Origin of the sequence: Streptomyces sp. B15 (genome assembly GCF_018070605.1) — a bacterium.
Taxonomy (GTDB): Bacteria; Actinomycetota; Actinomycetes; order Streptomycetales; family Streptomycetaceae; genus Streptomyces; species Streptomyces smyrnaeus.
Window position 1 is genome coordinate 168,444 of record NZ_JAGPXJ010000001.1, and the last position, 115,343, is coordinate 283,786.

Consider the following 115,343-nt stretch of genomic DNA (forward strand, 5'->3'; position numbering starts at 1 on the left):
CGCACCCCGTGCGGGGTGCGCCCTCTCGTCGGCGTTGGACCGAGCTTCGTCGGCGTGGACCGAACGCGTCGGCGTCAGGCCGAGCGCGGTGTCAGCCGGCCGCGACGTCGACGTCGACCGTGGCGGTCACATCGGCGTGCAGCCGCACGGCGACCTGGTGGGCGCCGAGCGACTTGATGGGCGAGCCCACCTCGATGCGGCGCTTGTCCACGTCGGGACCGCCGGAGGCCTTGATGGCCTCGGCGATGTCCGCCGGGGTGACCGAGCCGAACAACCGGCCCTGCTCCCCGGCCCGCACCTTGAGGCCGACGCGCAGGCCCTCGAGCTGCGACTTGACCTCGTTGGCCTGCTCGATCGTCGCGATCTCGCGGATCTTGCGGGCGCGGCGGATCTGCTCGACGTCCTTCTCGCCGCCCTTGGTCCAGCGGATCGCGAAACCGCGCGGAACCAGGTAGTTGCGGGCGTAGCCGTCCTTCACCTCGACGACATCGCCGGCGGCACCGAGGCCGGAGACCTCATTGGTCAGGATGATCTTCATGATGTGGTCACCCTTCCCTTAGCGCGCGGTCGAGGTGTAGGGCAGCAGCGCCATCTCACGGCTGTTCTTGACAGCCGTGGCGACGTCGCGCTGGTGCTGGGTGCAGTTGCCGGTGACCCGGCGGGCACGGATCTTGCCGCGGTCGGAGATGAACTTCCGCAGCAGGTTCGTGTCCTTGTAGTCGACGTAGGAGATCTTCTCCTTGCAGAACACGCAAACCTTCTTCTTCGGCTTGCGAGCAGGCGGCTTCGCCATGTCTCTACTCCTATGAGTTTTGCTCAGAAGGGTGGCTCGTCCGAGTAGCCGCCACCGTTGCCGCCGGGGCCACCGCCCCAGCCGCCACCGCCGCCCTGGCCGCCACCGGCCGGAGCGCCCGTGGCCCACGGGTCGCCCGCGGGGGCGCCGCCGCCCTGCTGGCCGCCAGGACCGCCAGGACCGCCAGGTCCACCAGGGGCACTGCCCCAGGCGCCGCCCTGGCCGCCGCCACCGCCGAAGCCGCCGCCCTGACCGCCGCGGCCCGTGGTCTTGGTGACCTTGGCCGTGGCGTTGCGGAGGCTGGCGCCGACCTCGTCGACGTCCAGCTCGTAGACCGTGCGCTTGATCCCCTCACGGTCCTCGTACGAGCGCTGCTTGAGGCGGCCCTGCACGATGACGCGGGTGCCCTTGGTGAGGGACTCGGCGACGTTCTCCGCCGCCTGCCGCCAGACCGAGCAGGTCAGGAACAGGCTCTCGCCGTCCTTCCACTCGTTGGTCTGCCGGTCGAAGGTGCGGGGGGTGGACGCGACGCGGAACTTCGCGACCGCCGCACCGGAGGGGGTGAAGCGCAGCTCGGGGTCGTCGACGAGATTGCCGACGACCGTGATGACGGTCTCGCCTGCCATGGGTGAACCTCTCGGCGTGCTGCTGGCTGCTGTGGTGCCTGGTGGTGCTCGGTGGAGCTGTGGTGCGTGGTGCCCGGTGTCGGGGGCTACTCGGGAGTCGGCCTCAGTGGGTCGACGGGCGGAGGACCTTGGTCCGCAGCACGGACTCGTTGAGGTTCATCTGCCGGTCGAGCTCCTTGACCACAGCGGGCTCGGCCTGCAGGTCGATGACCGAGTAGATGCCCTCGGGCTTCTTGTTGATCTCGTAGGAGAGACGACGACGGCCCCAGGTGTCGACCTTCTCGACCTTGCCGTCGCCCTCGCGGACGACGGAAAGGAAGCTCTCGATCAGGGGGGAGACAGCGCGCTCCTCCAGATCGGGGTCGAGGATGACCATCACCTCGTAGTGACGCATGTGGAACCCACCTCCTCTGGACTCAGCGGCCACGGTCGTTCCGTGGCAGGAGGGTCGTGATGCGTTTCCGCACCCATAGGGGCGCAGACGGGCCAGCCTACCTGGCTGCGGCCTTCCGGTTGAAATCCGGGGGCAACCCGGAGCAATCTGGACACCACAGATGTGAGCGGCGTTACAGTTCGCGTCGCGCTCCGTCAGGGGCCGTGTCACCCGTCAGGGCCGCGTCACACTGTCAGGAGCTGTGTCGGGAGGTGCCGTATATGGCACAGGCAGTGCGCTGGAACCATCCTCTCTCCTACCTGAACTCCGACGGCAAGCGGCATCCCGTGGAGAACTCCTTCGCGGCCGTCACCATGCTGCTGGGGCTGGTCGCCGTGATCTCCGCGTGGTGGCCGGGGCTGCATGTACTCGGCTCGTGGACGGGCCTGGCCGGGATCCTCACCGGAGCCTGGGGCCAGTACATCTCGGCGACCACGGGTGAACGCTTCGTCACGATCATCGGGCTCGGTGCCGCGGCGGTCGGCTTCTATCTGGGTGTGGCGCACGGCGGTCTCGTGCCGTAACGCGGCCACCACGACAGCCCGGGGGGCGGGGCGCGAAACCGCCTCACCGGGCCTGCCCCTGGGCCGAACGGGGCGTTGCGGGGCACAGTAGGCTTCCGGCGAGCATCAGTCAGTTCGCCGGAGGAGCGTCCCGCCATGAGCCTGACCCTGAGGACCGTCAGCCGAGAGCAGCATCTGGCGTATATCCAGAGCCTGCCGTCGGCAAGCCACTGTCAGGTGCCCGCCTGGGCGGACGTCAAGAACGAGTGGCGCGCGGAGAACCTGGGCTGGTTCGACGAGCGCACGGGTCAGATGGTGGGGGCCGGACTGGTGCTCTACCGGCAGCTGCCGAAGGTCAAGCGCTACCTCGCCTACCTGCCCGAGGGCCCGGTCATCAACTGGTACGCGCCCAACCTGGACGAGTGGCTGCGCCCGATGCTCGACCACCTCAAGAAGCAGGGTGCCTTCTCCGTGAAGATGGGCCCGCCCGTGGTGATCCGGCGCTGGGACGCGGCTGCCATCAAGAAGGGCATCCAGGACCAGGACGTCAAGCGGCTGCGGGACATCGAGGCCACCCATATCGAGCCGCGCGCCTTCGAGGTCGCCGACAAGCTGCGCAAGATGGGCTGGCAGCAGGGTGAGGACGGCGGCGCGGGCTTCGGCGACGTACAGCCGCGCTATGTCTTCCAGGTCCCGCTGGAGGGCCGCTCCCTGGAGGACGTGCACAAGAGCTTCAACCAGCTGTGGCGCCGCAACATCAAGAAGGCCGACAAGGCCGGCGTACAGGTGGTCCAGGGCAACATGGCCAACCCGTACGACCTGGACGAGTGGCAGCGGCTGTACGAGATCACGGCCGAGCGCGACAAGTTCCGGCCCCGCCCCAAGGCGTACTTCCAGCGGATGTGGAACGTCCTGAACGCCGAGGACCCGCAGCGGATGCGGCTGTACTTCGCCGAGCACGAGGGCGAGCGCATCTCGGCCGCCACCATGCTCGTCGTCGGCGGCCACGTCTGGTACTCCTACGGCGCCTCGGCCAACCACAAGCGCGAGGTGCGGCCCTCCAACGCGATGCAGTGGCGGATGCTCCAGGACGCCTACGCCCTGGGTGCGAGCGTGTACGACCTGCGCGGCATCAGCGACTCCCTGGACGAGAACGACCACCTGTTCGGCCTGATCCAGTTCAAGGTCGGCACCGGTGGGCAGGCGGCCGAGTACCTCGGTGAGTGGGACTTCCCGCTCAACAAGCTGCTGCACAAGGCGCTCGACATGTACATGTCGCGACGCTGACGCGCACCCCGCGCCAGACACGCGCTGAAACGCCTGACATCCCGAGACCCCACCAGAAAGGTTCCGTACCGGCCATGGCGCTCTCCCTCTATGTCGACACCGATCGCTGGCGGGCGCACCAGCAGACGGTGATTCAGCAGTTCCCGGGCATCGTTCCGGTCTGCAAGGGCAACGGCTACGGCTTCGGCCACGAGCGCCTGGCGGACGAGGCCACCAAGTTCGGGGCCGACATACTGGCCGTCGGTACGACCTACGAGGCGGCCCGCACCAAGGACCTGTTCGGCGGCGACCTGCTGGTGCTCACCCCGTTCCGCAAGGACGAGGAGCCGGTGCCGCTGCCCGACCGGGCCATCCGCTCGGTCTCCTCGGTGGAGGGCGTGGGCCTCATGCGCGGCGCCCGGGTCGTCATCGAGGTGATGAGCAGCATGAAGCGGCACGGAGTCACCGAGCAGGACCTGCCGCGGCTGCACGCCGCCATCGACGAGGTCCGCCTGGAGGGCTTCGCCATCCATCTGCCGCTGGACCGGGCCGACGGCTCGGACGCGGTCGAGGAGGTCATCGGCTGGATGGACCGGCTGCGGGCGGCGCGGCTGCCGCTAGAGACGATGTTCGTCAGCCATCTGAAGCCGGAGGAGTTCGCCGTCCTCCAGCAGCAGTTCCCGCAGACCCGCTTCCGCGCCCGGATCGGCACCCGGCTGTGGCTGGGCGACCACGCCGCCACCGAGTACCGCGGCGCCATCCTGGACGTCACCCGGATCGCCAAGGGTGAGCGGTTCGGCTACCGACAGGCCAAGGCGTCGGGCGACGGCTGGCTGGTCGTCGTCGCGGGCGGCACCTCGCACGGCGTGGGCCTGGAGTCCCCCAAGGCGCTGCACGGCATCACGCCCCGCGCCAAGGGCGTGGCCCGCGCGGGGCTGGCCACCGTCAACCGCAACCTCTCCCCGTTCGTCTGGGCCGGCAAGCAGCGCTGGTTCGCGGAGCCCCCGCACATGCAGGTCTCCATCCTCTTCGTCCCCTCGGACGCCCCCGAGCCGCACGTGGGCGAGGAGCTGACGGCGATCCTGCGCCACACGACCACGACGGTGGACCGCACGGTGGATCGCTGAGAGCCCCGAAGGGGGCGCGGGGAACGGCGCGACCAGCCACGACGCGCCCGCAGCCCGCGACACACCGCCAGGGGCAGCCCCTTCCGGACTCGCACCCGGCGCAGGGGGCTGCGCTTGCCAGCCCTGCGCCCTGGGGGCACCTCCCGGCCGGAGGCTGGGGGAGCAGGCCTCCCAAGCGCAGCAGCGCAAAGAGGGGGTACGGGGACGAACCCCGTACCCCCTCGGCGGCTGAACCGAAGCGGTCAGCGTTCCGCCTTGCCCTCGATGAAGTCCTGCACGTTCTGGCGCGCGACGTCGTCGAAGTACTGCACCGGCGGCGACTTCATGAAGTACGACGACGCGGACAGGATCGGGCCGCCGATACCGCGGTCCTTGGCGATCTTCGCGGCACGCAGCGCGTCGATGATGACACCCGCCGAGTTGGGCGAGTCCCACACCTCCAGCTTGTACTCGAGGTTCAGCGGAACGTCACCGAAGGCGCGCCCCTCCAGCCGGACGTAGGCCCACTTGCGGTCGTCGAGCCAGGCGACGAAGTCCGAGGGACCGATGTGCACATTGTCGGCGCCCAGGTCCCGGTCGGGGATCTGCGAGGTGACGGCCTGCGTCTTGGAGATCTTCTTGGACTCCAGCCGCTCCCGCTCCAGCATGTTCTTGAAGTCCATGTTGCCGCCGACGTTCAGCTGCATCGTGCGGTCCAGGATCACACCGCGGTCCTCGAACAGCTTGGCCATCACACGGTGGGTGATGGTGGCGCCGACCTGCGACTTGATGTCGTCACCGACGATCGGCACACCGGCGGCGGTGAACTTGTCCGCCCACTCCTTGGTGCCCGCGATGAAGACGGGCAGCGCGTTGACGAAGGCGACCCCGGCGTCGATGGCGCACTGCGCGTAGAACTCGACGGCCGACTGGGAGCCGACGGGCAGGTAGCACACCAGGACATCGGCCTGGGAGTCCTTGAGCGCCTGGACGACGTCGACGGGGGCGGCGTCGGACTCCTCGATGGTCTCCCGGTAGTACTTGCCCAGACCGTCGTAGGTGTGGCCGCGCTGCACGGAGATGCCGGTGGGCGGCACGTCGCAGATCTTGATGGTGTTGTTCTCGCTGGCGCCGATGGCATCGGCCAGGTCGAGGCCCACCTTCTTGCCGTCGACGTCGAAGGCGGCGACGAACTCGATGTCGCGCACGTGGTAGTCGCCGAACTGGACGTGCATCAGACCCGGCACCCTGGCGTCCGGGTCGGCGTCCTTGTAGTACTCGACGCCCTGGACCAGCGATGCGGCGCAGTTGCCCACGCCGGCGATGGCTACGCGAACCGAACCCATTCCGGTTGCTCCCTGTGTGTTCTCGCTGAGGCGCGCGACGGAACGCGGCCTCATGTGTCGGTGTTGTCGGACGGACCCGGCGCTGGACGGTCCGGACCGGTCTCCCGCGCCGGGCGACCCGAACGCTCGGTCCCGTTCCGCTCGCTCTCGATGAGTTCGCTGAGCCAGCGGACCTCGCGCTCCACGGATTCCATACCGTGGCGCTGCAGTTCGAGCGTGTAGTCGTCGAGGCGCTCGCGCGTACGGGCGAGAGAGGCGCGCATCTTCGCGAGCCGCTCCTCCAGCCGGCTGCGGCGTCCTTCCAGCACACGCATGCGGACATCGCGCGAGGTCTGGCCGAAGAACGCGAAGCGGACGCCGAAGTGCTCGTCCTCCCAGGTGTCGGGACCCGTCTGGGAGAGGAGGTCCTCGAAGTGCTCCTTGCCCTCGGCCGTCAGCCGGTAGACGATCTTCGCCCGGCGCCCGGCGAGCGGTGCCGCCTGTGCGCGTGCGGGCTGCTGCTCCTCCGGCTGCCCGCTCGGCTCCTCCACCAGCCAGCCGCGCTGTACCAGCGCTTTGAGGCAGGGGTAGAGCGAGCCGTAGCTGAAGGCACGGAAGACACCGAGCGAGGTGTTGAGCCGCTTGCGCAGCTCGTACCCGTGCATCGGTGACTCGCGCAGCAGACCGAGTACGGCGAACTCGAGAACGCCTGAGCGCCTGCTCATCGTCGCCCACCTCCGTCCACAACCGCTCGTCCCACACATGTCTCGGCACGTGGCTCTGCGCGTGTCGCTGCACGTGTCTCGCTCTGATGTATCGACTCGATACATCTCGACGATAGAACGCTGCTTCGGAAGCGACAAGAGGGGGGTCGGTGAAGGGACTCACATCACCGATTCACCGCAGTACCTTTGCGTCGATTGAGGCGAATACGGCCTAAGGAAGGTTTTGGAGCTGCGTAGTCTGTCCGCTGTGCAGACCACCGGGAACCATGCGATGCGAGTGAGCGTCCTCGTCCCCGGTGCAGTGCGCCCGGGCCTGGTCCTTCCATCCCGGCGCACTCGGGGGGACCAGATGCCAACTGCCACCTTCAGGCGCACGGGCCGCCTGCCCGAGGAGTAGCTGTTCCAATGAGCGGAAACCGTCGAAAGCCGCCGCAGGGGCGCGGCCGTCGTGCGGCGCAGCCGCCACCGTCGCCCGGTCGTCGCGCAGCATCGCGCGAGGGCGGGCAGGCACCGCCCTCCGCACCGGGCCCCGACGGGTACGGCCGCCGAGCCGCGCAAGGCCACCGGTCGGAGTCGGGCGCGCCCGGACACGGTGGCCGCGCCGAGGCCAGGAGAGCCGCAGCCGCACAGGGCGGCGGACGACGGCGGGCCGCCGCGGCGGCGGCCGGCGCACAGGGCGGCCGCCGTGGTGGCGGCGGCCGGGGCCGCGGGCGCGGGGCACCCGAGCGCAAGCGCTTCATCGACTACCCACGCGCGGGCAAGTACGGCGTACGGCGCTGGATCCCGTCCTGGAAGCTGGTCACGGGACTGTGCTTCGGCTTCTTCGCGCTGATGGTGGGCCTGGCGGGGATCGCCCTGGCTCTCGTGGACATCCCGAACCCGAAGCTGGCCGCCAAGCAGGAGAAGAACGTCTACTACTGGAAAGACGGCACCCAGATGGTGGTCGCCGGCGGTGGTGACCACAACCGGCAGATCGTCGGCATCAACGAGATCCCCGAGTCCATGCAGTGGGCCGTCATCGCCGCCGAGAACGAGTCCTTCTACCAGGACAGCGGCGTCGACCCGATGGGTATCGCCCGGGCGATAGGCCGGATGGCGATGGGCGGTGAGACCCAGTCCGGCTCCACCATCACCCAGCAGTATGTGAAGAACACCTACCTGGATCAGTCGCAGACCATCGCGCGTAAGGCCAAGGAGCTGCTGATCTCCGTCAAGGTCGGCGCGAAGATGGAGAAGAAGGACATCCTCGCCGGCTATCTCAACACCGGCTACTACGGGCGCGGCGCCTACGGCATCCAGGCCGCGGCGCAGGCCTACTACCGGGTGGACGCGAATCAGCTCAACGCCAGCCAGAGCGCCTTCCTGGCCGCCACGCTGAACGGGCCGAACCTCTACGACCCGGCGGGCGGCGTCGGCTCGGCCGCCACCCCGGAGAAGAACCGCAAGCGGGCCGAGGCCCGCTGGTCCTGGACGCTGGACCGCGAGGTGGCCATCGGCAAGATGAAGAAGTCCACCCGCGACGCGCTCAAGGACAAGGGCTTCCCGATGCCCAAGGACCCGAAGAAGTCGACCCAGCTCAAGGGGCAGATCGGCTATCTGGTGGACCTGGCGAACAACTACATCACCAACGACTCCACCGGCAGCGGCATCTCCGAGCGCCAGCTCAAGCAGGGCGGCTACCGCATCCACACCACCTTCGACAAGGAGAAGGTGACCAAGCTGCGGAAGACCGTCGAGCAGGTCCGGAAGGAGAACATCGACCCGGACAAGCGCGATGTCGACAAGTATGTGCAGTTCGGCGGGGCCTCCGTACGGCCCCATGACGGCGCGATCGAGGCCATCTACGGCGGCGCCGACGCGACCACGCACTTCAGGAACAACGCCGACTACACCGGTGTCCAGGTGGGCTCCACGTTCAAGCCGTTCGTGATGGCCGCGGCGATGCGGGACGGGGTGCGCGATCCGGACGGCCCGGAGGTGCAGGGCCCGGACATGCGCACCAAGGTCTCGCCGAAGAGCGTCTACAACGGCGACAACAAGGTCACACTGCGGAAGTACGACGGCAGCGTCTGGCACGACAAGGACGGCAAGGAGTGGCACCAGAGAAACGACGGCAATGAGAGCCGCGGGATGATCAACCTGCGGACGGCCATGCAGTTCTCGGTGAACACCCCCTTCATCCAGCTGGGCATGGACGTCGGCCTCGACAAGGTGAAGCAGGCGTCACTGGACGCGGGCGTCAACGAGGACAGCCTCGCCAAGACCACCCCCACCTTCTCCCTCGGCACCTCGGCGCCCAGCGCCATCCGGATGGCCAGCGCCTACGGCACCTTCGCCACCAGCGGTACGCACGCCGAGCCCTACTCGGTCACCAAGGTCGAGCGGAAGGGCGAGGTCGAGTACGAGCACAAGAAGGAGACCAAGCCTGCCTTCGACCGGCCGGTCGCCGACAACGTCACCAACATGCTGGAGACCGTGGTCCAGAAGGGCACCGGTACCACGGCGAAGGCCCTGGGCCGCCCGGCGGCGGGCAAGACGGGTACCACGGACGACAACAGGTCGGCCTGGTTCACCGGCTACACCCCGCAGCTGTCCACCTCGGTCGGCATGTGGCGGGTCGATGACAAGGCCAAGTCGCAGAAGTTCCTGAAGATGTACGGCGTGGGCGGCCAGAAGTCCATCCACGGCGCCTCCTTCCCGGCCGAGATCTGGACGAAGTACATGAAGGAGGCCCTGAAGGGCACCGACGTCAAGGACTTCCCGGTGCCGGAGCCGATCGGCGAGAAGGTCTACGGCGACGGCGCGAGCCCCGATCCGACACCGACCGAGACCTCGGCACCGCCGTCCCCGTCCGAGAAGCCCAGCGAGACGCCGTCCGACGAGCCCTCGGAATCTCCGTCGGACTCCCCGTCCTCGTCGAGCTCGTCCTGCCCTCCGTTCGATCCGAGGTGTGACGACGGCCAGGACAACGGCGGGAACAACAACGGTGGCAACGACAACGGCGGAACGGACGGCCCGGGCGGAGGACCGGGCGGTGACACGGGCGATACCGGCGACACCGGCGACAACGACTCCGGTGGGATCTTCGGTGGTCCGGGCAGCAGCCGAAGAGAGTGAGGGGACGGCACGGTCCCTGACCTGACGGAAGGGCCCGAGGGCCCTCGCCCGAACGGCCCGGCTCCAACGGCCTACGACAACGGCCCCGGCTCGGACTCCGAGCCGGGGCCGTTGTTGTAGGCGGTGTGCGGCAGGATGAAGTCCATGACGAGCGCCCCCACCGCACGGACTCCCGCTCCGCAACCCGGCCGGCCACCCGCCGCGCGTCCCGTCGTCCGCCCCACGGACCACGACGAGGTGGCGACAGCCGCGAGCGAAGTGGCCGGCGGCCCGGCGGGACGGCGCGCCGTGGACGGGACGGGCTGGTGGACCCCGGTCCGCGTCGTGGTGGCCGTCGCGCTGGGGATGTACGCGCTCGGCATGCTGCAGAAACTGCCGTGCCTGGACGGTGCCTGGTTCTCCGGGCAGACCTCGCAGTACGTCCACGCCTGCTACTCCGATATCCCCCACCTCTACAACGGCCGGGGCTTCGCCGACGGGCTCGTGCCCTATCTCGACCGCATCCCCGACCGGATCTCCGGCGGAATGGAGTACCTCGAATACCCGGTACTGACCGGGGTGTTCATGCAGATCGCGGCCAAGCTCACGGTCGGCGGGGACTCGCTGCAGCAGGACGAGCAGCTCTACTGGGTGATCAACGCGGGCATGCTGATGGTCTGCCTCGCCGTGCTGATCGTCTGCGTGGTCCGTACGCACCACAACCGCCCCTGGGACGGCATGCTCGTCGCACTGGCGCCGGGGCTGGCGCTGACCGCGACCATCAACTGGGACCTGCTGGCCGTCGCGATGACGGCGCTGGGGATGCTGCTGTGGGCCCGTTCGCGGCCGTTGGCGGCGGGCGTACTGATCGGCCTGGCGACGGCGGCGAAGCTCTACCCCGTGCTGCTGCTCGGTCCACTGCTGGTGCTGTGCTGGCGGGCGGGGCGCTGGGGGGCCTTCGGTCGGGCGGCCGGAGGAGCCGCCGCCTCATGGGCCGTGGTGAACGTACCGGTGATGCTGCTGTCCTGGGACGGCTGGGCGAAGTTCTACACCTTCAGCCAGGAGCGGCCGGTGGACTTCGGTTCACTGTGGCTGATCATCCAGCAGCGAACCGGACGTACGTTCGATGACGCCAATATCTATGCCACTCTCCTGATGGTCCTGGGCTGTGCGGGCGTCGCCGCGCTGGCGCTGTGCGCACCCCGCCGCCCCCGGTTCGCCCAGCTCGCCTTCCTGGTGGTCGCGCTGTTCGCACTGACCAACAAGGTCTACTCGCCGCAGTACGTGCTGTGGCTGATTCCGCTGGCGGCGCTGGCCCGCCCCCGATGGCGTGACTTCCTCATCTGGCAGAGCTGCGAGGCGCTCTACTTCCTCGGCATCTGGATGTATCTCGCCTACACCGGCTCCGACAAGCACCAGGGGCTCCCCGAGGACGGCTATCAACTGGTCATCGCCGCGCACCTGCTCGGCACGGCGTATCTGTGCGCCATGGTGGTGCGCGATGTACTGCGGCCCGAGCATGACCCGGTCCGCAGGGACGACGGCTCCGACGACCCCGGGGGCGGCGTACTGGACCGGGCTCCCGACGCATTCACCCTGAGCTCCCTCGCCCACCGGCCGGCACCTCAGCGCTCTTCCGTCGCCGCGCCGCGAACTGCCGTGCGCTGGGGCGCGACACTGCGGGAGTGAGACAGGGCGACGGGCGAGGCGAACATCGCCGTTTCACGTGAAACCGCCGGACTCCGTTTCGACTGTGTGAGGCTGTCCCCATGTCCGTCGCCCGCGACCTGCGCACCCTGCTCCGTTTTCCGGACTTCCGGAAGCTGCTGACGGTCCGGCTGCTCTCTCAGCACGCCGACGGCATCTATCAGGTCGCGCTGGCCGCCTACGTCGTCTTCTCCCCCGAGAAGGAGACCTCCCCCGCCGCCATCGCCTCCGCCTTGGCGGTGCTGCTGCTGCCCTACTCCCTCCTGGGACCGTTCGTCGGTGTCCTGCTGGACCGCTGGCGGCGGCGACAGGTTCTCTTCCTCGGCAACCTCCTGCGCACCGCGCTGGCTGCCGCCACCGCAGCGCTCGTCTTCGGGGCCGTCCCCGAGTGGCTGGTCTACCTCTCGGCGCTCACCGTCACCGCGATCAACCGCTTCGTCCTCGCCGGGCTCTCGGCCGCGCTGCCCCGGGTCGTGGACGGTGAGCGCCTTGTCATCGCCAACTCCCTCTCCCCGACCGCGGGAACGCTGGCTGCGACCCTCGGCGGCGGGGTGGCCTTCGTGGTGCGCTATCTCGCCCCCGGAACAGGACGCGAGGCGGATACCCTCGTGCTGCTGACGGGGGCCGCGGTCTATCTGCTGGCCGGCCTCGCCTCACTGCGGATGGGCAAGGATCTGCTCGGCCCCGATCCCACCGAGGTGCAGCCCCGCGTGCTGGTCGCCGTTGTCGGCACCGCTCGGGGGCTGCTGGCCGGGCTGCGCCATCTCCGTGCGCGCCCGACGGCGGCCTATGCGCTGACCGCCTCCGCACTGATGCGGTTCTGCTACGGCGCGCTGACGGTCACGGTGCTGATGCTGGCCCGGTACGCATGGAGCGGGAGCAACCGCACCGAAGGCGGGCTGCAACTGCTGGGGGTCGCACTGGGCCTCTCGGGCCTGGGCTTCTTCGTCGCCGCCGTCATCACGCCCTCGGCGGTGCGGCGGGTCGGCATCTTCGGCTGGATGGCACTGTGCGCGGCCGTCGCCGCGGTGCTGGAACCCGCACTGGGGCTGTCCTTCCAGCCCGTGCCGATACTGCTCGCCGCCTTCGTGCTGGCGCTCGTCACCCAGGCCGGAAAGATCGCCACGGACACCGCCGTACAGATCTCCGTCGACGACGCCTTCCGCGGACGGGTCTTCTCCCTCTACGACATGCTCTACAACGTCGCCTACGTCGGCGCTGCCGGAGTGGCCGCCGTCATTCTGCCGCCGGACGGGCGCTCCACGGTCATCGTGCTTGGGGTGGCGGTGCTGTATGCATCCATCGCCGCCGCGCTCTTCCGTGTTTCACGTGAAACGAAACGCGGCGGAATGGACCGGGTCAGCCCGTCTACCGGCCGTCCTCCTGCTGGGCCCACCACTTCTTGAGCTCCGCGACGGCCGCGTCCCGGCCCAGCGGTCCATGCTCCAGTCGCAGCTCCAGCAGATGCTTGTAGGCCCGCCCCACCACGGGGCCCGGCCGCACGCCGAGCTCCTGCATGATCTCGTTGCCGTCCAGGTCGGGCCGGAGCGCATCCAGCTCCTCCTGCTCCTGGAGCCGCTCGATACGCTCTTCCAGGCTGTCGTACGCGCGGGAGAGCGCCTGCGCCTTCCGCTTGTTACGAGTGGTGCAGTCCGAGCGGGTCAGCTTGTGCAGCCGGCTCAGCAGCGGACCGGCGTCCCGTACATAGCGGCGCACGGCCGAGTCGGTCCACTCGCCCGTGCCATAGCCGTGGAAGCGCAGATGCAGCTCCACCAGCCGCGAGACGTCCTTGATCATCTCGCCGGGGTACTTCAGCGCGGCCATCCGCTTCTTGGCCATCTTGGCGCCCACCACCTCGTGGTGGTGGAAGGAGACCCGGCCGTCCTTCTCGAACCGCCGCGTCCTCGGCTTGCCGATGTCGTGCAGCAGCGCCGCCAGTCGCAGCGTCAGATCGGGACCGTCCTCCTCCAGGTCGATCGCCTGGTCCAGCACGGTCAGCGAGTGCTCGTAGACGTCCTTGTGCCGGTGGTGCTCGTCGCGCTCCAGCCGCAAGGCGGGCAGCTCCGGGAGCACCCGGTCGGCGAGCCCGGTCTCCACCAGCAGCCGCAGCCCCTTGCGCGGGTTCGGGGAGACGAGCAGCTTGTTCAGCTCGTCCCGGACCCGCTCCGCAGAGACGATCTCGATCCGGCCCGCCATCTCCTTCATGGCGGCCACGACCTCCGGCACGATCTCGAAGTCGAGCTGAGCGGCGAAGCGCGCGGCACGCATCATTCGCAGCGGATCATCGGAGAAGGACGACTGCGGGGTGCCCGGCGTACGCAGCCGACGGGCGGCCAGGTCCTCCAGACCCCCGTGCGGGTCGACGAAGTGCTTCTCCGGCAGGGCGACGGCCATCGCGTTCACGGTGAAATCACGGCGGACGAGGTCTTCCTCGATGGTCTCGCCGTAGGAGACCTCGGGCTTGCGGGAGGTGCGGTCGTAGACCTCCGACCGATACGTCGTCACTTCGAGGACAAAGTCGGATTTCTTGATCCCCACGGTGCCGAAGGCGATGCCCACCTCCCATACCGCATCCGCCCAGGGACGCACGATCGTGAGCACATCCTCGGGCCGCGCGTCCGTGGTGAAGTCGAGATCGTTGCCGAGCCGGCCCAGCAGTGCGTCCCGTACCGAGCCACCGACCAGAGCGAGACGGAAACCCGCCTCCCGGAAACGGCGCGCTAGCTCGTCCGCCACCGGTGAGACCCGCAGCAGCTCGCTCACGGCGCGCCGCTGCACCTCACTGAGCTGCTCGGCCGCCGGTCGGTCGGCTACGGGCTCCGCGGGCACGGCGGTGGGCTGGTCCTGGCTGTCACTCTTGGCATTCGGCACAACAGCACAGGTTACGTTGCCGCCCCACCCCGAGGCGCCCCTGTTCCGGCTCCCGCCCACCAGGGCACGGCGCCGACGGTTACCAGGCCGATACGACGCCGGGTGATCATGTGGTGGACGGCGCGGCACTTCCACCCTTCAGGCATCGTTACCATCAGGCGAACGGGACGACGACCGACGACGGGATGGACGTGCGCGTGGCCGAGGCGGCTGAGAGCCAGGCTCCCCCTGGTCCAAGGGGAACGGCTGGCCCAAGGGGGACGAACCGCTGGAGGCGACGGGCCGCGGTGCTCCTCCTCGCCGCCCTTCCCGTGCTGGCAGGGGCGCTCCCCACGGCAGCTTCTGCGGCTCCTGCGGCTTCCGCCGCCTCCGTGGCACCCGCGGGCGCCGCCCCCCAGGCCGCAGCACCGGCGAAGGCACCGGCCAAGGAGTCGGCCCGCACCGGCACCGGCTCCCGCAGCGCACGGATCTCCCTCAACGAGGTCACCCCCTCCGTCCCGGAGCAGGGCGACACCCTCACCTTGAGCGGCACCGTCACCAACACCAGCAACACGACGCTGACCCGGCTGCGCCTGACCCCGCGCATCGGGCCCACCCTCACCTCCCGCAGCGGCATCGAGCAGGCCGCGCGCCGCAAGGGCTATCTCCCCGGCGCCGACGGCACCGAGGTCCCCGGCGACCACGGCACAAAGCTCAGCGGTCTCGCCTCCGGGGTCACCCGCTCCTTCACACTCAAGATCCCCGTCAGCGACCTCCGCCTGAGCACCGACGGCGTCCACCAGCTCGGCGTCTCCCTCATGGGGCAGACCCGCAGCCGCCCCTACGACCAGATCCTCGGCATGGGCCGTACCTTCCTGCCCTGGCAGGAGGAGGCGTCCGGCCACCGGACCCGGTTCACCCATCTGTGGCCGCTGATCTCCACTCCGCACGTCACAGCGCGCACCCAGTCCGACAAGCAGCAGACCCCGGTCTTCCGCGACGACACGCTCGCCAAGGAACTGGCACCCGGCGGTCGCCTCCAGCAGATGCTGGAGCTCGGCAAGGACCTGAACGTCACCTGGGTCATCGACCCCGATCTGCTCGCGAGCGTCGACATGATGGCGGGCCGCTACCGGGTGCGCAAGCCGGGCGGCGGTCCGGACGACACCGTCGCAGGAAAGGGCCAGGAGTACGCCAAACAGTGGCTGGCCGAGCTCCAGGAGGCCGTCGACGGCAAGGAGGTCGTCGCCCTCCCGTTCGCCGACCCCGATCTGGCCTCGCTCGCCCACCGCGGCACACAGGTCCGCGGGGCGCTCAGCTCGCTGGGCCAGGCCACCAGGCTGGCCAGGGAGACGGTCGAGGTGGTGCTCCACGTGAAACCGAGCACCGACTTCGCCTGGCCGTACAAGGGCGCCGTGGACTCCTCCATCGTGGACGTCGCCACCTCGGCGGGCGCGCACAACGTCATCGCCCGCAGCGACAGCGTGCGCGAGAACGGACTCTCCTACAGCCCCACCGCCGCCCGCCCCATCGGCAGCGGCAGCACCGCGCTGGTCGCCGACGCACCGCTGTCCACCGCTTTCGAGGGCGACCTCTCCCGCGCCGGAGCGTCCTCGCTGGCCGTCCAGCGGTTCACCGCCCAGTCCCTCGCCCTCGCCCGGCAGGTTCCCTCCCGCACCCGCAGCGTCGTCGTCGCCCCGCAGCGCATGCCCAGCGTCTCCCAGGCCCAGGCCATGGCGGCCGGCATCAAGGCACTCGGCCGCAGCGGCTGGGCCGAGACCAGCAGCCTGGCCGACGCCGCCAAGGCCAAGCCGGACCCCGACGCACGGCGCAAGATGCCCGCCCCCTCCGCCTACCCCTCCTCGCTGCGCAAGACGGAGCTGCCCACCGCCGCCTTCGAACAGGTACGGAAGACCAAGGACGGGCTGGACGACTTCACCCAGATCCTCAGCAAGGCCGACCGCGTCATGCCGCCCTTCACCACCGCCATAGACCGTGAGGTCTCCAACGCCTGGCGGGGCGAGCGCCGCGCCGCACGGGGCTACCGCGACAACGTGGAGGAGTACCTGCTGGAGTTGCGCGGCGCGGTCAAGCTCATCAAGAAGTCGGACATCACCCTCTCCGGGCGCGAGGCCACCATCCCGGTCACCGTCCAGAACAACCTCGCCCAGGGCGTGGACGGGCTCGTCCTGGAGCTGAGCTCCAGCCGGGTCGGCCTGGATGTGGGCGACCCCAAGCGGGTCAAGGTCGACGGGGAGCACACCCAGACCCTCAAGTTCGACACCACCGCCAAGAACAACGGCCGCGCCTATGTGTACGCCCAGCTCTACACCCAGGACGGCGACCGCTACGGCAAGGTGATGAAGTTCCAGGTCAACGTGACCTCCATCACCTCGACCGTGCTCCTGGTGATCGCAGGCGGCGTGCTGCTGATCGTCCTGGCCGGTATCCGGATGTACACCCAGCGCAAGCGCTCCGGCCCGGCCCCCGACCCGGACGCACCGCTGGAGCAGCCGGACGCCGACGGGGACACGGACGGCTCCGACGACGCCTCGGCGGATGCCTCCGAGAACGCCCCGGAGAACGACCCCGAGAACGCTTCCGAGAACGCCTCCGAGAAGGACAGGTCGAAAGGCGACGCGCCGGGGGCCACAGCCACCGAGGCCATCGCCACCGGGGAGGCAGCAGGAGGCCTGGACACCGCGCACGGTGACGGGGACGACACCGAACGGGAAAGCGACAACCCCCCGGCCGCGGGTGAGAAAGTGGACCGTTGACTCATCCGGGCGAGCAGGGGCAGGGGTAGGTAGCGAAGATGAACGCGCCGTATGGCGGCGACCGGGGCCGGACCCCCGGTGACGGCTCTGGCCAGCCGGAAGACGCGTACGTGCCGGACGCGTACGGGCCCGACCCGTACGACGAGCGCGATCCCTCGGCCCAGGACCCGCACGCCTGGCAGCCTTCCCCCGACCGGCAGCCCTACCAGGAGCAGCAGCCTTTCCCCGACCGGCACCCCCAGCAGGGCGGGCAGCCCCAGCAGGGCGGGCAGCCGTACCAGGGCCAGTCGTATCAGGGGAGCCAGCCGTACCCGGGAGGGCAGCCGTACCCGGGAGGGCAAGCGCCTCAGGGAGGCCAGGCCTATCAGGGAGGCCAGGCGCCTCAGGGAGGGCAAGCGCCTCAGGGAGGGCAAGCGCCACAGTCCCCGCAGGCGCCACAGCCGTCGCAGGCGCCGGCCGACGCCTTCGCGCACCTCTACCGCGACCAGGGCCACGCCCCACCGCAGCACCCCCACTCGCCGCCGCCCCCGCCCTCGCAGACCGGCCCGCCCCCAGGCCCGCCCCAAGGCCCGAACCAAGGCCAGATGCCCGGTCGCGGCCAGGTGCCCGGCCATGGCCAGCAGCCCCCGTTCCACCCCGAAGCCACCCAGCCGCCGCAGCCCTACCCGCCCGAACCCGGGGCACCCGGCGCCGCCGAAGAGCCTTCTGCGCAGACGGTCAACCTCGGCACCGTCGCCCCCAAGGCGGCCCCGCCGGCAGCAGGGGAAGCCGCCGCGCCCGCCAAGACCGGCGGCGGGGGAGGGCTCCTCAGGTCCAGCGCCATCATGGCCGCGGGCACGATGGTCTCCCGGCTCACCGGATTCGTCCGCTCCGCGATGATCGTCGCCGCGCTCGGCGCCTCGGCCCTCGGTGACAGCTACCAGCTCGCCATCACGCTGCCGACGATGCTCTACATCCTCACCGTCGGCGGCGGCCTCAACTCCGTCTTCGTCCCGCAGCTCGTCCGGTCCATGAAGGACGACGAGGACGGTGGGCAGGCGTATGCGAACCGGCTGCTGACGCTGGTCGCCGTGATCCTGGGCGGGCTGGCCGTGGCCGCCGTCTTCGCCGCGCCGCTGCTGGTACGGCTGATGTCGGTCAAGCTCGCCGAGAACCCGGCCGCCAACGAGGTCACCACCACCTTCGTGCGCTACTGCCTGCCCTCGATCTTCTTCATGGGCATCCACGTGGTGATGGGCCAGGTACTCAACGCGCGGGGCCGCTTCGGCGCCATGATGTGGACCCCGGTCCTCAACAACATCGTCATCATCACGACGATCAGCATGTTCCTGTGGGTGTACGGCACCGCCGACACCTCGGGCCTGACCGTCAACACCATCCCCCCCGAGGGTGTCCGGCTGCTGGGCATCGGCACCCTGCTGGGCCTGGTCGTCCAGGCGCTGGCGATGATCCCCTACCTGCGGGCCGCCGGGTTCCGTATCCGGCCCCGCTTCGACTGGCGCGGCCACGGCCTGGGCAAGGCGGCCAAGCTGGCCAAGTGGACCATACTGTTCGTGCTCGCCAACCAGGCCGGCGTACTGGTCGTCTCCCAGCTGTCCACCTGGGCAGGCACCACAGCCGCCCAGGACGGCCACTCCGGCACCGGTTACATCGCCTACTCCAACGCCCAGCTCATCTGGACCATGCCGCAGTCGATCATCACCGTCTCGGTGATGGCGGCGCTGCTGCCCCGCCTCTCCCGCTCCGCCGCAGACGGCGACACCGGCGCGGTGCGCGACGACATCTCCCAGGGTCTGCGCAACTCGGCCGTCGCCATCGTCCCGATCGCCTTCGGCTTCGTGGCGCTCGGCATCCCGATGTGCACCATGATCTACGGCTCGGCGGGCGAGGACGCGGCCCGTTCCATGGGATACATGCTGATGGCCTTCGGCCTCGGCCTGATCCCGTACTCGGTGCAGTACGTCGTGCTGCGCGCCTTCTACGCCTACGAGGACACCCGCACCCCGTTCTTCAACACGGTGATAGTGGCCGCCGTCAACGCCGCCGCCTCCGCGCTGTGCTTCCTGCTGCTGCCCGCCCGCTGGGCAGTCGTGGGGATGGCCGCCTCCTACGGGCTCGCCTACATCATCGGTGTCGGCATCGCCTGGCGTCGGCTCCGCAACCGGCTGGGCGGCGATCTGGACGGACGGCATGTGATCCGTACGTACACCAGGCTGGCGGGTGCCAGCATCCCGGCCACCATCGCCGCGGGCGCCGCGGCCTGGGGCGTCACCCATGTGCTGGGCGGCGGCACGCTCGGATCGATCGCCGCCCTCGTCGGCGGAGGGATCGTTTTGGGCGCGGTTTTCGTCCTAGCGGCGAAGCGCATGCGCATCGAGGAGATGACGGCGATGCTCGGCATGGTCCGCGCCAGACTCGGCCGATGAAAAACCCGGCCGGAAACCGGCGTATACAACCATCATTCGCCCCCGCGTGTCGTGCATAGCGGCGAGGTGTAGGCACAATGTTTTTGGCCGTTTCCAGGAAAACGGCCACAACGGATGGGGAGGCAGGAACGACGGTGGCGGAACGGAGCACAGCCGCTGTCGGCGTGGCCGAGACCAGCGGTGCGAACGGCGAACCGCTGACCGCCCAGCAGGACGGGGCCACGGGCGACGGTGCGACGGACGCGACGAACGGACACAGTCACGACGCCGGGGCTTCCCCGCACAAGGGGGCCTCTACCCACCCCTCCGACGCCGCACCTCTGACGGAATCCCCTGGTGCCACGTCCGGCGCGGAGTCCCCCGAAGGGACCAGCGCCGCCGAACCGGACCCCGCCGACCCGGAGGCGGACCCAGCAGACCGGGAAGCCGCCTCGGAGGCGGCCCCGGAACCGGGCCCCGAAGCCGCTGAGACCACCGCAGCCTCCCCTGCAGAACCCGCGGACCCCGAAGACCCCGAAAAGACGTCCACCGCCGAGACCTCCGCCGACGAAGCCGGTACCGAACCAGACGCCGTGGCCGGTGCCGAGGTTGACACTGCGGCCGAAGAAACCGCGGGCAAGGCGGCGGCGAAGGCGAAGAACGACCCGAACGGCGAGCCGAAGGACGCCCCGAAGAACAGCGCGAAGGAGCCCGCCGAGGGGCGGGTGCCGGAGCTGCACAGCGGTCACAAGCTCGCCCGGCGCTATCGCCTCGAAGAGTGCGTCACCCGCCTCGACGGCTTCAGCAGCTGGCGTGCCGTCGATGAGAAGCTCCGCCGCGCCGTCGGGGTCCATGTGCTCCCTGCCGGGCACGCCCGTGCCCGGCAGGTGCTCGCCGCGGCACGCTCCGCCGCTCTGCTCGGCGACCCCCGGTTCGTGCAGGTCCTCGACGCGGTCGAGGAGGACGATCTGGTCTACGTCGTCCACGAGTGGCTGCCCGACGCCGTCCCGCTCAACGAACTGCTCGCCGCGGGCCCGCTGGAGCCGCACGAGGCCTACCAGCTCGTCAGCCAGCTCGCCCAGGCGCTGGCCGCCGCGCACCGTGAGGGGCTCGCACATCTGCGGCTGACACCGTCCTGTGTACTCCGCACCGGCATGGGCCAGTACCGCATCCGCGGGCTCGCCGTGAACGCCGCCCTGCGCGGCGTCACCAGCGACCATCCGCAGCGGGACGACACCGAGGCGATCGGCGCGCTGCTGTACGCGTCACTCACCCAGCGCTGGCCGTACGAGGAGGGCGCACACGGGCTGCCCGGAGTCGGCTCGCTGGACATCGGTGCCCTGGTGGCCCCCGAGCAGCTGCGGGCGGGCGTCCACCGCGGGCTGTCCACGCTGGCCATGCGCGCCCTGGTCAACGACGGCGCCACCGCTTCCCGGCAGGAGCAGCCCTGCACCACCCCGGAGGAGCTGTCCAAGGCGGTCTCCGCGCTGCCCCGCATCCGTCCGCCGGAGCCGGCCTTCTCCGCCCCTCCGGCGTACCAGCACAACGGCTACCAGAAGGGCGGCTACGCGGGACCGGGCGGACCCGGTGGCGCGGCCCCCGGCACCACGGCCGCCAGGGCGGGAGCGGAGCCCCCGGCCCCGCCCGCGCTGCCGGGGCGTACCGGCAAGGTCCTCAAGTGGGGAGTCTCCGCGCTCCTGATCGCCGCGCTCGGGCTGGGCAGCTGGCAGGTCGCCGACGCGCTGCTCAAGGGCGAGCCGATCACCAAGAAGCCCGTCAAGCAGGCGAAGGGCGAGGACAAGCCGGCGCAGACCGGCAAGCCCGTCAAGGTCGAGGACGTACAGGACTTCGACCCGGAGAGCTCGGACGGCCGGGAGAAGCCCGAGCGGGCCGGAGACGCCGTGGACGGCAAGCCGAACACCTACTGGCTCACGGATAAGTACCTGGGCCACGCCACGTTCGGCAACCTCAAGTCGGGCGCCGGCCTCATCCTCGACCTGGGGAAGACCCGGCAGGTCAGCCAGCTCAAGGTCGACTTCATCGGCAAGACCTCCGCGAGCTTCCTCGCGGCACCGAAGAGCGTCACCAACATGCCCTCCTCACTGGGCAGCTTCAGCAAGGTCACCAACGGCTCCGGCGCCCACCTCACGCTGAAGGCGAAGAAGCCCATCAAGACCCGCTACGTACTGCTGTGGCTCACCAAGCTCCCACTCACCGACGAGGGCAACTACCGTGGTCGCGTCACGGAGGTCCAGGTCCTCAGTTGAGGCCGCGGGCGCCGCTTCCGACCTGGGCGCGGCAGGGTGAGGGGAGGGGCTGATGGCGAGCGAGGACGCGCCCGGCGCGATAGCCGCGCCGGACGACAAGGAACTACTCGCCCGCCATGTGGCGGGCGACCCGGATGCGTTCGGCGAACTCGTCCGTCGCCATCGGGACCGCCTGTGGGCCGTGGCGCTGCGGACGCTCGGAGACCGTGAGGAGGCCGCCGACGCCGTGCAGGACGCCCTCATCTCCGCCTACCGGGCCGCACGAACCTTCCGCGGCCAGTCCGCCGTCACCACCTGGCTGCACCGCATCACGGTCAACGCCTGTCTGGACCGTGCCCGCAAGGCCGCCTCCCGCCGCTCGACGCTCACCGACGACACCGAGCGCATGGAGCAGCTGCTGGAACCGCAGGAGTCCGCGGCCGCACCCGTCGAGCGCCAGGATGTACAGCGACAGGTGGTCTCCGCCCTCTCCGAGCTGCCGGTCGAGCAGCGGGCCGCGCTCGTACTGGTCGACATGCAGGGTTACCCCGTCGCCGAGGCCGCCGAAGTGCTGGAGGTGGCCGTGGGTACCGTCAAAAGCCGCTGCGCCCGTGGCCGCGCCCGGCTGCTCCCACTCGTCTCCCACCTACGCAGGGACGGCGACGCCGGCCCGAACGGCGACGGCGGTACGAACAGGGGCAGCGACCCGGGCAAGGGCAGCGCGGACGGTGGCAGCAGCACCGAACGGAACCCGTCCTCGGGAGCATCCGTCCCACCACCAAGAGGGGTACCGCCGAAGGCCGCGCGGAATGCCCAGCAGGACACCACTGGCTCCGGGGCCGTGAAAGGAGGGGGACAGGCATGACATCCGCATCCACCCCTTTCCCGCACGGCGAGCACCCGGAGATCCCCGAGATCTCCGCGCTCGGCGAGGGGATCCTGCCCGTCGAGCGCCAGGCGGACCTGCGCGCCCACCTTGCCGAGTGCGAACTGTGTGCCGACGTGTACGCCTCGCTGGAGGAGATCCGCGAGACGCTGGGCACCCTGCCCGGCCCCACCCCCATGCCGGAAGACGTGGCGAACCGCATCGAGGCTGCCCTCGCGGCGGAGGCGCTGCTGTCGGCGACGGCACCAGAGGAAGCCGAAACCACTCCGTCCGAAGAAGCCGCTTCGGACGACGAGGCCGCTCCTGGCGACGAGGCCGCTCCGGACAGCAGGACCGCTTCGCAGGAAGGTGCCGTTTCACGTGAAACAGCTGCCGATCCTTCCGGAGAACCTGCATCTGGGCCGACCGCGGACCCGGTTTCACGTGAAACAGCCACCCCCGTCCCCCTCACTGTGCGACGCCGGAAGCGGACGGTGCTGCTTGTCGCGGCGGCCTCCGTGGCGGCACTCACCCTCGGCGGAATCACCCTGCGGGAGCTCACCAAACCAGCCCCGGGCGAGGTGAGTTCGGAGACCGCGCAGTCGGCGACCGGCAAGCATGCTCCAAAGGATCTGCCGAGCTCCACGTCCTCCACGGATACGGATGCCGGCGGCAGCAGCGACGACCAGCAACTGCGCAAACGGGTCCAGCGGCTGCTCTCGGGCGAGGGATCACCGTCCCCCTCGCAGAAACCCCCTGGCAACTCCGCACCGCCCAGCGACTCCCCCTCGGTCGACACCAAGCAGAGCCCCAGCAGTGACGACAACACGCTCCGCGACGACACCCTCGGCGGCGGACAGTCCGTACCGTCCTGCGTACGCGACGGGATCCACCGCACGGAGACTCCGCTGGCCGTGGCTCCCGATGCCCTCTTCGAGAACCGCACCGGCTATCTGGTCGTCCTGCCGCACCAGGGTGGCAACCCGAAGCTGGTGGACGCCTATCTGGTTGACCCCTCCTGCATCAGCGCCGACCCGCCCGCACCCGGGAAAGTGCTGTTCAAGGGGACCTACCCGCGCGGGTGACACGGGGACGCGGGCACGGGAATGTCTGCCCCGTAGGATCCGTTGGACGGGGTGCAAGCCTCGGCAGAAGATCCCGGAAGCAGTCGGCAGACAAGGAAGACTCCCGTGAGCGACGTCCGTAACGTCATCATCATCGGCTCGGGCCCAGCCGGATACACGGCTGCGCTCTACACCGCCCGCGCGTCGCTGAAGCCGTTGGTGTTCGAGGGCTCCGTCACCGCAGGCGGGGCGCTGATGAACACCACTGAGGTCGAGAACTTCCCCGGGTTCCAGGAGGGCATCATGGGCCCGGAACTCATGGACAACATGCGCGCCCAGGCCGAGCGCTTCGGCGCCGAGCTCGTCCCGGACGACGTCACGGCTGTCGATCTGTCCGGCCCGGTGAAGAGCGTCACAGACTCCAACGGCACCGTGCACCGTGCCCGGACCGTGATCGTCTCCACCGGCTCCCAGCACCGCACGCTGGGTCTGCCGCTGGAGGAGGAGCTCTCCGGTCGCGGTGTCTCCTACTGCGCCACCTGTGACGGCTTCTTCTTCCGTGAGCAGCACATCGCCGTCGTGGGTGGGGGTGACACCGCCATGGAGGAGGCCACGTTCCTCTCCCGCTTCGCGGCCTCGGTCACTGTGATCCACCGCCGGGACACACTGCGCGCCTCCAAGGCGATGCAGGAGCGTGCCTTCGCCGACCCGAAGATCTCCTTCGCATGGGACAGCGAGGTCGCCGAGATCCACAGCAAGGACGGCAAGCTGTCCGGCCTCACGCTGCGCGACACGCAGAACGGCGAGACACGTGAGCTGGATGTGACCGGCCTGTTCGTCGCCATCGGCCACGACCCGCGTGTGGAGCTGTTCAAGGACCAGCTGACCCTGGACGAGGACGGCTACCTCAAGGTGGATGCCCCTTCCACCCGCACCAATGTGCCCGGGGTCTTCGCAGCCGGCGATGTGGTGGACCACACCTACCGCCAGGCCATCACCGCGGCGGGCACCGGCTGCTCCGCGGCGCTGGACGCCGAGCGCTACCTGGCCGCGCTCACCGACGTGGCCACCGAGGAGACCCCGGAGCCGGAGAAGACCGCCGCAGTGGTCTGACAGCCCCAGTCATCGAGGGGGCCGGCCCGTCCCCCGTCGGCTCCCACCCACCCGCAGTACACAGAGAATGAGGAGAAGCACCATGGCCGGTGCCACCGTGACCGCGACCGACGCCGACTTCGACGACGTCGTCCTGAAGAGCGACAAGCCCGTGCTGGTCGACTTCTGGGCAGCCTGGTGCGGTCCGTGCCGTCAGATCGCCCCGTCGCTGGAAGCCATCGCCTCCGAGCACTCCGACAAGCTGACGGTGGTCAAGCTCAACATCGATGAGAACCCCGGCGTCGCTGCCAAGTACGGCATCATGTCGATCCCGACCATGAACGTCTACCAGGGCGGCGAGGTCGTGAAGACCATCGTCGGCGCCAAGCCGAAGGCCGCCATCGAGAAGGACCTCGCGGACTTCATCGGCTGAAGGCCGCTTCACCACTCCCTGAGGGGCGCCGTTTCACGTGAAACGGCGCCCCTCAGTCGTTCTCGGCGTATCAGTCGGCAGTCGGTACCAGCCGGACACGAAGACCGCACCCGGTATCACAGCGGCCGAAGCGCCGGCTCCTTGCTGTGGACCTTGCCCAGCAACTGGTCCAGCGCCCGCTCCATGTCATGGCGCCACGAGACGGTGGAACGCAGCTCCAACCGCAGCCGGGGATGGCGGGGATGCGGGCGGACAGTTTTAAAGCCCACAGCGAGCAGATGGTCGGCAGGAAGCAGACAGGCGGGCTCCACCCACTGTGTGTCCCCGAAGGCCTCTATCGCCTTGAACCCCCGCTGCAGCAGATCCTTCGCCACCGTCTGCACCATCACCCTCCCGAGCCCCTGCCCCTGGAACTCCGGCAGCAGAGAGGCTGTCATCAACTGCACCGCATCCGGGGAGACCGGACTGGTGGGGAAGGCGAAGGAGCGCGGCACATATGCGGGGGGCGCGTAGAGCACATAGCCGACCGCTACGTCGTCGACGTAGACGACCCGGCCGCAGGAACCCCACTCCAGCAGCACCGCCGAGATCCAGGCTTCCTTCTCCAGGTCCGGCCGCCCCGACCTCTTCGCTTCCTCACCGCTGACCGGGTCCAACTCCCAGAAGACGCAGCCACGGCAGCGCTCCGGAAGGTCCGGGAGATTGTCCAGCGTGAGCGGAACGAGCTGTCGCCCCATGACAGACATCGTATCCATGGGGCGACAGCTCGTCGGTGAGTTTCTTCTGTTGTGGCTCTACGAAGCCGAGCCTTCGAGGACTGCCCGCTGCCAGCAGTTCAGCCCTTCGAGGGGGCTGCCCTCCAGGGGGACATGGTTCAGCTCTCGGCAGGGTCGACGTCCTCGCCGCCGTCTCCCTCGGCGAGTTTCTGCTCCAGGACCCGGCCCTCACCCGGGGCGAGCTGCCCCAGGATCCGCTCCAAGTCCTCCATGGAGGCGAACTCGACCACGATCTTGCCCTTCTTCTGGCCGAGATCGACCTTCACCCGCGTTTCGAAGCGGTCCGAGAGCCGCCCGGCCAGGTGGTCCAGTGCGGGGGAGACCCGAGCTCCGGCCCGGGGACCCTTGGGCTTGGTGCTGCCCTTCGGCTTGCCGCCCATCAGCGTGACGATCTCCTCCACCGCACGCACCGAAAGGCCCTCGGCCACGATGCGGTGGGCGAGCTTGTCCTGCTCCTCCCCGTCCTCGACCGACAGCAGCGCCCGCGCATGTCCGGCCGAGAGCACGCCGGCAGCCACCCGACGCTGCACCGCTGGAGAGAGCCGCAGCAGCCGCAGTGTGTTGGACACCTGCGGTCGGGAGCGCCCGATACGGTCGGCCAGCTCATCGTGGGTGCAGTTGAAGTCCTTCAGAAGCTGGTCGTAGGCAGCCGCCTCTTCCAGTGGGTTGAGCTGCGCTCGATGCAGGTTCTCCAGGAGCGCGTCGAGAAGGAGTTTCTCGTCCTCGGTGGCCCGGACGATCGCCGGGATCTGCTCCAGCCCCGCCTCACGACAGGCACGCCAGCGGCGCTCACCCATGATGAGCTCAAAGCTGCCCGGTGTGAGCTCCCGGACCACCACCGGCTGGAGAAGGCCAACTTCCTTGATGGAAGTGACCAGTTCGGCGAGCGCATCCTCGTCGAACACCTCACGGGGCTGCCGCGGGTTCGGGGTGATGGCATCGACCGGCACCTCCGCGAAGAACGCACCCCCGGCCTCCCCGGGAAGTTCGTCCTCCGCGGCCGCAGGAGCCGTTTCACGTGAAACAGCGTCTCCAGCCGCCTCGTCCTCGTTCTCCCGTTGGGAGAGCGCGGCAACCTTGGCTGCTGCCACCCCCCGCATCCCCTGCTCGGGAGCGATGACGGGAACGGCAGTGGGGGAGGTGGACCCCCCGGACATATTCGGCCTCTGCTGCTCGCTCTCCGCGACATCAGCAGAATCCGTCCCCGTTGGAGCCGCCGGGATCAGTGCTCCGAGCCCCCGCCCCAGACCCCTACGTCGCTCGCTCACTGAGTCCCCTCCGCCATGCTGCCGTGCTGTTGCGCCTGTGCTTGCTGTTCTGGTGATTGCAGTGCTTGCGGTACTTGCGCTTGATGCGCCTGCTGCGCCTGCACATGTTGCGTGTGTACGTTTTCTGCCTGGATCTGCTGAGCCTGGAGCTGCTGCTGCGCTTGCTGCGCCTGCTCAACATGCGGGTCCCGCATGGCGATTTCCCGCGCCGCCTCCAGATAGGAGAGCGAACCGCTGGAGCCGGGGTCATAAGTGAGGACCGTCTGCCCATAGCTGGGCGCCTCCGAAATGCGCACCGACCGCGGGATGTTGGTACGCAGGACCTCCTTGCCGAAGTGCCCTCGCACCTCCTCCGCCACCTGCGACGCCAGTCGGGTCCGGCCGTCGTACATGGTGAGGATGATGGTCGAGACGTGCAGCCGCGGGTTCAGATGCCCCCGCACCAGCTCGACATTGCGCAGCAGTTGGCCGAGCCCCTCCAGCGCGTAGTACTCGCACTGAATAGGGATCAGCACCTCGGCACCGGCCACGAGAGCATTGACCGTCAGCAGCCCCAGGGAGGGCGGGCAGTCGATGAGGATGTAGTCCAACGGCTGCTCGTACGCCTCGATGGCCCGCTGAAGGCGGCTCTCCCGCGCGACCAGCGACACGAGTTCGATCTCCGCACCGGCGAGATCGATGGTCGCTGGCGCGCAGAAGAGCCCCTCCACGTCCGGCACCGGCTGGACGACTTCCGAGAGCGGTTTGCTCTCCACCAGAACGTCGTAGATCGATGGAACCTCGGCGTGGTGGTCGACTCCCAGCGCAGTGGAGGCGTTGCCCTGCGGATCGAGGTCGACGACCAGAACCCGGCCCCCGTGCAGGGCCAGTGAGGCGGCGAGGTTCACCGTCGTGGTGGTCTTCCCGACGCCGCCCTTCTGGTTGGCGACGACCATGATCCGGGTCCGAGCGGGGCGGGGCAGGCCCTCCCCGGCTCGATTCATCGCCTCGACCGCCTGCTGGGCCGCTCGACCGATCGGTGTGTCATCCATGGGCGGTGGCGTCTCACGTGCCGCGTCACCGCGGGGAGCGACCCCACCCGCGCTGGTATCCCCTGGTTCTGTGCGGGGACCGGGGACCGGGTCGGCCATCGGTCCCGCGATGTTGGCGTCGGACCGCAACGGTTCACTCTCCTCAACATCAGGCTCGCTATGAACAGAGCCTCCCATGCTTTCGGTCCCGTGAACCAGCGAGCCCCGCTCAGTTGTGGACAACTCCACTTCAGAGCGGGGCTCAGGGGCGGTCTGGCCGCGCGCACTGGCGGCAGCGCGACCTCGGTTGATGATTCCGTGCAACAGAGAGCGGCGTTTCACGTGAAACACGATGCACACGCACCGGACGGTGTCCGCCGCGACACTCCGCTCCGCGGGGTCTTAAGCGTTTTTATGGAGTAACCGAATCAGCGTTTCAGCGCCGACCGGGCGACCCACCGACCCACCAGGCCGACGCCTCAGCGCTGCTCGGTCACTCCCAGCCTCTCAACGCCGACGTCGGCCACCCCGCGTCGAGCGACCGCTCGCACGGGCTGCCTTCTCCGCCTTGACGCGCCGGGCCGCGAAGCGCACCCCTCCGGGGCTCTCGCCGACCCGCGCCCGGACGACCGTCGAGGGCGGATCCACCAACTCACGGCCGATCTGCTCCACCGTGGTCTCCACGACACCCAGCTTGTGCAGCGCGTCCCGTGCGGCACGTACCTCATCCTCGGCGGTGTCGCCCTTGAGCGCCACCATCTCGCCGTACGGCCGCAGCAGCGGGACGCCCCAGCCGGCCAGCCGGTCCAGCGGCGCCACCGCGCGGGCCGTCACCACATGGACGGGCGTCAGCGTGCCGAGCATCTCCTCGGCACGACCGCGCAGCACTGTCACATGGTCGAGGCCGAGCAGCTCGACGACCTCCTGGAGGAACGTCGTCCGCCGCAGCAGCGGCTCCAGCAGCGTGATCTCCAGATCCGGCCGGACCAGCGCCAGCGGGATGCCCGGCAGACCGGCCCCCGAACCGACATCGCAGACCGTGACGCCCTCGGGCACCACCTCGGACAGCACCACGCAGTTCAGCAGGTGCCGCTCCCACAGCCGGGGCACCTCGCGCGGACCGAGCAGTCCACGCCGTACCCCGGCATCGGCCAACAGCTCCGCATACCGCTCGACAGCGGGCAGGCTGTCACCGAACGCCTTGTGCGCCGCCTCCGGTGCGGGCGGAAGTCCCGCCTGCTCCTCCGGGGGCTCCCCCGACCGCTGTGTCACGGGAGGACGACCACGCAGCGCTGCGGCTCCTCGCCCTCGGACTCGCTGCGTAGTCCGGCGGACTTCACCGCATCGTGTACGACCTTGCGCTCGAAGGGCGTCATCGGGCGCAGCTTCACCGGCTCGCCGCTGCTCTTCGCCTCCTGCGCCGCCTTGTCGCCGAGCTCCGCCAGCTCCTCCCGCTTGCGGGCCCGGAAACCGGCGATGTCGAGCATCAGCCTGCTGCGGTCACCGGTCTCCCGGTGCACCGCCAGCCGGGTCAGCTCCTGGAGGGCCTCCAGGACCTCCCCGTCCCTGCCGACCAGCTTCTGCAGATCGCGGGACGAGCCCTCACTGATCACCGACACCGCGGCGCGATCGGCCTCGACGTCCATGTCGATGTCGCCGTCCAGATCGGCGATATCGAGAAGTCCCTCGAGGTAGTCGGCCGCGATCTCACCCTCCTGTTCGAGGCGGGTCAGGGTGTCGGTGTCGGCTTCGGTGCCTTCTGGGACAGTGGTGTCCGTCACGGCGGGGACTCCTTCGGTGCTCACTTCTTGGAGGGGTGCTTGGGACGCTGCGGGCCCTTGCGCTGACCGGACTTCTTCTGGCCCGACTTCTGCTGCTGGCCCGACTTAGCCTGGCCTGCCGCCTTGGACCCGCCGCCCTGCTTCTGGCCGGCGCCCTTCTGCCCAGTGCTCTTCTGGCCGGACTGGCCGCCCTGCTTCTGGTTGCCCTTGGGGCCCGTCTTCTGCAGGGAGGTGGCTGCGGAGGCGGAGTCGTCCTTCGTGGCAACGGAGCCACCGCTCTGGCGCTTCGCCTTGGGCTGCCGCTTCGGCTGCTGCCGCCGGACCCGGGCGGCCTCGGCGGCCTCACGCGCCTCGACCTCCTTCGGGTCCTCCTTGAGCTTGCCCTTGGCGCGCAGCTTCTCCTGGCGCTCCTCGAAGGCACGCGAGCCGGGGGTCGGGTTGCGCTTGATGACGTACATCTGCTGGCCCATCGTCCACACGTTGGTGGTCAGCCAGTAGATGAGGACACCGACGGGGAAGTTGATACCGAAGACGGCGAACATGATGGGGAAGACGTACATCAGCATCTTCTGCTGCTGCATGAACGGCGTCTTCACCGTCAGGTCGACGTTCTTGGTCATCAGCTGGCGCTGCGTGTAGAACTGCGACGCCGACATCAGGACGATCATGATGACCGTGACGATGCGGACGGTGGTCAGCGAGGCGTCCCCCAGACTGGCCACGTCGCCGGCGCTGTCCATGAACTTCGCGGCGATCGGCGCGCCGAAGATGGTGGCGTTACGCGCGCTGTCGACCTGATCACCGGTGAGTACACCCACCGCCTTGTCGTTGGCGATGTGGTTGAGCACCTGGAAGAGGGCGATGAAGAAGGGCGACTGCGCCAGGATCGGCAGGCAGCTGGAGAGCGGGTTGGTGCCCGTCTCCTTGTAGAGCTTCATCATCTCTTCGCTCTGGCGCTGCTTGTCGCTCTTGTAGCGCTCCTGGATCGCCTTCATCTTCGGCTGGAGCGCCTGCATGTTCCGGGTCGACTTGATCTGCTTCACGAAGAGCGGGATCAGGCAGATCCGGATCAGCACCACCAGGCAGAAGATGGACAGACCCCAGGCCCAGCCGCTGTCCTCGTCAAAGACCAGGCTGAACAGCGAATGGAACTGGACAATGATCCAGGAGACAGCGGTATAGAGAGGACTCAGGATCGTGTCCACGTATCAGGCTCCTTGGGCGTTGGACTGGGTCCGGTGCTGCTGCCAGCGGGAGCGGATCCGCTGGTGCCATACCGGGTGCTTCCGGGCGGGGACATGGTCGACGCCACCGGGCGACCACGGATTGCAGCGCAGAATGCGCCAGGCCGTCAGCGCCGTCCCCTTCACGGCGCCATGGCGGTCGATGGCCGTATAGCCGTAGTGCGAGCACGACGGGTAGTACCGGCACACCGGACCGAGCATCGGACTGACGGTCCACTGGTACAGCTTGATCAACCACAGCAGCGGGTACTTCACTGAGCTCTCCCTCCCGGTTCGCGGCCGGGATCCCGGGGGCTGTCCCCCGAGGCAGCTGAGCGAGGGGACCCTTTGAGCAGCTTCCGCAGCGCGGCATCCAGCTCTCGGGCCAGATCCACATGGTCCGCGTCCGCCGCACCGGGTTGCGCCCGTACGACCACCAGGCTACCGGGGGGCAGCTGGGACAGGCGGTCCCGTAGCAGATGCCGCAACCGCCGCTTCACACGGTTACGGACCACCGCGTTGCCGACGGCCTTGCTCACGACGAAACCCGCACGCACCGGGGGAACCTCTCCCCCCGACGCATGCGGGTCCGTTCGACTGCGTAGATGTACGACGAGGAGCGGGCGACCGGCCCTGCGTCCTCGGCGTACCGCGGCCGCGAAGTCCTCGCGCCGCCTCAGCCGGTTCTCGGTAGGCAGCACGTCATGGACCTGTGGTCAGGCTGCTCAGGCCGACAGGCGGGCGCGACCCTTGCTGCGGCGGTTCGCGATGATCGCGCGGCCGGCGCGGGTCCGCATGCGCAGCCGGAAGCCGTGGGTCTTCGCGCGGCGGCGGGTGTTCGGCTGGAAGGTGCGCTTGCTCACTCGGGGGCTCCAGAGATGCTTCGTGCCCCACGGTCACCGTGGGACTGGTGTGGGGAGTCGACCGGCTGTCACCGTGCGCCCACGAGTAGCTCGCAACGCCCGAGTGTGCACCGCTTCATGATCGTCCGGGTACACCGGGTGATCTTGCCCATCGGAGGCAGGCGGCAGCAGCCGTCGACACTCGACCTGGTTACGGTACGCGGGCCCGCGCCATCCGGTCAAACCAGCACCGACGGGGCCCCCGGCCGCCGCCCGGCGGTTGCCCGACGACGAACCGCCCGCTGCCCGGCTACTGCACTCGTGCACAGCCTGTGGACAACGACTTGAACGGGGCAGGTCCGCGTGACTACCGTGGCCGAACTTCCTTTCCTTCCCGACCGTCCCGAGAACCATGCATGCGTGGGATCTGGTCGATCACCGGACGACCGTCACACAGCGAGTGACCCGTCACCCAGCGAGTGAGAGAGCGTGCCCCGTGGCTGACCTACCTGCCGATCTTGCCGCAGTGTGGCCACGGGTGCTGGACCAGCTCCTGCGCGAGGGGCAGGGTGTCGAGGCGAAGGACCAGCGCTGGCTGCGGGACTGCCAGCCCCTTGTCCTCGTCTCGGGCACGGCGCTGCTGGGGGTTCCGAACGAGTACGCGAAGGGTGTCCTGGAGGGCCGGCTCTCGCCGCTGATCACCGAGGCGCTCAGCCGGGAGTGCCAGCAGCCCATCCGGCTCGCGATCACGGTGACGGGCCCGGCCCCCGAGGCCCCGGCCCCCGCCATTCCCTCACCCACGCAGCCCCCCGAGCAGCAGCAGCCCTCACAGCCGCAGCAGCATCAGGGGCAGCAGTCCCCGCAGCAGCACCAGCCGCCTCAGCACCAGCAGACGCCCCAGCCGCAGGGCCAACCCCAGGGCCAGCCGCCCGGCCAGTCGCCCAGCCACCCGCACGTCCACCAGGAGCGGTACGAGCAGGAGCGGTACGGCGAGGACAGGTACGAGCAGGACCGGTTCGAGCAGTACGAGAACCGCGACATCCCCGGCGCCCGCTCGGCCTACCCGACGGACTACCCCCACAACACCCTCCCCGGCGGCGGCCCCGGAGCCCCCGGAGGTCCCGGCGGCCCGGGGTCCGCGCCGTCGTCCTGGCAGCAGCCGCGCGAGCCGTACCCCCCGCAGCAGCACCAGCCGCGCCAGCCCTACGAGCGCCAGCAGCAGCCGTACGAGCAGCAGAGCTACGACCAGCAGGGCGGCGGCTACGACCCTGGTCAGGGCTACGAACGCGGCGGCCAGGGCTATGAGCACGGGCAGAACTACGACGGCGGCCAGGGCTACCAGACCGGCCAGGGCAGCCAAGGCAGCCAGAGATACGACCAGCAGACGTTCGAGCCGTACGAACAGCAGCACCAGCACCAGCAGGCGCCGCAGCACCAGCAGCGCCCCCGTCCGCAGGTACCGCCCCAGGGCCGGCCGCCCGCCCCGCACTACGACAGCCCGGCGCAGCTTCCGGCGCCCAGCGGTGCGCCGGGCCCGCTGGCGGCGCAGCCCGCGCCGGCCACGGGCCCGGGGGAGCCGACGGCACGGCTGAACCCGAAGTACCTCTTCGACACCTTCGTGATCGGCGCCTCGAACCGCTTCGCGCACGCGGCGGCCGTCGCCGTGGCCGAGGCGCCCGCCAAGGCGTACAACCCGCTGTTCATCTACGGCGAGTCCGGGCTCGGCAAGACGCATCTGCTGCACGCGATCGGGCACTACGCGCGCAGCCTCTACCCGGGCACGCGGGTGCGCTACGTCAGCTCGGAGGAGTTCACCAACGAGTTCATCAACTCCATCCGCGACGGCAAGGCGGACGCGTTCCGCAAGCGCTACCGCGACATGGACATCCTGCTCGTCGACGACGTCCAGTTTCTGGCGGACAAGGAGTCGACGCAGGAGGAGTTCTTCCACACCTTCAACACCCTGCACAACGCCAACAAGCAGATCGTCCTCTCCAGCGACCGGCCGCCCAAGGCCCTGGAGACGCTGGAGGACCGGCTGCGCAACCGCTTCGAGTGGGGCCTGATCACCGACGTCCAGCCACCCGAGCTGGAGACGCGTATCGCGATCCTCCGCAAGAAAGCGGTGCAGGAGCAGCTGAACGCGCCGCCCGAGGTGCTGGAGTTCATCGCCTCCCGTATCTCGCGCAACATCCGGGAGCTGGAGGGCGCCCTGATCCGGGTGACCGCCTTCGCCAGCCTCAACCGGCAGCCGGTCGACCTCGGGCTGACCGAGATCGTGCTGAAGGACCTGATCCCGGGTGGGGAGGACGCCACTCCGGAGATCACCGCGCCCGCCATCATGGCCGCGACGGCCGACTACTTCGGGCTGACGGTGGACGACCTGTGCGGGTCCTCGCGCAGCCGCGTCCTGGTCACGGCACGCCAGATCGCCATGTATCTCTGCCGGGAGCTGACGGATCTCTCGCTCCCCAAGATCGGCGGCCAGTTCGGCGGCCGCGACCATACGACGGTGATGCACGCCGACCGGAAGATCCGCGCCCTCATGGCGGAGCGGCGCTCCATCTACAACCAGGTCACCGAGCTGACCAACCGCATCAAGAACGGCTGAGCGCACTCTGGGTGCTCCCCCTGGGCAGGGGGAGCCCTTTGCTGTGCGTTACAGGCTGCCGGTGTTCCCTCAGCCTCCGGCCGAGAGGTGCCCCCAGGCTTGTCGCGCCCACACGGCGGAGCCGCACATTGAACACAGCCCCGCGCCCCTGACGGGGCGCCGACTGTTCGAATCATGTGGCGCGGAGCGCCCCGGTCCACAGCAATCGGCGGTTTACCGCTTCCACACCCTGGGGACCTTCCCCGTTGTCCCAAGGGCGTCCACAACGGGCCCGGTCGGAGGGTGGTTTGCCGAGGTCACTCGGCTGTGTACTTGTGGGCACCCGGCGTCCACAGCATGTGGAGGGCGGATCGGGCGTCGGCACGGCCCGCGGCTTGTCCACCGGCCGCCCACAGGATGGGGGCTCTTTTCCCCAGTGATCGGCCACTTCTCCACAGAGCTGTCCACTGTTCGGCAACGCAACGCGCCCGCTCACCGGTCCGAGTGAAAGCCGTCACATCGAGGCCGAGGTTTGGGCTGTGGGAAAGGCGGGGAAAACTGTGGGCGCGGCTGTGGGGAAACCACCCCTGCCTGTGGGCGGGGTGTGCAGAACTTTTCGCCGTCCACAGAGAACCCCGCTTCCTCCACGGGTCCACCCACAGGCGCGGTGGACAAAAATCCCGGCCTGAGCTGCGGAAACGTGCTTTTCCACCGTTTCCACAAGCCCTACTACTACGACGACACCTAGAGAGCCCGGGAATCGCTTCGAAGTGGGGGCTGTGCACAACTCGGTGCCGCGGGCCCCGACCCGGATCGCGTCGACTTGACCCGCGCCCGCACCTGCTGTCAGTCCGGTGCGTCAGACTGGTGCCCGGCAAAGCACGAGCAGAGGCAGCAGCAGGAGGCGGCTGAACGTGAAGATCCGGGTTGAACGCGATGTGCTCGCGGAGGCGGTGGCCTGGACGGCCAAGAGCCTCCCCGCCCGCCCGCCGGTGCCCGTGCTCGCGGGCCTGCTGTTGAAGGCGGACGACGGCACCCTGAGCCTCTCCGGCTTCGACTACGAGGTCTCGGCGCGGGTCTCGGTCGAGGCGGAGGTCGAGGAGGACGGCACGGTGCTGGTCTCCGGCCGGCTGCTGGCCGACATCTGCCGTGCCCTCCCCAACCGCCCGGTGGAGATCTCCACAGACGGTGTACGGGCGACCGTCGTGTGCGGCTCCTCCCGCTTCACCCTGCACACCCTGCCGGTGGAGGAGTACCCGGCGCTGCCGGAGATGCCGTCGGCCACCGGCACCGTCCCCGGCGAGGTCTTCGCCGCCGCTGCCCAGCAGGTCGCCATCGCGGCCGGGCGGGACGACACGCTGCCGGTGCTGACGGGTGTGCGGATCGAGATCGAGGGCGACACCGTCACGCTGGCCTCCACCGACCGCTATCGCTTCGCGGTGCGCGAGTTCCTGTGGAAGCCGGAGACCCCGGACGCCTCTGCGGTGGCCCTGGTGCCCGCCAAGACGCTGCTGGAGACCGCGAAGTCGCTCAGCGGTGGCGACAGCGTGACGCTGGCGCTGTCCGGCTCCGGCTCCGGTGAGGGGCTGATCGGTTTCGAGGGCGCCGGGCGGCGGACGACGACGCGGCTGCTGGAGGGCGACCTGCCCAAGTACCGCACGCTGTTCCCGACGGAGTTCAACTCCGTGGCGGTGATCGAGACGGCGCCGTTCGTGGAGGCCGTCAAGCGCGTGGCGCTGGTGGCCGAGCGCAACACCCCGGTGCGGCTCAGCTTCGAGCAGGGGGTGCTCACCCTGGAGGCCGGTTCCAGCGACGATGCACAGGCTGTGGAGAGGGTCGACGCCGACCTGGAGGGCGACGACATCTCGATCGCCTTCAACCCCGGCTTCCTGCTGGAGGGGCTGAGCGCCATCGACTCGCCGGTGGCGCAGCTGTCGTTCACGACCTCGACCAAGCCGGCTCTGCTCAGCGGTCGGCCGGCCAAGGACGCCGAGGCCGACGAGGCCTACAAGTACCTGATCATGCCCGTCCGGCTCTCCGGCTGAGGTCGTATTCGGCTAGGCGTAGGGTCGAATGCGAACGAAACTGCGGCAACGTGAGAAGCACAGCTAAGGGGCAGTGATGGAGCTCGGTCTGGTCGGTCTCGGGAAGATGGGCGGCAACATGCGTGAGCGCATCCGCCGCGGGGGCCACACGGTCATCGGGTATGACCGGAACCCGGACGTCGCCGACGTGGGCAGCCTCAAGGAACTGGTCGAGTCGCTCAGTGCACCGCGCGTGGTGTGGGTGATGGTGCCGGCGGGTTCGGCCACCCAGTCGACCATCGACGAGCTCGGCGAGCTGCTCTCCCCCGGTGACCTGGTGGTCGACGGCGGCAACTCGCGCTGGACCGACGACGAGAAGCATGCCGACGAGCTGAAGGCCAAGGGCATCGGCTTCGTCGACTGCGGTGTCTCCGGTGGTGTGTGGGGCCTGGAGAACGGCTACGCGCTGATGTACGGCGGCTCCGCCGAGGACGTGGCGAAGGTGCAGCCGATCTTCGACGCCCTCAAGCCCGAGGGGAAGTTCGGTTCCGTCCACGCGGGCAAGGTCGGCGCCGGCCACTTCGCCAAGATGGTCCACAACGGCATCGAGTACGCGATGATGCAGTCCTTCGCCGAGGGCTGGGAGCTGCTGGAGGCCGCTGACTCGGTGACCGATGTACGCGAGGTCTTCCGCTCCTGGCAGGAGGGCACCGTCATCCGCTCCTGGCTGCTGGATCTGGCGGTCAAGGCGCTGGACAGCGACGAGCACCTGGACGCGCTGCGCGGCTACGCGGCGGACTCGGGCGAGGGCCGCTGGACGGTGGAGGCCGCGATCGACAAGGCGGTGCCGCTGCCGGCGATCACCGCGTCGCTGTTCGCACGGTTCTCCTCCCGGCAGGAGGACTCTCCGCAGATGAAGATGATCGCCGCGTTGCGCAACCAGTTCGGTGGGCACGCGGTGACGGCCGCGGAGAAGTCCGGGGAGCCGGGCGCCGACGCCCCGGGGGCCGACGTCACTCCGCCCACCGGAGGCTGACGGCCAGGCGATGCACGTCACGCATCTCTCGCTCGCTGATTTCCGCTCGTACGGCCGGGCCGAGGTGCCGCTCGGTCCGGGCGTGACGGCGTTTCTCGGGCCGAACGGCCAGGGCAAGACGAATCTGGTCGAGGCCGTCGGCTATCTCGCCACGCTGGGCAGCCACCGGGTGTCGGCGGACGCGCCGCTGGTGCGGCAGGGCGCCGAGCGCGCCGTCGTGCGTGCACAGGTGCGGCAGGGAGAGCGCGAGCAGCTGATCGAGCTGGAGCTGAATCCGGGCCGGGCCAACCGGGCGCGGATCAACCGCTCGTCGCAGGTGCGGCCGCGCGATGTGCTGGGCATCCTGCGGACGGTGCTGTTCGCGCCCGAGGACCTGACGCTGGTCAAGGGCGACCCGGGTGAGCGGCGCCGGTTCGTGGACGAGTTGGTGACGGCCCGCGCCCCGCGGATGGCGGGGGTGCGCTCGGACTACGAGCGGGTGCTCAAGCAGCGCAACAGCCTGCTGAAGTCGGCAGCCATGGCGCGGCGGCACGGCGGTCGGGGCGTGGACCTGTCGACGCTGGATGTGTGGGACCAGCATCTGGCGCGGGCGGGGGCGGAGTTGCTGGCGCAGCGGCTGGATCTGCTGGCGGTGCTGGGCCCGCTGGCGGACAAGGCGTACGAGCGGCTGGCGCCGGGCGGCGGGCCGGTCGCGTTCGAGTACCGGGGTCCGGCGTCCGGCGCGGCCCTGCCGCAGGCCGCGGGCGGGAGCTATCCGCAGGAGCTGTACGCGGGGCTGGTCGCGGCGCTGGGCGAGGCCCGTAAGCAGGAGATCGAGCGCGGCGTGACGCTGGTCGGCCCGCATCGCGACGACGTACTGCTGCGACTGGGGGAGCTGCCCGCGAAGGGATACGCCAGCCATGGCGAGTCGTGGTCGTACGCGCTGGCGCTGCGGCTGGCCGCGTACGAGCTGCTCAAGAGCGAGGGGCACGAGCCGGTGCTGATCCTGGACGACGTCTTCGCCGAGCTGGACACCAGACGGCGTACCCGGCTCGCGGAGCTGGTGGCACCCGCCGAGCAGGTGCTGGTGACCGCCGCGGTGCCGGACGATGTGCCGGACGTGCTGGAGGGGACGCGGTTCTCGGTGGCGGACGGGGAGGTGACCGGGCTGTGAGCGGTTCCGGGTCCGGGCAGGAGAACACCTCAGCTGAGCAGGAGCCGCAGAAGCCGCCCGCGACCAGCGGTGTGGATCTGGCGCGGGTCGCGCTGCGTGCCGCCAAGGAGCAGGCGCGGGCGCGGGGGGCCGAGGCGCAGCAGCGCCGGCAGGCCCGTCGGGGCGGTGGGCTGCGTTCGGGCGCCCGGCGTGACGGGCGGGACCCGCTGCCGCTGGGTGCCGCCGTCAACAGGCTGATCGCGGAGCGGGGCTGGGAGACCCCGGCGGCGGTCGGCGGGGTGATGGGACGCTGGCCGCAGCTGGTGGGGCCGGAGGTGGCGCAGCACTGCGAGCCGCAGCGCTACGACGAACAGGAGCGCACGCTGCTGGTGCGGTGCGACTCGACGGCGTGGGCGACGCAGCTGCGGCTGCTGGCGCCACGGCTGGTGGCGCGGCTGAACGAGGACCTCGGCCAGGGCACCGTACGGATGATCAAGGTGCGGGGTCCGGAGGCCCCGCGCAAGGGGTACGGACCGCTGCGGGCACCCGGTAGCAAGGGTCCCGGCGACACGTACGGGTGAGGCTGGGAGCCCTTCGGTCGCGGTGTGTGTGCGGGCCGGGACAGCCGGAGACGGATCGAAGCGCTCAGTGCCACTGTGAGGCTCTTGGCCCCCCGGTCCAGATATGGGGAGTCGACGGACGCCAGTTCAGGGCGCCACATGTGGACTCAGGCACCGGCAAACCCCCACTCGTGTCGCGGCCACCGGTACACTGGGGGACTACCGCACCGTTGCGGAACATGTCGAACGACGCAGCCGCTCCGCCTTGCCCTGGAGACGGCCTGTGCTGTGCCAGAAAGGGCGCTTCGTGGCCGATTCCGGCGATCTCAACGAGAACGACAAGACGACTCCGCCGCAGTCCGCGGAGGTGACCCCCGATCGGGTAGCTGAAGACGGTGCCGCCGTGCCCGGCCCCGCGGGCGGCGGCGCTTCCGCGTCCGCGCAGCAGGCGGGCGCCGGCACCGAGGTGCCGTCGTACGACGCGAGCGCGATCACGGTCCTGGAGGGACTGGACGCGGTTCGCAAACGGCCCGGCATGTACATCGGGTCGACCGGTGAGCGTGGTCTTCATCACCTTGTGTACGAGGTGGTCGACAACTCCGTCGACGAGGCGCTCGCCGGGCACGCGGACACCATCGAGGTGGTGCTGCTCGCCGACGGTGGCGTCCGGGTCACCGACAACGGGCGCGGTATCCCGGTGGGCATCATCCCGTCCGAGGGGAAGCCGGCCGTCGAGGTCGTGCTCACCGTGCTGCACGCGGGCGGCAAGTTCGGCGGCGGCGGGTACGCCGTCTCCGGCGGTCTGCACGGCGTCGGTGTCTCCGTCGTCAACGCGCTGTCCACCAAGGTCGCCGTCGAGGTCAAGACCGACGGCTACCGCTGGACGCAGGACTACAAGCTGGGTGCGCCGACGGCTCCGCTGTCGCGGAACGAGGCCACGGACGAGACCGGCACCGTGGTCACGTTCTGGGCGGACAGCGACATCTTCGAGACGACGGACTACTCCTTCGAGACGCTGTCGCGGCGCTTCCAGGAGATGGCGTTCCTCAACAAGGGGCTGACCATCTCGCTGACCGACGAGCGCGAGGGGCACGTCGACGAGGACGGCAACCCCAACACCGTCCGGTACCACTACGAGGGCGGTATCGCGGACTTCGTCCGCTATCTCAACTCCCGTAAGGGTGAACTGGTCCACGACAGCGTGATCTCCTTCGAGTCGGAGGACACCGAGCGGATGCTCTCGGTCGAGATCGCGATGCAGTGGAACAGCCAGTACAGCGAGGGTGTCTACTCCTTCGCCAACACCATCCACACCCATGAGGGCGGCACTCACGAGGAGGGCTTCCGGGCCGCGCTGACGGGGCTGATCAACCGGTACGCGCGCGACCGCAAGCTGCTGCGCGAGAAGGACGACAACCTCACGGGTGAGGACATCCGCGAGGGTCTGACGGCGATCATCTCCGTCAAGCTCGGCGAGCCGCAGTTCGAGGGTCAGACGAAGACGAAGCTGGGCAACACCGAGGCCAAGACGTTCGTCCAGAAGATCGTCCACGAGCAGCTGACCGACTGGCTCGACCGGAACCCGAACGAGGCCGCGGACATCATCCGCAAGGGCATCCAGGCGGCCACGGCGCGGGTCGCCGCGCGCAAGGCGCGGGATCTGACGCGGCGCAAGGGGCTGCTGGAGACGGCTTCGCTGCCGGGCAAGCTCTCGGACTGCCAGTCCAACGACCCGGTCAAGTGCGAGATCTTCATCGTGGAGGGCGACTCGGCGGGCGGCTCGGCCAAGTCCGGCCGTGACCCCGAGTACCAGGCCATCCTGCCGATCCGCGGCAAGATCCTGAACGTCGAGAAGGCACGGATCGACAAGGTCCTGCAGAACGCCGAGGTGCAGGCGCTGATCTCGGCGTTCGGCACGGGCGTGCACGAGGACTTCGACATCGAGAAGCTCCGCTATCACAAGATCATCTTGATGGCGGACGCCGATGTCGACGGCCAGCACATCAACACCCTGCTGCTCACCCTGCTCTTCCGTTTCATGCGGCCCCTGGTGGAGGCCGGGCACGTCTTCCTGTCCCAGCCGCCGCTGTACAAGATCAAGTGGAGCCGGGACGAGTTCCAGTACGCCTACTCCGACCCCGAGCGCGACAGCCTCATCCAGCTGGGCCGCGAGCAGGGCAAGCGCATCAGGGACGACTCGGTGCAGCGCTTCAAGGGCCTGGGCGAGATGAACGCGGACGAGCTGCGGGTCACCACCATGGACATCGAGCACCGTGTCCTGCGCCAGGTGACCCTGGACGACGCCGCGGCCGCCGACGACCTGTTCTCCATCCTCATGGGCGAGGACGTCGAGGCCCGCCGCTCGTTCATCCAGCGCAACGCGAAGGATGTCCGGTTCCTGGACATCTAGGCGGCTGCCCCATGAGCCGAACGCGCCGGCTGAGCCGGTTTGACAGCCGCCGGACCCTCTCCGCCGTGGCTTGTCGCCGTTGCGGCGGGAATGTTTTCGCCGTAACGCGCGACTGCCGCGCATACCCCAAGGACCTGATCTGAGCATGGCCGACGAGACCCCCACCACCCCAGAGCCGACGCCCGAGAACGCCCCCGCGCCCGACAGCGCGCTGGTGGACACCGAGGCGGGTGCCCGCGTCGAGCCCGTCAGCCTCGAGACGGAGATGCAGCGCTCCTACCTCGACTACGCGATGAGCGTGATCGTGAGCCGTGCGCTGCCCGACATCCGCGACGGCCTCAAGCCGGTGCACCGCCGGGTGCTGTACGCGATGTACGACGGTGGCTACCGCCCCGAGAAGGGCTACTACAAGTGCGCCCGCGTCGTCGGCGACGTCATGGGCACCTACCACCCGCACGGTGACACCTCCATCTACGACGCACTGGTGCGGCTGGCGCAGCCGTGGTCGATGCGGATGCCGCTGGTGGACTCCAACGGCAACTTCGGCTCGCCGGGCAACGACCCGGCGGCGGCCATGCGGTACACCGAGTGCAAGATGGCCCCGCTGGCCATGGAGATGCTCCGGGACATCGACGAGGAGACCGTCGACTTCCAGGACAACTACGACGGCCGCAACCAGGAGCCGACGGTCCTGCCGTCCCGCTTCCCCAACCTGCTGATCAACGGTTCGGCCGGTATCGCCGTTGGCATGGCGACCAACATCCCTCCGCACAACCTGCGGGAGGTCGCCGCCGGTGCGCAGTGGTACCTCGACCACCCCGAGGCCTCCAACGAGGAGCTGCTGGAAGCCCTCATCGAGCGGATCAAGGGCCCGGACTTCCCCAGCGGCGCGCTGGTCGTGGGCCGTAGGGGCATCGAGGAGGCCTACCGCACCGGGCGCGGTTCGATCACCATGCGGGCCGTGGTGGAGGTCGAGGAGATCCAGGGCCGTCAGTGCCTGGTCGTCACCGAGCTGCCCTACCAGGTCAACCCGGACAACCTCGCGCTGAAGATCGCCGACCTGGTCAAGGACGGCCGGATCGGCGGCATCGCCGACGTCCGCGACGAGACGTCCTCGCGTACGGGCCAGCGGCTCGTCATCGTCCTGAAGCGGGACGCGGTCGCCAAGGTCGTCCTCAACAACCTCTACAAGCACACCGATCTGCAGACCAACTTCGGTGCCAACATGCTGGCCCTGGTCGAAGGCGTGCCGCGCACCCTGTCGCTGGACGCCTTCATCCGGCACTGGGTCGCGCACCAGATCGATGTCATCGTGCGCCGCACCCGCTTCCGGCTGCGCAAGGCCGAGGAGCGCGCCCACGTCCTGCGCGGTCTGCTCAAGGCGCTGGACGCGATCGACGAGGTCATCGCGCTGATCCGGCGCAGCCAGACCGTCGAGGAGGCCCGCGGGGGCCTGATGGGGCTGCTGGAGATCGACGAGATCCAGGCCAACGCGATCCTGGAGATGCAGCTGCGCCGGCTGGCGGCGCTGGAGCGGCAGAAGATCACCGCCGAGCACGACGAGCTCCAGGCGAAGATCAACGAGTACAACGCGATCCTCGCCTCCCCGGAGCGGCAGCGCCAGATCATCGGCGAGGAGATGCGCGCGATCGTCGACAAGTTCGGCGACGACCGGCGTACCAAGCTGATCCCCTTCGAGGGCGACATGTCCATCGAGGACCTGATCGCCGAGGAGGACATCGTCGTCACGATCACCCGTGGCGGCTACGTCAAGCGCACCAAGACGGACGACTACCGGGCGCAGAAGCGCGGCGGCAAGGGTGTGCGCGGCACGAAGCTGAAGGAAGACGACATCGTCGACCACTTCTTCGTCTCCACCACCCACCACTGGCTGCTGTTCTTCACCAACAAGGGCCGCGTCTACCGGGCCAAGGCGTACGAGTTGCCGGACGCCGGGCGGGACGCGCGCGGCCAGCACGTGGCGAATCTGCTGGCCTTCCAGCCGGATGAGCAGATTGCCGAGATCCTCGCCATCCGGGACTACGAGGCGGCCCCCTATCTGGTGCTGGCCACCAAGTCCGGCCTGGTCAAGAAGACGCCGCTGAAGGACTACGACTCGCCCCGCTCCGGCGGCGTCATCGCCATCAACCTCCGCGAGATGGAGGACGGCCGCGACGACGAGCTGATCGGCGCCGAGTTGGTCTCTCCCGACGACGATCTGCTGCTGGTCAGCAAGAAGGCACAGTCGATCCGCTTCACCGCAACCGACGAGGCGCTGCGTCCGATGGGCCGGGCCACCTCCGGTGTCAAGGGGATGAGTTTCCGCGAAGACGACGAACTCCTCTCGATGAATGTCGTGCGGGCGGGTACGTTCGTGTTCACGGCGACCGACGGCGGGTACGCGAAGCGGACCAACGTGGACGAGTACCGGGTCCAGGGACGCGGCGGTCTCGGCATCAAGGCCGCCAAGATCGTGGAGGACCGGGGGTCACTGGTCGGCGCGCTGGTGGTCGAGGCGACCGACGAGATCCTCGCCATCACGCTCGGCGGCGGTGTGATCCGTACGCGGGTCAACGAGGTGCGGGAGACCGGCCGTGACACCATGGGCGTTCAACTGATCAACCTGGGCAAGAAGGACGCGGTTGTCGGCGTCGCACGTAACGCCGAAGCCGGTCGGGAGGCCGAGGAAGTGGAGGCCGCGGCGGGTATCCCCGAAGAGGGGGAGCAGCAGGACGCGCCCGACCCGGACGACGACTAGGACAACTAGGAGCAGGGCGTGAGTGGTGCTCAGCCGCAGCCGAAGGCTCAGCCGCAGGCGAAGCCCCCGTCCCCGGCCCAGCCGCAGCCCGAGCAGCAGCCGCACCGGCCGCCGCAGGCCTATCCGTCGCCGGATCCGGGGCAGGCGGGGCGGTCGGGTCGGCCGGAGCCGGGTCCGGAAGCCGTACGCAAGCCCCGCACCGGGGCGCGTACGGTTCCGCGGACGCGCAAGGCCCGGCTGCGGGTGGCGAAGGCCGATCCCTGGTCGGTGATGAAGGTCAGCTTCCTGCTGGCCGTCGCGCTGGGGGTGTGCACCGTCGTGGCGGTCGCCGTGCTGTGGATGGTGATGGACGCGATGGGCGTCTTCTCCACCCTGGGCGGCACCGTCAGCGAGGCCACCAGCGCCGAGGGCAACGGCGGCTTCGATCTGGAGACCTTCCTCTCGCTGCCCCGCGTCCTGCTCTTCACCTCGCTCATCGCGGTGATCAACGTGGTGCTGGCCACCGCGCTCGCCACCCTGGGTGCCTTCATCTACAACCTCTCGGCCGGCTTCGTCGGCGGGGTCGAGCTGACGCTGGCCGAGGACGAGTAGGCGCCCTGCCCCGGTCCGCGGGAGCCGCCCCCGGATCCCCGCGGAACCGATTTGGGACCACGGCTGAAGTGCGCTAACCTTTCTGTGCAGCGCGCGGCTATAGCTCAGACGGTTAGAGCGCTTCCCTGATAAGGAAGAGGCCCCAGGTTCAAGTCCTGGTAGCCGCACCAGCACAAAGGCCCCCGGCTTCGTGAAGCCGGGGGCCTTTGGCATCCATCAGTGACATCAGCCGATGGTTTTGTCTCCCCTGAGCAGGTCTCCGAGCAGCGCGACGGCGTCGCGCTCGTCGCCGTCCGGGACAGACGCACCGTGAGCGGTCGCACCCATGGCGCTCGACCAGACGCTCGAAGGTCCGCGAGAAGCCGCGCGGCTCGATCAGCCCCCGTTGCGCTCCGAGAAGATCACGTCCTCGGCGCTGGGGCCTCGATGAACTCCTCGCGGCTGCGGCGGTCGACGCGCAAACGGTCTCCGGCTGGCCCTTGAGGGAGACCTCCATGTTCGGCGTGCCCGTTCGCGGCTTTGGCCGCTGCCTTGTCGGCGGCCTCGCGGGCAACCTTGGCGGGACCGGTCATGGCGGAGAAGACAGCGCTCTTCCGGTGCCCACTTCGAGCCTCACTCTTGGGCATCCGGTACCGCCTCACCCTGTTGCCTGTCAGGTTCTGTCGACGGGCGAACCGCTGCAAGCTGAGGTCAGCGGGGCAGTTGGCACCGCTGCGCAAGACAAGAACAGCCTGAGGGGGAATGATGAGGAAGGCGAGGATGACTATGCGGGGCATGACACCGGGAACGAAGCGCGCCCTGATTGTCGGCGTCGCCACACTCGCGCTGGGGGGCGCGATGACGCAGGTGGGATACGCCGGGCCCGTCCACACCGCGGGGGTCGAGTGCACAGCGAGCAACGGCGACCGGATCGAGGTCTACCCGCCGGCGCACAACGGTGACGGCACCGCCACCGGGGTCGGAATACGGCACGGCAACGGGGCGCAAGAGGAGATGACGTACCTCATGCGTGATGTCCCGTGGGGTTTTGACGAGGAGGTGGCGCGGGCGCCCGGCCGTAACGACGGCCACAAGATGCTGCCCGCCTTCCGCACCACGCCGGGCAAGTACTACACGACGATCATCTACGACAACGACACCTACTGCGAGAGCCAGCACGTGGACCTGTGAACCAGGACAGCGGTTGCCTCCGTCTCGTTGTCCGCAGAGGTAAGGCCAGTGCCTTGACATCCGTGCCTGACATCACCTGCGGACATCAACAGCGATGTGCACCGGCTGTCAGCGAGCGACGAATCTGCGCCCTGACCTGTGCAGAAGCGTCTCAACGCGGCACCTTGCGGGACCTGTCCACACCTGTGGATCGACCTGCTGAGGAAGAGGCCCCAGGTTCAAGTCCTGGTAGCCGCACCAGCACAAAGGCCCCCGGCTTCGTAGAGCCGGGGGCCTTTGTCGTCGTGCTCCGGGAGGACCCGGGGCCGGCGGAGGGGTCGAGCCCGTTCAGCGGCCCAGCGCGGTGCGCAGGGTGATCCCGTAGCGGCTGCGCAGGCGCCGTACCTCCCAGACCGACAGGGCGGTCACCGTCAGCGGGCCGCCGAGAAGGAACGTGTACAGCACCTCGGGGGGGGCGCCGCCACATCGGGACCGTCGATCAACTGGAAGACGAACAGCGACCACACCAGCAGAGGGGACAGCAACGCGGGGAGCAGTTCGTGGACCTCCGCGGCGCGGAAGCAGGAATTGACGCACACATAGGCCGCGACGATGGTGTAGATGAGCGAGACGACCAGAAGCACCAGGGCGACAAACGCCCCGAGGAGGAGAACCAGCAGGCTCAGGACACGGCAGATGATGCCTGAGCCGACGATCGAGGAGAAGAAGGCGATCAGGCCCGGCCCGTCGACCAGGTCGCCCTTGACGATGGTGACGGACAGCCAGGTGACCGCCGGGCCCGTGGCGAGCGCCAGGACGGAGCTGATGGGTCCGCCCAGGCGCCGGGTGAGGTCGCGGCGCCGGTCGGGGGTGCTCGCGATGAGGAAGACCGCGATGCCGACGAAGCTGCCGACCAGCAGGATGCCGCAGGCGATGACGAGTTCGACGAGTTTGCCCAGGGCGAACTCCTCGCGGCCCTCGCTCAGGGGGTAGGCCATGACCAGCCACCCGGCGGCGACCATGCCCAGCAGCGTCCGCGAGCGCCGCATCCGGGCGATGGTGGTGTCATGGAGGCGTTCGCCGAGGTCCTGACGGGTGGTGCCCAAGCCGACGCGGAAGGCCCGGTTCAGCCTGCCGATGGGCCCTGGACGGTGCGGAACGGGTCCTGTGGGACGGTTGCCGAACCCACGGCCGGCCCTGCTCATCTGGTACTCCCCCGAGTGCTGCGCGTGCTCTGAGCGATGTACGGGCACCGCCGCGAATGCCGCACACCCTAGCGCTGCGGCGCCCGGGACCTCTCGGCGGGCCGCATGCTCAAGTCACGTACAGGCCGCAGGGGTTCGTCCGGCACGCCCCCGGGCCAGTCCGATCACCCAGCGGTTCCCGATCAGCGCGTACGGTGAGAGCGCCGGGGCCACCCCGTGGGCCGACCCCCGTACGGCCCGGTCCCGGCGCTCCACCCGGATCCCCCGTTCCCGCAGCGGTTCCCCTCAGTCTGGGGTCCGGCCACCGGCACGGCATCCACCGCCGGGCCCATCCGCCTCCGCCGTTCGACGGAGGCCGGGCTCCTTCTCGGCCCCTGTCGGCCTCGGCTCCTGTCGACGTTTGCGCCACTACGGGCCCTGGTACCGGTAGCGCGTCCTGACCGTCGGCGCCGACGAGCGCCTCCTCGGCGAGCGGAGTGCTGTGATGACCAGTCCCGATCCCGGGTCGCGGCCCGAGAACGAGCCTGAGCACGGGCAGGAGCCCGGGCGCGCCTCCGAGCACGAACCGGAGCGCGGGCCCGAGAGGGAGCCAGAGCCCGCGGCCGTGCGGGATCCCGAGCGGGAGAAGACGTCCGGCCGGCGGCCCGAGGGGCCACCGCACGCGCGCAGCGGCACCCTCGGTCAGACGCTCAAGCGCACCCTGACCGAGTTCAAGGAGGACAACCTCTCCGACACGGCCGCGGCGCTCACCTACTACTCGGTTCTGTCGATCTTCCCGGCGCTGATCGCGCTGCTCTCGCTGGTCAGCCTGGTGATGAGCCCGAAGAAGATCATCAGCACCTTGAACGACCTGGTCAGCTCGATCGGTCCGGCGTCCGCCGTCGACACGTTCAAGAAGCCGATCGAGTCCATGGCCTCCGGCTCCGGCACCCCCACCGTGCTGCTGATCGTCGGCGCTCTGGGTGCGCTGTGGACGGCCTCGGGGTACGTCGGCGCCTTCATCCGCGCCTCGAACGTGATCTACGAGGTGGAGGAGGGCCGCTCCGTCTTCAAGCTGCGGCCCGTGCAGCTGCTGGTGACGCTGGTCGCGGTGCTGCTCCAGGCGCTGGTGCTGGTCGGGCTGGTGATCAGCGGGCCGCTGGCGAAGAAGGCCGGGGACGCGCTGGGCGCCGGGGACGCGGCGGTGACCGCGTGGAACTGGGCCAAATGGCCGGTGATGGTGCTCGTCGTCGTCCTGATCATCGCGGTGCTGTATTACGCCTCGCCCAATGTGCGCATCCGTGGTTTCACCTCGGTGCTGCCCGGTGCCGTGCTGGCGCTGCTGGTGTGGCTGATCGCCTCGGTGGGGTTCGCGTTCTACGTGGCGAACTTCGGGTCGTACAACAAGACGTACGGCACGCTGGGCGGGGTCGTGGTCTTCCTGGTGTGGCTGTGGATCACCAATCTGGCCATCGTGCTGGGCGCCGAGTTCAACGCCGAGCGGGAGCGCGGCCGGCAGCTGGGCGAGGGTGTGCCCGGCGCGGAGCGGGAGATCCAGCTGGAGGAGCGTTCCAGTACGAAGCGGAAGAAGCGCTCGCGGACCGCGTGAGGCGGCGTCGGCGGTGGTCGCGCCCGTACCTCGACGTCCGGCCTGGAAAACCGCAGACGGCACGTCGGGGCGCCGCCGGGCCGACCCGGCTGTACGGGGAGGCTGTTGGGTATCATCGGCCGCCAGAGAGGTCCCAATGTCTATGAAGGACGAGGTAGCGCGGTGAAGAAGCTTTTCCTGGTCGCACTGGCCGCCATCGGCGGTCTCCTCGTGTACCGCCAGATCCAGGCGGACCGCGCCGAGCAGGATCTGTGGACGGAGGCGACCGACTCCGTGCCCGCAGGTTCGGGTGTGTAACCCCAGCGAACAGTGAACGAGAGGCCCCGGCCGCCCATGGCGACCGGGGCCTCCGTCATGGTCGGCGTCCCTGAGTGGGCGGCCCGCCAGCGGTGGAAGCCCTGAATCAGCCCCTGTCCTGCGGCATTTCAGGGTGGCGGGCGACGCGGGGGCAGTGCTGCGTACCGCGGGAGCGCTGTTGCCGTACCGTGACACATTCCCTCTTGTTGCTTGCTCTTGCAAAGCAATACCGTGCTGAAGCAAAGCTGCCGCAGGCGAGCTGGAGACCGAGCACAGGTCCGAGGGGGACGATGGACATGCCACCAGTGCGAAACCGCCTGGCCGTAGGGGTGACGGGCGGAGCGCTGCTCGCCCTGATCACCGGGCTCCTGGCGGGGGCCGCCACCCACCCCGCCGTAGCGGCCCCGGCCGACCCGGGCACCGACGCGCTCGCCCGGAACTCGCTGGAGATCGTGCTGGATTCCTCGGGCTCCATGGCGGAGCGGGACGACTCGGGGCGGACCCGGATGCAGTCCGCTCGCAAGGCGGTCGGCACGCTCGTCGACAGCCTGCCCGACGCCTACCCGACCGGGCTGCGCGTCTACGGTGCCGACAAGACCGACAGCTGCACCGACACCCGGCTCGCCGAACCCGTCGGGCCGCTGGAGCGGGAACGCATCAAGAAGGCCGTCGCGAAGGTGCGGCCCAGGGGCGAGACGCCCATCGGCCACTCCCTGCAGAAGGCCGCCGCCGACCTGCCCGAGGCGCCGGAGAACGGATTCGGCCGCCGCACCATCGTGCTGGTCTCCGACGGCGAGGACACCTGCGGGACGCCGAAGCCCTGCGAGGTCGCCGAGGAGCTGTCCAGGGACGGGCTCGATCTGCGGATCGACGCCATCGGCTTCCAGGTGCGGGGCAAGGCCCGCGAGCAGCTGGAGTGCATCGCCCGGGCCGGGCACGGCACGTACTACGACGCCCCGAAGGCCGACGACCTCGCCCGCGAACTCGAACGCGCCGGCCGGCAGTCGGCCGACGGCTACCGCTTCGAGGGCGAGCGGGTCGCCGGGAGCCGCTCCTCAGCCGACGCCCCCACGCTGCGCGCCCCCGGCCAGTACCTGGACACCATCGGGCCCGGCGAGACCCGCTGGTACGCCACCGAGCTGGACGGCGCATCGGCGGCGAAGGCCGTGGACTTCGCCGCCACGGGCGTCCCGCAGCCCGGGGCGCGGGTGGGCAGGCTGGACGGGCTGGAGCTGACGCGGCGCAGCGCCGACGGCAGCAGCTGCGGCAGCGACCGGTCCTGGTTCGAACAGGACGAGGGCGGCACCCCGGTCACCGCGGCCGTCAGCCGCATCCCCGGCAAGGACGGCAGCCGCGACTGCGACCGGCCGGGCCGGTTCACCTTCGAGCTGACCCGCGAGACCGCCGAGGGCTCCGACCGGGCGCGCTGGCCCGTGGAGCTGCGGCTCGGCACCGAGCGGCCCCTGCCCGCGGGGGCGACGCCGGCCCGCGCGGAGACCGGGTACCGGGGTGGCGGCAAGGACGCCACGCTGCCGACCGGGACGCCCAGGGACATCGAGGGCGGCACCGGTTTCAACGACGCCGAGAAGTTGAAGAAGGGCGTCTGGCGCGACACCTTGGTGCCCGCCCAGACCCGCTGGTACCGGGTCCCGGTCGGCTGGAACCAGCAGCTGCGCTACGACGTGGAGTTCGCCAACGAGCCCGAGCGCCGAAAGAACGGCGCCTCTTTCTCGTACGTGCGGACCCAGCTGTACGCGCCCGGGCGGCTGCCGGTAGGCGACGGGCCGGAGTTCACCGCGCGGCGGCCCTACCGGGGCGACCCGGTGAAGGTGTCGCAGGGTACGGTGCCCGTCTCCTGGCAGAACCGGTCGGAGCCGTCCAGTTTCGTGCAGCCCGTGCGGCGCGGCGGTGAGTACTACATCGCCGTCACGCTGGGTGCCGGAGCCGCCCGGATCGCCGACAACGCCGCCGTCCGTGTCGTGCTGCGCGTCGACGTCAAGGGCCGGGCGAAGCAGGGGCCCGAGCACGACGCCCCGTTCGCCGGTGCGCAGGCAGCGGCCGACGGCGCCGCCACCGCCGGTACCGGTGGCGGCGGTGGCGGGGACGGGGATCAGGCGGGGGACTTCGGCCCGCATCCGGCCGTGTCGGCGGGCGGCGGAGCCGCGGCCGTGCTGCTGCTGGCAGGAGGGGTCTGGTACGCGCTGCACCGCCGTGCCAGGGTCCGGAGCGTGAACGCGACGAGGGGTGGAACGTGGTGACTCGGCACAACTACCGGCTCAGGGGCCGTGCGGGTGCGCTGTCGGCCGTGCTGTGTGTGACTGCCGCGGCCCTGGGCGCGGCAGCGCCGGGCGCATGGGCGGCGGGCGAGCCGCGCCCCTACCGGACGGCCGAGGACGCCAAGAAGGTCACCGGCACCTCCAGCAGCGCGGACGCGCCCAAGGTGGCGCCCGGTCTGTTCACCGACCGCATCGAGCCGGGCGAGGAGAAGTACTACGCCCTCGACCTGGACGCCTCCTCCGATGTCCACGTCACCGCCACCGGGATCCCGGATCCCGGCACCAGGATCACTTTCCGGGACGGCCTGAAGGTCACGCTGCAGAACACCGACGGCGACCGCTGCGACGAGGGCACGACCAAGGGCTCCGGAGACACCGCCTTCCCGCTCTCCGCACACGCCGCCCGGCTGATGGGTGACCCCACCGGCGAGACCTGCCGTACCAAGGGCCCGTACCTCGTGCACGTCGTCCGCGAGGAGGGCGACAACTCCGATCCGAGCTCGTGGCCGCTGGAGCTGTCGGTCATGGAGGAGCCCGGGCTCAAGGGCGCCGTCCCCGCCCCGCGGCCGGGCGCCGAGGAGGAGACCGACGACAACAACACCCGCCCGGCGGTGCCCTCGTCGGCGGCGCGGACCCGAAAGGGCGGCACCGGCTTCAACGACGCACGCGCGCTCGGCGACGGCGTCTGGAAGGACCGCCTGCGGCCGGGCGAGACCCGCTACTACCGCGTGCCCGTCGACTGGGGCCAGCGGCTGTACGCGCGCGTGGAGGTGCCCAACTCGGCGCGGCAGGACGAGACCGGCAGCACGTTCCTGCCCCACGGCTTCCGGATGAACGTCTACAACCCGGCGCGCTCCCCCCTCTACAACGAGGACTTCCGCAGCTACGACGGGGACGGCGCCGAGTTCGACCGGTACAGCAACCCGGTCCGCTACGAGAACCGCTTCCTCGACCTCGACACCGTCTCCCGGACCCGCTTCGCCGGCTGGTACTACGTGGCCGTCACCGTCGGTCCGGACATGGTCAAGCCGTTCCCCGACGGCACTCCTGTCACCCTGCGGATCGCCGTCAAGGGGCACGCCAGGCCCGCCCCGTCCTACGACGGGGACGCCGCTGCGGCGGGGTTCGGGGTCGACGGCCAGGACCGGGAGATGGCCGAGAAGGGCCTGACCGAGGCCCAGGCCGACGACAACGCGACGCTGCGGACGTTCGGGTGGGTCGGCGTCGGCGCGGGCACCGCGCTGCTGCTCGTACTCGCCGCGTGGCTGCTGCTGGCCCGCCGCAGCGCGACGGCGCAGCTGCCTGCGCAGGCGCCGGTGCCGCCCGCGGCCCAGCCGTGGGACCGCCCCCGGTGGTGAGTCCGCCGCTCCGCTGTGCCCGCCCGGTCGCCTCTGGCGGTACGGTTCGGCACGGCGGGCGGGCTAACCGGCGACGGTGAGGGCCCAGACGCCCGCGACCAGGCAGGCCAGGGCGACCACCAGCACCGGTATGGCGACCTTCGGCGGAGGGCCGGGCCTGCGTACGGGAGCGGTCGGGGCGGCGGGCGGCCCGGCCAGGGGCTGGAGGGGCTGGTACGCCGGGTAGGGATGGGCCGGCCCCCCGCCGCCCCCGCCGCCCGCGACGGGCGGGTACGGGTCGGGCTGCCGGGGCGTGGGGGTCGGCGGCGTGCTCGGCTGCGCGGACGGCGGCAGTGACGACGCAATCGGTGACGGAGCGGCGGCCCCGGTGGTGGCCCCGGCGGTGGCCCCGGAAGCGGCGGGCGCGGGTGCGGGCGTGGGCGGTCGCAGCGGGAAGCTCCCGGTGTCGGACGGTTGCGGTGGCGCCTGCGTCGGGCCGGAGGCGGTGGTCGATGCGGGGGCGCCCCTGTCCGGCTGGGAGGCACCGTCCAGCGGACCGTCCGGGCCGAAGCCCTCCGGCAGCGGGCCGAGATGATCGAAGACCTCGACCGTCTCCTGCTCCACCGTCGCGTCCCCGTCCAGCAGTTCCACCGCGCTCAGCAGCGCCTTGCGCGCGCCTGTCGCGGTGCGGAAGCGCGCGGCGGGGTCGGGCTGCAGCAGCTGGCCCAGCACCTGCCACAGCGGTTCGGGCACCCCCTCGGGAGCGGCGGGCACACCGTTCTCGTACTGCTCGAACAGCTCCTGCGAGTCCGGTTTCCGGCCGGTGAGCAGATAGAGCCCCACCAGCCCGACCGCGTACAGGTCGGAGGGGAAGTCGGCCTCGGCGTTCAGCAGCTGCTCGGGCGCGAAGTAGCCGGGCGTACCGACGACGTAGTCGGTCTCGGTCAGGCGGGGCTCGCCCTTGCGCACGGAAATCCCGAAGTCCGACAGCCGCAGGTGCGGGCGGCCGGTGCCGGTGGGTTCCAGCAGGATGTTCGCCGGTTTGATGTCCCGGTGCACCACGTTCTCGGCGTGCACGGCAGCCAGGCCGGAGAGCAACTGGTCGAGCAAGGTGCACACGAACGTGGGAGGCAACGGCCCGTAGTCGCCCACGAGATGGGCCAGCGACCCGCCCCGGACCAGGGCCATGGTGAACAGGACCTTCTCGTCGTCGGCCGCCCAGCTCGCCGGGGCCAGCACATGCGGGTGGTCGATGCGCAGCGACTGCTCGCGCACGAAGCGCAGCAGGGTGTGGGCGTCGGACTGCTGGAGCACCTTGGCGGCCACGTACCGCTTGCGCCGGTGGTCCCAGGCGCGCCACACCATGCCGACGCCGCCGCGACCGATCGGATCGATCAGCTCGTACCTGCCGGCGAAGATCTCTCCCATGGTGCTGCGCCTGCCCCCTGCTTCCGCGGCTTCCGCTCCGTGCGTCCCGTGCTGATCAGCTCTGATGCGCCTCGTAGTGCTTGACGGCGTCCGCGGTGCGGCCCGCACCGTAGACCCGGAGGAACTCTGCCAGCTCCGGGTGGGAGGGGGCGAGCGCGTTCGACGCCTCGATGATGTCGGCGGCGTCCGAGACCGAGCGCAGCAGGGCCTGGATCTCGCGTACGACGCGCTTGACGGGGGTCTGGGAGGCGCCGGAGGAGGAGGTCTGCGCGGTGTTGTTGAGCACACTGCCGCCCGCGGTGCGGCGGATCTCGTCCATCCGGTTCGTCGCGTCAGCCGCGCTGACATCGCCGCGCGCCACCTCGGCTGCCAGCTCCTGGAGGGCCTGGACGCGCTGGACGACGGCCGGGTTCCCGATCTTTGCCCGCTGCCCGCTCATGAGCTGCGAAAGCATAGGAGCGGACAGTCCCAGCACCGTCGCGAGGCGTGCCTGGTTGAGTCCCAGATCCTCGATCAGCCGACGGAAGAGAGTGCCCAACGGCTCGCCGTACCACTGACTCTGGAGCTCGCGCGCCTTCGCTGTCGGGTCCTGTGCTGCTGCGTCCATGGCGTCTCCCCTGGGCTGCCCTGTTTCACTTCGCTCGCGCGAACTTGCCGTGCATCCTACGGACGGTGACAGGGCGGGGCGATACCCGGTCGGAATTCGCCCGCCGGAGCCGGTACCCTGGTGCCCGACGGGGCCATAGCTCAGTTGGTAGAGCGCTGTCTTTGCATGGCAGATGTCAGGGGTTCGACTCCCCTTGGCTCCACGTCATGAGGGGCCGTCCGGCCTGCAGGAATGCGGGCCGGACGGCCCCTTTGTGTTCGTAAGGGCAACACGGTGCCGACACCGGACTGTCGCACGGTGCACACCTGACATCGATCGCGAAACGGGAGAAAAGCGACGGCACGCGAGCTGCACCGTGCTGCTTCGGACCGGCGGGATGAAGTCGCGAAGGCGGAGAGAGCCGCTGTGAGCAGGGCTTTCGGGGAAGCATGCGCGGAGCGGGCAAGGCCGGTTCGCGGAACCCGTGGCACGGGCCGGGCCTTTCCTGGTCTCGGCTCAGTTCCGGCTCGGCTGGAGCCGGATCGGCGGCTTGGTCACGCTCATTTCGCCCAGCCTCGCTCCGGTCACGGTCAGGTGCGGTTCGGTGTGGTGGGGCGTCAGGGTCTGGTACGCGTCCTTCGCCGCCAACAGCGGCCGGGTGAGCGACCCGCCCCCGCGCCAGGCCACCCGGCCGTCCTTCCTCCCGGTGCCGGGCAGTTGGCCCCGCAGGACGAAGCTGCGGGTCCGGTAGGCCTGTTGGTCGGCCTTGCTTCGAAGGCCGCCCTTTGGCAGTTGGGTCACCTCACCCAGAGGGTGGTAGCCGGAGCGCCATGCGGCGGCTGCAGCCGACCCGTCCCAGGCCGCGGCGACCTGCCGTGCGCGGCGGTCCCGCTCCTGCGGGCCGCCGCCGCCATCCTGCTGCCGGCTGCCGCAGCCGGTGGCCATCAGCAGGGCGGTGGCCAGGGCAGCCGCAGCGACCAGTTCGAGGGGGCGCACTGACCTGACCCGCATGTGAACCTCCGGAAGGACGGGGTAGCAAGCCGGCTGGTTCTTGAGACGAGGCGCACCCGGGGCGGGTTCCACCGGTCGCGGGCAGATGAGACGGTCGACGCCGGTGGTTGACGTTGTCACTACACTTTCTCGGTGATCAGTCTTCGGAGGCGCGCGGGGCTTCGGAGGGGGGCGGAGCTGTGGCGCCGGCTGGACCCCACGGTCCGGGATCTTCCCCTCGCGCTGCTGCTCCTCGCCACGTCGTTCGTGCCGGCGCTGCACAGTCACGGGACCCAGCTCGGCGGTCTGCCGCACCGCTCCTTCGACGCACTGGCCGTGGTCGCGGTCGCCTGCGAGTCCCTTCCGCTCGCCGTGCGGCGGCGGTGGCCGCTCGTGTGCCTCGCCCTGGCGTCGCTCGGCTTCGTCGCCGATCAGCTCCGCGGTTACCACTCGCTCGCGGGCACCGGATTCTCCGTCGCGCTGCTGAGCGCGGGGGCCCATCTGGGGCGGCACCGCCGCGTCACCGTGCTCGTCCTCTCCACGGCGTATGTGGCGCTGGTGGTCGCGTTCGACCGGCTGGGTGGGACCGAGGGGCTGGACGGTTACGCGACGTTCTACCTGGCGACGGCCTTCGTGTGGGGGATCGGGGCGTGGCTGCGCTCCACCCGCGCCGCGGAGGCCGAACGCCGCCGTCGCGTAGCCGAGGAAACCCGTGCCGCCGAGCGCGCCCGCATCGCGGCGGAGCTTCACGACGTCGTGACCCACCATGTGACGGCGATGGTGGTGCAGACCGAGGCGGCACGCTTTCTGACTGCCGCACCCGACCGCCTCGACCAGTCACTGGCCGGCGTCACCGACACCGGCCGGCGGGCCCTGACAGATCTCCGCCATCTGCTCGACCTGCTCAACCCCGGCCACGGCCCCGGGGAGCCGCCCGGCGGCAGAATTCCCGGCCTCGTGGAGCAGACGCGGCGGGCCGGGCAGCCGGTGGACTTCACCGAGGAGGGCACACCGGCGGAGTCGACCGGCAGCGCCGAACTCGTGGCCTACCGGGTCGTTCAGGAGGCCCTGACGAACGCCCTCAAGTACGCGCACGGCGACCGCACATCGGTCCGGGTGCGCCACGGTGCGGGGGACATCGCTGTGGAGGTGCACACCGACGGTTCCGGCCCGCCGCGGAACGGGTCCACGGGGGCGGCCCCGGGCGGGAGCGGGCGGGGCCTTGCCGGGCTCCGCGAGCGGGTCTCCGCGCTGGACGGAGACTTCAGCGCCGGTCCGCGCACGGGCGGCGGCTTCGTCGTGCGGGCACGGATACCGGTGCCGGCGGGAGGCGGCGCGTCGTGACCGCACCGATCCGGGTTCTGGTCTGCGACGACCAAGTGCTGGTCCGTACCGGACTGGTGACGATCATCGACGCGCAGCCCGACCTCACGGTGGCGGGCGAGTGCGCGGACGGACAGTCCGCCGTCCACCTGGTCGACCGACTACGCCCGGACATCGTCGTGATGGATGTCCGTATGCCGGTGCTCGACGGTATCGAGGCCACCCGCCTGATCGCCGGCGCCGGGGTGCCCGACCCCGTCAAGGTGCTGGTGGTGACGACGTTCAACCTGGACAAGTACGTCTACGAGGCGCTGCGCGCGGGTGCGAGCGGGTTCCTGCTCAAGGATGCACCGCCGGCCCAGTTGCTGCACGGGATCCGCACCGTCGCCACGGGTGCGGCACTGCTGGATCCCGAGGTGACGCGCCGGCTCGTGGGCACGTACGCGTCCCGTATCCGGCCCGTCGGTGGCACTCCGGACGACATTCCGCTGACGCCCCGGGAGTTGGAGGTCCTCCGCCTCATCGCCGACGGACTCTCCAACAGCGAGATCGCCGCCTCCCTCGTGATCAGCCAGGAGACCGTCAAGACCTTCGTGTCGCGCATCCTCGGCAAACTCGAACTCCGCGACCGCGTCCAGGCGGTCGTCTACGCCTACCGCCGAGGACTGGTGACCTGAGCCGTGCCCGAAGACGCCTGACCCACGCCATCGGCCGGACCCGCGGCGGACCGACCGCGAAGGTCCACCTCCGGTTCAGCGCGTGGCGGCCTGCGCGGCGACGCGCTGAACGGCCTTGACGGCGACATCGGGCTGATCGACGTAGATGTAGTGCCCGCTCTTCTTGGCGACGCTCAGCCGGCTGTTGCCGGAGAGCTTGAGCCACTCGCGCTGGCCCTGGGTCCAGGACCGCTCCAGGGCCGGCCCGTACTCGGGGACGGCCGCGAGGTACGGCTTCCCGTGCTTGACCACCTGGACCGGGATGTCCCCGGCGGCGCGGACCTCCCCGTCAGGGATCCGGAGCTGCTCCGGGTTCTGGCCCTTGAAGATCGCGAGGGACTGCGCGCGCAGCTCGGCTGCTTCGCCGGTGGCGGAGGCGGGAATGGCGTTGGTGACATCGGCGGTGTTCGTCGGTGAGGTGGCGTCCAGCAGGGCCAGTCCCTTGACCTTGTCCTGGTGGTCGGGGGCGTAGCGGGCGGCGATGATGCCACCCAGGGAGTGGCCTGCCAGGACGACCGGGCGGTCACCGGCGACCTGGTGGAGCACGCCGGTGAGGATCTTCCCGGTGCTCTTGAAGGTCTGCGGACCCGACGGCTTGTCGCTGGCCCCCTGGCCGAGCCGGTCGTAGGAACAGACGCGGTCCTTCTTGCTCAAGGTCTTCTGGAGACCGGCCATCTTCTTGAGATCGTCGCCGCCTCCGGACAGCAGGACGATGACGGGCCTGTCGTCGGCCGACGTACCCGAACAGGACACGTTCACCGAGTGGCCGGCCACCGTGATCTTCTCGGTCCCGGTCAGCAGCTTTCCCTCGGCGTCGGCGGCTTTCCTCTCCGCGGAGGAGCTTTTGGTGGGCTTGGAGTCCGCATTCGACGAGTCGTCGCAACCGACGAGTGCGATACCGCCCACCGAGCAGCAGAGCGCGATCACAGCGGGAGCCTTGAGGGTGGTGAGGCGGGTCATGGTGTCTCCTGGCACAAGGAATTACAGGGAATCGACGAGAAGGCAGCTGCATCACGCGGTGGCGCACCGGCGCAGAGCAGCAGTGGACGCCGCACCGCACGAGACGCTGCCCACGGCGCCATGAGGCGTCGTCACCGGCGGTTTCGAGCGGCTGCGGCTGCACAGCACGCTATGGACTCGACGGCTCGAAAGCGTCACCACGCGGTGGACACTCACGCGTAGCTCTCATGGGGGACAGAGCCTGGTTCCCGGTGAACTGTGCGTGGATGGTGTTGCGGTTCCTGTGCTCCGACGGCCGGGCCATCAGCTCCAGTAGTGCGCACGGGCCGACCGGGGCCAGGAGCTGGTGCACCGTGCGGTCCCACGCCACCTCGTCGCTTTCATGAGGGCTCTTCCAGGGTCGGGTCCGGGTCCGGGTCGGTGACCCAGGCCAGTGCCTGGTCGCGGTCGGCGTGCAGCGCCTTGTGGAAGAGCGCCTCGTACCCGGCGTCGCCGAGCCGGGCCCGGGCAGCCGCCTGGCCCTCCTCGCGCAACGGGGCCACTTCGGGGGTGCCGCGCTGCGGGTGCCCCACCATCTGCCAGTGCTGGGCGCCGGCGCCGTACGCGAGGGCGGCACGTTCCGGCTCGCCCTGCAGGGCCCAGGCCGTGGCCAGCAGCTCCAGCCCCAGCGCGATGCCGATGCGGTCGCGGATGCGCCGCTTGGCGCGGAGCATGTCCCGTGCGTGCGCACCGGCCTCGCAGGCGCGGTTCTCCAACAGTGCGATCAACGCCAGTTGGTAGTCGGTGTAGGAGCGGGTCCACAGCTCCCCGAGCCGTACGCACTCCTGGCGCAGCGCTTCCGCGTCGCGGCGGGCCTCCTTGAGCCGGCCGGAGGTGGTGAGCGCGCAGACCCGCAGCAGTCGGCACAAGGTGCTGCCGAAGGTGGGCTCGTGGGAGGTGTCGGCGTCGCGCAGTGCCGCCTCCGCCGCCGCGAGGGCTGCCAGTGGACGGCCGAACAGCAGTGCGGCGAGACCTTCCAGGTGGGCGGCCTGGAACAGCCGCTCCTTGTCCTCCGCCGCGATGGCCGCCCGCCTGGTCAGCTCGGCGAACGTACGGCCCGCTTCCTGGTCCCCCTGCAGCAGCCGGGCCAGCCCCAGTGACCAGACGCCCTGCGCCCGCGCCGCGCTCGACCCGTCGGTGCGGGCCAGCGCCAGCTCCAGGTAGTGGTGGGTCTCGTACAGGTGGCCGCAGCACACCCAGAAGAACGCCACGTTCCCGGCCAGCTCCAGGGCTGCCGCCGGGTCGGAGTCCAGCAGGAACCGCAGCGCCTCTCGCACATCGTGGTAGAGCTGCTCCAGCCGCTCGTACCACCACTGCTGGCGCGCTCCGAGCCACTCGGCGCGGGCCAGCCGGGACAGCTCCAGGACCGCGGCGGCGTGCCGGGCGGCGACGTGCTCGGTCTCGCCCAGTTCTCGCAGCCACATCCGGCCGTACTCGCGGATGGTGTCCAGCAGCCGGAAGCGGTCGCCCTCGGCCATGACGACCGACTTGTGCACCAGTCCGGCCAGGCAGGTGCGCAGTTCCCTGGGGTTCAGCGGTCCGCCGGTGCAGACCTGTTCGGCGAGGTCGGCGTCGAAGCTCGCGGGGAAGACGGTCAGCCGGGCCCACAGCAGCCGTTCGGTGGGCCGGCACAGCTCGTGGCTCCAGCCCACCGCTGTCCGCAGGGCGCTGTGCCGTGCGGGCCGCCGGGGGCTGTCGCAGGGGCGGGGGTGTCCAGGGGCGTCGGGCAGATCGAGCCCGGAGCGGATGCGGTCGGCCGTCTCGGCGAGCGTGTGGTGGCGCAGCTGCGCAGCGGCCAGTTCCAGGGCGAGCGGCACCCCGTCCAGCCGGGCGCACAGTCGCGCCGCCAGCCGCCGGTCACGGGCCTCGCTCACGGGTCTGCCGACGCTTTCGGCGCGCTGCCGGAAGAGGGTCACGGCCTCGGTGGCGGGCGCGAGCGGCGGTACGGGCAGTACGGTCTCGCGGACCGCGCCCAGTGGCTCCCGGCTGGTGGTCAGCACCGTCAGGTTCGGGCAGGCGGTGAGCAATTCGCCGATCAGATGGCGGCAGCACGGCACCAGGTGTTCGCACGAGTCGAGTACGAGGAGCACCGAGCGGTCCGCCACCCAGCCGCACAGCGCGTCCAGCGGTATGCGGGGGGTGTGGTCGGAGAGGCCGAGGGCGTCGGCCACCGTGGCGGCGAGCAGATCGTCGCTGCGCAGCGGCCACAGGTCGGCCCAGTAGATGTTGGTGTACTCCTGGCGCGGGCTCGCTCCCTGGGTGTGCAGGGTGTGCAGGGCGAGCCGGGACTTCCCGACTCCGGCTCCGCCCACCAGGGTCACCAGCCGCTGTTTCCTGAGGGCTCCGGTCAGCTGAGCCAGCTCGGGCGCCCGGCCGACGAAGGAGGTTGTTTCCTCAGGGATGTTCTGCTGCTGCACAGGTCCAGTCTTCATGCCGGGCCGACCCGTAGTCCCCCACTTCGGGGTTTCTGCTGGATGAGGAGAACTCGTGAGAGTGAAGCGCCAACTCGCAAGCCGAATTAGGGTTTTACACTCGTTCGAGTGACGATGCAGGGGTGGCGCAGCGCCACCCCTAGAGGCCCTGCCTATGCTTACGGGCCGATTTCCCGGACTCCTACGGTCACAAGGTCATACGTGAGGGCACCGATGGCACCGCACCCGGACGAGAGCGGCCGCAGGCTGTCCTCCACCGAACGAGAGGAGCCCTGCGTCACCGCGGACGAGCCCATGACCGGGCACGAGCCCTCGGGCGGGGACGAGGCATGGGCGGCCGGGGACGAGGTGTGGGACGGGGACGAGGAAATGGGCCCCGCGGGCACGGTGCTGACCCGCACGGAGCACGGCCGCACCGTGGTCGAACTGCAGGGCGAGATCGACCTCGCTGTGGTGCTGGACACCACACCCCAGCTGTACGCCCTGACCACGGCCCCCGCCCCGCAGCTCGTCGCCGACCTGCGGCCCGTCACCTTCATCGACTGCAGCGGCCTGGCCCTCCTCGTGGACATCCGCTCCCGGGTGCTGGCCAGCGGCGGACGTTTCACGATGGTGTGCGCCGACCCGCGGGTGCTGCGGCTGCTGCGGATCACAGGGCTGGACGAGGTGCTGACTCCGGTGCCGTCACCGGACGGCCCGCGGCAGGCGGCGGCCGGCGCGGCCGACGGCGAGGCCACGGTCAGGGGGCGGGAGAGCTGAGTCTCCCGCCCCGCTGGCGTCACCGCTGCCGCCACCGCTCCGGGCGGCGGCTACTTCTTCTTGTCGCCGTCCTCGGACTCGGCGTCGTCCTGCTTGGCCTGGACCTCCGGGTCGAGCGCGGTGTCATCGCCGCTCCGGGCGGGGGAGCCGTTCACGCTGGAGAGCGACGCCCGGTCGCCGACCTCCGTCGCGGCCGGCGGCTCGACCAGCCAGTCCGGGTTCGCCTGCCGGTCCCACCAGCGCCAGGCGAGATAGGCGCCGCCCGCCACCAGGCCGACCAGGCCCGCACGCCAGACGAACCGGCCGGCGCGGGAGCGCCTGCGGCGGCGCCGCGAGAGCTTCTCGATCTCCTCGACCGTCACCTGACCGCGCAGCGCGGCCACGGCGGCCGCCCCGCGCTGCGCCGCTTCCTCCCGGGCCGGGCCGGTGGCGGCACGGGCCTCCGTCACGGCGCTCTCGATGCGCGGCCCCGCGTAGGTGGCCGCCTGGCGGGCGGCCTTGCGGGTGCGCTCGGCGGCGCGGCCCGCCGCCACCTCGACCTCGGGAGGGAGGGCGTCACGAGCCTGCGCGACCCGGGGGCCGACGTAGTGTTCGTATCCTTCGCGGGCGGAGTGGCGGGCCTGCTCGGCGGCCTTGGAGACCTTCGGCCCGAGCCGCGCACTCGCCTCATGGGCGTAGCGCGCCGCGGTGTCCTTGGCTTGCCCCGCGTGGGGCTTCACCACCTCCGCGGCGTGGCGCACGCTCTCCTTGGCCGTGCCGGTCGCAGCGCGCACGCTTTCCTTGGCGGTCACGGTTCCTCCTCCTCGGTGGCTCATGACTCAGGTCAGTCTCTCCGACAACGGAGGACAGGAAGTCGTTTTTCCACCTGTTTCGAAGATCATGCCTGCCTATGCTCTGCCCGGCATCCCCCGGTCGGGCATCCGGGTCAGCCACTGCCGTCCAGCGTCCGTGCGAGGATCGGGGGAGTCAATGCAGACAGATGGAAGGTAGATCGTGGCTGAGCAACTCCACGCCACCCTGAAGACCAACCACGGCGACATCCGCGTTCAGCTCTTCCCGAACCACGCGCCGAAGACGGTCAAGAACTTCGTCGAGCTCGCCGAGGGCTCCCGCGAATGGACGCACCCCGAGACGGGTGAGAAGACCACCGCCAAGCTCTACGACGGCACCGTCTTCCACCGGGTGATCAGTGGCTTCATGATCCAGGGCGGGGACCCGCTGGGCAACGGCACCGGTGGACCCGGATACGAGTTCGGCGACGAGATCCACCCCGAGCTGGCCTTCACCAAGCCGTACCTGCTGGCCATGGCCAACGCGGGGCCCGGCACCAACGGCTCGCAGTTCTTCATCACCGTCGGCGCGACGAACTGGCTGACGGGCAAGCACACCATCTTCGGCGAGGTCGCCGACAAGGCCGGCCAGGAGGTGGTCGACGCGATCAGCGGTACGCAGACCAACCCCCGCACCGACCGCCCGCTGCAGGACGTCGTGCTGAAGTCCGTCGTCATCGAGCGTCAGTAGGACTCATCGAGCGGCAGTAGGCCCTCATCGAGCGGCAGTGGGCCGATCGGCGGGGAACCGCACGCCCCACCCGTCCGTATTCAGGGCGGGTGGGGCGGGTGCGTACGGGACACTGGAGGGGTGAGCGTGGAGCAGGAGGGACAATCCGGGGGCGGGGCCGAAGGGCCGGCGCCGAGACATTGCTACCGGCATCCCGACCGGGAGACCGGCATCTCGTGCACGCGGTGCGAGCGACCCATCTGCCCGGAGTGCATGGTGACGGCCTCCGTCGGGTTCCAGTGCCCCGAGTGCGTCCGGTCGGGTTCGGGGACCGGACACCGTCCGGACGCGAATCGGCCCAGGACGGTAGCGGGCGGGCGTGTCACGGAGGATCCCCGGCTGGTCACCAAGGTGCTGCTGGGCCTCAACGTCGCCGTCTTCATCGCGGTGCTCTCGGTCGGCGACCGGCTGCTGGACCAGCTGCTGCTGTTCGGGCAGGCGGTGACCGAGCCGTACGGGCCGGTGGAAGGCGTCGCGGAGGGGCAGTGGTACCGGCTGCTGACCTCGATGTTCCTGCACCAGGAGTTCTGGCACATCGCGATGAACATGCTCGGCCTGTGGTTCCTGGGTCCGCCGCTGGAGGCGGCGCTGGGCCGGGTGCGCTTCCTGGGCCTGTATCTGCTCTCCGGGCTCGGCGGCGGTGCGCTCACCTTTCTGCTGGTGGCGCCGCAGCAGGCGTCGCTCGGCGCGTCCGGTGCGATCTTCGGCCTGTTCGGTGCGACGGCCGTGCTGATGCGGCGGCTGCGCTACGACATGCGGCCGATCCTCGTCCTGCTGGCGATCAACCTGGTCTTCACCTTCACCTGGAAGAACATCGCCTGGGAGGCGCACGTCGGCGGCCTGGTGATGGGCGTGCTGCTGGCCTACGCGATGGTGCACGCGCCCCGCGAGAGGAGGACGCTGGTGCAGTACGGCGCCTTCGGGCTGCTGCTGGCGGTCGTCCTGGTGCTGATCGTGGTGCGCACGATGCAGCTCGGCTGAGCTTTCGGCGCGCCCGAGCAGGCTCCGGCGCGCCTGAGGCGTGCCCCGGTGCGGGCCGCTGCGGCTCGGCCGAGGCCGTCCGGAGCCCGGTGGACAACCGGGCTCCGAGCTCCCTTTCCGGTGCTCGGAAAAGGGCCCGGACCCGGGTTGTCCACAGCGGGTACCGAATCTTGTGCATGGCGTGGCCCGTACGGGGCCACCTTCGCTCAGGTGTGCGTTTCCCTTGCGATTCCTCGGCCGACCAGGGCCGACCGCACCGGGCGTGCGGTCACACCGGCGTCAACACCCCGAAAGTTATCCACAGATCTTGTGAGTTTTCCAAGGCTGTGGATCAGCCTGTGGATAACTCTTATTTCCACTGGGTGGAGACGACGAAGCCGGCCGCGATGAAGCCGAACCCGACCAGGATGTTCCAGTCACCCAGCGACTCGATGGGAAGCGAGGTGTCGGTGACGTAGAACACCACGATCCAGGCGAGGCCGATGCCGAACAGCGCCAGCATCAGGGGGGCGACCCAACGGCGGCCGCCGCCCCCACGCAGGTCGATGGTCGTGGCCTTCTTCTCCGGCGGGGGCGTGAAGTCCGCTTTCTTCCGGGTACGTGACTTCGGCACGAGAGACTCTCCTGTCGATGCTCTGCTGACCGCCGTACGGCCCACGGGGACGGTGGTCCGTTAGCGTAGTGCTTTCCCAGGGCGGAGGGAGACAAGGGTACGGTGACCAGATCGTTGATCCGGCCTGCACGGCTGGCCGCCATAGGCGTCTTCGCCCTCGCAGGCCTCATCTTCTGGGTCAGTTTCAACACGGCGCAAGGGACGAACATCCGCAGCGACGGTTCCATGCTGCGGCTCTCCGACCTCATCCAGGAGCGCAGTAGACAGAACGCGGAGCTCGACAGCCAGGCCGCGGCCCTCCGCCGCCAGGTCGACAAGCTCGCCCGGCGCGACGACGGCAGCACCCGGGACCAGGACCGCAAGCTCGGTGAGCTGGAGAAGCTGGCGGGCCTCAAGAAGATCTCCGGCCAGGGGCTGAGCGTCACCCTCGACGACGCCCCCAGCAACGCCACCGCCAAGGTCCCCGGGCTGCCCGACCCCGAACCCAACGACCTGGTCATCCACCAGCAGGACCTGCAGGCCGTCGTCAACGCCCTCTGGCAGGGCGGGGCGAAGGGCATCAAGGTGATGGACCAGCGGCTGATCTCCACCAGCGCCGTGCGCTGCGTCGGCAACACCCTCATCCTGCAGGGCCGCGTCTACTCCCCGCCCTACAAGGTCAGCGCCGTCGGCGACCGGGAGCAGCTGCGCACCGCGCTCGACAGGGCCCCGGCCATCCGCAACTACCTCGAATACGTGGACGCCTACGGCCTCGGCTGGAAAGTCGAGGAGCACAAGGCACTGACTCTTCCCGGCTACTCCGGCACAGTGGATCTCCGGCAGGCCAAGCCCTTGGAGTGACCGTGACCGTGCGGGGAGTGGGACGGCGTGGCGTTACGAGCGGTCGTACGAATCCTCAGCGAGCTGTGCATCACCGTCGGCATCCTGATCGTGCTCTTCGTCGTCCACCTCCTGTACTGGACGGGAGTGCGGGCCGACAACGCCTCCGACGACGAGATCGCCCGGCTCCAGAAGGAGTGGTCGTCCGGTTCCGTACGAGGTGAGGGCGACCCCGCGGGGAAGGCGGGCGGTGCGGACCCGAGCCCGGGCAGCGGCCGGGACGACGGCGAAGGACAGCCCCGGGAGGGCGCGGGCAGCGGGGCGGACTCGCGCGGCCGCAGCTCGGCGGGGCCGGCCTACCGGGACGGGAAGTCCTTCGCCGTGATGTACATCCCCCGCTTGGGCCGCGACTGGTCCCGCCCCGTCCTGGAGAACACCCGCGCCGCGACCCTGCGCAAGGGCCTCGGCCACTACTCCCGCACCGCCGGCCCGGGACAGCGGGGCAACTTCGCCGTCGCCGGACACCGCCGAACCTACGGCGATCCCTTCAAGGACTTCCCGAAGCTGCGCCCCGGCGACCACGTCTTCGTCACGGACGGCGACACCTGGTACACCTACACCCTCACCCGGCGCCCCTATCGCACCCTTCCCGGTGACACAGGAGTGCTCGATCCCGTGCCCGCGCCGGTGAACAAGGCCGCCACCCCGTTCGACCGGCCCGGCCGCTATCTGACCCTCACCACCTGCGATCCGGAGTGGGGCAGCAGCCACCGGCTGATCGCCTGGGCGCGGCTGGACGCCACCCGGCCCGCGACCGCGGGGAAGCCGGACGCGCTCACCCGCTGACGCCGTACTCTGACGCCGTACTCTTTGGGTGGGCCGAACGGCACGCGTGCCCGATGTGGCGCGGGAGGAGAGAGGACGGCATCGCGGGATGTACGGCTGGATCTGGCGGCGTCTGCCGGGCAACGTGTACGTACGTGCACTGATTTCGCTGGTGCTGGTGGTCGGAGTTGTCTTTCTGCTGTTCCAGTACGTCTTTCCGTGGGCGGAACCGCTGCTGCCGTTCAACGATGTGACGGTGGACGGTGCGGCCGGCTCCGCCGGTGCGGCCGGTTCCGTCGCCGAGATTGCCGGGGGTGCGGTGTGAGCGCGCGCATCCTGGTCGTCGACAACTACGACAGCTTCGTCTTCAACCTCGTCCAGTACCTCTACCAGCTCGGCGCCACCTGCGAGGTGGTCCGCAACGACGAGGTCGAAACGCGCCACGCCGAGGACGGGTTCGACGGCGTGCTCCTCTCCCCCGGCCCCGGCGCCCCGGAGGAGGCCGGGGTCTGCATCGATATGGTGCGGCACTGCGCGGCCCAGCAGATCCCTGTCTTCGGCGTCTGCCTGGGCATGCAGTCGATGGCCGTCGCCTACGGCGGCGTCGTCGGCCGGGCCCCCGAACTGCTGCACGGCAAGACCTCGGTCGTCTCCCACGAGGGCGCGGGCGTGTTCGCCGGACTGCCCTCCCCCTTCACCGCCACCCGCTACCACTCGCTGGCCGTACGCGGCACGCTCCCGGCCGAACTGGAGGTCACCGCCTGGACGGCGCCCGGCGGCGAGGCCGTGGACGGCGCCGACCTGGTGATGGGGCTGCGCCACCGCGAGCTGCCCGTCGAGGGAGTCCAGTTCCATCCCGAGTCCGTCCTCACCGAGGGCGGCCACCGGATGCTGGCCAACTGGCTGGTGCGGTGCGGGGACGCCGGAGCCGTGGAGCGCTCCACGGGGCTGGGGGTGCCGCGCGGAGCCGGTCTGGGGACGGTCACCGGGTGACCACGGGCCACGGTGACGGCAGGGGAGCCGGCGGCTCCGGGAACGACCCGGAGTACGACCCGTACCGTGCGGCCGTAGACGCCCTCGCCGACCCGCTCAACGATCCGCTGCCGGGGCAGCAACCGCCCGGCCCGCAGCCGCCGGCGTCTGCGGCGCAGCACGGGCCGCAGACGGTGGCTGAGGCCCCGTACGCGGCGGAGGCGGACCGGGAGCCCGCCTGGTACGGGACGGCCCCGTACGAGCCGTACGCGCAGCCGACACCGCCCGTCCAGCCCGCGGAGCCCGCCCAGCCGCAGCCGCAGCCGCAGCAGCCGCAGCAGCGGCAGCAGGGGCAGACGGTGCCGCAGCAGCAGGCCGTGCCGCAGCAACTCGTGGGGGAGCCCCGGCACGAGCCGCACGTTCCGGCGAGCGGCCCCGTCCCGCACGGCCCCGCCACCGGCTCCGGCTCCGGCTCCGGCTCCGGCACCGGACCCGGCACCGGACCCGGCACCGGACCCGAGGAGGACCGCAGCACCGTGGGGCTGCGGCGGCCGCACCTGGAGGAACTGGCGCGCCGGAAGGGCATCGAGCCGCCCCGCACCCGATCGCGTACCGAACGCCCGCCGGGGCCCACGCGGTTGGAGGCCCGCAGGGCGGCGCGTGCGCTGCGGCCCGGCCCCGGCATCATCGCCAGCCGGGCCATCGGCGAGGTGTTCATCACCTGCGGCGTGCTGATGCTGCTGTTCGTCGCCTACCAGCTGTGGTGGACGAACGTCCTCGCCGACCAACAGGCGGGCGGTGCCACCGACAAGCTCCAGAAGCAGTGGGACGAGCACAAGCCCGGCGCCGGCCCGGACCCCGAGCGCAAGGCCGGCGCCTTCAAGCCCGGAGAGGGCTTCGCGATCATCCACATCCCCAGGATCGACGTCACCGCACCCATCGCCCAGGGCATCTCCAAGACGAAGGTGCTCGACAGGGGCATGGTCGGCCACTACGCCGAGAAGCCGTTGAAGACCGCCATGCCGTGGGACAAGAAGGGCAACTTCGCGCTCGCCGGGCACCGCAACACCCACGGCGAACCGTTCCGCTACATCAACAGACTGGAGGCCGGCGACGAGGTCGTCGTCGAGACGCAGTCGAAGTTCTACACGTACAAGGTGACGCGCCAACTCCCCTCCACCTCCCCGTCCGATACGGGGGTGATCGACCCGGTACCGCCGAAGTCGGGCTTCACCGAGCCCGGTCGCTACATCACACTGACCACCTGCACCCCCGAATTCACCTCGAAGTACCGTCTGATCGTCTGGGGCAAAATGGTGGACGAACGTCCGCGCAGCAAGGGCAAGCCGGACGCGCTCGTCGACTGACGGCCGACGGGCGGAGCCCGGCGTGACGACCAGCGAGACAGCGGCGGAGGCGGCTACAGGTGAGCGAGGGCAAGCGGGACGCTTCCGCGGGGGAGGCCGTCGACAAGACGGAGACCACCTCGGCCGAGGCGGAGGCGAACACCAACCGGACCACCGAGCCGCCCCACGACTCGGAGGCGAGGCACAGCGCCGACGCGGAGCAGGACCCGGACGCGGACCCCGGCTCGGAGGCGGAGCGCGGCTCAGACGCGGAGCAGGCCTCAGACGCGGGGGAAGCCTCAGATCCGGAGCCCTCCGCAGAGGGTGCCCCGGGCTCCGCGGCAGAGGGAGAGCCCGCGTCCCGGCGGGGGCCGATAGCCGTTGCCGTCGGCGTCTTCGGTGAACTCCTCATCACGGCGGGGCTGGTGCTCGCCCTGTTCGTCGTCTACTCGCTGTGGTGGACGAACGTCCTCGCCGACCGGCAGGCGAAGAAGGAGAGCGACAAGGTCCGCGAACACTGGGCCGCCGACCGCGGCCCGGGGAACCTGGACACCCGGGACGGCATCGGTTTCCTCCACGCGCCGTCCATGTCGTCCGACGACATACTGGTGAAGAAGGGTACGGACCCCAAGGAGCTGAACCAGGGCATCGCGGGCTACTACACCGAGCCGGTGAAGTCGGGCCTCCCGCAGGACCAGTCGGGCAACTTCGCGCTTGCCGCGCACCGCGACGGGCACGGTGCGAAGTTCCACAACATCGACAAGATCGACGAGGGCGATCCGGTCGTCTTCGAGACCAAGAACACCTGGTACGTCTACAAGGTGTTCAAGACCCTGCCGCAGACGTCGAAGTACAACGTCGACGTGCTGGACCCGATCCCGAAGGGTTCGGGCAAGAAGCAGCGTGGCCGCTACATCACGCTGACGACGTGCACTCCCGTCTACACCTCGAAGTACCGCTACATCGTCTGGGGCGAACTCGTCCGCACCGAAGACGTCGACGAGGACCGCACGCCTCCCGCCGAGCTGAAGTGAGAGCCGGCACGCCGGCCGCGCGGGGCTGAGGCCACCGGCGAACCTGCGGGGCCGTGGCCACCGGCGGAGTGGCCGAGTGGCCACGGCTGGCGCTTGCCGCGTCAGTGGCCCCAGTTGCCGCCGAAGATACCGCCGTCGTCGTCTCCGCCGCCGTTGCCGCCGTTGCCGTCGTTCCCACCGCCCGGGCGGGTCATGATGTCGACCTTGTCGCCCTTCTTGCCCTGGGTGTTGGGGGGCGGGCTGGTGGTGACGACCACCGCGTCGCCGCCCTGCGGGCCCCGGATGGTGCCGATGGTGAATCCGGCGTCCTGGAGGGCCTTCTTGGCGTCCTTGAGCTTCTGGTTGGTGACATCCGGCACGGTGGCGGGCGCGTCGTCGGGCGCCTTGGCGACGGTCAGGTTGATCGTGGTGCCCTCGGGCTGCTTGCCGGGGCCCGGGTTCTGCTTGATGACCGTGCCGGCGGCCTTGGTCTCGTCGTCCTGTTCGGTCTTGGAGACCTTGAAGCCGAGCGCTTCGAGCTGGGTCTTGGCCTGGTCGAAGGGGGTGTCGACGACGTTGGGCACGGTCGGCCGGGACTCGGTGGCGACGGTCAGCGTGACCGTGGAGCCCTTCTTGGCCTTCTCGCCGGCGCCGGGGTCCTGGCTGAGGACCGTACCGGCCTGCTGCTCCTCGGACTCCTGCTGCTTCTTGGAGACCTTGAAGCCCGCCTCGTTGAGCTTCTGCTTGGCGTCGGCGTAGACGTCACCGGTGACGTCGGGGATGCTGCGGGGAGCCTTGTCGCGGGGCCCCTTGGACATGATCAGGCTGACGGTGCTGTCGGGTTCGACGCTCTCGCCGACTCCGGGGTCCGTCTTGCAGACGGTGCCCTTCTTCTCGTCGCAGTAGACGCTGTCGCCCTTGGCGGCCTTCAGCCCGGAGTTGCCGAGCTGCTCCTCCGCCTCCGAGGCGGACAGCCCCGTGACGTTGGGCACGTCGACGTCGTTGTTCGGGGAGTCGAGCAGGGCCTTGCCGACGAAGATCGCACCGACGAGCACCAGGATCACCGCGAGCGCCAGCAGGATGGTGGACAGTGGGTTCTTGCCCTTGCGGCGGCTGCGTTGCTCGTCGTAGTAGCCGCCGTCGTCCGGGCGCATCGGCGGCAGCATGGAGGTCTGCGGCTCCTGCGCGCGCAGCGCCGTGGTGGGCTGGTCCTCGGGGTATCCGCCCGCGCCCATGGCGGTGGCGGCGACCGGTTGGCCGTCCAGGCACGCCTCGATGTCGGCGCGCATCTCGTCGGCGCTCTGGTACCGGTAGTCCGGGTCCTTGACGAGTGCCTTCATCACGATCGCGTCCATGGCGGGCGCGATCTCGGGGTCGAAGGCGCTGGGCGGCTGCGGCTCCTCCCGTACGTGCTGGTAGGCGACGGCGACCGGGGAGTCACCGACGAAGGGTGGCCGTACGGTCAGCAGCTCGTACAGCAGGCAGCCGGTGGAGTACAGGTCGGAGCGGGAGTCGACGGTCTCGCCCTTGGCCTGCTCGGGGGAGAGGTACTGGGCGGTGCCGATCACGGCGGCCGTCTGGGTCATCGTCATGCCGGAGTCGCCCATGGCGCGCGCGATACCGAAGTCCATGACCTTGACCTGGCCGTTGCGGGTCAGCATCACGTTGGCGGGCTTGATGTCGCGGTGGACGATGCCGTTGCGGTGGCTGTACTCCAGGGCCTGGAGGATGCCGACGCACATCTCCATCGCCCGCTCGGGCAGCAGCTTGCGCCCGGAGTGCAGCAGCTCACGCAGCGTGGAGCCGTCCACGTACTCCATGACGATGTACGGGATGGAGACCCCGTCCACGTAGTCCTCGCCCGTGTCGTACACCGCGACGATCGCCGGGTGGTTGAGCGAGGCGGCCGACTGGGCTTCGCGGCGGAAGCGGGCTTGGAACGACGGATCGCGGGCGAGGTCGACGCGGAGCGTCTTGACCGCGACCGTACGGCCCAGCCGGGTGTCCTGGGCGAGGTAGACCTCGGCCATGCCTCCGCGGCCGAGCACCGAGCCCAGCTCGTACCGGCCGCCTAGGCGACGCGGCTCTTCCATAGTCTCCAGCCCTCTCCGGTCTTCCGTGCCGCCGCGCGTGGAATCTGCGGCGCGCGACACGGCGGTGTGCTGCTCGGCATACGGTACCCGCCACAGAGTGCGTGCCTGGTGTGGCCGTGGTGACCGGGCTCACCTGATGCTGCTGGTGTGCGTCACTGCTTTCCGTCGAGGACGGCCTCCATCACGCTCTTGGCGATCGGGGCTGCCAGCTTGCCACCCGCGATGTCGTCGCGGAGTGTGTCGGAACTCTCCACCACGACAGCGACGGCGACGGGAGACCCGTCACTCGTCTTCGCGTACGAGATGAACCAGGCGTACGGGTTGTCCTTGTTGTTCTCGCCGTGCTGTGCCGTACCGGTCTTGCCACCCACCGTGACGCCGGGGATCTTGCCCGCGGTTCCGGTGCCCTTCTCCACGACCGTCTCCATGGCCGACTGGAGCTTCTGCGCGTTCTCCGCCGAGACCGGCCGGCTCAGCTCCTTGGGCTTGGTCTGCTCGACCACGTTCAGGTTCGGCGCCACGAGCTGGTCCACCATGTAGGGCTTCATCAGCTTGCCGTCGTTGGCCACGGCCGCGGCGACCATGGCCATCTGCAGCGGGGTGGCGCGGTTGGACGCCTGACCGATGCCCGCCATGGCGTTCTGGGGGCGGTTGTCCTCGGGGTAGATGCTCTTCGCGGGCCGCACCGGTGTGTCCAGGTCCGGGTCCAGCGTGCCGCCCTTGACGTCCTTCTCGAAGCCGAACTTCTCGGCCATCTTGATCATCTCGTCGTTGCCGAGCTCGTCGCTCATCTTGGCGAAGACGGTGTTGCAGGACCACTGCAGCGCGACTCGGACGGACGCGTTCTTGCAGGCCGGGTTGTTGCCCTCGTTGCCCAGGTCCCTGGTGGTCTGCGGGAGGCGGTACGGGTCCTCGGTGCTGGTCTTCTGGTCGAGGTCGTACTGACCGCTCTCCAGCCCCGCCGCCGCGGTGACGACCTTGAACGTCGAACCGGGCGGGTAGGTCTGCCGCAGCGCCCGGTTGAGCATCGGCTGGTCCTTGTCGTCGTCCAGCTTCTTGAACCGCTCACCGTCCTTGCCGCTGACCCCGGCGAACGTGGACGGGTCGTAGGAGGGCTTGTTGGCCAGCGCGAGGATGGCGCCGGTCTTCGGGTTGATCGCCGCGACCGCGCCCTTCTTGTCACCGAGTCCGTCGTAGGCGGCCTTCTGCGCCTTGGCGTTCAGCGTGGTGACGACGTTGCCGCCCTTCTGCTGCTTGCCGGTGATCATGTCGATGGTGCGGTTGAAGAACAGCCGGTCGTCGTCGCCGGTCAGGAACGGGTCGTAGAGCTTCTCCAGCTGGTTCGCGCCGATCCGCTGGGAGGCGTAGCCGGTGACCGGCGACCACAGCTCGCCGTTCTTGTAGGTGCGCTTGTACTTGAAGTCGGTGCCGTTGACGACGGTCGAGCCGGTGACCGCCTTGCCGTCGACGATGATGTTGCCGCGCGGCTGGGCGTAGCGGGCGATGTCGACGCGTCTGTTCTTCGGGTCGTTCTTGAGCTCGTCGGCCTGGACGAACTGCAGCCAGTTGCTCCGTACGAGCAGGGCCAGGACCAACAGACCGCAGAAGATCGCGATTCGGCGCAGGGGCTTGTTCACGGTCGGACCACCTGGGTCATTTCGGCATCGGGTGAGGGGGCGGGTGCGGGCGCCGGGCGGCGGGCGGTGTCGCTGATCCTGAGCAGAATGCCGATCAGCGCCCAGTTGGCGAGCACCGAGGAGCCGCCGGAGGCCAGGAACGGCATGGTCATACCGGTCAGCGGGATCAGGCCCATCACGCCGCCCGCGACGACGAAGACCTGGAGCCCGAAGGCGCCCGAGAGGCCGACGGCCAGCAGCTTGCCGAACGGGTCACGGGCGGCGAGTGAGATGCGTACCCCGCGCTCGACGATCAGCCCGTAGATGAGGAGGACCGCCATCATGCCGGTCAGGCCGAGTTCTTCGCCGACCGTGGCGAGGATGAAGTCGGAGTTGGCGGCGAACCCGATCAGGTCGGAGTTGCCCTGGCCCCAGCCGGTGCCGAGCACCCCGCCGGAGCCGAACGCCCACAGCGACTGGGCGATCTGGTCGCTTCCGGTGGACTGGATGACCTCTTCGGAGAAGGGGTGCAGCCACGCCTGGACGCGCTCTTGCACATGCGGCTCGAAGGTGGCCACGACAGCGGCACCGCCGGCCGACAGGAGCAGACCGAAGACGATCCAGCTCGTGCGCTCGGTGGCGACGTACAGCATGATCACGAAGAGGCCGAAGAAGAGCAGCGAGGTGCCCAGGTCGGTCTCGAAGACCAGGATCATCAGGCTCAGTGCCCAGATGACGAGGATCGGCCCCAGGTCCCGGCCGCGCGGCAGATACATCCCCATGAAGCGCCGTGAGGCCAGCGCCAGCGCGTCCCGTTTCACCATCAGATAGCCGGCGAAGAAGACCGCGAGGATGATCTTCACGAACTCGCCCGGCTGGAGGTTGATGAAGCCCAGGTCCACCCAGATCCTGGCGCCGTTGCGGGCCGGGAAGAACATGGGCAGGACCAGCAGCACCAGACCGACGGCCATGGAGATGTAGGTGTAGCGCTGCAGCACCCGGTGGTCCTTGAGGAACAGCAGGATCGCCACGAACAGCGCCAGCCCGATCGCCGAGTAGAGGAGCTGCTTGGGAGCGTCCGGCGAGAAGGCCCCGAAGGCGCTCTCGGCACGCTGCCGCAGCCGCTCGGACTGGTCCAGCCGCCAGATCAGCACCAGGCCCAGCCCGTTGAGCATGGTGGCCAGCGGCAGCAGCAGCGGATCGGCGTAGGGCGCGTACCGGCGCACCACCAGGTGGCCGACGCCCGCCAGCAGCACCAGACCGCAGCCGTAGCCGAGCATGCCGGAGGGCAGCTCGCCGTTGATGGCCAGCCCGACGTTGGCGTACGCGAAGACGGGGACGAGCACCGCGAAGACGAGCATGGCCAGCTCGGTGTTGCGGCGGCTCGGCAGTCCGCCCGAGGACACTGTGGTGTTACTGCCCGTGGTGGTGAGGTTGCTCATTGCCTTGTGCCGCCCCCTACGGCCCGGTGCACTGCTTGGCCAGCTCCTGCTGCTTCTCCGAGAGCTCGGGGCTCGGCGAGGGAGTGCTGGAGGCGGCGGCAGTCGTGTCGTTGGTGGAGCCGGAGGTGAAGGCGGCGTGGGTGGCGGTACCCAGCCCGGCGGCGGCCTCGCCGACGCCGGCGGTACCCGTGCCCGTACCGGCGGTGCCGGTGCCGGTGCCGCCGTTGGTGGCCGCGTCACCGGGCGTGTTCTGCTCGTCCTTGCGCTGCTTCTCGGAGTCCTTGCTCCCGCCGGTGCCCTTGTCGGCCTTGTCCCCGGGGTCCTTGGGCTGCTTCTTCTGCTTGGCGACGATCTCGCAGACCTTGGCCTGCTCGCCCAGCTCGTCGAGCTTGCTGCGGGCCTCGTCCCGGCTGCCCATCGCGATCGTCTCGCGCAGCTCCTTGCGCTGGAAGCCGGGCAGGTACTTGAGTTCGATCTCGGGGTGGTCCTCGTCGACCTTGTGCAGCTTGACGCCCGCCAACTCCTGGTTGATGCCCCGGTAGAGGGCGACGTGGTCCTCGTTGGCGCCGACGTAGAACTGCGTCTGCGTCCACCGGTAGCCCCCGTACAGCCCGCCGCCGGCCACGGCCAGCGCCAGCGCGATCCACAGCGAGCGCTTGACCCACCTGCCCTTGCCCTTGCCGGGCTTGGCGAAGTCCTCGTCCGTGTAGGGGCCGAACGTGCCCGCGGGCGGGGCCGCCGGGTCGGCGGTGGGGGGACCGAATCCCTCGGGGGCGCCGGATCGGCCCTGCGGCGGCACCGCGCCGCCGCGCCCCAGTTCGGCGGCGCGGGCCGCGGGGGTGCTGCGGGCGGCGCCGTCGCCGCCCAGCGGCTGCTGGCTCTCGGCGACCGCGCCGACGATGACGGGGGTGTCGTTGAGCTGGCCGTGCAGGGTGTCCTCGGGGCCGAGGGTGTCCACGTCCAGCACATCGGCGACGATGCAGGTGATGTTGTCGGGGCCGCCGCCGCGCAGCGCGAGCTGGATCAGCTCCTGCACGGTGTCCTGCGGGCCGTGATAGCCGGCCAGCGTCTCCTCGATCGTCTGGTGCGAGACGACCGCCGAGAGCCCGTCCGAGCACAGCAGATAGCGGTCCCCCGCGCGCACCTCGCGGATCGACAGGTCCGGCTCCACATGGTCACCGCTGCCCAGCGCCCGCATCAGCAGCGAGCGCTGCGGGTGCGTGGTGGCCTCTTCCTCGGTGATCCGGCCCTCGTCCACCAGCCGCTGCACCCAGGTGTGGTCCTGGGTGATCTGGGTGAGCTGGCCGTCCCGCAGCAGATAGGCGCGCGAGTCGCCGACGTGCACCAGGCCGAGCCGCTGGCCCGTCCACAGCAGCGCGGTCAGCGTCGTGCCCATGCCCTCCAGCTGCGGGTCCTCCTCGACCATGACGCGCAGCTGGTCGTTGGCGCGCTGCACCGTCGTACCGAGGGAGGTGAGGATGTCCGAGCCGGGGATGTCCTCGTCGAGCTGGACCATCGCGGAGATCACCTCGGAGGAGGCGACCTCGCCGGCGGCCTGGCCGCCCATGCCGTCGGCGACCGCGAGCAGCCGGGGACCGGCGTAGCCGGAGTCCTCGTTGTGCTCACGGATCATGCCGTCGTGTGATCCGGCGGCAAAGCGCAGTGACAGGCTCATGCGCACCTCGCCCGTCGGCTCCGGGTACATCCGCACGGTGCCCACCCTCCGGTCGTCATGTCGGTACTACTTCCGCAGCTCGATGACCGTCTTGCCGATACGGATCGGCGCTTCGAGCGGGATCGGCGTCGGTGTGGTGAGCCGGGTCCGATCGAGATAGGTGCCGTTGGTCGACCCGAGATCCTCGACGATCCACTTTCCGTCACGGTCCGGGTAGATCCTGGCATGCCGGCTGGACGCGTAGTCGTCGTCCAGCACGATCGTGGAGTCGTGCGCGCGGCCCAGGGTGATGGTCTGGCCCTGGAGGGCCACGGTGGTGCCGGTGAGCGACCCCTCGGTGACGACCAGCTTGGTGGGGGCGTTCCGCCCGCGCCCGCGCCTGCCGCCGCCCTGCGGGGGCTGCTGGGGCTGGGGTCGCTGCGCGGGGCGCTGCGCTTCGGCACGCCGCGCGGTGCGCTGCGTCACCCTGGTGCCGAACAGGTCACTTCGGATGACCTGGATGGACACGATGACGAACAGCCACAGTACGGCGAGAAACCCCAACCGCATGACCGTGAGGGTCAGCTCTGACATTGCCCCCGCTTCACCCTTCGGCTTGCCGGTAAATGATCGTGGTACTGCCCACGACGATGCGTGAGCCGTCGCGGAGCGTAGCGCGCGTGGTGTGCTGTCCGTCTACCACGATGCCGTTTGTGGAGCCCAGATCCTGGATCGAGGAGGGGTTTCCCGCGCGGATCTCGCAGTGCCGGCGCGAGACCCCCGGGTCGTCGATCCGCACGTCGGCCTCCGTGCTGCGGCCGAGGACCAGTGTCGGGCCGGAGATCTGGTGGCGGTTGCCGTTGATCTCCACCCAGCGTCGGGTCTCGGTGCCCGGCAGCGGACCGGCGGAACCCGCCGGGCCCGGCGCGTAGGAGGGCGGGGCCGTGGGGGCGGGCGGTGCGGCGGCGGGGCGCGGAGGGTATCCGGCGCCGCCGGGCCCGGGGCCGGCCGCGGCCGGGCTCCCGTGCGGGGGCTGCTGCTGGGAGGTGCTGGAGGCCAGGGTGCGGCTGCGCACCCGGTACAGACCGGTGTCGAGGTCGTCGGCCTTCTCCAGATGGACCTTGATCGGGCCCATGAACGTGTAGCGCTGCTGCTTGGCGTAGTCCCGCACCATGCTGGCGAGTTCATCGCCGAGCTGGCCCGAGTACGGGCTGAGCCGCTCGTAGTCGGGCGGGCTGAGTTCGACCACGAAGTCGTTGGGGACGACCGTCCGCTCGCGGTTCCAGATCGTCGCGTTGTTGTCGCACTCCCGCTGGAGGGCGCCCGCGATCTCCACGGGTTGCACCTCGGACTTGAACACCTTCGCGAAGGTGCCGTTCACGAGACCCTCGAGTCGCTGCTCGAACCGCTTCAGTACTCCCACGACGCACCTCCTTCCCAGATGCTCTCCGACCTAGTGCCTGCTTCGTGCCTGACCCGTTCCTGCTCTCCAGTGTCCTCGGGTTCCGGGCACGACGCTTCCGCGGTACTGCTTACTGATCGTATCCACGCGCGGGGAAAACGACTGGTTCCCCACCGGGGCCCGGTGCTCAAGTGTTGCCCCTCACAGTGGTCCGCGCGTGCCCCCGCCCACAGTCGCTCGTACCGCCCTACACCCTCGCATGGATAGTAGAGCGCCCGCGCTGGGTCCCGCACCGAGTGTCCCGCAGCGGGCGGCCGACCTGCGGAAGACGTCGGGCGGGAGGCACCGGACCGGCGGCCGGGCCCCCGGAGTCCGGCCCGAGTGGCCGCTCGGGGGGAGGGCCGGAATACGGATGTGAGTCCACCCCGGACAGCGTGCTAATCTTCTGGATGTCGGCAGGCGCCCGCACCGGGCGAAGCGACAACACCCAATGCGCGGGTGGCGGAATAGGCAGACGCGCTGGATTCAGGTTCCAGTGTCCGAAAGGACGTGGGGGTTCAACTCCCCCCTCGCGCACCAGAGGAAGGCCCCTACCGGGTTCCGGTGGGGGCCTTCGTCGTGCTGTACGCCGTCGGGCCGCAGCAGCGGCTGGTCGCCCCGACGGCGGGTGACTCCCGTCTCAGGCGGCCAGGTGGGCCGCCAGGGCCTTGCCGCGGGACTGGGCCGCTTCGTGGGCCTGGGTACGGGAGGCCTTGGCCATCTCGACGAGGTGTTCCATGCCGGGCGTCGTCTCGGCCAGCGTGAGCTCCGGCACGATGAACTCGACATCCAGCCCGAAGCCCTCCGCGCCCAGCACCTTCTCCAGGTAGGGCAGCACGAACTCGAAGCTCTCACGCGGAGTGCCCGGTCCGTAACCGCCACCGCGGCTGGCGACCACCGTGGCCGGCTTCCCGGCGGCCGACGGGGTCTCCGCGCCGGACGTGCGACCCATGACGATCACGTGGTCGAGCCATGCCTTGAGGGTCGAGGGGATCGTGTAGTTGTACATCGGGGCGCCGATCAGCACGGCGTCCGCCTGCTCCAGCTCGGTGGCCAACTGGTCGCGCAGCGCGAAGGCCGCGGCCTGCTCCGGCGTGTGGTTCTGGGGCGGTATGAAGCCGGCGACCGCGGCGACGCCCTGCAGATGCGGGATCGGGTCGGCGTTCAGGTCGCGGTAGATCACCTTCCCGTCCGGGTGCTGGGCCTCCCATGCCTCGCGGAAGGAGGCGGTGACGGAGCGGGAGACGGAAGCGCCGTCCGGGTGGACGGAGGTGTCGAGGTGCAGGAGGGTGGCCATGCGGGGCTCCTAGAGATTCGTTAGTTGTCGAACTTTCCGACGTAGCTATTTGTAGCACAGTCACTTACTTTTCTGCACCTCCTTGCGAGTGAGCAGTACTCTGGTGTCATGTCAGAGCTTGGAGAGAGGCGTGACCTGCCGCCTGAGCGCGCCACGGCCGCTGCGGCCTGCACCGAGCCGGAGAGCGCCATCACGCGCGTCTTCCACCTGCTCGGAAAGCGGTGGACGGGACTGATCCTGGCCGCCTTGATGAGCGGCCCGGGTCACTTCGCCGAGCTGCGCCGTGCCGTACCGGGCATCAGCGAGCGGATGCTCTCCGACCGGCTCACCGAACTGGCCTCCTTCGGCCTGGTCACCCGGTCCGTGGAAGAGGGCCCGCCGCTGCGGGTCAGCTACAGCCTCACCGACTCCGGGCACGCGCTGAAGCCCGCCATGGTCGAGCTCACCCGCTGGGCGGACAGCCACCTTCCGGAGTCCGCCGCCACCTGCCCGGAGGCGTTCCGGGATTGAGTCGGGGCACGGCGGTCGTAGGGTGGTGGCGATGAACGCCAACTCCCCCGCCCGGGCGAGCGAAGATCCGGGCGCGAGCGAAGACCCGAAGGCGAGCGAAGAGTCGCCGGCGAGTGAAAGGCCGCAGGCGAGCGAAGAGCCCGGCACCGAGCGCCTCGAAAAGGCCGTACGGGCCGCGGAGGCCGCACTGATCGAGTACGAGATCGCGGTCGAGACCTTCCGGGTCGAGGTGGAGAACTTCTCCCGGCTGCACCACCAGCGGCTCGGCCCCGTCTACGCCCGACTCGACGAGCTGGACGCGCAGATCGCGGAGGCGGTCGCGGCCCGCACCGGCGACCCCGAGGACATCCGCAAGGCCGACGCGGCGCGCGGCGCCGTGCTGCCGATGCCGAAGGTCGACGAGCTCTTCTTCGGCTGGATCGACTCCAACGGCATGCTTCCCGAGGCCCAGGCGATGCTCAACGAGCAGCCGGTCAGCCCGCCGAGCCGGGTACGGCCCAGCGAGGAGGCCCGCAAGGCCTACCGGGACCTCGTCCGCAAGGCACACCCCGACCTCGCCCAGGACGACGCGGAGCGCGAGCGGCGGGAGGCGTTCCTCGTGCGGGTGAACAAGGCGTACGCGGACGGTGACGCGCCCGCGCTCGCCGCGCTCGCCGAGGAGTGGGAAGCGGGACCGCTGCCCGGGCCCATGGCCGAACTGCTGCGCAGCGAGGAGCTGTACGCACGGCTGGAGTGGCTGGCGCAGCGCAAGGAGATGCTCGCGGAGATGGCCGCGGAGCTGGAGGAGAGCGCGATCGGAGCCATGCTGAAGATGGCCCCCGACGACCCCGACGCGCTGCTGGAAGAGATCGCCGAGCAACTGCTCGGACAGGTGGCCGAGCGCGAGCGCGAGCTCGCCCGGTTGAGAGAGGGAGAGCAAGGATGAACGCCCTTCCCGGGCAGGTGCCGCAGACGGACGTCGCCTCCGTACCGGCCGACGCGCTGCTGCTGGACGTACGCGAGGACGACGAGTGGGCCGCCGGGCGCGCCCCCGGCGCACTGCACATCCCGATGAGCGAGTTCGTCGCCCGACAGGGCGAGTTGACCGAGCGGCTGGGCGAAGGCGAGCGGGTGTACGTCGTCTGCCGGGTCGGCGGCCGGTCCGCCCAGGTCGCTGCCTACCTCCTCCAGCAGGGCGTGGACGCGGTGAACGTCGACGGCGGCATGCTCGCCTGGCAGAGCGCGGGACGGCCCCTGGAGGGCGACACGGACGAGGCATCCGTGCGCTAGGAGCCGCCCTTCTCCCCACAGCACTTCGAGCAGGGGTACCCCCAGAGGCACCTCCCGGCCGGAGGCTGGGGAGGCGGGCGCGCCCCGTCAGGGGCGCGAGGAACTGCGCGAGCAACCACAGTGCTCCCGCAGCCCGCAGCCCGCAGCCCGCAGCCCGCAGCCCGCAGCCCGCAGCCCGCAGCCCGCGGACAGGGGCGCCCCGTCAGCGGAATCAACCGGTGGCGAGGAGGTCCGCGAGGGCTTCCTCGTGGGCGGCGGCCGACCCATGGGAGAGCTCCCACTGCTTGGCCCAGGCGTGGAAGCGGTGCAGCGGATACTCGGTGTCCGCGCCCATGCCGCCGTGCAGATGCTGCGCGGTCTGCACCACCCTGCGTACCCCGTCGGCCGCCCACATCTTGGCGACCGCCACATCGGCCGGCTCCAGCCGCCAGGCCGCCTGCCAGAGAGTGGCCTCCATCGCGCGGAGGTCGATGTAGCGGTCGGCCGCCTGGACGGCGACCGCCTGGAACGTGGCGATCGGGAACCCGAACTGCTCGCGACGGCTGACGTACTCGCTGGTCATCTCCAGGACCCGGCTGCCGAGGCCCAGTGCCAGCGCACAGGTGCCGGTGGCCAGCAGCCGGTGCAGCCGGCCCGGTGCCTCCGGCGCTTCGACGACCTCGTGCGGCGGTACGCGCACCGCGTCCAGCCGCAGCTCGGCGTAGCGCTCACCGTTGGTGGACGTCTGCTCGGCCAGGGAGACGCCCGCGGTCCCAGCGGGGGACACGCAGGCCAGCAGCGGGCGGCCCTCGGCCGTACGCGCCGGGACGACGGCGAGGTCGGCCGTCGCCGCCCACGGCACCGCGGTCTGTACGCCCTCCAGGACCCAGCCGGTCCCGCCGGGCGCCGCGTGGGCCGTCACGGCGTGATCGGCCGGCTCGTGGCCCGTGCGGCCCTGTCCGGCGACGGTGACGGCCAACTCGCCCCTCGCGATGCGCCCGAGCAGCGCGGAGCGCAACTCCTCGCTGCCGTGGGCGGCGAGGGCGAAGGCTGCCGCGCTGGTCTCCAGCAGCGGTACGCGCGCCAGTACGCGGCCCGCCTCGCGCAGCACCAGACACAGCGCCACCGGGTCGAGCCCCAGCCCACCGTGCTCGGGCGGCACGGCGAGGCCGAGCAGGTCGGCCCGCGCCAGTCGCTGCCACAGCGGCCGGTCGAAGTCCTCGGCGACCGCTCCCCGGGTCAGCGCCGGACTCGGTACGGCGTCGGGCGACACCTGCGAGAAGACGGCTGCGGCGGCTTCCTGGGCCGCCTGCTGCTCTTCGCTGAAGCTGAAGTCCATGGCGCTCTCCCCCGGGTCGCCCCTTGAGTGGAAGGGGGTGGTGGGACGGAATGAGAACTGACGTTCCGTCAGATTAGGGCGGTGGGGAGGAGTTCGCCAGAGGCAGGTGCGATCGAGCATCGGGCTGCGGGGGCTGCGGGGGCTGCGGGGGCTGTGGGGGCTGCGGGAGCTCCCTCATGCGTCGAAGTCGACCTCCACCTTCTCGGTGAGCGGGTGCGACTGGCACGCCAACACGTACCCCGCCTCCAACTCCTCCGGCTCCAAGGCGAAGTTGCGGTCCATATGGACCTCCCCGCCCAGCAGCCGGGCCCGGCAGGTGCCGCACACCCCGCCCTTGCAGGCGTACGGGGCGTCGGTCCTGTTCCGCAGCACCGTCTCCAGCAGGGTCTCCCCCTCCCGCACGGGCCAACTCCCGCCACGCCCGCCCAAAGTGGCGCTCACCGTGGCGGAACCGGACACCGCTCGGGCACCCGACGGCTGCGGCTGCGCCGCGATGGCCGCGTCCGCGTGGAAGATCTCCTGATGGACCCGCTCCCGTGGCACGCCCAGCATCCGCAGCGCCTTGGCCGCGCCCTCCACCAGCCCCAGAGGGCCGCACAGATACCAGCCGTCCATCTCCCGCACCCCGGGCGCGGACAGGAGAGCGGGCAGCAGCGCGGTCAGCCGCTTCTCGTCCAGCCGGCCGGAGGGCAGCCCGCCGTGCTGCTCCTCGCGGGAGAGCGCCGTCACCAGGTGGAAGCGGTCGGGACAGCGGTCCTTGAGGTCGGCGACCTCCTCCAGGAACATCGTCGAGGCCGTGGTGCGGTCGCTGCGTATCAGGCAGAAGCGGGCCTCGGGCTCCCGGCCCAGCAGCGTGCCGGCCATGGACAGCACGGGCGTGATGCCGCTGCCGCCCACCACGGCGGCGAACCGGCCCGGGCGGGGCTCCAGCACGAAGCGGCCCATGGGCGGCAGCGCCTCGACGGTGCCGCCCTCGGTCAGCTCCTTGAGCGCGTACGTCGAGAACTCGCCGCCCTCCACCAGCCGGATCCCCACCCGCAGCGTCGCGGGGCGGGACCGGGCCGGGTCGCACAGCGAGTAGGTCCGGCGGACCTCTTGACCGCGTTCGTCCACCCGCCGCAGCGTGAGGTGCTGGCCGGGCGCGTAGCCGAAGGTCTCGCGCAGCTCGGGCGGGACGTCGAGGGTGAGCGCGGCCGAGTCGTCGGTCAGCCGCTCGACCGAGCGGATGCGCAGCGGGTGGAAGGCAGGCACCCTCAGACCTCCTTGAAGTGGTCGAACGGCTCCCGGCAGGTCGTGCAGCGCCGCAGGGCCTTGCAGGCGGTGGAGGAGAACCGGCTGAGCAACTCCGTCTCCGCACTCCCGCAGTGCGGGCAGCGCACCGGCTCCGGCCCCGGCGCGGGAGGCTGTTGCGGCGACGAGGCCGTATGGCGCGTAGGGGAGAGGCCGACCAGCACAGGACCGGCCGCAGCGGCTCCGGCACGCGGTGGCGCGACACCGTGTTCCGCGAGCTTGCGGCGGCCCTCCTCGCTGATGTCGTCGCTCGACCAGGGCGGGGAGAAGACCGTACGGACCTCGACCTGCTCGGCGCCCGCCTCCTGGCGCAGCACCCGCTCGATGTCGGCCGCCATCGCCTCGATCGCGGGGCAGCCGGTGTAGGTCGGGGTCAGCTCGACCAGCATGTGCCCGGGCTCCGGCTCCGCCACCCCGCGCAGCACCCCCAGCTCGGCGAGGGTGATCACCGGCAGCTCCGGATCGAGGACGGAACCGGCCAGCTCGGCGAGGGACGCCACCCGGGCGGCGCCCTCCGTCGCGGAGCCGTCCGACGTGGAGCTGTCCGGTGCGGAGCCGTCCCGTGCATGGCTGTCCCGTGCGGTGGTGGAGGCGGTCACCATGTCGCCCCCGGGTGGCTGCGGTGCAGATGCTGCATCTCGGCGAGCAGTCGGCCGAACGGTTCGGTGTGCAGCCCCTGGCGGCCCGCCCCGGCGGACCAGGCGCCCTCGCGTGGCCCTTCGGGGACGGTGAGCCCGGCGCGCTCGAAGATGTCGCGGACGCCTGCGCTCCACTCCTCGGCCAGCTCCTGCCAGTCCACCTCCAGGCCCTCGATCGGCTGGAACAGCTCGCCCGTGTACCGCCACAGCGCGTCGGCGGCACGCTGCGTACGGTCGTGGCTCTCCTCGGTGCCGTCACCCAACCGCAGGGTCCACTGCTCGGCGTGGTCGCGGTGGTAGGCCGTCTCACGGACCGCCTTGGCCGCGAGGGGCAGCACCGGGGACAGCCTGGCGTAGAGCGGCTGTTGGTAGGTGGAGAAGAACAGCTGCCGCACGATGGTGTGGGCGAAGTCCCCGTTGGGCTGCTCCACCAACTGGCAGTTGCGAAAGGCACGCTCCTCCCGCAGGAAGGCGATCTCGTCCTCGCTGCCCAGTACGTCCGCGAGCCCGGCGTAGAGCGCGCGGGCCTGGCCCAGCAGATCCAGCGCGATATTGGCCAGCGCCACCTCCTCCTCCAGGACCGGGGCGTGGCCCGCCCACTCGCCGAGGCGGTGGGAGAGGATCAGCGCGTCGTCACCGAGCGGGAGGGTGGCCGGGGTCGGCGGTGCTGTGGACGTCACAGGTTGCGCACCCCTTCCGGGACCTCGTAGAACGTCGGGTGGCGATAGGCCTTGTCGGCGGCGGGCTCGAAGAAGGGGTCCTTCTCGTCCGGCGAGGAGGCGGTGATCTCGGTGGAGGGGACGACCCACAAGGAGACGCCCTCGCTGCGGCGGGTGAACAGGTCCCGCGCGTTGCGGAGGGCCATCTGGGCGTCCGGGGCGTGCAGGCTTCCCGCGTGGGTGTGCGAGAGGCCGCGCCTGCTGCGGACGAAGACCTCCCACAAGGGCCAGTCGGTGCTCATGGCTCACTCCTCGCTGTCCCGGACGCGCCGTCCTGGGACGCGCGAGCCGACTGTTTGGCGGCGTGCGCCGCGGCCGCCTCGCGGACCCAGGCGCCGTTCTCGTGTGCCCTGCGGCGCTGTTCCAGCCGTTGCTCGTTGCAGGGGCCGTTGCCCTTGAGCACCTCTCGGAACTCCCGCCAGTCGATGGCGCCGAAGTCCCAGTGGCCCCGCTCCTCGTTCCAGCGCAGGTCGGGGTCGGGAAGGGTGAGGCCCAGCGCCTCCGCCTGAGGCACGCAGATGTCCACGAAGCGCTGGCGCAGCTCGTCGTTGGAGTGGCGTTTGATCTTCCACGCCATGGATTGGGCGCTGTGTGCCGACTCGTCGTCCGGGGGGCCGAACATCATCAGCGAGGGCCACCACCAGCGGTCCACCGCGTCCTGCGCCATCGCACGCTGTGCCTCGGTGCCCCGGGCCAGTGCCAGCAGCAGTTCGTAGCCCTGGCGCTGGTGGAAGGACTCCTCCTTGCAGATCCGGACCATGGCGCGGGCATAGGGGCCGTAGGAGCAGCGGCACAGCGGCACCTGGTTGGTGATGGCGGCGCCGTCCACCAGCCAGCCGATCGCCCCGACGTCCGCCCAGGTCAGGGTGGGGTAGTTGAAGATCGAGGAGTACTTCTGACGGCCCGCGTGCAGCTTGTCGAGCAGCTCCTCGCGGCTGGTGCCCAGCGTTTCGGCCGCGCCGTAGAGATACAGGCCGTGACCTGCCTCGTCCTGCACCTTGGCCATCAGGATCGCCTTGCGGCGCAGCGAGGGGGCGCGGGTTATCCAGTTGGCCTCCGGCTGCATGCCGATGATCTCGGAGTGTGCGTGCTGGGCGATCTGGCGGACGAGGGTGGAGCGGTAGGCGTCCGGCATCCAGTCCCGGGGCTCGATGCGTTCGTCCGCGGCGACGGCCGTGTCGAAGGCGGCCTGGAAGGCGCTCACGGCCTCCGGGCCGAGCCCGTCGGCGCCAGGCGCCCCGTTCGCTCCCGCAGCCGCCGCGTGCCCGTGCGGCGGCGATGTCACCGGTGTCATGAAGCCCCCTGATCCCTCGGCATCAACCGACCGACCGATCGTTCGGTTCAAGGATGAGTGCGGGTTCCGGGGCTGTCAAGAGCGAATACCACCGGCCGACGGGGCCAGGCGCCCGGGCCCCAGTACCCTCTGAGAGTCTCTGAGGCGGACCGGCCCGGTCATGGGCATGGAGAACATGGGGAGCAGGGGTAGGGCATGGAGCCAGCGGCGCACCAGGCGCCCGGGGGGGAAGGCATGCGCGGGATCGCCGCGCTCTCGCTGCCCGCGCGGATCTTCGTTGCGATATCCGTGGCCGTCGTCACGGTCGGAATCGCGTTCCACGTGGCGATGGTCTTTCTGCAGACGGCCCCGGAAAACACGATCAGCAAGCGGCACGGGGAGCTCGTCGACTCCTACGTCTACCCGGAGTTCGAGCGCAACTGGAAGCTGTTCGCCCCCAACCCTCTCCAGCAGAACGTCGCCGTGCACGCCCGGGCGACCGTCGCCAAGCCCGACGGCGACACCGAGACCACCGGCTGGGTCAACCTCACCGCGATGGACGGCGAGGCCATCCACGGCAATCCGGCCCCCAGCCACACCCAGCAGAACGAACTGCGCCGCGCCTGGGAGTTCTACGTCGACAACCACGACGAGAAGGGCAAGCCCTTCGGGTTGCGCGGTCGGCTCTCCGAGCAGTACGTCAAGCGCATCGTGATGCTGCGCTTCGGACCCGAACTCAACGGTGGCAGCGTCGAACGCATCCAGGTGCGCTCCGTCATCACCCCGGTCGCACCGCCCGAGTGGAGTGACGAGCGGGCCGATGTGAAGCCCCGGTACGCCGTGCAGCCCTGGTGGCAGGTCACCAGCGCCGACCTTCCGGGAGGCGGCAAGTGACGGACGAGGGACGGCACATGGGAGTCGAAGGCCCCCGGGTGCGGATCGAGCGGTGCGTCTCGCGTGGGCTGTCCCGGGTCACCGCACAGGCGCTCGGCCCGTACCAGACGGCGATCGTCCGGATCGGTTTCGGCGCCGCGTGGCTGTTGTTCCTGCTGCGCGAATGGCCGCACCGGCAGGAGCTCTACGGTCCGGACAGCCCCTGGTCCTGGGGGCTGGCCCGGCAGCTGATCGACACCAACGACGCCTTCACGGTGCTGATGTGGTCCAGCAGCGACAACTGGTTCCAGCTCGTCTACGTCGTCGCCGTGGCGGCTGCCGCGGCGGTGCTGGTCGGCTGGCACACCCGGGCCGCCACCGTGCTGTTCATGGTCGGGGTGCTCTCGCTGCAGAACCGCAGCGTCTTCATGGGCGACGGCGGGGACAACATCATCCATCTGATGGCGATGTACCTCGTCTTCACCCGCTGCGCGCAGGTGTGGTCCCTGGACGCGCGCCGGACCAAGCGCGCCGACGGGCACGGCAGTGGCGACGGGGCCGGCAGCGGCGACGGCAGCGGCAGCGGCCCGGTGCGCACCGTCGGCGGCACTGGGGGCGTGGTCCTGTGGGCGGTCTTCGGGGCCGTACTGCTGGGCAGCACCATCGCCGGTGGCTTCAGCCTCGGCTGGGCGCTCTTCTACTGGGCGATGTGGGCCGTGCACGGACTGTGGTGGGCCGTGAACCGGGCAGCCGTACGGGGCGGTGCGGCGGTGCGCGAGGTGCGCGACGTGTGCGACATCCTCGCCAACCTGGCGCACAACGGCGTGCTGCTGGTCATCATGATCGAGGTCTGCCTGGTCTACTCGACGGCGGGCTGGTTCAAGATCCAGGGCACGCGCTGGCAGGACGGCACAGCCGTCTACTACCCGATGAACCTGGACTACTTCACGCCCTGGCCCGAGCTGAGCCACCTGCTGGCGGGCAACGGCCTGATGATCTTCCTGGTCACCTACGGGACCGTCGCCACCCAGGTCGCCTTTCCCTTCACCCTGCTCAACCGGCGCGCGAAGAACGTGCTGCTGACCTTCATGATCCTGGAGCATCTGAGCATCGCCGTCCTGCTCGGGCTGCCGTTCTTCTCGCTGGCGATGATCGCGGCCGACGCGGTCTTCCTTCCGACGGTCTTCCTGGTGTGGCTCGGCCGCCGCACCACCGCGCTCGGCGGCCGGGCGCGGCGCCTGATGCCCGGCGGCGGCCCCAGGCCGCCCGAGCCCGCGCCCGAGCAGCCCGCCGAGGCCCCGAAGGTGCCCGCGCCCGGGCCCGCCTGGCGGTCGTAGGGTGGCCGGGTGACGGCTGAGACGGCGGAGGGCCAGTGGGCGCGGTACGCGGCGGAGGGCGTGCTGCTGGACGGCTTCCACGCGCTGAAACACGCGCTGCGGTTCGGCGCCCGGGTGCCGGTCGCGCTCGCCACCGACCGCCGCGCCGCGCTCGCGCTGGCCGCTGAGCTGGCGCCCGACCTGGTCGGCACGCTCGACGGACTGCTGCGTGAGGTGCCCGGGACGACGCTGGGTGCCCTGGTGCCGCGTCCGCACCCCACAGGAGTCGCGGCGCTCGCGCTACGGGACATCGGCGCTCCCCCGGCGGCGCCCGACCGGGAGGCGCCGCTCGTCGTCTTGGACAACCCGCGCAACCTCGGCAACGTGGGAGCCGTCGTCCGGCTGGCGGCCGGTGCGGGCGCGGCCGGCGTGCTCACCACCGGTGACGTGGACCCCTGGCACCCGGCGGCGGTACGGGCTGGAGCCGGACTGCACTTCGCCACACACGTCGAGCGGCGCCCGGTCCCCGAACTGCCGGACGGTCCCCTACTCGCCTTCGACGCGGAGGGCGACGATCTGCGCTCTGTGACGGTGCCCGCCGGGGCGATGCTGGCCTTCGGCTCGGAGCGGCGCGGGCTCTCCGACCAGCTGCGTGCCCGTGCCGACCGCCTGGTGGCCCTCCCGATGCGCCCCCAGGTCTCCAGCTACAACCTGGCCACCAGCGTGGCGATGGCGCTGTACCACTGGTTGGCCCGGCCGAGCTGACGGACGGCCGGGCCCTGCGGCAGCTGCCTACAGATAGGGGCCACCCGTGCGGTGGTGGGCCTCGTTGGGCTGGCCGGCCTCGTCCGGCACCACACCGGGCGGCAGCGCCCTGCGCATCTGCTCCAACTGGGCGCGAGCCGCCATCTGCTGGGCGAACAGCGCGGTCTGGATGCCGTGGAAGAGCCCCTCCAGCCAGCCGACCAACTGGGCCTGCGCGATGCGCAGCTCGGCGTCGGTGGGGGTGGACTCCTCCGTGAAGGGGAGGGAGAGCCGCTCCAGCTCCTCGATCAGTTCGGGTGCGAGCCCGTCCTCCAGCTCCTTGATCGAGCTGGTGTGGATCTCCTTCAGCCGCGCCCTGCTGGCCTCGTCGAGCGGCGCCGCCTTCACTTCCTCGAGCAGCTGCTTGATCATGCTGCCGATCCGCATGACCTTCGCCGGCTGTTCCACCATTTCCGTCACGGGGACCTCAGCCTGCTCATCGCCCTCGCCGTCGCCACCCTTGGCGCCGGTACCCCCGAGAGCCATCCCGTCCGGGCCCACGACCAGGACCTGCGGGCTCTCCTGCGACTTCTCGTTGCTCGGCTGTGTCATGCCCCCATTTTGCATCCAGCCGACAGCCGACGCCGAGCAGGGCGGACCTCAGTGGCGACGCAGCCGCAGGGCGAGGAAGGCGAGCCCCAGCCCCATGAGCGTCAGCCCCGTTCCGAGCGGCAGTACGGGCAGCACCTGTCCGGACGGCTGCGCTGCGACATGTTCGCCCTGCCCCTCGCCCTCCCCCTGTCCCGTCTCGTCGGACGCGTACAGGTCGTGCTTACCGATCGCCTGGCCGGACGGGCGCGGTGCCACGGGGTTCCCGAAGGAGGAGGGGGGCCGCAGGCCGGACTGCTCGCTCGGGTGGTGGATGCGCTCGCGACGCTCCTTCTCCCGCTGCTGCGTCTGGGCCGACCGGCGCTCGCGTTCCCGCTCCCGTTGCTGCTGCTGCCTGCGCTCCTGTGCTTCGCGGGCTTCGCGGGCTTCGCGGGCTTCGCGGGCCTCGCGGGCTTCCCGTGCTTGGCGGGCCTCGCGGGCCTCGCGGGCTTCCTGCCGTTCGCGCCGTTGCCGCTCCTCGGCGCGCTTCTGCTTCCCCTGCTGCTCCCGCTCCTCCTGACTCTGCCGCCGCTCCTGCTGTTCCCGCTGCTCCTGCCGCGCTTGCTGCTCCAGCCGCTGCTCTTCCCGGCGCTGCCGCTCCCGCTGCTCTTCCTCGCGCTCCAGGGCCTCCCGCTCGTCGCGCTGCTCCTGCTGGGCCTCCCTTTCGGCCTTCTCGCTGTCCTCTTCCTCCTGGCGCATGCCCCACTTCACCTGCGCCTTGTGCCAGGGGCCGGCGCCGGGTGCCCGGGAGCCGGGGCGGTCGGGGAAGGGCAGCGAACTGCTGGAGAGGTTCAAGGAGCGTCCGGGGGCGGACAACGGGGGCTGCGACCCCGCCTGGGGGAGCTCGGGCGGCTCGGGGAGCTCGGGCGGCTCGGGGAGATCAGGGAGCTGGGGGAGTTCGGGGGGCTCGGGGCTGCCCGGAAGCCCTGGGGACTCGGCGAGTCCGGAGCGCCCGGCGAGTTCTGAGAGCTGCGGGTGGTCGGGCGATCGGGGCGGCTCGGGTGCTCCGGGCAGGGGTGCCCAGGTGCGCTCGGGCACCGCTTCGGCCTCCCGGGTCTCCCGGGGGTCCTGAGGCTGCTGGCGTGCCGCATGGTCCCCCGCGGTGGCGACAGGCGCGGGGAAAGCCAGAAAAGCGCAGGCCAACAGGGTGAGGGTGCTGCTCCGTCGCTGAGTGTGCCGCACGACCGTGACCCTTCCGAGCTGGATGGTCCGCAGACCAGACCAGCGTCACACAAAGGGTTAAAGTCGGCATTTCGGACGGGAGGATCGAGTGACGGAGCGAGCGCCCCCGTCCCCGCCCCCGCGTCGCCGGAACGGAACAGGCGAACGAGGGGCGGGTGGAGCCGCGGCGCGGGCCTCAGCCCGCCGTGGTCAGCAGGATCTTGCCGATATGGGTGCTCTCGTCCAGCGTGCGGTGGGCGCGGGCCGCCTCGCGCATCGGCACGGTGCTGTCGATCACCGGGCGCACCCGGCCGTCCGAGAGCAGCGGCCATACGTGTTCGCGTACGGCCGCCACGATCGCCGCCTTCTCGGCCGGCGGCCGGGCCCGCAGCGAGGTGGCCGTCACCGCCCCGCGCTTGGCCAGCAGCGCGCCCAGGTTCAGCTCTCCCTTGGCGCCGCCCTGCATACCGATGACGGCCAGCCGGCCGTTCACCGCGAGAGCCTTGACGTTCCGCTCCAGATACTTGGCGCCCATGTTGTCGAGGATCACGTCGGCGCCCGCCCCGTCGGTCGCCGCGCGCAGCTCCTCGACGAAGTCCTGCTCGCGGTAGTTGATCAGTACATCGGCGCCCAGTTCGGCGCACCGCTGGAGCTTCTGCGGCGTGCCCGCCGTCACCGCGACCCGGGCGCCCACCGACTTGGCGAGCTGGATGGCCATGGTGCCGATACCGCTGGAGCCGCCGTGCACCAGCAGGGTCTCCCCGGGGCGCAGGTGCGCCACCATGAAGACGTTCGACCAGACCGTGCAGGTGACCTCCGGAAGCCCGGCCGCGTGCGTGATGTCCACGCCCTCGGGCACGGGCAGCAGCTGGCCGGACGGCACCACGACCTTCTCGGCGTAGCCGCCACCGCCCAGCAGCGCGCAGACCGCGTCCCCGACCGACCAGCCGGACACGCCGGGGCCGACGGCCGAGATCCGGCCCGCACACTCCAGGCCGGGGTAGGGGCTCGCGCCCGGCGGCGGGTCGTAGAAGCCCTGGCGTTGCAGGACGTCGGCGCGGTTGACGGCGCTCGCCGCGACATCGACGAGGACTTCGCCCTCCCCGGGCTCCGGGTCCGGGACCTCGGCCCAGACCAGCGCCTCGGGGCCGCCGGGTTCGGGAATGGTGATCGCATGCATACGGTCGACGCTACCCGCACCGTCCGCACCTCGGGTCGAGCCGGTCGAGCCGGCCCAGCCGGTCAAGCCGCGTAGGTGAAACGGAGCTTCTGGTCCGGGGTCGGTACGTACGCCTGGTGGCAGCCCGTGCAGAACCAGAACCAGGAGTCCTCCTTGCCGGGCCCCGTCTCGCGCGTGTCCTTCCACAGGAGCCGTTCGGGGCAGTTGGGGCAGGTGGGCGGCGGATCCATGGCGTCATCGTCACGTTTGGGCCCCGCCGCGGCCCCGCCAGGCGCACCACAGTCACCTGAAGGGGTGAGAAGCGCGCGGCTGTCCGCTACCGCAACTCGCCCCTCCCCTCGCCCGGTTCGGGCCGCCGATGCGAGGCGCGGTGGATGACCACCAGCCGGTCGGTGAGCTCCAGGGTGGCGGCCTCGGGATCGTCGAAGGCGAGTATGCGGTGACCACGTACGACGGAGACGACCAGGTCGGGGCAGTCGCGCGGGGAGTTCCCCGCCTCGGCCTTGGTGACGGGGCGTTCTTTGAGATCGAGTCCGGTGCCCTGCTGGATGAGGTCTTCTATCACCGAGCTGGCGTTCGGACTGAGCATCGCCAGGCCCAGCAGCCGGCCCGCGGCACTGGCGCTGGTGATCACCTGGTCGGCGCCCGACTGCCGCAGCAGCGGCGCGTTCTCCTCCTCCCGCACGGCAGCGACGATGTTGATGCGCGGGTTGAGCTGTCGTGCCGTCAGCGTCACCAGCACCGAGGTGTCGTCCCGCTGCGGCGCGATCACGATCTGCTTGGCCCGCTGCACCTCGGCGCGTATCAGCACCTCGCTGCGGGTCCCGTCGCCCTCGACCCCGGCGAACCCCTCCGCGGTGGCCGTCTTGACGGCCTGCGCGTGCGGGTCGATGACGACGATCTGGGCGCGGCCCAATCCGGTCGACAGCAGCGTCTGCACGGCCGAGCGGCCCTTGGTGCCGAATCCGACGACGACAGTGTGGTCGCGCAACGCGGACCTCCAGCGGTTCAGGCGCCACTGCTGACGGGTGCGGTCCGTCAGCGCTTCGAGCGTGGTGCCGATGAGGATGATCAGGAACAGCACGCGCAGCGGCGTGACGACGAGAGCGTTGACCAGCCGCGCGCCGTCGGAGGCCGGAGTGATGTCGCCGTAGCCGGTCGTGGAGAGCGTGACGGTGGTGTAGTAGATGCAGTCCAGGAACGACACGTCGTTGTCGGCGTTGTCCGCATAGCCGTCCCGGTCCAGATAGACCAGCAGCACCGTCACCCACAGGACGACGAGTGCGGCCAGCAGCCGACGGGCGACCTGCCGTTGCGGGCTGAGGTGGGCGTGCGGCAGCAGCACCGAACCCTGCAGCTCCCCCGCGCGGCCCGCCCAGGAGCGGCGCCTTCCGGGGCTGCCCGGCCGATGGCTGTCCGGGCGCCTGTTGTCCGGGCGCCGGTCGTCCCGGCGTCGGTCGTCCGGGCGTCGGTTGTTCGGGCGCTTCACCACGGCAGGTCCACCACCGGTACGTCCGTGCCCGGCGCACCGCCGCCGGGTGGCACAACGGCCAGCGCGTGGCAGGAGGCCACCCCGCGCAGCATGGCGGGACCCGCGTACCGCAGCGGCCGGATACGCGCCCGGATGCCGGATCCCCCGTACCGTACGGGCACCAGCCGGGTGTCGTGCGGATGGCCGGACACCTCGGCACCCAACGTGGCCTCCCGCGGCTCCGGTCCGGTGCGGCCCGCCAGTGCGCGCAGCAGCGGCGCGGCCAGCGTGACGAGCCCGGAGAGCGCCGCCAGCGGGTTGCCGGGCAGGCCGACCAGATACCTGCGCCGCGGCTGCTTTCCGGCGCTCTGCTGCGCTGCCACGGGCCCCAGTGCGGCCAGCAGCATCGGATGCCCCGGGCGGACGCGAACACCGTGCACCAGCAGTCGGGCATCCAGGTCGCGCAGTGTCGACTGGAGGTGGTCGACGGGCCCGCCCGCGGTACCGCCCGTGGTGACGACCACATCGGCCGTCGTGGTGGCCACCGCCTCGTGGAGTGCTTCCGCGTCGTCCCCCAGCAGCCGGGTGACGGTCACCTCGGCGCCCAGGGCCGTCAGCCATGGCTCGACCATCGGTCCGAGCGCGTCGCGGATGCGGCCGTCGTGCGGCAGGCCTCGGTGCAGCAGTTCGTCCCCCAGGACGAGCACTTCGGCGCGTGGGCGCGGCACGGCGGACAGTTCGTCGTAGCCGGCCGCCGCCGCCAGCCCGAGCACGGCGGGTGTGACGGTCAGCCCGGAGGAGAGCAGTTCGTCGCCCGTACGGCACTCCTGACCGCGCGGGCGGATGTCGGTGCCGGGCTGCGGGGGAGTGGCGGTGCGTACCCGGGCACCGGTCCGCTCGGCCGCCTCCGAGCGCAGTACGGCACTGGTGCCCGGCGGGATGCGGGCGCCGGTCGCGATGCGGATCGCCTCCCCGTCGGCCAGCTGCGGCGGCTCGCTTCGGTCACCCGCCAGGATGCCGGGGCGCTCGGTGCCGTCCGGCCGACGGGCCGGCTCCCACGGCCCCGGCCCGGACACCGCCCAGCCGTCCATCGCGGAGGTGTCGAACGGCGGCAGATCGGTCAGGGCACGCAGCGGCGCCGCCAGAGTGCGCCCCAGCGCGTGCCGGAGGGGAACGGTCTCGGTGGGCAGCGCGGTGGCGGCCGAGGACGCCAGGGCGACGGCCTCCGGCCAACTGGGCGGCGGCCTGTGCGCACCGCGGGTGCGGTTTTCCGGCTGCTGCTGCGACTCCCGCTGCGGCTCCTGCTGTGAGGCCCGCGGCGGGACCCGTGCGGAGTGCTGCCGCGGGTCGTACGGGGACCGGCCGCGGCCCTGGGCGGGGTGCTCGGGTGGAGTGGGACCGCCGCTGCCGCCGCCGCCCAGTGCGCTGCCGTCCGCCTGTCCGCCTTCGCCGCGGCGGCCGTGCCCTTCAGGGCCCGCCGCCCGGTCGGAGGGGTGGTCCTGCTGCGCCTGCGCTGTGCCGTCCATCGCGTCACCGGGGCCGCCCGGGTCTCCGGGGCCCTCAGGGGTGCCGACATTGTCGGGGCTGTCGCTCCACTGGATACGGCGGATGCGCTTCAGCCGCGGTGCGGGGGGCGGTTCGGGCCGGGTCCGGCCGCTGTTGGCGAGGGCGATGGCCTCATCGAGTTCGTCGGAGCCGCTCATCGGTCGTCGGTGTTCTCGGACGGGTCGGTGTTCTCGGAGCCGCGGGTGTTCTCGACGCCGTGGGTGTTCTCGACGCCGTGGGTGTTCCGGGGCGGGTCCGCCGTCCCGTTGCCGGGTGGGGCCTCCGTCTCGTCGGCCCAGCGCCGGGCGAGCCGGGTCGCCGCCTCGGCGGCCCGCGCGACGTCCTGCGGCGAACCGCCGGCCTGCGCCGCCGCGTAACCCACCAGGAAGGTGGTGAGCGGCGCCGCGGGGCGGGCGACACCGTGTGCGGCGTCCCGGGCGAGGTCGAGCAGCCCTGAGGTGTCGACGTCGAGCTCGACGCCGAGTTCGGCCTTGACCGCAGAGATCCATTCATCCAGCACGGTCTCATGCTCCCTGATGCGGGCCCTCGCTGTGGCGATGTCGTCCCAGGTGTCGCAGTCCAGTGCGGCGGCGGTGACTGAGGGCGCGGTCACCCGGTGCAGCATCAGCCCTTGCAGCACCATGCGCAACGGCAGACTCGAAACAGTGCCGTACTCGATGTGCAACAGGGCGAGTTCGCGGCGCAGCGGTTCGACACGGTAGGCGGCCAGCAGCGATTGATCGCGCCCGTCGTGCACGATCGTGCCTTCGTACCCGTCCGGCACGGCCACCAGGGTGCGCACCGTCGACGGCGACAGGAAGGGCAGATCCGCGGAGACGACGAGTACCGGGTCCCGTTCCACGGCCGGGCTGTCGGCCGCCGCACCGGCCTGCGCTGCGCCCTGGTGCGCGCTCGACGCCAGCGCGTCCAGCCCCGCCTGGACAGCCGCGAGCGGACCACCGCCGGGTGGCTCCTCGCGGGCCCACAGCACCGGGCGGTACGTCGGTCGGCGGGGGCCCACCACCACCGTGGCCGCCGCGTCGGCACACGCCGTCAGAACGCGGTCGAGCAGCGGTCTGCCGCCGACCGTGACGGCCGGTTTGTCCGCTCCTCCCAGCCGCCTCGCCCCGCCACCGGCGAGAACGAGCGCGGCGTACGGGCGGTCGGGCGGCCCGGCGGCGGGCGGCGGTGGTTCTGGATCCTGCGTCACACCTCAGAGCGTACGGAGCAGTCTGGCCGGTTGCTCCACGCAGTCCGCGACATGGCGCAGGAAACCGCCGGCGACGCCCCCGTCGCACACCCGGTGGTCGAAGGTGAGGGACAGCTGGACGACGCTGCGCACGGCGAGTTCGTCGTCGACCACCCACGGCTTGCGTGCGATGCGGCCGACGCCGAGCATCGCGGCCTCAGGGTGGTTGATGATCGGGGTCGAGCCGTCCACGCCGAAGACGCCGTAGTTGTTCAGGGTGAACGTGCCGCCCGTGAGCTCGGCCGGGGTGAGGGTGCCCGCACGGGCCGCCTCGGTGAGCCGGGCCAGCTCGGCGGTGAGCTGCTCGGCGCTCAACGTGTGCGCGTCGCGGACGACGGGGACGACGAGCCCTCTGTCGGTCTGCGCGGCGAACCCCAGATGCACCTCGGGCAGTACCACGATCTCGCGCGTCTCGGTGTCCACCGTCGAGTTCAGCTCCGGGAAGCGCGCCAGCGCCGCGGTGCACACCCTGCCCAGCAGGGCGAGCAGCGACACGGGCGTCGCGGGCCGCCCGTGGGCCGGAGCGGCGTTCATCTCCCGGCGCGCGGCCAGGAGTTCGGTGGCGTCCGCGTCGACCCAGCAGCTGGCGTCCGGGATCTCGGCGCGGCTGCGCGAGAGCCGTTCGGCCGCCGTACCGCGCATCCCGCGCAGCGGGATACGGCGCTCCTCGCGCCGGGCGGCGGGCCTTTGCGTGGTGCCGGCCCCCTCCCGCATACCGTGCGCGGTGCTCTCCTGTGTGCCGGGTGCGGTGCTCTCCTGTGCGGCCTGCAGGGCGCGCTCCACGTCGGCGCGCAGGATGAGCCCGTCCGGCCCGCTGCCCGCGATCCCGCGCAACTCCAGGCCGTGTTCGCGGGCCAGTCGGCGCACCAAGGGAGAGATCACGGGGACGGGGCCGTCGGCGCTGCCGTTCGCGCCCCGGACGGTCTGCCCGGTGGCCGCTCGGCCCGTCCCGGGGGCGGGGGCGCCCCGGTCGGCGCCGTACCGGGGCTCCTCCCCTGCCCCCGCCCCGGGTGGCCGGGGGGTGACCCGGGGGCGCCGCCCCGGTGCCTGCGCCGTTCCGTAGCCGACCAGCACATTGCCCGAGCCGCCCACGTGCTCCGGCTCCGGTGCGGGGCCCGTACCGCTCCGCTCGGCCCGCCCGGCGGCGTCCGCGGCCCGCCCGGCGGCATCCGGGCCCCGATCGGCGGGCGTCCCGTCGGCCGCGCTCACCGCGACGGTGACCAGCGGCGCCCCCACGGCGACCTCGGCGCCCTCCTCGGCGGCGTGCGAGGTCACCACACCCGCGTAGGGGCAGGGGACCTCCACGAGCGCCTTGGCCGTCTCCACCTCGACGACCGGCTCGTCGACCCGGACGGTGTCACCGACGGCGACCAGCCACCTGACGACCGTCGCCTCCGTCAGTCCCTCGCCCAGGTCCGGCAGGGCGAACTCGCGCACCTCGCCCATCACACGACACCCCCGCCCCGGCCCTCGGCCGAGCCCGGGCTCTCGGTGTAGCCGCTCTCCCACTGGAGCCGGGCGACGGCGTCCAGGATCCGGTCGACTCCCGGCAGATGGTGCTGCTCCAGCATCGGCGGCGGATAGGGGATGTCGAAACCGGCGACGCGCAGCACGGGCGCCTCCAGATGGTGGAAGCAGCGCTCGGTGATCCGGGCCGCGATCTCGCCGCCGGGGCCGGCGAAACCGGGCGACTCGTGCACCACGACGGCCCGCCCGGTGCGCCGTACGGAGGCGGCGACCGTCTCCTCGTCGAACGGCACCAGGGAGCGCAGGTCGATCACCTCCAGGTCCCAGCCCTCCGCACCGTCCTCCCGCGCCGCCTCGGCGGCCTCCAGACAGACCGGTACGGACGGACCGTAGGTGATCAGCGTCGCGGAGCTGCCGCGCCGGCGTACGACGGCCTTGCCGATGCCGGGCACCGCGTCCGGCTCCTGAGGGTTCCAGTCGGCCTTCGACCAGTAGAGCCGCTTCGGTTCCAGGAAGACGACCGGGTCGTCGGAGGCGATGGCGGCGCGCAGCAGCCCGTAGGCGTCGGCAACGGTGGCCGGGGTGACGACGTGCAGCCCGGGGGTGGCCATGTAGTAGGCCTCGGAGGAGTCGCTGTGGTGCTCCACGCCGCCGATACCGCCGCCGTAGGGGACGCGTACCGTCAGCGGCATCGGCATCCGGCCGCGCGTGCGGTTGCGCATCCGCGCGACGTGTGAGATCAGTTGCTCGAACCCGGGATAGGCGAACGCGTCGAACTGCATCTCCACGACCGGCCGCAGCCCGTACATCGCCATCCCGACCGCCGTGCCCAGGATCCCGGCCTCCGCCAGCGGTGTGTCGGTGCACCTGTCGGGACCGAACTGCGTGGCCAGCCCGTCCGTCACCCGGAAGACGCCCCCCAGGGTGCCGACGTCCTCGCCGAAGACGTGCACGTCCGGATCGTCGGCCATGGCGTCCCGCAGGGCGCGGCCCAGCGCCTGCCCCATGGTGGCGGGCTTGCGGTCCACCGCCTGCGCTGCGGGCTGCCGTGTGGCTGTGCTCATCGGGTCTCCTCCCCCGCTGCGAGCTCGGCACGCAGCCGGTCCGCCTGGTCGCGCAGCTGCGGTGTCGGCTCCGCGTAGACGTGCGCGAACAGCTGGGTCGGGTCCAGGGACGGGTCCTGGTGCATCCGCTCGCGCAGCTTCGCCGCCTGCTGCTCGGCCGCCTCCTCGGCTTCCCGTACGGTCGCCTCGTCCAGCAGCCCGCGGCCGCGCAGCTCGTGCTCCAACAGCGTCACCGGATCGTGCGCCCGCCACGCCTCGACCTCGTCATCGGTGCGGTAGCGGGTCGCGTCGTCGGCGTTCGTGTGCGCCTCCAGCCGGTAGGTGACCGCCTCCACCAGGGTGGGGCCGCCTCCCGCGCGGGCGCGGTCCAGCGCCTCGCACAGCACCTCGTGCACCGCCACCGCGTCGTTGCCGTCCACCAGCCGTCCCGGCATGCCGTAACCGACCGCCTTGTGCGCCAGGGAGGGCGCCGCGGTCTGCTTGGCCAGCGGTACGGAGATCGCGAAGCCGTTGTTCTGCACCAGGAAGACGGCCGGTGCCTGCCAGACGGCGGCGAAGTTGAGCGCCTCGTGGAAGTCGCCCTCGCTGGTGCCGCCGTCGCCGACCAGCGCGAGCGCCGCCACCTCGTCTCCCTTGAGCCGGGCCGCGTGGGCCAGCCCGACCGCGTGCGGCAGCTGGGTGGCCAGCGGGGTGCACAGCGGCGCGACCCGCGTACTGGGCGAGTCGTAGCCGTGGTGCCAGTCGCCGCGCAGCAGGGACAGCACCTCCACGGGGTCCAGACCGCGTGCCACGGCGGCCAGGGTGTCGCGGTAGCTGGGGAAGAGCCAGTCGTGCTCGCGCAGCGCGAGCGCCGCGGCGACCTGGCACGCCTCCTGGCCCCGCGACGAGGGATAGACCGCCAGACGGCCCTGTCGGGTCAGCGCGGTGGCCTGCTCGTTGAACCGCCGCCCGCGCACCACGGCTGCGTACAGCCGGCGCAGCAGCTCCGCGTCGGGACCCGAATCGTCCTGCCGGGCCGCCACCCGGGTCCCCAGGACGCGGTACGGCTCGGTGTCGGGCAGCAGCGGCCCGGCGTCCGTACGGGGGCGCCACGAGGGGGGAGGGGCGGGGGCGTAGGCACCTGGCTGCTCAAGGACCGTCATGACGAGCACCTCCTCGTGGGTGGGCTGCGGCGCGGGCAGGCGGGGTACGCCTGACACACCGGCCTCCTGGCGCACCGGCCTGCCGATGGCCGTACCACCGGCAGGCCGGGCCGGTGACCGAGTCGGCCACCCCTACCGATTGTTCGGTCGTCGGCACATTTTGGCTACGGGTGGCCTCCGCCTGTGGACAACTGGTCCGCAAAACCGTTCGATGTCCGCAGAGTGTCCATCCAGGGGAGGCGAGGAACCGTGCGGGGTGAACAGATGGCCAACGGGCCGGAGCCCGCCGGGGAGGCGGCCGGGCACCGGTTCCCCGCTCGCCCGCTGGACTCCATCGACCGCGACATCCTGCGGTTGCTCCGCGCGGACGGGCGGGCCTCCATCCGCTCCGTCGCCGAACGTGTGCACGTCTCCCGGGCCAATGCCTACGCGCGCATCAACCGGCTGATCGACGACGGGGTGATTCGCGGCTTCAGCGCCCGCATCGACCAGGAGCGCGCGGGCCACGGCGCCTCGGCGTACATCACCCTCAAGATCGTCCAGGACTCGTGGCGCAGCGTCCGCGAGAAGCTCCAGGAGCTGCCGGGCGCGGCCCATATGGCGCTGGTCAGCGGAGATTTCGATGTGCTGCTGCTGGTGCACACCTCCGACAACAGGGCGCTGCGGGATCTCGTCCTCACCCGTATCCAGTCGATGCCGGAGGTGCTGAGCACCCGGACGCTGCTGGTGTTCGAGGAGACGGACCTGGAGCCGGGGCCGCCGTAACCTCCCGGCACCGCGAGGACACGGAGTGTCCCGGCCACGAACAGCCGTGCAGCCGGTGAGACCCCTGCCGCCCGAAGGCGTCAGTGCGTGCGCAGGCCGGCGAAGGCGGTGCGGATGACGGCCTCCGCTACCTGTGCGCTGGTGGCGGAACCGGTCGAGGCGGCGGAGTTGCCGCCGGAGGCGCCGTTGAGCGGGGCACGGTCGGGTCGGTACCACTCGGCAATCGAGTTGATCATGCCGAACAGCAGTCGGGTCGCGAGCCGCGCGTCCACGTCGGAGCGCAGATCGCCGTCGGCCGCCGCCTGCTTGACCAGCTCGGCCACCCGCTGGTCGAACTCACGGCGCCGGGACATCGCCCAGATCTCGGTCTCGGTGTTGCCGCGCACCCGCAGCAGGAGCGTCACGTACGGCAGCTCGGACATCAGGACCTCGACGGTGCGACGTGTCACGTGCTCCAGCCGCTCCACCGCGCGCCCCTCGCGCGCCCGAGGCTCCTCCAGAACGGCGAACAGGCCGTCCAGCGCCCGGCTTATCCCCCGGCGCAGCAGCTCCTCCTTGCCCCGTACATGGTGGTAGATCGAGGACTTGGAGATCCCGGCGGCCTGCGACAGATGCTCCATCGAGGTGCCGTCGTAGCCCCGCTCGTTGAACACCCGCACGGCGACGGAGAGCAGCGAGTCGGGCGTGTAGGTGTCGCGCTTGACCGTGGGCATGCGGCCGATGCTAGCCGGGTCGCCGGCGGGGTCCGCCGGGCGGCGGTCGAAGTTGTCCACAGGCTTCCGGGCCCCCTTGCACCGACCGATCGTTCGGTAGCAGTATCTACCAGGTGAGCGGCCGCGGCAAAGGCGTCGCCACCCGCATTCCGTCCCAGCTCAGCGAGGAGTTGGTCCCGCGTGACCACCGGCATCGGAACGACCACTGCCCAGCTCATCGACAAGCACCGCCCCACCCTGGACCGCGCGCTGGAAGCGATCCGCAGCAGGGAGTTCTGGACCCCGCATCCCGAGCACCCGAAGGCGTACGGCGAGGGGGCTGCCGAGGAGGGCAAGGCGGCCTTCGACGCGCTGCGCGGCAGCCGGTTCGAGCTGCCCGGCCAGCCCGTCTCCGGCGAATGGGTGGCCACCGAGGTGTCGCCGTACGGATTCGAGCTGGGCATCTCCTACCCGCGCGCGGACGAGGGCTCCGTCGACGCGTTGCTGTCGGTGATGCGTGGGGGCCTGCCGGCCTGGCGTAAGGCGGGACCCGAGGGGCGCGCGGCGGTCTGCCTGGAGATCCTGGCACGGATCAGCGCCCGCACCCACGAGTTCGCCCAGGCCGTGATGCACACCAGCGGCCAGGCCTTCATGATGGCCTTCCAGGCGGGCGGCCCGCATGCGCAGGACCGCGGTATGGAAGCGGTGGCCTACGCGTACGCGGAGCAGGTGCGCACACCGGAGCGCACCGACTGGGAGAAGCCCCAGGGCAAGCGCGAACCCCTGCGGGTCACCAAGGAGTTCACCCCGGTCGGACGCGGTATCGCTCTACTGATCGGCTGCAACACCTTTCCCACCTGGAACGGCTTCCCCGGCTTCTTCGCCTCGCTCGCGACCGGCAACGCCGTGCTGGTCAAGCCGCACCCACGGGCGGTGCTCCCGCTCGCCCTGACGGTCCGGATCGCCCGCGAGGTGCTGGCGGAGGCCGGCTTCGACGCCGACCTGGTGGCGCTGGCGGCCGAGGCGGAGGGCGACGGCATCGCCAAGGACCTGGCCACCCGCCCGGAGATCCGCGTGATCGACTACACGGGGGGCTCCGCCTTCGGCGAGTGGCTGGAGGCCAACGCCCGCCAGGCGCGGGTGCACACCGAGAAGGCCGGGGTCAACACGGTCGTCATCGACTCCACCGACGACTACCAGGGCATGCTCTCCAACCTCGCCTTCTCCCTGTCCCTCTACAGCGGCCAGATGTGCACGACGCCGCAGAATCTGCTGCTCCCGGCAGGCGGCATCACCACCGAGTCCGGCCCCAAGTCCTTCGACGAGGTGGTGGCCGACCTCGCCGGCGCGGTCGACAAGCTGCTCGGCGACGACGCACGGGCCAACGCGCTGCTGGGCGCCCTGGTGAACGACCAGGTGCGGGAGCGGCTGGAGGCGGCACCCGCACTGGGCGAGGTGGCCCTCTCCTCCCGCGCGGTGGCCAACCCCGAGTTCCCCGACGCCACGGTCCGCACCCCCGCCCTGGTCAAGCTGGACGCCACCAAGCCGGAGGCCGAGGCGGCGTATCTGAACGAGTGCTTCGGTCCGGTCTCCTTCGCGGTGGCCGTCGGCTCCACGGAGGACGCACTGGAGCTGCTGCGCAACACCTTGCAGGCCCAGGGCGCCATGACGGTCTCCGCGTATACCACCTCAGCGGAGGTGGCGCGCCAGGTGGAGGAGGTGTGCTTCGACGAGCCCGCTCAGCTCTCGCTCAATCTGACGGGTGGTGTCTACGTCAATCAAACGGCCGGCTTCAGCGATTTCCACGGCTCGGGCGGCAATCCCGCGGCCAACTGCACGCTGTGCGACGGGGACTTCGTCTCGGGCCGGTTCCGGGTGGTGGAGGTGCGGCGGATGGCACAGGACTGAACAGCATGCTGCCCCCGGGCGGGGCCCGGGGGCGGACAGCTCTTCGTGGGACGGGGCTCGCCCCTCCGGCGGGACCGCGGCCGACAGGAACGGACCGACGGGCCGCTCTCCGTTCTCAGTCGGCGGGCTGGCCGGTGGAGACGGTCAGGTCGATCTTGTCCTTCTTGGGGTCGAAGTCGTCGAGGGAGTCGGGGCTCTGCTCCAGCACGGTGTTCTTGCCCCAGACGTTCTCGTCCTCCGTGGTCACCTCGCCGAGCTTCCACCCCGCGGCGCGCAGACAGGCCTTCACCGAGGTGAGGTCCTTGATCGTCAGATCGGGGACCATGACCTTGCTCTTGTCGCTGTAGGACTCGGTGGCGTCGGTGCACTTCGTGGAGTCGATGGTGCGGCTCTTGTCGGGGCCCTTGAAGCCCCCGGAGTCCGAGCCGCCGTCGTCCCCGCTGTCCCCTCCGTCGTCGCCGGCGTCCACGGTCGGGGTGGGCTTGGGCTTGGCTGTGGGCTTGGGATCGGGGTCGTCCCCGCTGCTGGTGAGCCCGATGATCACGAACACCAGGGCGACGATGACCGCGACGCCGGCCAGCCCGTAACCGACCATGGCGCCGGTCGAGGGCTTCTTGCCCGAGCCGCCGTTGCCGCCGCCCGGACCCGAGCCGGGGGCCCCGATCGTGTAGGGCGGCGGGGTGGAGGCCCCGCCGTCGTACGACGACTGCGGGTAGCCGTAACCGGGGGTGGGGGCGGGTGCCGGGGAGGCCTGGGTGGGCGGCGGTGGGGTGGAGGGCCCGAACCCCCCGCTGTTGTACGGCCCCGGCTGTCCCTGCGGCTGGTAGGGGGTCTGCACCCCGCCGTGCTGCGGCTGGGAGCCCGCTTCGACCGGCGGGAAGACGGCCTGCCCCACGCCCGCGCCGCTGTTGGCGGGCGGGCCGCCGCTGATGATGATGGGCGAGGCCCCGGAGGCGACCCCGGAGCCGCCGATGCGGTTGCACTCGTCGTGCATCGACTCGGCGGACGGGAAGCGCTCGTTGGGGTTCTTCTTCAGGGTGCGGGCGACCAGCGCGTCCACGGCCGGGGGGATGGACTGGTTGATGGAGGAGGGCGTGGGCGGCTCCTCCTGGACGTGCGCGTAGGCGATGGCCAGCGGCGAGTCGGCGTCGAACGGCAGCCGCCCGGTGAGCAGCTCGAAGAGCATGATGCCGACCGAGTAGAGGTCGGAGCGGGCGTCCACCCCGCGGCCGAGGGCCTGTTCCGGGGAGAGGTACTGCGGGGTGCCGACGACCATGCCGGTCTGTGTCATGGATGTCACACCGGACTGCATGGCGCGGGCGATGCCGAAGTCCATGACCTTGACCACGCCGCGCTTGGTGAGCATCACGTTCCCGGGCTTGATGTCCCGGTGCACGAGGCCCATCTCATGGCTGACCTCGAGGGCCGCCAGCACATCGCCGGTGATCTTCAGCGCCTTCTCGGCGGGCATCGCGCCGTACTGCGCGATGTCCTCGTCCAGGACCGTGCGCAGCGGCTTGCCCTCGACGTACTCCATGACGATGTAGGGCACCAGCGCGCCGTCGATCTCGTCCTCGCCGGAGTCGAAGACGGAGACGATGTTGGTGTGGGTCAGCTTGGCGACCGACTGTGCCTCGCGGCGGAACCGCTCGCGGAAGGACTGCTCCCGGCCGAGTTCGGTGTGCAGCGTCTTGACCGCGACCTGCCGGTCCAGCACGGAGTCGTAGGCGAGATAGACGGAGGCCATCCCACCGGCGCCGAGCAGTGAACGGAGCTGGAAACGCCCCCCGCCGACCATGCGGCCCAAGTAGTTGCCGGCCGCCTGTGCGCCGTCGTCGCTCATCTGACTGCTTCCCCCTCGGCGGCGCTGCCCCCGTGCAGGTACGTTGAGTGATCCTTGTCCCTGATACTGGCCCAAGTTTGCCCAGGGGTTCGGTCACGTCAAGTTCGTTGCCCGTTCCGTGACCGAATGCGCATACGCCCTTCGCGAGCGTCGCCCGGGACGGTTCCACGAGCCTAGAGGGTGTCTTCGAGCAGGTGTGCGCAGGGTGTGTGCAGGGGCTGCGCGAGATTACCGGGATCGACTTGCAGCCTCGAGCCGGAAGCTTGTTGGATGACCACGCCTTGGCTTCGGTAGCTTCGCTACTTGTCCCACCCAATCCACCCCCCGCGTGCCTGTAGCCTCCTTGGGGGAGTATCCACCGCGCGCGCATGCCGCGGATTCGAATCGACGGCGAGGACTGATGGCACAGACGCAAGCCGCCGGGGGCCCTTCGGACCCCGACGCGACGGGCGGCGGCTCCCTGCCCGATTCGCCGGAATTGTGGGGCAACAACGGCCTGGTCGGCGACGGCAGGTACCGCCTGACGCACCGCCTCGGCCGCGGTGGCATGGCCGAGGTGTTCGGCGCCGAGGACCTGCGCCTCGGCCGTACGGTCGCGGTCAAGCTGCTGCGCTCCGACCTCGCCGAGGACCCCATCTCCAAGGCGCGCTTCACGCGCGAGGCCCAGTCCGTCGCGGGTTTGAACCACCACTCCGTCGTCGCGGTCTACGACTCCGGCGAGGAGTTCATCGGCGGCAACGTCACGCCGTACATCGTGATGGAGCTGGTCGAGGGCAGCACCATCCGTGATCTGCTGCTGAACGCGGACGCGCCGCCGCCGGACCAGGCGTTGATCATCGTCTCCGGGGTGCTGGACGCGCTGGCCTACAGCCACCAGCACGGCATCGTGCACCGCGACATCAAGCCCGCCAACGTGATCATCACGCAGGGTGGCGCGGTCAAGGTGATGGACTTCGGTATCGCCCGCGCCCTGCACGGCGCGTCCAACACCATGACGCAGACCGGCATGGTGATGGGCACCCCGCAGTACCTCTCGCCCGAGCAGGCGCTCGGCAAGACCGTCGACACCCGCTCCGACCTGTATGCGACCGGCTGTCTGCTGTACGAGCTGCTGACCCGGCGCCCCCCGTTCACCGGGGAGACCCCGCTGTCGGTCGTCTACCAGCACGTCCAGGACGAGCCGATGCTGCCGTCCGAGATCTCGGACGCCGTGCCGCCGGAGCTGGACGGCCTGGTGATGCGGGCGCTGGCCAAGGATCCGGACGACCGGTTCCAGACGGCCGAGGAGATGCGCGGACTCACCCAGTACGCGCTGCAGATGCTGCACGAGCAGGGCAGCCACACCGGCGGCCTGTGGAACACCGGCCCGACGGCGCACCACGGGGGTTCCACCCCGGCGATGGGCGTACCGAACGCCGGCGCGCGTCCGCACCCCTCGCACTCGGACACCTCCCAGATGGGCGCCCCGCTGCTCGGAGGCGCCCGGGACGACGACGGTGGCTTCGACGGCGGTCCCCGGCGCGGCGGTCGCGGTGGCGGTGGCGGCAAGGGCGTCCGGTACGCGCTGGTCGCCTTCCTGGCGGTGATCGCCATAGCGGGCGGCATCTTCTTCGCCCTCAACGCCAACGACGACAAGGGCAACACGCCCGACAGGACGAGGCCGAGCACGTCCGAGTCGAAGAGCCACAAGGACTCCAAGGAGCCGTCGGCCACCCCGACGGAGACCGAGGAGGAGCAGCCGGGCACCACGGAAGGCAACGGGGACTGGACCCCGAGCGACGAGCCGTCCCAGTCGTTCCCGAGCCAGACGCAGCCCAGCGAGACCCAGCCGTCCGAGACCGGTGACCCCAGCCAGACGGGCAGCGGCGGCAACCAGGGCGGCTCCGGACCCGGCGGCAGCGGCGACAAGCCGACCGACAGCCAGTCCCCGCCCGGCGGCGACACCGAAGGCGGCAGCGGCGGCAACCAGGGCGGCAACGCCGGATCGGAAGACGGCGGCGCCAACAGCGGCACCGAGGAGTAGGCAGCGGTCCGCCTCCGGCGGCTCGGCCGGTGGAACCGGTGGCCGGCGTCGGTCGGGACAGCGGGTCCGGCCGGCAGGTCCGGACGGCGGGTCCGCCCGGCAGGTCCGGACAGCGGGCCTGGACAGCGCGTCAGGCCAACGCAGTGGGACAGTGGGTCAGCTCCGTGTTGACCCGTTGTCCACAGGGGTTGACGAGGCGGCGCCGAGCCCTCGCGTGGCTCTACGATGCGGCCGTGCAGCCGTCTTCCCCCGCCCTCACGGAGGGCACGCTCCACTCTCTGTTGCGGCAGTACGACGGTCTCGGCCGGCCCCGTTCGTGCACCTCGGTCTCGCACGGGCTGCTCAACCGCGGCTACCGCCTGACGACCACCCGCGGCTGCTACTTCCTCAAACACCACCTCGACGGCCCGGCCTCGCTCGGCCGGATCGAGCGCCAGCACAGTGCCACCGCCCGGCTGGGCGCGCTGGGGCTACCGGTGGTGCCGGTGGTGCCGGCGGCCGAGGGGCGTACCGTCGCGGTGGCCGAGGGCCGCTGTTTCGCCCTGCACCCGTGGATCGAGGGCACCCACCGGCACGGCAGCGAGCTGACCGCGGGGCAGTCGCGAGGGCTGGGCGCGCTGCTGGGGCGGGTCCATGTGCGGCTGGACCGGGCCCTGCCCGAGGCGCAGCGCACCAGCCATGAGAGCGCCGATCCGGCGGCGACGTACGACATGATCGGCGCGCTGCTGGAGCGGATCAGGACCCGCCGGCACCGGGACAGCTTCGACGAGTTGGCGGAACACCGGCTCACCGAGCGCCGCGAGCTGCTGCGCCGGTACGCGGGGGAGCGGCCGGGCGCGGCTCCGGCCCGGTTCACCGGCTGGGTGCACGGGGACTTCCACCCGCTCAATCTGCTCTACGCGCCCGCGGGCCGCAGCCCGCGCCCGGTGGCGATCCTGGACTGGGACCGGCTGGGGGTTCATCCCCGGGCGGAGGAGGCGGTGCGCGGTGCGGCGATCTTCTTCCTCCGTCCCGGCGGCACGCTCGATCTGCGCAAGGTGCGGGCCTTCGCGCGCGCCTACCGGGGTGGCGCGGGTGCCTCCCGTGAGGAGTTGGCCGCCGCCGTGCACCGGGTGTGGTGGGAGCGGCTGAACGACTTCTGGATGCTGCGCTGGCGCTACCAGCTGAGCGACGTACGGGCCGATCCGCAGTTCCCCGCGGCGGCGGCGCTGGTCGTGTGGTGGAGCAGCAACTACGAGGCCGTACGCGCCGCGTTCTGCGACTGACAGGCCCCTGCCCGTCCGGCGGCGGGCCCGGGCCGCCTGGTGCCGGCCGGTTCAGTGCGGATCGTCGCCCGAGGCGCGGACCCGTGCGATGTAGGCGGCGGCCTGGGTGCGGCGTTCCATGCCGAGCTTGGCCAGCAGCCCGGAGACATAGTTCTTGACGGTCTTCTCGGCGAGATGGAGCCGCTCACCGATGGCCCGGTTGGTCAGCCCCTCGCCGATCAGCCCCAGGATCCGGCGCTCCTGCTCGGTGAGGGCACCCAGCCTGCCGTCCTGGTCCGGCCGACCGCCCCCGTCCTGCTGCCGGGCGCCGGTTCCCGGGCCGCGCAGCCGGCCCAGGACGCGCCGGGTGTCGGCCGGATCCAGCAGTGTGGCGCCGTCCGCCACCTCGTGCACGGCCCGTACCAGCTCGCCGCTGGTGAGCCCCTTGAGCACGTACCCGGAGGCGCCGGCCACCACGGAGGCCAGCAGCGCCTCGTCGTCCGCGTACGAGGTGAGCATCAGACAGCGGACGGTCTCGTCGCGCGAGCGCACCTCGCGGCAGACCTCCACGCCGCTGCCGTCCGGAAGCCGTACGTCCAAAACGGCGACGTCGGGCCGGGTGGCGGCGATTCCACTGATCGCGTCGGCCGCTGTGGCGGCCTCGCCGGCGATCTCGACGCCGGGGTCGGCCGCGAGCATGTCGCGTACGCCTCTGCGGACGACCTCGTGATCGTCGACCAGGTACACCCGGGTTCGTCCGTTTTCGGGCACCTGTCCAGTCTCACATATTGATCCGCCCTTCACTCTTCCCGGGCTCCCGCACCCCGGGTTACCGTGCGGATGTCCGCGGCTCGCGAGGCCGTGACCAGTGATGTCCCGACTTCTTGCGCACCTGCTTGGATTTCCTCGCTCTTACTTGGATATCCGAGCAAAGTTGCAGGTCAGGGCCGCCTCGTGCGTCTATGGAGATGCCAGCCATGGCTGGGGCGTCCCGACCGGGGTCGGGACAGCGGGCCGCGACCGGGACAGCAGTCACCACCCGGTGCCGACCGCGACGCTCCCACCCCGTGCGCCGCACGGGACCGGGCGAGCCTCCCCCCGCCAGTGGGTGGGGGAGCCCCAGGTCACCGGCAATCCCGGGGGCCGGACAGACGGAGGAGCACACGTGACCGTGGAGAGCACTGCCGCGCGGAGCGCCGCGCGCCGCAGCGGCACCGGAGGAAAGCGCGCCACCCAGGCCGCCACCGGCAGCGGCAAGGCCGCCGAGAACGGTGAGGCCCCCGGCAGCGGCACGGCTGCCAGGAACGGCACGGCCGCAGCCGCCGACGGCACGGCGAAGGCCGCGGGGAAGCCCCGCAAGGCCGCGGCCAAGAGCGCCCGGAAGACCGCGGCCGGGCCCGCGGCCAAGACCGCCGCGAAGGCCGCGCCGAAGACCCCCGCCAAGGCGACGGCGAAGAGCGCTGCCAAGAGCCCCGAGAAGAGCGGGACGAAGACGGCCGGGTCGAAGGCAGCCGGCTCGAAGGCAGGTGCCAAGGCAGGCGCCAAGACCGGTGCCAAGGCCAAGACCCCCGCGAAGGCCCGTACCGGCACTGCCACCGGCACCGGCACCGGCAGCGGAGTCGGCGGCAGCGGCGGTGGACGGACCGAGCCGGAGCTGGTGCAGCTGCTGACGCCGGAGGGCGAGCGCGTCACCCATCCGGAGTACGACGTCGACCTGAGCGCCGAGGAGATCCAGGGGCTCTACCGCGACATGGTGCTGACCCGCCGCTTCGACGCGGAGGCCACCGCGCTGCAGCGGCAGGGCGAGCTGGGCCTGTGGGCCTCGCTGCTGGGCCAGGAGGCGGCGCAGATCGGCTCCGGCCGGGCGCTGCGCGCGGACGACTACGTCTTCCCCACCTACCGGGAGCACGGCGTCGCCTGGTGCCGCGACGTGGACCCGACGATGCTGTTGGGCATGTTCCGCGGGGTGAACAACGGCGGCTGGGATCCCAACAGCAACAACTTCCACCTCTACACGATCGTCATCGGCTCCCAGGTCCTGCACGCGACCGGGTACGCGATGGGCGTGGCCAAGGACGGCGCGGACTCGGCGGTCATCGCCTACTTCGGTGACGGCGCCTCCAGCCAGGGCGACGTCGCCGAGGCCTTCACGTTCTCGGCCGTCTACAACGCGCCGGTCGTCTTCTTCTGCCAGAACAACCAGTGGGCGATCTCCGAGCCCACCGAGCGCCAGTCCCGGGTGCCGATCTACCAGCGCGCCCAGGGCTTCGGCTTCCCCGGTGTGCGGGTGGACGGCAACGACGTGCTGGCCTGCCTCGCGGTGACCAAGGCCGCCGTCGAGCGCGCCCGCGGGGGCGAGGGGCCCATGCTGATCGAGGCGTTCACCTACCGGATGGGCGCCCACACCACCTCCGACGACCCCACGCGCTACCGCGCCGACGAGGAGCGCGTCGCGTGGGAGGCCAAGGACCCGATCCAGCGGCTCCGCGTCCACCTGGAGAACGCGGGCCTGGCCGACGACGCCTTCTTCGCCCGTATCGACGAGGAGAGCGAGGCGATGGGGCAGCACGTGCGCGAGGCGATCCGTACGATGCCCGATCCCGACACCATGGCGATCTTCGAGAACGTCTACGCGGACGGACATGCGCTGGTCGACGAGGAGCGTGCCCAGTTCGCCACGTATCTCGCCTCGTTCGCCGACTCGGACTCTCGTGAGGAGGGCCGCTGATGGCCGCCACCGGTACGGCCCCCGTTGCGGCCGTTCAGAAGCTTCCCGTCGCCAAGGCGATCAACGCCTCGCTGCGTACGGCGATGGAGAACGACCCCAAGGTCCTGATCATGGGCGAGGACGTCGGCAAGCTCGGCGGCGTCTTCCGGGTCACCGATGGTCTGCAGAAGGACTTCGGTGAGGACCGCGTCATCGACACCCCGCTCGCCGAGTCGGGCATCGTGGGCACGGCGATCGGGCTCGCGCTGCGCGGCTACCGCCCCGTCGTCGAGATCCAGTTCGACGGCTTCGTCTTTCCCGCCTACGACCAGATCGTCACCCAGCTCGCCAAGATGCATGCGCGGGCGCTGGGCAAGATCAAGCTGCCGGTCGTCATCCGGATCCCCTACGGCGGCGGCATCGGCGCCGTCGAACACCACAGCGAGTCGCCGGAGACGTTGTTCGCGCACGTCGCCGGGCTCAAGTGCGTCTCTCCCTCGAACGCGGCCGACGCCTACTGGATGATGCAGCAGGCCATCGAGAGCGACGACCCGGTGATCTTCTTCGAGCCGAAGCGGCGCTACTGGGACAAGGGCGAGGTCGACCCTTCCGCCATCCCGGCCCCGCTGCACTCCGCCAAGGTCGCCCGCCAGGGCTCGGCGGCGACGCTCGCCGCGTACGGCCCGATGGTGAAGGTCTGCCTGGAGGCGGCGGCAGCCGCCGAGGAGGAGGGCAACTCGCTGGAGGTCGTGGACCTGCGCTCGATGTCCCCCATCGACTTCGACACCCTGCAGCGCTCCGTGGAGAAGACCCGCCGCCTGGTGCTCGTCCACGAGGCCCCGGTCTTCCTCGGCACCGGAGCGGAGATCGCGGCCCGCATCACCGAGCGGTGCTTCTACCATCTTGAAGCACCGGTGCTGCGCGTCGGCGGTTTCCACGCGCCGTACCCACCGGCCCGGCTGGAGGACGAGTACCTGCCGAACCTGGACCGGGTGCTCGATGCCGTCGACCGCGCGCTGGCGTACTGAGGAGAGCCGTGACGATGACAAACAGCGCACAGACCGGGCAGACGGCCGCCGGTGTCCGTGAGTTCAAGATGCCCGACGTGGGCGAAGGGCTGACGGAGGCCGAGATCCTCAAGTGGTACGTCCGGCCCGGTGACACCGTCACCGACGGGCAGGTCGTCTGCGAGGTGGAGACGGCCAAGGCCGCGGTCGAACTGCCCATCCCCTTCAACGGGCTCGTGCACGAGCTGCGGTTCGAGGAGGGCACGACGGTCGACGTCGGCACCCCGATCATCACGGTGGACACCGGCGGCCCGGCCACCGGCACCGGCGCGGGTGACGCCTCGGCTGCCCAGCCCGCGATGGAGACCGGAGCCGGCGCGGCTGCTCAGGTCGCCGAGGAGGCGGCAGCCGCATCCACGGAGACCGCCGCCACGGAGACCGCCGCCACGGGTGCCGCCGCCACAGGGGCCGAGGCGGAGGCCGAGCCGGAGGGGCGGCAGCCCGTGCTGGTCGGCTACGGCGTCGGGACCAGCTCCACCAAGCGGCGCCCCCGCAAGCCGGTGCCCGGAGCCGGGGCTCCCCCGGCCTCCGGCCCGGAGGCCCCCTCGGCCTCTGCCGCTCCGGCCCCCGCCGCTCCGGCCCCCGCCGCTCCGGCTCCCGCCGTGGAGCCGGGCAGCAACGGGCACGGCGCGGCGCGTCCGCTGGCCAAGCCCCCGGTGCGCAAGCTGGCCAAGGACCTGGGCGTCGATCTGACCGCCGTCACCCCGACCGGCCCGGACGGCATCATCACCCGGGACGACGTGCACGCGGCCGCCGCTCCCCCGGAGACCGGCCCCGCCCCCACCGCACCGGAGCCGACGGCTGCCCCGGCGGCCGCAGCGGCGGCCGAGCCGGCCGCTGCCGGTGCCCGGGAGACCCGTATCCCCGTCAAGGGCGTACGGAAGGCCACGGCGCAGGCGATGGTGGACAGCGCGTTCACGGCGCCGCACGTCACCGAGTTCGTGACCGTGGACGTCACCCGGACGATGAAGCTCGTCTCCGAGCTCAAGCAGGACCCGGACATGGCGGGGGTGCGGGTCAACCCGCTGCTGTTCGTCGCCAAGGCGTTCCTGCTGGCGATCCGCCGCAACCCGGAGGTCAACGCCTCCTGGGACGAGGAGCGCCAGGAGATCGTCCGCAAGCACTACGTCAATCTCGGTATCGCGGCGGCCACGCCGCGTGGGCTGATCGTCCCCAACGTCAAGGACGCTCAGGACAAGACCCTGCCCGAACTGGCGTCCGCTCTCGGCGAGCTGGTGACCACCGCGCGGGAGGGCCGGACGAGCCCCGCCGCGATGAGCGGGGGCACGGTGACGATCACCAATGTCGGGGTCTTCGGGGTGGACACGGGGACACCGATCCTCAACCGCGGCGAGTCCGCGATCCTGGCCTTCGGTCAGATCCGTGAGCAGCCGTGGGTGCACAAGGGCAAGGTCAAGCCGCGCCATGTCACCACGCTGGCGCTCTCCTTCGACCACCGCCTGGTCGACGGTGAGCTGGGCTCCAAGGTCCTGGCCGACATCGCGGCCGTCCTTGAGCGCCCCAAGAGGCTGATGACCTGGGGCTGATCCCCCGCACCTTCGTGGGCTCCGCCCCTGGGACCCGTCCGGTCCCAGGGGCGGAGCCCTGTGCTGTTTGCGTCCCCGTCCACATGGCGGAAGCCGCCCCATGCGTATCCCTGTTGTATCTATGGTGTGCGCATGGCTTCCCCCACGCCCGTCACCGCACAAGGTTCCAAGGACGCGCGGCGGCAGCCCGCCGCCGAGCGGGTGTACGCCCACGTCAAGCAGGCCGTACTGGAACGGCGCTACGAAGGGGGCCTGCTGCTGACCGAGGGCGAGCTCGCCGAGGCTGTCGGAGTCTCCCGCACCCCGGTGCGCGAAGGGCTGCTCCGTCTCGAAGTGGAGGGCCTCATCCGGCTGTACCCGAAGAAGGGTGCCCTGGTGCTGCCGGTCTCCGCGCAGGAGATCGAGGACGTCGTGGAGACCCGCCTGCTCGTGGAGCAGCACGCGGTCCGCCGCGCGGTCCCCGTCTCCCAAGCGCTGGTCGACCGGCTGGAGGAGACCCTGGCCGAGCAGATCGCTCACGCTGAGGCAGGCGACCTGGCCGCCGTCTCGGCCGCCGACCGCTGCTTCCACGCCACCATCGTCGAGGCCACCGGCAATCAG

General features: G+C 70.7%; 100 protein-coding genes, 3 tRNA genes and 1 pseudogene (1 of these 104 only partly in view). 54 read left to right on the forward strand and 50 right to left on the reverse strand.

Going from position 1 to position 115,343, the window contains the following annotated elements:
* Positions 1–91: 91 nt before the first annotated feature.
* The 4 genes from rplI to rpsF all read right to left on the reverse strand — a co-directional run bounded on the left by rplI (position 92) and on the right by rpsF (position 1,813).
* Entirely contained in the window at positions 92–538 is a 447-nt protein-coding gene (rplI, locus tag KBY19_RS00800) for a 50S ribosomal protein L9 (protein ID WP_099882770.1), read from the reverse strand.
* A gap of 18 nt (positions 539–556) precedes the next feature.
* Complete coding sequence (gene rpsR / locus KBY19_RS00805) at positions 557–793, reverse strand: 30S ribosomal protein S18 (protein ID WP_003978893.1); 237 nt, start codon at positions 791–793, stop codon at positions 557–559.
* Positions 794–816: 23 nt separating this feature from the next.
* On the reverse strand, positions 817–1,419 hold the full coding sequence (locus KBY19_RS00810; RefSeq protein ID WP_185017593.1) for a single-stranded DNA-binding protein: 603 nt from the start codon (positions 1,417–1,419) through the stop codon (positions 817–819).
* 103 nt (positions 1,420–1,522) lie between these two features.
* Positions 1,523–1,813 (reverse strand): 30S ribosomal protein S6, encoded by a 291-nt coding sequence (gene rpsF / locus KBY19_RS00815; RefSeq protein WP_185017594.1) that lies wholly within the window; start codon positions 1,811–1,813, stop codon positions 1,523–1,525.
* Positions 1,814–2,073: 260 nt separating this feature from the next.
* Here rpsF and KBY19_RS00820 point away from each other — a divergent pair, with 260 nt between their 5' ends.
* From KBY19_RS00820 to KBY19_RS00830, 3 genes are all read left to right on the forward strand, one after another.
* Entirely contained in the window at positions 2,074–2,376 is a 303-nt protein-coding gene (locus KBY19_RS00820) for a hypothetical protein (RefSeq protein ID WP_099882772.1), read from the forward strand.
* 135 nt (positions 2,377–2,511) lie between these two features.
* Positions 2,512–3,642 (forward strand): peptidoglycan bridge formation glycyltransferase FemA/FemB family protein, encoded by a 1,131-nt coding sequence (locus KBY19_RS00825; protein WP_099882774.1) that lies wholly within the window; start codon positions 2,512–2,514, stop codon positions 3,640–3,642.
* Positions 3,643–3,716: 74 nt separating this feature from the next.
* The gene (locus KBY19_RS00830; RefSeq protein ID WP_099882775.1) at positions 3,717–4,748 is read left to right on the forward strand and encodes an alanine racemase; all 1,032 of its coding nucleotides are present in this window, start codon (positions 3,717–3,719) and stop codon (positions 4,746–4,748) included.
* Between the two features lie 242 nt (positions 4,749–4,990).
* Here KBY19_RS00830 and KBY19_RS00835 read toward each other — a convergent pair whose 3' ends face one another.
* The gene (locus KBY19_RS00835; protein WP_209209323.1) at positions 4,991–6,073 is read right to left on the reverse strand and encodes an inositol-3-phosphate synthase; all 1,083 of its coding nucleotides are present in this window, start codon (positions 6,071–6,073) and stop codon (positions 4,991–4,993) included.
* Between the two features lie 50 nt (positions 6,074–6,123).
* The gene (locus KBY19_RS00840) at positions 6,124–6,777 is read right to left on the reverse strand and encodes a PadR family transcriptional regulator (protein ID WP_099882779.1); all 654 of its coding nucleotides are present in this window, start codon (positions 6,775–6,777) and stop codon (positions 6,124–6,126) included.
* Positions 6,778–7,182: 405 nt separating this feature from the next.
* On the opposite strand from KBY19_RS00840, the gene KBY19_RS00845 reads away from it, so the two are divergent.
* The 3 genes from KBY19_RS00845 (at position 7,183) to KBY19_RS00855 (ending at position 12,986) form a co-directional block, all read left to right on the forward strand.
* Entirely contained in the window at positions 7,183–9,894 is a 2,712-nt protein-coding gene (locus KBY19_RS00845; protein WP_210955881.1) for a transglycosylase domain-containing protein, read from the forward strand.
* Between the two features lie 144 nt (positions 9,895–10,038).
* Positions 10,039–11,562: a glycosyltransferase family 87 protein gene (locus KBY19_RS00850; protein ID WP_185017597.1), complete on the forward strand. Its 1,524-nt coding sequence runs from the start codon at positions 10,039–10,041 to the stop codon at positions 11,560–11,562.
* 80 nt (positions 11,563–11,642) lie between these two features.
* On the forward strand, positions 11,643–12,986 hold the full coding sequence (locus KBY19_RS00855; RefSeq protein WP_210964896.1) for an MFS transporter: 1,344 nt from the start codon (positions 11,643–11,645) through the stop codon (positions 12,984–12,986).
* On the opposite strand, the gene KBY19_RS00860 is transcribed toward KBY19_RS00855, so the two are convergent.
* Entirely contained in the window at positions 12,949–14,409 is a 1,461-nt protein-coding gene (locus tag KBY19_RS00860; RefSeq protein ID WP_210964936.1) for a CCA tRNA nucleotidyltransferase, read from the reverse strand. The two genes, KBY19_RS00855 and KBY19_RS00860, sit on opposite strands and share 38 nt — an antisense overlap.
* Before the next feature lie 227 nt (positions 14,410–14,636).
* Here KBY19_RS00860 and KBY19_RS00865 point away from each other — a divergent pair, with 227 nt between their 5' ends.
* From KBY19_RS00865 to trxA, 7 genes are all read left to right on the forward strand, one after another.
* Positions 14,637–17,207, forward strand: coding sequence for a DUF6049 family protein (locus tag KBY19_RS00865; RefSeq protein WP_210964897.1), 2,571 nt, complete (start codon positions 14,637–14,639; stop codon positions 17,205–17,207).
* Between the two features lie 38 nt (positions 17,208–17,245).
* Positions 17,246–19,633: a murein biosynthesis integral membrane protein MurJ gene (murJ, locus tag KBY19_RS00870; RefSeq protein ID WP_210964898.1), complete on the forward strand. Its 2,388-nt coding sequence runs from the start codon at positions 17,246–17,248 to the stop codon at positions 19,631–19,633.
* A 134-nt stretch (positions 19,634–19,767) separates the two neighbouring features.
* Positions 19,768–21,879, forward strand: coding sequence for a protein kinase family protein (locus KBY19_RS00875; protein WP_210964899.1), 2,112 nt, complete (start codon positions 19,768–19,770; stop codon positions 21,877–21,879).
* A gap of 52 nt (positions 21,880–21,931) precedes the next feature.
* A complete protein-coding gene (gene sigM, locus KBY19_RS00880; protein ID WP_210964900.1) occupies positions 21,932–22,723 on the forward strand; it encodes an RNA polymerase sigma factor SigM in 792 nt (263 codons plus the stop codon).
* Complete coding sequence (locus tag KBY19_RS00885; RefSeq protein WP_210964901.1) at positions 22,720–23,808, forward strand: anti-sigma factor; 1,089 nt, start codon at positions 22,720–22,722, stop codon at positions 23,806–23,808. The genes sigM and KBY19_RS00885 overlap by 4 nt, the downstream gene beginning before the upstream one ends.
* Positions 23,809–23,913: 105 nt before the next feature.
* The gene (gene trxB, locus KBY19_RS00890; protein ID WP_099882792.1) at positions 23,914–24,900 is read left to right on the forward strand and encodes a thioredoxin-disulfide reductase; all 987 of its coding nucleotides are present in this window, start codon (positions 23,914–23,916) and stop codon (positions 24,898–24,900) included.
* Positions 24,901–24,982: 82 nt separating this feature from the next.
* The gene (gene trxA / locus KBY19_RS00895) at positions 24,983–25,312 is read left to right on the forward strand and encodes a thioredoxin (RefSeq protein ID WP_099882794.1); all 330 of its coding nucleotides are present in this window, start codon (positions 24,983–24,985) and stop codon (positions 25,310–25,312) included.
* A gap of 116 nt (positions 25,313–25,428) precedes the next feature.
* Here the strand turns inward: trxA and KBY19_RS00900 are convergent, their stop codons facing one another.
* The 9 genes and pseudogenes from KBY19_RS00900 to rpmH all read right to left on the reverse strand — a co-directional run bounded on the left by KBY19_RS00900 (position 25,429) and on the right by rpmH (position 32,233).
* Positions 25,429–26,049 carry a GNAT family N-acetyltransferase gene (locus tag KBY19_RS00900; protein WP_185017604.1) on the reverse strand — a complete coding sequence of 207 codons (621 nt, stop codon included), beginning with the start codon at positions 26,047–26,049 and terminating at the stop codon, positions 25,429–25,431.
* 137 nt (positions 26,050–26,186) lie between these two features.
* Entirely contained in the window at positions 26,187–27,356 is a 1,170-nt protein-coding gene (locus tag KBY19_RS00905) for a ParB/RepB/Spo0J family partition protein (RefSeq protein ID WP_185017605.1), read from the reverse strand.
* On the reverse strand, positions 27,353–28,564 hold the full coding sequence (locus KBY19_RS00910; RefSeq protein WP_099886643.1) for a ParA family protein: 1,212 nt from the start codon (positions 28,562–28,564) through the stop codon (positions 27,353–27,355). Before KBY19_RS00910 ends, KBY19_RS00905 begins: the two co-directional genes overlap by 4 nt.
* Positions 28,565–28,873: 309 nt before the next feature.
* The gene (gene rsmG / locus KBY19_RS00915; protein WP_307842439.1) at positions 28,874–29,638 is read right to left on the reverse strand and encodes a 16S rRNA (guanine(527)-N(7))-methyltransferase RsmG; all 765 of its coding nucleotides are present in this window, start codon (positions 29,636–29,638) and stop codon (positions 28,874–28,876) included.
* Positions 29,635–30,147 carry a R3H domain-containing nucleic acid-binding protein gene (locus KBY19_RS00920; protein ID WP_099882800.1) on the reverse strand — a complete coding sequence of 171 codons (513 nt, stop codon included), beginning with the start codon at positions 30,145–30,147 and terminating at the stop codon, positions 29,635–29,637. The genes rsmG and KBY19_RS00920 overlap by 4 nt, the downstream gene beginning before the upstream one ends.
* A 20-nt stretch (positions 30,148–30,167) precedes the next feature.
* Positions 30,168–31,352: a membrane protein insertase YidC gene (yidC, locus tag KBY19_RS00925; RefSeq protein ID WP_185017607.1), complete on the reverse strand. Its 1,185-nt coding sequence runs from the start codon at positions 31,350–31,352 to the stop codon at positions 30,168–30,170.
* 3 nt (positions 31,353–31,355) lie between these two features.
* Positions 31,356–31,646, reverse strand: coding sequence for a membrane protein insertion efficiency factor YidD (gene yidD / locus KBY19_RS00930; RefSeq protein WP_099882804.1), 291 nt, complete (start codon positions 31,644–31,646; stop codon positions 31,356–31,358).
* A 59-nt stretch (positions 31,647–31,705) separates the two neighbouring features.
* Positions 31,706–32,071 (reverse strand): annotated as a pseudogene (gene rnpA / locus KBY19_RS00935) (ribonuclease P protein component); the annotation flags it as partial.
* 24 nt (positions 32,072–32,095) lie between these two features.
* Positions 32,096–32,233 (reverse strand): 50S ribosomal protein L34, encoded by a 138-nt coding sequence (rpmH, locus tag KBY19_RS00940; RefSeq protein WP_099882808.1) that lies wholly within the window; start codon positions 32,231–32,233, stop codon positions 32,096–32,098.
* A 475-nt stretch (positions 32,234–32,708) separates the two neighbouring features.
* On the opposite strand from rpmH, the gene dnaA reads away from it, so the two are divergent.
* The 10 genes from dnaA to KBY19_RS00990 all read left to right on the forward strand — a co-directional run bounded on the left by dnaA (position 32,709) and on the right by KBY19_RS00990 (position 46,483).
* Positions 32,709–34,823, forward strand: coding sequence for a chromosomal replication initiator protein DnaA (dnaA, locus tag KBY19_RS00945; RefSeq protein ID WP_210964902.1), 2,115 nt, complete (start codon positions 32,709–32,711; stop codon positions 34,821–34,823).
* An 893-nt stretch (positions 34,824–35,716) separates the two neighbouring features.
* Positions 35,717–36,847, forward strand: coding sequence for a DNA polymerase III subunit beta (gene dnaN / locus KBY19_RS00950; RefSeq protein ID WP_099882812.1), 1,131 nt, complete (start codon positions 35,717–35,719; stop codon positions 36,845–36,847).
* A 76-nt stretch (positions 36,848–36,923) separates the two neighbouring features.
* On the forward strand, positions 36,924–37,862 hold the full coding sequence (gene gnd, locus KBY19_RS00955; protein ID WP_185017609.1) for a phosphogluconate dehydrogenase (NAD(+)-dependent, decarboxylating): 939 nt from the start codon (positions 36,924–36,926) through the stop codon (positions 37,860–37,862).
* Positions 37,863–37,872: 10 nt separating this feature from the next.
* The gene (gene recF, locus KBY19_RS00960; protein ID WP_099882814.1) at positions 37,873–39,015 is read left to right on the forward strand and encodes a DNA replication/repair protein RecF; all 1,143 of its coding nucleotides are present in this window, start codon (positions 37,873–37,875) and stop codon (positions 39,013–39,015) included.
* Between the two features lie 71 nt (positions 39,016–39,086).
* Positions 39,087–39,575 (forward strand): DUF721 domain-containing protein, encoded by a 489-nt coding sequence (locus KBY19_RS00965; RefSeq protein ID WP_099886645.1) that lies wholly within the window; start codon positions 39,087–39,089, stop codon positions 39,573–39,575.
* A gap of 262 nt (positions 39,576–39,837) precedes the next feature.
* The gene (gene gyrB / locus KBY19_RS00970; RefSeq protein WP_099882816.1) at positions 39,838–41,964 is read left to right on the forward strand and encodes a DNA topoisomerase (ATP-hydrolyzing) subunit B; all 2,127 of its coding nucleotides are present in this window, start codon (positions 39,838–39,840) and stop codon (positions 41,962–41,964) included.
* 145 nt (positions 41,965–42,109) lie between these two features.
* Positions 42,110–44,722, forward strand: coding sequence for a DNA gyrase subunit A (gyrA, locus tag KBY19_RS00975; RefSeq protein ID WP_099882818.1), 2,613 nt, complete (start codon positions 42,110–42,112; stop codon positions 44,720–44,722).
* Positions 44,723–44,740: 18 nt separating this feature from the next.
* Complete coding sequence (locus tag KBY19_RS00980; protein ID WP_099882820.1) at positions 44,741–45,313, forward strand: DUF3566 domain-containing protein; 573 nt, start codon at positions 44,741–44,743, stop codon at positions 45,311–45,313.
* 93 nt (positions 45,314–45,406) lie between these two features.
* Positions 45,407–45,483 (forward strand) — tRNA-Ile (locus KBY19_RS00985).
* Between the two features lie 604 nt (positions 45,484–46,087).
* A complete protein-coding gene (locus KBY19_RS00990; protein WP_099882822.1) occupies positions 46,088–46,483 on the forward strand; it encodes a hypothetical protein in 396 nt (131 codons plus the stop codon).
* A 410-nt stretch (positions 46,484–46,893) separates the two neighbouring features.
* Here KBY19_RS00990 and KBY19_RS00995 read toward each other — a convergent pair whose 3' ends face one another.
* Positions 46,894–47,667 (reverse strand): hypothetical protein, encoded by a 774-nt coding sequence (locus tag KBY19_RS00995; protein WP_210964903.1) that lies wholly within the window; start codon positions 47,665–47,667, stop codon positions 46,894–46,896.
* A gap of 484 nt (positions 47,668–48,151) precedes the next feature.
* Here KBY19_RS00995 and KBY19_RS01000 point away from each other — a divergent pair, with 484 nt between their 5' ends.
* The 4 genes from KBY19_RS01000 (at position 48,152) to KBY19_RS01015 (ending at position 53,186) form a co-directional block, all read left to right on the forward strand.
* Entirely contained in the window at positions 48,152–49,255 is a 1,104-nt protein-coding gene (locus tag KBY19_RS01000; protein ID WP_099882826.1) for a YhjD/YihY/BrkB family envelope integrity protein, read from the forward strand.
* A 162-nt stretch (positions 49,256–49,417) separates the two neighbouring features.
* The gene (locus KBY19_RS01005) at positions 49,418–49,552 is read left to right on the forward strand and encodes a DLW-39 family protein (RefSeq protein ID WP_019356762.1); all 135 of its coding nucleotides are present in this window, start codon (positions 49,418–49,420) and stop codon (positions 49,550–49,552) included.
* A 296-nt stretch (positions 49,553–49,848) separates the two neighbouring features.
* A complete protein-coding gene (locus tag KBY19_RS01010; protein WP_210964904.1) occupies positions 49,849–51,810 on the forward strand; it encodes a VWA domain-containing protein in 1,962 nt (653 codons plus the stop codon).
* Positions 51,804–53,186 (forward strand): hypothetical protein, encoded by a 1,383-nt coding sequence (locus KBY19_RS01015; protein ID WP_180289698.1) that lies wholly within the window; start codon positions 51,804–51,806, stop codon positions 53,184–53,186. The genes KBY19_RS01010 and KBY19_RS01015 overlap by 7 nt, the downstream gene beginning before the upstream one ends.
* A gap of 63 nt (positions 53,187–53,249) precedes the next feature.
* Here the strand turns inward: KBY19_RS01015 and KBY19_RS01020 are convergent, their stop codons facing one another.
* Positions 53,250–54,593 (reverse strand): serine/threonine-protein kinase, encoded by a 1,344-nt coding sequence (locus KBY19_RS01020; RefSeq protein ID WP_210955894.1) that lies wholly within the window; start codon positions 54,591–54,593, stop codon positions 53,250–53,252.
* A 55-nt stretch (positions 54,594–54,648) separates the two neighbouring features.
* Positions 54,649–55,200: a helix-turn-helix transcriptional regulator gene (locus tag KBY19_RS01025; protein ID WP_099882832.1), complete on the reverse strand. Its 552-nt coding sequence runs from the start codon at positions 55,198–55,200 to the stop codon at positions 54,649–54,651.
* Positions 55,201–55,329: 129 nt separating this feature from the next.
* On the opposite strand from KBY19_RS01025, the gene KBY19_RS01030 reads away from it, so the two are divergent.
* Positions 55,330–55,402 (forward strand) — tRNA-Ala (locus KBY19_RS01030).
* A gap of 293 nt (positions 55,403–55,695) precedes the next feature.
* On the opposite strand, the gene KBY19_RS01035 is transcribed toward KBY19_RS01030, so the two are convergent.
* Positions 55,696–56,190, reverse strand: coding sequence for a hypothetical protein (locus tag KBY19_RS01035; protein WP_210964905.1), 495 nt, complete (start codon positions 56,188–56,190; stop codon positions 55,696–55,698).
* 132 nt (positions 56,191–56,322) lie between these two features.
* Here KBY19_RS01035 and KBY19_RS01040 point away from each other — a divergent pair, with 132 nt between their 5' ends.
* Both KBY19_RS01040 and KBY19_RS01045 read left to right on the forward strand, forming a co-directional pair.
* Positions 56,323–57,513, forward strand: a complete 1,191-nt coding sequence (locus KBY19_RS01040; RefSeq protein ID WP_307843414.1) for a histidine kinase — start codon at positions 56,323–56,325, stop codon at positions 57,511–57,513.
* Positions 57,510–58,169 (forward strand): response regulator transcription factor, encoded by a 660-nt coding sequence (locus KBY19_RS01045; protein ID WP_099882836.1) that lies wholly within the window; start codon positions 57,510–57,512, stop codon positions 58,167–58,169. The genes KBY19_RS01040 and KBY19_RS01045 overlap by 4 nt, the downstream gene beginning before the upstream one ends.
* Positions 58,170–58,244: 75 nt before the next feature.
* Here the strand turns inward: KBY19_RS01045 and KBY19_RS01050 are convergent, their stop codons facing one another.
* Positions 58,245–59,168, reverse strand: coding sequence for an alpha/beta fold hydrolase (locus tag KBY19_RS01050; RefSeq protein WP_210964906.1), 924 nt, complete (start codon positions 59,166–59,168; stop codon positions 58,245–58,247).
* Between the two features lie 380 nt (positions 59,169–59,548).
* The gene (locus KBY19_RS01055; protein WP_247690458.1) at positions 59,549–61,639 is read right to left on the reverse strand and encodes a regulator; all 2,091 of its coding nucleotides are present in this window, start codon (positions 61,637–61,639) and stop codon (positions 59,549–59,551) included.
* A gap of 213 nt (positions 61,640–61,852) precedes the next feature.
* Here KBY19_RS01055 and KBY19_RS01060 point away from each other — a divergent pair, with 213 nt between their 5' ends.
* Complete coding sequence (locus KBY19_RS01060) at positions 61,853–62,398, forward strand: STAS domain-containing protein (RefSeq protein ID WP_210964907.1); 546 nt, start codon at positions 61,853–61,855, stop codon at positions 62,396–62,398.
* A 50-nt stretch (positions 62,399–62,448) separates the two neighbouring features.
* Here KBY19_RS01060 and KBY19_RS01065 read toward each other — a convergent pair whose 3' ends face one another.
* Positions 62,449–63,189 carry a DUF5324 family protein gene (locus tag KBY19_RS01065; protein ID WP_210955896.1) on the reverse strand — a complete coding sequence of 247 codons (741 nt, stop codon included), beginning with the start codon at positions 63,187–63,189 and terminating at the stop codon, positions 62,449–62,451.
* 202 nt (positions 63,190–63,391) lie between these two features.
* Between KBY19_RS01065 and KBY19_RS01070 the strand changes: the two genes are divergently transcribed.
* Both KBY19_RS01070 and KBY19_RS01075 read left to right on the forward strand, forming a co-directional pair.
* Positions 63,392–63,919: a peptidylprolyl isomerase gene (locus KBY19_RS01070; protein ID WP_099882844.1), complete on the forward strand. Its 528-nt coding sequence runs from the start codon at positions 63,392–63,394 to the stop codon at positions 63,917–63,919.
* A gap of 120 nt (positions 63,920–64,039) precedes the next feature.
* Entirely contained in the window at positions 64,040–64,939 is a 900-nt protein-coding gene (locus tag KBY19_RS01075) for a rhomboid family intramembrane serine protease (protein WP_210964908.1), read from the forward strand.
* A gap of 349 nt (positions 64,940–65,288) precedes the next feature.
* Here the strand turns inward: KBY19_RS01075 and crgA are convergent, their stop codons facing one another.
* Entirely contained in the window at positions 65,289–65,552 is a 264-nt protein-coding gene (crgA, locus tag KBY19_RS01080; RefSeq protein ID WP_099882849.1) for a cell division protein CrgA, read from the reverse strand.
* A gap of 102 nt (positions 65,553–65,654) precedes the next feature.
* Here crgA and KBY19_RS01085 point away from each other — a divergent pair, with 102 nt between their 5' ends.
* From KBY19_RS01085 to KBY19_RS01110, 6 genes are all read left to right on the forward strand, one after another.
* The gene (locus KBY19_RS01085; protein WP_099882851.1) at positions 65,655–66,392 is read left to right on the forward strand and encodes a DUF881 domain-containing protein; all 738 of its coding nucleotides are present in this window, start codon (positions 65,655–65,657) and stop codon (positions 66,390–66,392) included.
* 27 nt (positions 66,393–66,419) lie between these two features.
* On the forward strand, positions 66,420–67,217 hold the full coding sequence (locus KBY19_RS01090) for a class E sortase (protein ID WP_210955898.1): 798 nt from the start codon (positions 66,420–66,422) through the stop codon (positions 67,215–67,217).
* An 88-nt stretch (positions 67,218–67,305) separates the two neighbouring features.
* A complete protein-coding gene (locus KBY19_RS01095) occupies positions 67,306–67,521 on the forward strand; it encodes a hypothetical protein (RefSeq protein ID WP_099882856.1) in 216 nt (71 codons plus the stop codon).
* Positions 67,518–68,189, forward strand: a complete 672-nt coding sequence (locus tag KBY19_RS01100) for an aminodeoxychorismate/anthranilate synthase component II (RefSeq protein ID WP_210955899.1) — start codon at positions 67,518–67,520, stop codon at positions 68,187–68,189. Before KBY19_RS01095 ends, KBY19_RS01100 begins: the two co-directional genes overlap by 4 nt.
* Positions 68,186–69,535, forward strand: a complete 1,350-nt coding sequence (locus tag KBY19_RS01105; RefSeq protein ID WP_210964909.1) for a class E sortase — start codon at positions 68,186–68,188, stop codon at positions 69,533–69,535. The genes KBY19_RS01100 and KBY19_RS01105 overlap by 4 nt, the downstream gene beginning before the upstream one ends.
* 353 nt (positions 69,536–69,888) lie before the next feature.
* Positions 69,889–70,548: a class E sortase gene (locus KBY19_RS01110; protein WP_099886648.1), complete on the forward strand. Its 660-nt coding sequence runs from the start codon at positions 69,889–69,891 to the stop codon at positions 70,546–70,548.
* Between the two features lie 101 nt (positions 70,549–70,649).
* Here the strand turns inward: KBY19_RS01110 and pknB are convergent, their stop codons facing one another.
* The 6 genes from pknB to KBY19_RS01140 all read right to left on the reverse strand — a co-directional run bounded on the left by pknB (position 70,650) and on the right by KBY19_RS01140 (position 78,755).
* Positions 70,650–72,620 (reverse strand): Stk1 family PASTA domain-containing Ser/Thr kinase, encoded by a 1,971-nt coding sequence (pknB, locus tag KBY19_RS01115; protein ID WP_185017616.1) that lies wholly within the window; start codon positions 72,618–72,620, stop codon positions 70,650–70,652.
* 152 nt (positions 72,621–72,772) lie between these two features.
* A complete protein-coding gene (locus KBY19_RS01120; protein ID WP_099882862.1) occupies positions 72,773–74,257 on the reverse strand; it encodes a penicillin-binding protein 2 in 1,485 nt (494 codons plus the stop codon).
* A complete protein-coding gene (locus KBY19_RS01125) occupies positions 74,254–75,678 on the reverse strand; it encodes an FtsW/RodA/SpoVE family cell cycle protein (RefSeq protein ID WP_099882864.1) in 1,425 nt (474 codons plus the stop codon). The genes KBY19_RS01120 and KBY19_RS01125 overlap by 4 nt, the downstream gene beginning before the upstream one ends.
* Positions 75,679–75,694: 16 nt before the next feature.
* On the reverse strand, positions 75,695–77,398 hold the full coding sequence (locus KBY19_RS01130) for a Stp1/IreP family PP2C-type Ser/Thr phosphatase (protein ID WP_185017617.1): 1,704 nt from the start codon (positions 77,396–77,398) through the stop codon (positions 75,695–75,697).
* Between the two features lie 21 nt (positions 77,399–77,419).
* On the reverse strand, positions 77,420–77,926 hold the full coding sequence (locus KBY19_RS01135; protein ID WP_099882868.1) for an FHA domain-containing protein: 507 nt from the start codon (positions 77,924–77,926) through the stop codon (positions 77,420–77,422).
* Positions 77,927–77,936: 10 nt separating this feature from the next.
* The gene (locus KBY19_RS01140) at positions 77,937–78,755 is read right to left on the reverse strand and encodes a DUF3662 and FHA domain-containing protein (RefSeq protein ID WP_210964910.1); all 819 of its coding nucleotides are present in this window, start codon (positions 78,753–78,755) and stop codon (positions 77,937–77,939) included.
* Positions 78,756–79,226: 471 nt separating this feature from the next.
* Here KBY19_RS01140 and KBY19_RS01145 point away from each other — a divergent pair.
* Positions 79,227–79,313 (forward strand) — tRNA-Leu (locus tag KBY19_RS01145).
* Between the two features lie 100 nt (positions 79,314–79,413).
* On the opposite strand, the gene KBY19_RS01150 is transcribed toward KBY19_RS01145, so the two are convergent.
* Positions 79,414–80,070 (reverse strand): FMN-dependent NADH-azoreductase, encoded by a 657-nt coding sequence (locus KBY19_RS01150; RefSeq protein WP_099882872.1) that lies wholly within the window; start codon positions 80,068–80,070, stop codon positions 79,414–79,416.
* A 108-nt stretch (positions 80,071–80,178) separates the two neighbouring features.
* Here KBY19_RS01150 and KBY19_RS01155 point away from each other — a divergent pair, with 108 nt between their 5' ends.
* Genes KBY19_RS01155 through KBY19_RS01165 form a run of 3 tightly spaced genes read left to right on the forward strand, consistent with a single transcriptional unit; the run spans position 80,179 to position 81,849 of the window.
* Complete coding sequence (locus KBY19_RS01155) at positions 80,179–80,580, forward strand: helix-turn-helix domain-containing protein (protein WP_099882874.1); 402 nt, start codon at positions 80,179–80,181, stop codon at positions 80,578–80,580.
* Positions 80,581–80,611: 31 nt separating this feature from the next.
* Positions 80,612–81,505, forward strand: a complete 894-nt coding sequence (locus KBY19_RS01160; protein ID WP_185017619.1) for a J domain-containing protein — start codon at positions 80,612–80,614, stop codon at positions 81,503–81,505.
* Positions 81,502–81,849 carry a rhodanese-like domain-containing protein gene (locus KBY19_RS01165; RefSeq protein ID WP_210964911.1) on the forward strand — a complete coding sequence of 116 codons (348 nt, stop codon included), beginning with the start codon at positions 81,502–81,504 and terminating at the stop codon, positions 81,847–81,849. The genes KBY19_RS01160 and KBY19_RS01165 overlap by 4 nt, the downstream gene beginning before the upstream one ends.
* A 211-nt stretch (positions 81,850–82,060) precedes the next feature.
* On the opposite strand, the gene KBY19_RS01170 is transcribed toward KBY19_RS01165, so the two are convergent.
* The 6 genes from KBY19_RS01170 to paaA form a co-directional block, all read right to left on the reverse strand.
* Positions 82,061–83,167 carry an acyl-CoA dehydrogenase family protein gene (locus tag KBY19_RS01170; RefSeq protein WP_210964912.1) on the reverse strand — a complete coding sequence of 369 codons (1,107 nt, stop codon included), beginning with the start codon at positions 83,165–83,167 and terminating at the stop codon, positions 82,061–82,063.
* 174 nt (positions 83,168–83,341) lie between these two features.
* Positions 83,342–84,418 carry a 2Fe-2S iron-sulfur cluster-binding protein gene (locus KBY19_RS01175; protein ID WP_210964913.1) on the reverse strand — a complete coding sequence of 359 codons (1,077 nt, stop codon included), beginning with the start codon at positions 84,416–84,418 and terminating at the stop codon, positions 83,342–83,344.
* A gap of 2 nt (positions 84,419–84,420) precedes the next feature.
* Complete coding sequence (paaD, locus tag KBY19_RS01180; protein ID WP_210964914.1) at positions 84,421–85,059, reverse strand: 1,2-phenylacetyl-CoA epoxidase subunit PaaD; 639 nt, start codon at positions 85,057–85,059, stop codon at positions 84,421–84,423.
* A complete protein-coding gene (gene paaC / locus KBY19_RS01185) occupies positions 85,053–85,775 on the reverse strand; it encodes a 1,2-phenylacetyl-CoA epoxidase subunit PaaC (protein ID WP_210964915.1) in 723 nt (240 codons plus the stop codon). Before paaC ends, paaD begins: the two co-directional genes overlap by 7 nt.
* Positions 85,772–86,056, reverse strand: coding sequence for a 1,2-phenylacetyl-CoA epoxidase subunit PaaB (gene paaB, locus KBY19_RS01190; RefSeq protein WP_099882888.1), 285 nt, complete (start codon positions 86,054–86,056; stop codon positions 85,772–85,774). Before paaB ends, paaC begins: the two co-directional genes overlap by 4 nt.
* A complete protein-coding gene (paaA, locus tag KBY19_RS01195; RefSeq protein ID WP_185017622.1) occupies positions 86,053–87,108 on the reverse strand; it encodes a 1,2-phenylacetyl-CoA epoxidase subunit PaaA in 1,056 nt (351 codons plus the stop codon). The genes paaB and paaA overlap by 4 nt, the downstream gene beginning before the upstream one ends.
* Positions 87,109–87,342: 234 nt before the next feature.
* Between paaA and KBY19_RS01200 the strand changes: the two genes are divergently transcribed.
* Genes KBY19_RS01200 through KBY19_RS01210 form a run of 3 tightly spaced genes read left to right on the forward strand, consistent with a single transcriptional unit; the run spans position 87,343 to position 90,041 of the window.
* The gene (locus KBY19_RS01200; protein WP_247690461.1) at positions 87,343–87,981 is read left to right on the forward strand and encodes a DUF5819 family protein; all 639 of its coding nucleotides are present in this window, start codon (positions 87,343–87,345) and stop codon (positions 87,979–87,981) included.
* Positions 87,982–87,998: 17 nt separating this feature from the next.
* Positions 87,999–89,297: an HTTM domain-containing protein gene (locus KBY19_RS01205; protein ID WP_185019448.1), complete on the forward strand. Its 1,299-nt coding sequence runs from the start codon at positions 87,999–88,001 to the stop codon at positions 89,295–89,297.
* A gap of 9 nt (positions 89,298–89,306) precedes the next feature.
* Complete coding sequence (locus KBY19_RS01210; RefSeq protein WP_099882894.1) at positions 89,307–90,041, forward strand: RNA methyltransferase; 735 nt, start codon at positions 89,307–89,309, stop codon at positions 90,039–90,041.
* Positions 90,042–90,068: 27 nt separating this feature from the next.
* On the opposite strand, the gene KBY19_RS01215 is transcribed toward KBY19_RS01210, so the two are convergent.
* The 10 genes from KBY19_RS01215 to pdhA (KBY19_RS01260) form a co-directional block, all read right to left on the reverse strand.
* Complete coding sequence (locus KBY19_RS01215) at positions 90,069–90,632, reverse strand: bacterial proteasome activator family protein (protein ID WP_099882896.1); 564 nt, start codon at positions 90,630–90,632, stop codon at positions 90,069–90,071.
* Between the two features lie 48 nt (positions 90,633–90,680).
* On the reverse strand, positions 90,681–91,850 hold the full coding sequence (locus tag KBY19_RS01220; RefSeq protein ID WP_210964916.1) for a hypothetical protein: 1,170 nt from the start codon (positions 91,848–91,850) through the stop codon (positions 90,681–90,683).
* Positions 91,851–92,025: 175 nt separating this feature from the next.
* Complete coding sequence (locus tag KBY19_RS01225; protein ID WP_099882902.1) at positions 92,026–93,009, reverse strand: NAD(P)H-quinone oxidoreductase; 984 nt, start codon at positions 93,007–93,009, stop codon at positions 92,026–92,028.
* Between the two features lie 62 nt (positions 93,010–93,071).
* The gene (locus tag KBY19_RS01230) at positions 93,072–93,239 is read right to left on the reverse strand and encodes a hypothetical protein (protein ID WP_019356801.1); all 168 of its coding nucleotides are present in this window, start codon (positions 93,237–93,239) and stop codon (positions 93,072–93,074) included.
* A gap of 86 nt (positions 93,240–93,325) precedes the next feature.
* Positions 93,326–94,366 carry a TrkA family potassium uptake protein gene (locus KBY19_RS01235; RefSeq protein ID WP_185019449.1) on the reverse strand — a complete coding sequence of 347 codons (1,041 nt, stop codon included), beginning with the start codon at positions 94,364–94,366 and terminating at the stop codon, positions 93,326–93,328.
* Positions 94,367–94,494: 128 nt separating this feature from the next.
* On the reverse strand, positions 94,495–96,183 hold the full coding sequence (locus KBY19_RS01240; protein WP_210964917.1) for a molybdopterin molybdotransferase MoeA: 1,689 nt from the start codon (positions 96,181–96,183) through the stop codon (positions 94,495–94,497).
* Positions 96,180–97,235 carry a DUF6457 domain-containing protein gene (locus tag KBY19_RS01245; protein WP_210964918.1) on the reverse strand — a complete coding sequence of 352 codons (1,056 nt, stop codon included), beginning with the start codon at positions 97,233–97,235 and terminating at the stop codon, positions 96,180–96,182. The genes KBY19_RS01240 and KBY19_RS01245 overlap by 4 nt, the downstream gene beginning before the upstream one ends.
* 3 nt (positions 97,236–97,238) lie before the next feature.
* Complete coding sequence (locus KBY19_RS01250) at positions 97,239–98,720, reverse strand: dihydrolipoamide acetyltransferase family protein (RefSeq protein ID WP_210964919.1); 1,482 nt, start codon at positions 98,718–98,720, stop codon at positions 97,239–97,241.
* Complete coding sequence (locus KBY19_RS01255; protein ID WP_210964920.1) at positions 98,720–99,805, reverse strand: alpha-ketoacid dehydrogenase subunit beta; 1,086 nt, start codon at positions 99,803–99,805, stop codon at positions 98,720–98,722. Before KBY19_RS01255 ends, KBY19_RS01250 begins: the two co-directional genes overlap by 1 nt.
* Positions 99,802–100,947, reverse strand: a complete 1,146-nt coding sequence (gene pdhA / locus KBY19_RS01260) for a pyruvate dehydrogenase (acetyl-transferring) E1 component subunit alpha (protein WP_210964938.1) — start codon at positions 100,945–100,947, stop codon at positions 99,802–99,804. The genes KBY19_RS01255 and pdhA (KBY19_RS01260) overlap by 4 nt, the downstream gene beginning before the upstream one ends.
* A 264-nt stretch (positions 100,948–101,211) precedes the next feature.
* Between pdhA (KBY19_RS01260) and KBY19_RS01265 the strand changes: the two genes are divergently transcribed.
* Complete coding sequence (locus KBY19_RS01265) at positions 101,212–101,712, forward strand: Lrp/AsnC family transcriptional regulator (RefSeq protein WP_210964939.1); 501 nt, start codon at positions 101,212–101,214, stop codon at positions 101,710–101,712.
* Between the two features lie 80 nt (positions 101,713–101,792).
* On the opposite strand, the gene KBY19_RS01270 is transcribed toward KBY19_RS01265, so the two are convergent.
* A complete protein-coding gene (locus tag KBY19_RS01270) occupies positions 101,793–102,425 on the reverse strand; it encodes a TetR/AcrR family transcriptional regulator (RefSeq protein WP_099886653.1) in 633 nt (210 codons plus the stop codon).
* Between the two features lie 180 nt (positions 102,426–102,605).
* On the opposite strand from KBY19_RS01270, the gene paaN reads away from it, so the two are divergent.
* Positions 102,606–104,312 carry a phenylacetic acid degradation protein PaaN gene (paaN, locus tag KBY19_RS01275; protein ID WP_180289702.1) on the forward strand — a complete coding sequence of 569 codons (1,707 nt, stop codon included), beginning with the start codon at positions 102,606–102,608 and terminating at the stop codon, positions 104,310–104,312.
* A 115-nt stretch (positions 104,313–104,427) separates the two neighbouring features.
* On the opposite strand, the gene KBY19_RS01280 is transcribed toward paaN, so the two are convergent.
* Positions 104,428–106,155, reverse strand: coding sequence for a protein kinase (locus tag KBY19_RS01280; protein WP_185017628.1), 1,728 nt, complete (start codon positions 106,153–106,155; stop codon positions 104,428–104,430).
* 400 nt (positions 106,156–106,555) lie between these two features.
* Here KBY19_RS01280 and KBY19_RS01285 point away from each other — a divergent pair, with 400 nt between their 5' ends.
* On the forward strand, positions 106,556–108,178 hold the full coding sequence (locus KBY19_RS01285) for a protein kinase (protein ID WP_210955910.1): 1,623 nt from the start codon (positions 106,556–106,558) through the stop codon (positions 108,176–108,178).
* A 233-nt stretch (positions 108,179–108,411) separates the two neighbouring features.
* The gene (locus KBY19_RS01290; protein WP_210955911.1) at positions 108,412–109,443 is read left to right on the forward strand and encodes a phosphotransferase; all 1,032 of its coding nucleotides are present in this window, start codon (positions 108,412–108,414) and stop codon (positions 109,441–109,443) included.
* 51 nt (positions 109,444–109,494) lie between these two features.
* Here KBY19_RS01290 and KBY19_RS01295 read toward each other — a convergent pair whose 3' ends face one another.
* Entirely contained in the window at positions 109,495–110,193 is a 699-nt protein-coding gene (locus tag KBY19_RS01295; protein WP_185017631.1) for a response regulator transcription factor, read from the reverse strand.
* Between the two features lie 394 nt (positions 110,194–110,587).
* On the opposite strand from KBY19_RS01295, the gene pdhA (KBY19_RS01300) reads away from it, so the two are divergent.
* From pdhA (KBY19_RS01300) to KBY19_RS01315, 4 genes are all read left to right on the forward strand, one after another.
* Entirely contained in the window at positions 110,588–112,150 is a 1,563-nt protein-coding gene (gene pdhA / locus KBY19_RS01300) for a pyruvate dehydrogenase (acetyl-transferring) E1 component subunit alpha (RefSeq protein WP_210964921.1), read from the forward strand.
* Entirely contained in the window at positions 112,150–113,157 is a 1,008-nt protein-coding gene (locus KBY19_RS01305) for an alpha-ketoacid dehydrogenase subunit beta (protein ID WP_099882923.1), read from the forward strand. Before pdhA (KBY19_RS01300) ends, KBY19_RS01305 begins: the two co-directional genes overlap by 1 nt.
* A 14-nt stretch (positions 113,158–113,171) precedes the next feature.
* A complete protein-coding gene (locus KBY19_RS01310) occupies positions 113,172–114,743 on the forward strand; it encodes a dihydrolipoamide acetyltransferase family protein (RefSeq protein ID WP_210964922.1) in 1,572 nt (523 codons plus the stop codon).
* 132 nt (positions 114,744–114,875) lie between these two features.
* A protein-coding gene (locus KBY19_RS01315; protein WP_099882927.1) for a GntR family transcriptional regulator crosses the window boundary here: on the forward strand, positions 114,876–115,343 show its 5' portion. Its footprint extends 243 nt past the window's final position; only the first 468 of its 711 coding nucleotides appear in the window; the start codon lies at positions 114,876–114,878; its stop codon lies beyond the right edge, outside the window.

Bases quoted from the DNA above. Each gene is read 5' to 3' on its own strand.
- KBY19_RS01125 (WP_099882864.1), bottom strand. From the start codon at position 75,678: ATGAGCAACCTCACCACCACGGGCAGTAACACCACAGTGTCCTCGGGC.
- KBY19_RS00810 (WP_185017593.1), bottom strand. From the start codon at position 1,419: ATGGCAGGCGAGACCGTCATCACGGTCGTCGGCAATCTCGTCGACGAC.
- KBY19_RS00830 (WP_099882775.1), top strand. From the start codon at position 3,717: ATGGCGCTCTCCCTCTATGTCGACACCGATCGCTGGCGGGCGCACCAG.
- paaB (WP_099882888.1), bottom strand. From the start codon at position 86,056: ATGAGCACCGACTGGCCCTTGTGGGAGGTCTTCGTCCGCAGCAGGCGC.
- gyrA (WP_099882818.1), top strand. From the start codon at position 42,110: ATGGCCGACGAGACCCCCACCACCCCAGAGCCGACGCCCGAGAACGCC.
- KBY19_RS00995 (WP_210964903.1), bottom strand. From the start codon at position 47,667: ATGAGCAGGGCCGGCCGTGGGTTCGGCAACCGTCCCACAGGACCCGTT.
- KBY19_RS01025 (WP_099882832.1), bottom strand. From the start codon at position 55,200: ATGGACGCAGCAGCACAGGACCCGACAGCGAAGGCGCGCGAGCTCCAG.
- murJ (WP_210964898.1), top strand. From the start codon at position 17,246: ATGAACGCGCCGTATGGCGGCGACCGGGGCCGGACCCCCGGTGACGGC.
- KBY19_RS00840 (WP_099882779.1), bottom strand. From the start codon at position 6,777: ATGAGCAGGCGCTCAGGCGTTCTCGAGTTCGCCGTACTCGGTCTGCTG.
- paaA (WP_185017622.1), bottom strand. From the start codon at position 87,108: ATGACACCGGTGACATCGCCGCCGCACGGGCACGCGGCGGCTGCGGGA.
- KBY19_RS01035 (WP_210964905.1), bottom strand. From the start codon at position 56,190: ATGCGGGTCAGGTCAGTGCGCCCCCTCGAACTGGTCGCTGCGGCTGCC.
- trxA (WP_099882794.1), top strand. From the start codon at position 24,983: ATGGCCGGTGCCACCGTGACCGCGACCGACGCCGACTTCGACGACGTC.
- KBY19_RS01270 (WP_099886653.1), bottom strand. From the start codon at position 102,425: ATGCCCACGGTCAAGCGCGACACCTACACGCCCGACTCGCTGCTCTCC.
- paaD (WP_210964914.1), bottom strand. From the start codon at position 85,059: ATGGTGACCGCCTCCACCACCGCACGGGACAGCCATGCACGGGACGGC.
- KBY19_RS01200 (WP_247690461.1), top strand. From the start codon at position 87,343: ATGCGCGGGATCGCCGCGCTCTCGCTGCCCGCGCGGATCTTCGTTGCG.
- rpsF (WP_185017594.1), bottom strand. From the start codon at position 1,813: ATGCGTCACTACGAGGTGATGGTCATCCTCGACCCCGATCTGGAGGAG.
- gnd (WP_185017609.1), top strand. From the start codon at position 36,924: ATGGAGCTCGGTCTGGTCGGTCTCGGGAAGATGGGCGGCAACATGCGT.
- KBY19_RS00850 (WP_185017597.1), top strand. From the start codon at position 10,039: ATGACGAGCGCCCCCACCGCACGGACTCCCGCTCCGCAACCCGGCCGG.
- KBY19_RS01310 (WP_210964922.1), top strand. From the start codon at position 113,172: ATGACAAACAGCGCACAGACCGGGCAGACGGCCGCCGGTGTCCGTGAG.
- KBY19_RS01060 (WP_210964907.1), top strand. From the start codon at position 61,853: ATGGCACCGCACCCGGACGAGAGCGGCCGCAGGCTGTCCTCCACCGAA.
- KBY19_RS01230 (WP_019356801.1), bottom strand. From the start codon at position 93,239: ATGGATCCGCCGCCCACCTGCCCCAACTGCCCCGAACGGCTCCTGTGG.
- KBY19_RS01160 (WP_185017619.1), top strand. From the start codon at position 80,612: ATGAACGCCAACTCCCCCGCCCGGGCGAGCGAAGATCCGGGCGCGAGC.
- KBY19_RS00820 (WP_099882772.1), top strand. From the start codon at position 2,074: ATGGCACAGGCAGTGCGCTGGAACCATCCTCTCTCCTACCTGAACTCC.
- rplI (WP_099882770.1), bottom strand. From the start codon at position 538: ATGAAGATCATCCTGACCAATGAGGTCTCCGGCCTCGGTGCCGCCGGC.
- KBY19_RS00825 (WP_099882774.1), top strand. From the start codon at position 2,512: ATGAGCCTGACCCTGAGGACCGTCAGCCGAGAGCAGCATCTGGCGTAT.
- KBY19_RS01305 (WP_099882923.1), top strand. From the start codon at position 112,150: ATGGCCGCCACCGGTACGGCCCCCGTTGCGGCCGTTCAGAAGCTTCCC.
- KBY19_RS01165 (WP_210964911.1), top strand. From the start codon at position 81,502: ATGAACGCCCTTCCCGGGCAGGTGCCGCAGACGGACGTCGCCTCCGTA.
- pdhA (WP_210964938.1), bottom strand. From the start codon at position 100,947: ATGACGGTCCTTGAGCAGCCAGGTGCCTACGCCCCCGCCCCTCCCCCC.
- KBY19_RS00855 (WP_210964896.1), top strand. From the start codon at position 11,643: ATGTCCGTCGCCCGCGACCTGCGCACCCTGCTCCGTTTTCCGGACTTC.
- KBY19_RS00990 (WP_099882822.1), top strand. From the start codon at position 46,088: ATGACACCGGGAACGAAGCGCGCCCTGATTGTCGGCGTCGCCACACTC.
- KBY19_RS01150 (WP_099882872.1), bottom strand. From the start codon at position 80,070: ATGGCCACCCTCCTGCACCTCGACACCTCCGTCCACCCGGACGGCGCT.
- KBY19_RS01010 (WP_210964904.1), top strand. From the start codon at position 49,849: ATGCCACCAGTGCGAAACCGCCTGGCCGTAGGGGTGACGGGCGGAGCG.
- sigM (WP_210964900.1), top strand. From the start codon at position 21,932: ATGGCGAGCGAGGACGCGCCCGGCGCGATAGCCGCGCCGGACGACAAG.
- KBY19_RS00910 (WP_099886643.1), bottom strand. From the start codon at position 28,564: ATGGGAGGCTCTGTTCATAGCGAGCCTGATGTTGAGGAGAGTGAACCG.
- KBY19_RS01050 (WP_210964906.1), bottom strand. From the start codon at position 59,168: ATGACCCGCCTCACCACCCTCAAGGCTCCCGCTGTGATCGCGCTCTGC.
- KBY19_RS01170 (WP_210964912.1), bottom strand. From the start codon at position 83,167: ATGGACTTCAGCTTCAGCGAAGAGCAGCAGGCGGCCCAGGAAGCCGCC.
- KBY19_RS01020 (WP_210955894.1), bottom strand. From the start codon at position 54,593: ATGGGAGAGATCTTCGCCGGCAGGTACGAGCTGATCGATCCGATCGGT.
- KBY19_RS00865 (WP_210964897.1), top strand. From the start codon at position 14,637: ATGGACGTGCGCGTGGCCGAGGCGGCTGAGAGCCAGGCTCCCCCTGGT.
- KBY19_RS01000 (WP_099882826.1), top strand. From the start codon at position 48,152: ATGACCAGTCCCGATCCCGGGTCGCGGCCCGAGAACGAGCCTGAGCAC.
- KBY19_RS00835 (WP_209209323.1), bottom strand. From the start codon at position 6,073: ATGGGTTCGGTTCGCGTAGCCATCGCCGGCGTGGGCAACTGCGCCGCA.
- rpsR (WP_003978893.1), bottom strand. From the start codon at position 793: ATGGCGAAGCCGCCTGCTCGCAAGCCGAAGAAGAAGGTTTGCGTGTTC.
- pknB (WP_185017616.1), bottom strand. From the start codon at position 72,620: ATGGAAGAGCCGCGTCGCCTAGGCGGCCGGTACGAGCTGGGCTCGGTG.
- KBY19_RS01240 (WP_210964917.1), bottom strand. From the start codon at position 96,183: ATGAGCGGCTCCGACGAACTCGATGAGGCCATCGCCCTCGCCAACAGC.
- KBY19_RS01265 (WP_210964939.1), top strand. From the start codon at position 101,212: ATGGCCAACGGGCCGGAGCCCGCCGGGGAGGCGGCCGGGCACCGGTTC.
- KBY19_RS01225 (WP_099882902.1), bottom strand. From the start codon at position 93,009: ATGCATGCGATCACCATTCCCGAACCCGGCGGCCCCGAGGCGCTGGTC.
- KBY19_RS01135 (WP_099882868.1), bottom strand. From the start codon at position 77,926: ATGTCAGAGCTGACCCTCACGGTCATGCGGTTGGGGTTTCTCGCCGTA.
- KBY19_RS01285 (WP_210955910.1), top strand. From the start codon at position 106,556: ATGGCACAGACGCAAGCCGCCGGGGGCCCTTCGGACCCCGACGCGACG.
- KBY19_RS01255 (WP_210964920.1), bottom strand. From the start codon at position 99,805: ATGAGCACAGCCACACGGCAGCCCGCAGCGCAGGCGGTGGACCGCAAG.
- KBY19_RS01280 (WP_185017628.1), bottom strand. From the start codon at position 106,155: ATGAGCGACGACGGCGCACAGGCGGCCGGCAACTACTTGGGCCGCATG.
- KBY19_RS00900 (WP_185017604.1), bottom strand. From the start codon at position 26,049: ATGGGGCGACAGCTCGTTCCGCTCACGCTGGACAATCTCCCGGACCTT.
- KBY19_RS01205 (WP_185019448.1), top strand. From the start codon at position 87,999: ATGGGAGTCGAAGGCCCCCGGGTGCGGATCGAGCGGTGCGTCTCGCGT.
- KBY19_RS00845 (WP_210955881.1), top strand. From the start codon at position 7,183: ATGAGCGGAAACCGTCGAAAGCCGCCGCAGGGGCGCGGCCGTCGTGCG.
- KBY19_RS00885 (WP_210964901.1), top strand. From the start codon at position 22,720: ATGACATCCGCATCCACCCCTTTCCCGCACGGCGAGCACCCGGAGATC.
- recF (WP_099882814.1), top strand. From the start codon at position 37,873: ATGCACGTCACGCATCTCTCGCTCGCTGATTTCCGCTCGTACGGCCGG.
- KBY19_RS01155 (WP_099882874.1), top strand. From the start codon at position 80,179: ATGTCAGAGCTTGGAGAGAGGCGTGACCTGCCGCCTGAGCGCGCCACG.
- KBY19_RS01215 (WP_099882896.1), bottom strand. From the start codon at position 90,632: ATGACACAGCCGAGCAACGAGAAGTCGCAGGAGAGCCCGCAGGTCCTG.
- KBY19_RS01095 (WP_099882856.1), top strand. From the start codon at position 67,306: ATGTACGGCTGGATCTGGCGGCGTCTGCCGGGCAACGTGTACGTACGT.
- KBY19_RS01055 (WP_247690458.1), bottom strand. From the start codon at position 61,639: ATGAAGACTGGACCTGTGCAGCAGCAGAACATCCCTGAGGAAACAACC.
- KBY19_RS01250 (WP_210964919.1), bottom strand. From the start codon at position 98,720: ATGGGCGAGGTGCGCGAGTTCGCCCTGCCGGACCTGGGCGAGGGACTG.